Source organism: Hydrogenophaga taeniospiralis CCUG 15921 (assembly GCF_001592305.1).
GTDB classification, from domain to species: domain Bacteria; phylum Pseudomonadota; class Gammaproteobacteria; order Burkholderiales; family Burkholderiaceae_C; genus Hydrogenophaga; species Hydrogenophaga taeniospiralis.
Genome location: NZ_BCWR01000018.1, coordinates 110944 through 217284 on the forward strand (window position 1 = coordinate 110944; position 106341 = coordinate 217284).

The following is a 106341-nucleotide window of genomic DNA, read 5'->3' on the forward strand; positions in this document are numbered from 1 at the left end:
GAATGGGAATGCCCTGCGGCACGTCCTTGCCGGGGATCTGGTAGGCGTTCATGGTCGCCACGAAGCCCAGCACGATGGCCACGGGCACCAGCACGATGGCGGCGTCCAGCCACAGCGGGTTGTTGGGCACCTCGTAAGAGGCCCTGGCCCGGCGCCGCGCCCAGGTCAACGCCACCAGGGCCAGCACGATCACACCGGCCAGCAGCCAGCTCGGCCCCACGCCAATGGCGCCGTCATAACCGCCGCCCAGGCGCAGGAAAAACAGATCGTTCACCGGCTGGGTCTTGCCATCGGCCACCAGAAAGGCCGCGCCACGAAACGACATCAGGCCGCCCAGCGTCACCACGAACGAGGGCACGCCCAGCTTGGCCGTCAGGGCGCCCTGGTACAGCGACACCGCGATCGCCACCGCCAAGCCCGCCAGCGAGGCCGACACCCAGTGCCAGCCGGCGGTGTACATCAGGGTGGCGATCAGCACACCCACGAAACCCATGACCGAACCCACCGACAGGTCGATGTGCCGGGCCACGATGACCAGCACCACCACGGTGGCCACGATGCCCACCACCGCCGTCTGCTGGGCGATGTTGTAGAGATTCTCGGGCGACAGGAACAGCCCGCCCGACAGCACGTTGAACACCAGGGCAATGGCCACCAGCACCACGCCCATCATCACCAGGCGCCAGTCGATGGCTGCGTGCTTGAGCGAATTCAAAAACGGATTCACATGCGTTCTCCGCAGGACAAATAGAAAAACCGCGGACCGACCCCAGCCCGCGGTTCAAGGGCTCTTTTTCAGTTCTCTACCGCGCCACAGGAGGCACGCGGGGCGTCCACCCAGGGCACCCGCGGAACTGGCTCCGCCAGGCCGCTGGGCGCGCCCCCCTGGAGGGGGGAGCCGCGCAGCGGCACAAGGGGTGCTTTTTTACTTGCAAGCGGCCGGGCCCTTGGCGGCGTCCACACCCTTGCAGAGGTCTTCCTTCTTGATCCAGCCGGCTTTCACGACCACATCCAGGTTCTTGGCGGTGATCGCCACCGGCTTGAGGAACTGGGCCTGCAGGGCCACCTTCTTCTCACCACCGTTCCAGGTCTGGGCGCCCGCCACCTTCTGGCCCTTGGCCAGGGTCACGGCGGCGGCGGCCGCATCACGGCCCAGGTCGCGTGCGTCTTTCCAGACCGAGACAGTCTGCGAACCCTGGGCCACGCGGTTGAGCGCTGCATGGTCACCGTCCTGGCCCGACACGGGGATGCCCTTGATGCCCTTGGCGTTCAACGCGGCCACCACGCCACCGGCGGTGCCGTCGTTGGAGGCCACCACGGCATCCACCTTGCCACCGGTCTTGGTGAGGATCTGCTCCATGTTCTTCTGGGCGACTTCGGGCTTCCAGCCCTCGGTGTATTCCTCGCCCACGATCTTGATGTCGCCCTTCTTGACGGCGGCATCGATGATCTCCTGCTGGCCACCGCGCAGGAAGTCGGCGTTGGGGTCGGTCGGCGAACCCTTGATCATCACGTAGTTGCCCTTGGGCTGGGCTTCAAAAATGGCGCGTGCCTGCATGCGGCCCACTTCCACGTTGTCGAAGGTGATGTAGAACACGCCGGGCGCTTCGATCAGGCGGTCATAGGCCACCACGGGAATCTTGCGCTGATTGGCCTTGTTCACGGCGGGCAGGATGGCGTCCTTGTCCATGGCCAGGATGATCAGCGCCTTGGCGCCCTTGGAGATCAGGCTGTCGATGTCGGCCAGCTGCTTTTCCGGGGAACCACCGGCATCGGCGCTGATGTAGCTGGCACCGGCCTTGGCCAGCTGTGCCTTGATGGCGGCCTCGTCGGTTTTCCAGCGCTCTTCCTGGAAGTTGGACCAGCTCACGCCCACGACCTGGGCGAACGCGCCCGCAGCGGCCATGCTCAGGGCAAAAGCGGTCAGAGTTGTCTTCAGTTTCATCAATGTCTCCGGTGGTTCGGCCTGTGCCAGGCCTGTGTGGTTGTGAAAGGGCCCTTCGGGGCCATCGTGCTCCACCCAATGCAGCACGGTGCATTTTGTAAGGACGACGAACTAATTATTCTGGGCCGCCGATGGAAAGCGAATAGGGACAAACCCGACATAGTTTGTTGATCAAACTTAATTCGGGCAAGCGACAAGTATCCCGAAAGCAAAAGGCCCCCGCGAGTCGCCTCGCGGGGGCCTTTTTCGTTGCCCGGCGACGGCCGTTTACGACATCAAGCCTTCGAGCTTGATCGTGTCCGCCACGAACGCACGGATGCCCTCGGCCAGCTTCTCCGTGGCCATGGCGTCTTCGTTGAGCGCGAAGCGGAAACCCGCTTCGTCGTACTGGACGAACGGGATGTCCATGGCCCGCGCGGCGTCGGCGTCCAGCGCCTGGGGCAGCGCGGCCTCGCTGGCCGCCAGTTGCGCCAGCAGATCGGGGCTGATGGTCAGCAGATCGCAACCGGCCAGGGCCGTGATCTGGCCCACGTTGCGAAAGCTCGCGCCCATCACCTCGGTGGCGATGCCGTGCTTCTTGTAGAAGTTGTAGATCGCGCGCACCGACTTCACGCCGGGGTCGTTCGCGCCCGCGTTGGCGGCTTCGTCCCAGCCGGCGCCGGCGCTCTTCTTGTACCAGTCGTAGATGCGACCGACGAACGGGGAGATGAGCTGCACCTTGGCCTGGCCGCAGGCCACGGCCTGGGCAAACGAAAACAGCAGCGTGAGGTTGGTGTGGATGCCCTCACGCTCCAGCCGCGCGGCGGCCTGGATGCCCTCCCAGGTGGAGGCGATCTTGATCAGCACACGGTCGATGTGCACGCCCTCGCCCTGGTACAGCTCGATGATGCGGCGCGCCCGCGTCACGGTGGCCTCGGTGTCGAAGCTCAGACGGGCATCCACCTCGGTGGACACGCGGCCCGGGATGTGTTTCAGGATCTCGCAGCCGAAGCTCACGAGCAGGCGGTTCATGGTTTCGTCCAGCCCTTGCGAACGGTATTTCGACACCGCGTCCTGCAGCAGATGGGCGTAGTCGGGCTTCTGCACCGCCTTCAGGATGAGCGACGGGTTGGTGGTCGCGTCCCGGGGTGAAAAGGCCGCGATCTGGTTGAAATCACCGGTGTCGGCGACCACGGTGGTGAGCTGTTTGAGTGCGTCAAGCTGGTTCATTCCGCCATTATCGGGTGTAATAAGGTTTCATATCCGCCATGTAACTGGTTTCGTAACCCGCTTGTTCCCCATGCTCGACCGCATCAAAGCCTCCCTGCCCTCGCTGGCCCCCGCCGAACAACGGGTGGGCAAACTCGTGCTGCTCGACCCGCGCAGTTTCGCCAGCCTGCCGGTGTCCGAACTGGCCGACCGCGCCCACGTGAGCAAGCCCACGGTGGTGCGCTTCTGCCGCAGCATGGGCTACGACGGCCTGTCGGACTTCAAGCTCAAACTGGCCGGCACGGTGAGCGAAGGCGTGCCCTTCATCCACCGCAGCGTGGACGTGGACGACAAGGTCGGTGACGTGCTGGTCAAGGTGATCGACAACACCGTGGCGGCGTTCCTGAAGTACCGCAACGACGCCTCCACGCATTCGATCGAGAAGGCGGTGGACGCCCTGCTGGCCACCTACAAAAACCGGGGTCGCATCGAGTTCTACGGCGCCGGCAACTCGGGCATCGTGGCGCAGGACGCGCAACACAAGTTCTTCCGCCTGGGCATCAACGCCATCGCCTACAGCGACGGCCACATGCAGGTGATGAGCGCCTCTCTGCTGGGGCCGGGCGACTGCGTGGTGATCATTTCCAACTCGGGCCGCACGCGCGACCTGATGGACGCGGCCGACATCGCCCGCAAACACGGCGCCACCGTGATCGTGATCACCGCCAGCGGCTCGCCCCTGGCCGCGTCCGGCCATATCCACCTCTCGGCCGACCACCCCGAAGGCTACGACCGCTACAGCCCCATGACCTCACGGCTGATGCACCTGATGGTGATCGACGTGGTGGCCACCTGCGTGGCGCTGCGCATCGGTGGCAGCAAGCTGCAACCGCTGCTCAAGGAAATGAAGAACAACCTGCGGAGCAAGCGCTACACCTGAGCGCTGCGAGGCACTCGCCGCCTACGCGGTGGCGGGCACCCAGCGCTTGAGCAGCAGCGAGGCGTTCACCCCGCCGAACCCAAAGCCGTTGAGCATGGCGTGCTCCAGGGCCATGGCGCGGGGGCGGTGCGCCACCATGTCCAGGCCCTCGGCCAGTTCGTCGGGGTGATCCAGGTTCAGCGTGCCGGGCACCACCTGGTCGCGCAGGGCCAGCGTGGTGAAGATCGCTGCCACGGCGCCCGCCGCCCCCAGCAGATGCCCCGTGGCCGCCTTGGTTGACGCAATGGCCACCGACCTGTCCGTGCCGAACACCCGGCGGATGGCGGCGAGCTCGCCCCGGTCGCCCACGAAGGTGGAGGTGGCATGGGCGTTGAGGTGTTGCACCTGACGGGCCGCCAGGCCGGCCTGGGCCAGCGCCATCTCCATGCTGCGGCGCGCGCCGTCCCCGTCCTCGGGCCCCGAGGTGATGTGGTACGCATCGGCCGAGGTGCCGTAGCCCACCACCTCGGCCAGCGGCGTGGCCCCCCGGGCCAGCGCATGGTCAAGCGATTCGAGCACCAGCATGCCGGCACCCTCACCCATCACGAAGCCGTCGCGCGCCGCGTCGAAGGGCCGTGAGGCCTGAGCGGGGTGGTCCGCAAAACCGGTGGAGAGCGCCTTGGCCGCGGCGAAGCCGCCCAGGCTCACGCGGTCGATGGTGGCTTCGGTGCCACCGCAGACGGCCACGTCCGCCTCACCGCAGCGGATCAGGCGCGCGGCGTCGCCAATGGCCTGCACGCTGGCCGCACATGCGGTGACGGGCGCGCCCAGCGGGCCCTTGAGCCCGTGGCGGATGGACACCTGGCCGGCGGCCAGGTTGACCAGAAAGGACGGCACGGTGAACGGCGACAGGCGCTGCGGCCCGCGCGCATCCGTGGTGCGCACGGCCTCGGCAATGGCACCGAAACCGCCGATGCCCGATGCGATGACGGTGGCCGTGCGCTGCTGGTCGTGCGCCTCGGTGGGCGCCCAGCCCGCCTGCGCCAGCGCCTGCTGCGCCGCACCCAGGGCGAAGGGAATAAAGCGGTCCATCTTGCGTTGGTCCTTGGACGAGGCGACGGTGTCGGGGTCCCAACCACCCTCGGGGTCGTCGGCCAGCGTGGGCACCGCGCCGCCCACCTTGGCGGCGATGCCGTCCACCACCGCATCGGGCAGCCGCCGCAGGCCCGATGCGCCCTGCAAGAGGCGGCGCCACGCCAACTCCACCCCACAGCCCAGGGGCGACACCAGCCCCATGCCCGTGATCACCACGCGCCGAAGCGCTCTGTTGTTGCCATCCATCGTCTTTGACCCTTGGGTTGCTGCGCGACAAAAGCTCGCGCATTTATGATTACAACCATCATCATAAGTGCATCGACGCATTTTGCGTATGGTCATCATCAAAAGAGGCAGCCATGAAAGTCTCCAAAGCCCAGTCTGCGGAAAACCGCCAGGGCATCCTCGATGCGGCGTCGCGCCTGTACCGCGAGCGCGGGCTCTCGGGCGTGGGCGTGGCCGACATCACGCGCGACGCGGGCCTGACCCATGGCGGGCTGTACCGGCACTTCGAGAACAAGGATGCGCTGGTGCGCGAAGCCTGCGCGCGGGCATTCGACTGGTCGATGACCCCGCTCGACGGCTCGGGCGTGGACACGGGTTCCGGTCCCCAGGGTCTGGCGGCACGGGTGGCGGGCTACCTCTCACCCCAGCACCGCGACCATCCGGGTGAGGGCTGCCCCGTGGCCGCGCTGGCGGTGGACGCTGCGCGGGCGGGCGGTGATCTCTCCGAGGTCTTTGCGCAGGGCATCGAGCGCAACATCGAGCGCTTTGCGCGCGTGATCGAAGGCCTGGAACAGGGCAAGCCGAGCCCCGAAGGACGCGCGCGCGCCACGCAGATGCTGGCCACCATGGTGGGCGGCCTGGTGCTGGCGCGCGCCACGGCGGCGGGGCGGCCAGCACTTTCGGACGAGATTCTCGCCACCTTGCGCGAGCATCTGATCGGGCCGCCCGAACAACGGTAAAACCGATGCAGGCGCGGGCCAGCCCCGGCGTCCCATGCCAAGCCCTCCGGAGCCGCCTTGGCATGCGCAGGCCGCCACGGGGAAGACCTCTCTAGGAAATGCGGCCCTCTTCCACCGCGTGACAGGCCACGCGCACCCCACCCAGGGTCACCAGCACCGGCCGCTCGTTGCGGCAGCGGTCATTCGCATGGGGACACCGTGGGTTGAAAGCACAGCCCTCCGGCGGATTGAGCGGGTTGGGCACCTCGCCCGAGACCGGCGTGCGCGCACGCCCGGTGTCGTGCATCTTCGGAATGGCGTCGAGCAGCATGCGCGTGTAGGGGTGGCGCGGCGTGTCGAACAGCGTGTGCTTGGGCGCCAGCTCCACCAGACGGCCGAGGTACATCACGCCCACCTGGTCGCTCACATGGCGCACCACGGCCAGGTTGTGGCTGATGAAGAGGTAGGTCAGCCCGCGCTCGCGCTGCAGGTCTTTCATGATGTTGAGCACCTGGGCCTGCACGCTCACGTCCAGCGCGCTGGTGGGTTCGTCACACACCAGGAACTCCGGCTGCGTGGCCAGTGCGCGCGCGATCGAGATGCGCTGGCGCTGACCGCCCGAGAACTGGTGCGGGTACTTCACGCGGTCGTGCGGCGACAGCCCGACCGAATGCAGCAGCGCGTCGACCCGCGCCCGCAGGGCCACGGGCTCGGTCTCGATGCCGTGCTCGCGCAGCGGCTCGGCGATGATGTCCTCCACCACCCAGCGTGGGTTCAGGCTGGCGTACGGGTCCTGAAAGATCATCTGGATGCGGCGGCGCAGCTGGCGCCCTGCGGGCGTCTTGAACGCAGCATGCGCGTCCTGCCCGTCGAACTCGAAGCCGCCGCGGGTCGGTTCGTACAGCCCCACCAGCAGGCGCGCGACCGTGCTCTTGCCGCAGCCGGACTCGCCCACCAGCGCCAGCGTCTGGCCACGTGGAATGTCGAACGACACGCCATCGACCGCGCGCAGCAGCTGGCGCGGCTGGCGTTCGAGCACGCGGTTGAGCCAGGGGGCGGACACGTCAAAGGTCTTGGCGAGATCGGTGGCGCGCACCAGCGGCGCCTCGGCCTCTGGCAGGCCCTCGGGCGGCAACGCGGGTGTCTGGGTCGGGTTCACTTCGGGCATGTGGCGCCTCACCGCCGGATCGGTCAGGTCAGCGCTCATGGGACGACCCTCCGTGCTGCGCACTGCGGGGCTGAGCGCCTTCGGAACGGCCGGGCGGCGCTCATGCCACCTCCCCCTGCGCCAGGGTCGGCGCCGCGGACGACCCGGCGTGCAGCCAGCAGGCCGCCCGCGTGACGCCCGCGGGCATCAGGTCCGGGCGCTCGGCGTGGCAGCGCGCGAACACCCGCTCGCAGCGCGGGTTGTAGGCGCATCCCGGGGGAATGGCGTTCAGGCGCGGCATGGCACCGTCGATCTGATGCAGCCGCTCGCGGTCCACGCTCATGTCGGGAATGCAGGCCATGAGCCCGGCGGTGTAGGGGTGGGCCGGGTGGTTGATCACCTCGTGCACCGGGCCGATCTCGGCGATGCGCCCGGCGTACATCACGGCCACGCGGTCGCAGGTTTCGGCGATCACGCCCATGTCGTGCGTGATCAGCATCACGGCGGCGCCGCGCTCTTTGCAGATGGTCTTGAGCAGCGTGATGATCTGCGCCTGGATCGATACGTCCAGCGCGGTGGTCGGCTCATCGGCCACGATCAGCTGCGGCTCGGCCGCCAGCGCCAGCGCGATCACCACCCGCTGGCGCATGCCGCCCGAGAACTGGTGCGGGAAGTGGTCGATGCGCTGCTCGGCCGCCGGTATGCCGGTGTCGCGCAGCAGCTGAATGGCGCGTTTGCGCGCTTCCGCCGGGTTCACCGGCAGGTGGGTGATGATGGTTTCGGTGAGCTGGCGCCCCACCGAATACAGCGGGTTCAGCGAGGTCAGCGGGTCCTGGAAGATGGCGCCGATCTTGCGCCCGCGCACCTTGCGCATCTCTTCATGGGGCAGGTTGTCGATGCGTCGACCCTCCAGCCGTATCTCGCCGGACGCCACGCGCCCGGGCGGCTCCAGCAGACCGATGATCGAGGCCCCGGTGAGCGACTTTCCCGCGCCAGACTCGCCCACCACGCCCAGGATTTCACCGGGCGCGATGTCGAAGGAAATGTCGTCGAGGGCGCGCAGCGTGCCGCGCCGGTGCGGAAATTCGACGACCAGGTTGTTGACTTGCAGCAGGCTCATGGGTAGTTCACAGCGAGGCCGCACGAAGCGCGTGCCTTGTTCAGCACACACCGTGGAACCGGCTTGGCCGGGCCACTGGTGTGGTCCCCCTGGGGGGAAGACGCGAAGCGGCGCAGGGGGGTCGTCATCTCAGTCTCGGGTTGAGCGCATCGCGCAGCCAGTCGCCCAGCAGGTTCACGGAGAGCGCGATCAGCACCAGCATGGCGCCCGGGAAGATGGTGATCCACCACTCGCCGGAAAACAGGTAGTCGTTGCCCACCCGGATCAGGGTGCCCAGCGAGGGCGAGGTGGGTGGCGCGCCCACGCCGAGAAACGACAAGGTGGCCTCGGTGATGATGGCGGTGGCGACCTGGATGGTGGCCAGCACCAGCACCGGGCCCATCACGTTGGGCAGCACATGGCAGCGCATGATGCGCAGCGGCGCCACACCGGTCACGCGCGCGGCCTGCACGTACTCCTTGTTGCGCTCCACCATCGTGGAGCCTCGCACGGTGCGCGCGTACTGCACCCAGCCGGTCAAGGTGATGGCGATCACCAGCACGCCAAAGGCCAGGCTGTCGTGCGCGTCGGGAAACAGCGCCCGGCCCACACCGGCGATCAGCAGCGCCACCAGGATGGACGGGAACGACAGCATCACGTCGCACAGGCGCATGAGCACACCATCGACCCAGCCGCCCAGGAAACCCGCCAGCAACCCCAGGGCCACGCCGATTACCACCGAGAGCAGCACCGAGGCGAGGCCCACCGCCAGCGAGATGCGCGCACCGTACATCAGGGCCGAGAGGATGTCGCGCCCCTGGTCGTCGGTGCCGAGCAGGAAGTCGCGGCTGCCGCCCTCGCTCCAGGCCGGCGGCAGGCGCGCGTTGGACAGCTCCAAGGTGGCGAGGTCAAACGGGTTGTGCGGCGCCACCCAGGGCGCGAACACCGCGCAGAACACGCAGACCAGGGCGATCACCGCGGCCACGATGGCCGTGGGCGAGGTGCGAAAACTGTGGCCGACATCGCTGTCGAGCCAGCGGCGAGCAAAGGCGATCAAGTGAGGTGCTTTCGATGGGAGTGAACCAGCCAGTGGGCGGAACAGAAGGGAAGCCCATCCAGGGCCTGCGCGGAACCGGCTCCGCCGGGCCGCTGCAGGCGTCCCCCTGGGGGGAAGCCGCGCAGCGGCGCAGGGGGGGTCACTTCGTGGACATATAGCGGAACGGCATCTGGTTGTCGGCGCGCTGCGTCAGTTGCACATTGCTGCCCACGCCCCAGGCCAGGGCCTGCTGGTGCAGCGGCAGGTGGCCGATGTCATCGGCGTGCAGCTTGAAGGCTTCCTTGATCATGGCGTCGCGCTTGGGCTTGTCGGTCTCCGACTGGATCTTGAGCGTGAGCGCATCCACCTGGGGGTTGCAGTAGGCACCCAGGTTGAACTGGCCGGAGCCCTTGTCGTCCACGCAACGGATCAGCGCGTTGAGCACGTTGTGCGAGTCGTAGGTGCTGGGCGACCAGCCCAGCAGGTAGAAGCTGGTGTCGCGCTTGAGGACCTTGGGGAAATAGGTGCCCTTGGTTTCGACCTGCAGGTTGACCTTCACGCCAATGCGCGCGAGGTTGGCCGCCACCGCCTGGCAGATGTTGCCGTCGTTCACGTAGCGGTCGTTCGGGCAGTTCATGCCCACCTCAAAGCCGTTGGGGTAGCCGGCATCGGCCAGCAGCTTCTTGGCCGCGGCCGTGTCGTAGGGCAGGCGTTTGTCCATGGTGGGGTCGTAGCCGTTGACGCCGGGGCCCACCAGCAGGGCCGCGGGCGTGGCCGCGCCGCGCATCACGGTCTTCTGGATGCCTACGATGTCGATGGCCTGGTAGAAGGCCTGGCGCACGCGCTTGTCCTTGAACGGGTTCTTGCCCTTGACGCTCGAGTACAGCAGCTCGTCGCGCTTCTGGTCCATCCCCAGGAAGATCCAGCGCAGTTCGGGGCCCTGCAACACCTTGGACTTGCCGCTGGCGTTGATGCGCGCCACGTCCTGCACCGGCACGGGCTCGATCACGTCCACCTGGCCCGACAACAGGGCCGCCACGCGCGTGGAGTCGTTGCCGATGGGCGTGTATTCGACGTTCACCACGTTGCCTTCGATCTTGCCCCAGTAGCTTCCATTGCGCACGAAGCTCGTCTTCACGTTCGGCTGGCGCTCACGCAGGCGGAACGGGCCGGTGCCGTTGGCGCGGAACGAGGCCGCGTTCTCGATGCCCTTGCGGCGATCCACCGGGCGCGTGGCCTGATTCTCCTCGCACCACTGCTTGCTCATGATGTAGAAGAAGGAGAGCTGGTCGGGCAGGATGGGGAACGGCGCCTTGGTCTCGATCTCGACCGTGAAGTCACCGACCTTGCGCGCTTCCTTGATGTCGTTGGTGTAGGAGCGCATGTCCGAGCCATCACCGGCGCCGCGGGCCAGGCTGAAGAGCACGTCGTCGGCTGTGAACGGCTTGCCATCGTGGAATTTCACGCCTTTGCGCAGCTCGAAGCGCCAGACGGTGGGTGACACCTGCTTCCAGCTCGTGGCCAGCGCGGGCACCAGTTTCAGGTCCTTGTCGCGGGTCACCAGGGGTTCGTACACATTGCCGGTGACGCTGAGTTGCAGCGATTCGTTGAGCGAATGCGGGTCCATCGACAGCGCGTCGCCCTGGTTGCCGATGCGCACCGTCTGCGCGTGGGCCGCCCCCAGGGTGGCCAGTGCGGCCGCCATCAGACCGGCCGTCAGCGTTTGCTTGAACTTCATGAGTCGCTCCTGTGGTTGTTGAACGGAAAAGAAAACCCTATGCCGCTTCGTCCAGAGGCATGCTCTGCTCGATCAGGCTGGCGTGCAGCGCGGCGCCCAGCGGCAGCACATCGTCGTTGAAGTCGTAACGGCTGTTGTGCAGAAAGCAGCTACCCACCCCGTTGTCGGCGCCCTGCCCCAGCCGCAGGTAGGCGCCCGGCTTGACCTGCAGCATGAAGGAAAAATCCTCCGCGCCCATGCTGGGCTCCATGTTGCGGTCCACGTGGTCGTGGCCCACCAGCTTCTGCGCCACGTCGGCGGCGAACCGTGCTTCGCTGCGGCTGTTGATGGTGGCCGGGTAGATGCGCTCGTAGTTCACATGGGCGGTGGCGCCCAGGCCCAGCGCCACGCCGGAGCAGACCTCCTGCAGACGGCGCTCCACCAGGCTCTGCACCTCGGGGTTGAAGGTACGCACGGTGCCTACCAGCGTGGCCTTGCCCGGCACCACGCTGAACGCGCCCAGGTCGCCGGCCTGCATGGCGCACACGCTGATGACCGCGCTGTCGATCGGGCGCACGTTGCGCGAGACGATGCTCTGCAAGGCGGTGATGATGTGGGCCGACACCAGCACCGGGTCCACCGTCTGGTAGGGGTGCGCGCCGTGGCCGCCCTTGCCGATGATCTCGATGGTGATGCGGTCGGCCGACGCCATCATGGGCCCCGGGTTCACCCCCACCGTGCCGGGCTTCATCTGCGGCCAGTTGTGCATGCCGAAGACCGACTGCACCGGGAAACGCTCGAACAGGCCGTCTTCGATCATGGCCTTGGCGCCAGCAAAGCCTTCTTCGCCGGGTTGGAAGATCAGCACGGCCGAGCCGTCGAACTGCCGCGTCTCGGCCAGGTAGCGCGCTGCCCCCACCAGCATGGCGACGTGGCCGTCGTGGCCACAGCCGTGCATGAGGCCGGGGTGGGCGGACTTCCAGGCAAAGTCGTTGTGCTCGGTCATGGGCAGCGCGTCCATGTCGGCGCGCAACCCCACCATGCGGCCCGGCGCGGCGCCGCGCCGGTGCGTGCGACCGTGGATCACGCCGACCACGCCGGTCTTGCCGATGCCGGTGTGGATCTCGTCCACGCCACAGACCTTGAGCGACTCCACCACGCGCTGCGCGGTGTAGTGCTCCTCGAAGCCGATCTCGGGGTGGGCGTGCAAGTCGCGCCGCAGCGCGATCAGCTCGGGGTGCTGGGCCGCGATGTGCGCGAAAGCGCGGCCGTGGGCTTTGATGCGGGGTGACAGCATGTTTTTCGGTTTGTTGGGGCTGGTCATCAGTGACCCCCCGCTTTTTCGACGCGCAGGCGTGGGTCGACCGCGAAATACAGCAGATCGACGACGAGATTGATGACCACGAAGATGAGCGCGATCAGGCACAGGTAGGCCGCCATCACCGGGATGTCGGCAAACGTCACCGCCTGGATGAACAGCAGCCCCATGCCGGGCCACTGGAACACCGTCTCGGTGATGATGGCAAAGGCGATCAGCCCGCCCAGCTGCAGGCCGGTGATGGTCATCACCGGCACCAGGGTGTTTTTCAGGGCGTGGCCGAAATGCACCGCGCGGTTGGTCAGGCCACGGGCACGCGCGAACTTGATGTAGTCGGTGCGCAGCACCTCCAGCATCTCGGCCCGCACCAGACGCATGATGAGCGTGAGCTGGAAGATGGCCAGCGTGACCGCCGGCAGCACGATGTGGTGCCAGCCCGTGGCGTTGAGCAGGCCGGTGGTCCACCAGCCGATCTGCGTCACCTCACCCCGACCAAAGCTCGGGAACCAGCCCAGGTTGACCGCGAACACCAGGATCAGCAGGATGCCGATCAGGAAGGTGGGCAGCGACACACCCAGCAGCGACACCGTCATGAACAGTTGGCTGATCAGCGTCCCCCGCTTGAGCGCGGCGTACACCCCCATGGGAATGCCCACCACCAGCGCCATCACGGCGGCCACCAGAGACAGCTCCAGCGTGGCCGGGAAGCGCTCCGCGATCAGGCGCGAGACCTTCGCGCCCTGGCGCAGGCTCAGGCCGAACTCGCCCTGCGCGGCATTGACCAGGAAATGCCAGAACTGCACGAAAAACGGCTGGTCCAGCCCCAGGTCGGTGCGCAGCTCGCGAATCTGCTGTGGCGTGGCGTCCTGACCGAGCAGGAACACCACCGGGTCTCCCACGTACTGGAACAGCATGAACGCGATCAGCGCCACGCTGATCATCACCACCACGGCCTGCGCCAGTCGCCTGAGAATGAATGCAAACATCGTTGAAGAAATAAAGAGAGGGTCGCTCACCGGTCCGGGAGCGACCCTCTGCTGTCAGGCAAATCCAGTTTAGCTTGATCGCATGCCAGCCCGGCGCGGCGGTCGGCCCAGCGCATCCGCTCGGCTGCGTCACTATGCAACATCTGTTCCCGCCCTTGATCGGGCCTAACCCCTACGCTTGGCCACCACGCCGCCAAGGGTGTCGCCGGGGGGACGCCCCGGCGGACTTCTTCCCGGGTCTTGCCGACCTCCAGCGCCATCCGGTGTGGCCGATGCCCGTCACCCGGGGCGAGGCCGACGCAAAATGACAACAATTTTCTACATTTTTTGAATTTTTTATGCATTTTTTAACCACTACAGATTAGATTTCGCACTGGTGGTCACAAGCCACCCGTCAACGGGCCTGTCACACCGTTTGCCGATGGACCCGCTGGTGTTTCGTCCACATTCCATCAAATCAATTCAGGAGGATTCATGCTGAAAAAAGCACTGGCCATGATCATGGCCCTCATCTGCGCCACGGCCTTCGCCGCTGTTGACGTGAACAACGCCACCGTGGCCGATCTCGACAGCATCAAGGGCATCGGCCCCGGCACATCGGCCAAGATCCTGGACGCGCGCAAGAGCGCCAAGTTCAAGGACTGGAACGATCTGATCGACCGCGTGCCCGGCATCGGCCCCAAGCGCGCCGGTGCGCTCTCCAACGAGGGGCTGACCGTCAACGGCGAAACCTTCAAGGCCCCCGCCTCGCCCGCGGCCAACAAGAAGGCCAGCAAGCCGGCCGCCCCATCCGCCGAGTCCGGCAAGTCCTGACGGCAGGCCGCCAGAAACACAAAAACCCGCTTCGGCGGGTTTTTGTGTTTCTGGACGGGGGTTCAAACGCAGAGCAAGCGCCGCACCGCCCGGGGGTAGATCAGGTGCTCCTGGGTCAGCACGCGCGCGGCCAGCGACTCGGCGGTGTCGTGCGGCAGCACCGGCACCACAGCCTGCTCCAGGATGTCGCCGTCGTCGAGTTCGGACGTGACGCGGTGCACCGTGGCGCCGGCGAACCTGCAGCCGGCGTCGATCGCGCGCTGGTGGGTGTTCAGGCCGGTGAACGCCGGCAGCAGGCTGGGGTGGATGTTCACCAGCCGTCCGGCGTAGTGCTGCACAAAACCCGGCGTGAGGATGCGCATGAAACCCGCCAGCACGACCAGCGCCGGGTGGCCGTCGGGGTCGTGGCCGTCGATGCGCTGCATCAGCGCCGCGTCAAACGCCTCGCGGCTTGAAAAGCCCTTGTGGTCCACCACGTCGGTGGCGATGCGCCGCGAGCGCGCAAAATCCAGCCCCTTGGCATCGGGCTTGTTGCTGATCACGGCGGCCACCCGGGCCCCGCAGACCTCGTGCCAGCGCTGTTGGTGCGCGGCGTTGACGATGGCGGCCATGTTCGAGCCGCCGCCCGAGATCAGAATCACGATGTTTTTGCTCACTTGAGACATACGAGGAAGTGTAATGACCCAGTTTCCCAGCACCGCCCCCACCGGCCCGCGTGTGCTCGACTTTCAGCAGCGCCCGCTGACCACCGCACAGGCCCGCGTGCTGGGCACCTTGATGGAGAAAGCGCGTACCGTGCCCGACAGCTACCCGCTCACGCTCAACAGCCTGCAGTCGGGCTGCAACCAGAAGTCCAGCCGCGAGCCGGTGCTGCAGCTCACCGAGAGCGAGATCAGCGAAGCCATCGACGGCCTGCGCCAGTCCAGCCTGGTGTTCGAGACCAGCGGTGGACGGGTCACGCGCTACGAACACAACTTCATGCGGGGGGTGGGCGTGCCCGAACAGTCCGCCGTGCTGCTGGGTCTGCTGATGCTGCGCGGCCCGCAGACCGCCGGGGAGCTGCGCCTGAACACCGAGCGCTGGTACAAGTTCCTCGACATCGCGTCGGTCGACGCCTTCCTGGAAGAACTGCAGGACCGTTCGCCCGACAAAGGCGGCCCCCTGGTAGTGAAGCTGCCCCGGGCGCCCGGCGCGCGCGAGCAGCGCTGGGCCCATCTGCTCTGTGGCCCGGTGGACGCCACCGCCCTCGCTGCGAGTGGGGCCCCGGCGGCGTCGGGCGCCACCGAGGAAGACATGATCACCCTGGCCCGCCGCGTCTCGGCGCTGGAAGACAGCCTCGCCCTGCTCCAGGCGCAACTGCAGAACCTGCACGAACAGCTGGGTCTGTCGCAGCCCGGACAGGGATAAAACGAACGGTCGTGCCAAACTGCGGGGCTGCTTCGGGCTCCCCCATGCGATGCCCGGGCGAACCGCACCAGGAGACACACATGGATTTGGCATTCACGCCCGAAGAACAGGCGTTTCGCGAGTCGATTCGCGCCTGGGTCAAGGACAACCTGCCCGCCGACATCGCCCACAAGGTCCACAACGCCCTGCGCCTCTCGCGCGACGACATGCAGCGCTGGGCCAGGATCCTCGGCAAGAAGGGCTGGCTAGGCTACGGCTGGCCCAAAGAATTCGGCGGTCCGGGCTGGACAGCCGTGCAAAAGCACCTGTTCGAGGAAGAATGCGCGCTCGCTGGTGCACCACGCATCGTGCCCTTCGGCCCCGTGATGGTGGCGCCGGTGATCATGGCGTTCGGCAACCAGGCACAGCAGGAACGCTTCCTGCCCGGCATCGCCAGCGGCGACGTCTGGTGGAGCCAGGGCTACAGCGAGCCGGGTTCGGGCTCGGACCTGGCCTCGGTCAAGACCCGCGCCGAGCGCCAGGGTGACCACTACCTCGTCAATGGCCAGAAGACCTGGACCACGCTGGGCCAGTACGGCGAATGGATCTTCTGCCTGGTGCGCACGTCCACCGAAGGCAAGCCGCAGACCGGCATCAGCTTCCTGCTGATCGACATGGCATCGCCCGGCGTGAGCGTGCGCCCGATCAAGCTGCTCGACGGCGAATGCGAGGTCAACGAGGTCTTCTTCGACAACGTGAAAGTGCCCGCCGAGAACCTGATCGGCGAAGAGAACAAGGGCTGGACCTACGCCAAGCACCTGCTCAGCCACGAGCGCACCAACATCGCCGACGTGAACCGTGCCAAGCGCGAGCTGGAGCGCCTGAAACGCATCGCCAAGGCCGAAGGCGTCTGGGACGACAGCCGTTTCCGCGACCAGATCGCGCTGCTGGAGGTGGATGTGGTGGCGCTGGAGATGCTGGTGCTGCGCGTGCTCTCGGCCGAGAAATCGGGCAAGAACTCGCTGGACATCGCCGGCCTGCTCAAGATCAAGGGCAGCGAAATCCAGCAACGCTACGCCGAACTCATGATGCTGGCCGCCGGCCCGTTTGCGCTGCCCTTCATCGAAGAGGCCATGGAAGCCGGCTGGCAGGGCGACTTCCCCGGCGGCGAGGTGGGCAACGCGCCGCTCGCTTCCACCTACTTCAACCTGCGCAAGACCACCATCTACGGTGGCTCCAACGAAGTGCAGCGCAACATCGTCGCCCAGACGGTACTGGGATGATTTTCCGCCGGGCCGCCCCAAGGAAAGTCGCGCCCCCTTTGGGGGGCAGCGAGCCAGGGGTGAGCGTGGGGGCTCAATTTTCTGGAGACACAACATGGACTTCGATTTTTCAGACGACCAGGAACAGCTGCGCGATGCCGTGCGCAAGTGGGTGGACAAGGGCTACGACTTCGAACGCCGCCGGGGCATCGTGGCCACGGGGGGGTTCAACCGTGCGGCCTACGGTGAGCTGGCCGATCTGGGCCTGACCGGCCTCTACGTCCCGGAAGCCGACGACGGCATGGGCATGGGCCCCGTCGAAGGCATGGTGGCCATGGAAGAGCTCGGACGCGGCATCGTGCTCGAACCCCTGGTGCAGGCGCTGATCGCGGGCGCCGTGCTGTCGGGCTACGCGCCCGCAGCCTTGAAAGCCCAGTGGCTGCCCGGCGTGGCATCGGGCGAAAGCCTGGTGGCTCTGGCCCACCAGGAACGCCGGGCGCGCTACCGGCTGGACGTGTGCACGGCGACCGCCACCGAAGCGGGCGGCGCCTGGGCGCTGTCGGGCACCAAGAGCATTGTGGCCGTGGGCGATCAGGCCGACGCCTACATCGTCCCGGCCATGGCGGGCGGCCGGCAGGCCCTGTTCCTCGTGGCGCACACGGCCGGAGGCGTCAGCGCCAGCGGCTACGCCACGCAAGATGGCGGGCGTGCCGCCGACGTGGTGTTCCGGAACGCACCGGCCCACCTGATCACCACCGACGGTCTGGCGGCCCTGGAACACGCGGTGGACATCGGTATCGCCGCGGCCTGCGCCGAGGCCGTGGGCGTGATGGACAAGACCCTGGCGATCACGGTCGAGTACCTGAACACACGCAAACAATTCGGCGTGGCGATCGCCAGCTTCCAGGCCCTGCGCCACCGCGTGGCCGACATGAAGATGCAGCTGGAACTGGCCCGCTCCATGAGCTACTACGCCAGCCTGAAACTCAATGCCCCGGCGAACGAACGCCGCGCCGCCATGGCGCGCGCCAAGGTGCAGCTGGGTCAGAGCATGCGCTTCGTCGGCCAGCAGGCGGTGCAGCTGCACGGCGGCATCGGCGTGACCGACGAATACATCGTGAGCCACTACTTCAAGAAGCTGACCCAGCTGGAAATGAGCTGGGGCGACACCCTGCATCACCTGGGCGAGGTGTCGGCGCGGATGGAAGAGACGGCGGGGGTGTTTGCCTGAATCTTCTGCTGGCAACGATCCTGAAGCCCCGCTTTGCGGGGCTTTTTCTTTTCGCTCAATGGTGTCGCGGGATCGATGAGGCGCCAGGCCTTACTCCGCTCATGTCCCCCGGCGCCGCTTCGCGGCATCTCCTCCTTTACTTTGCTGCGCAAGACCCGACGCCTCACCGATCTGCCGATGTATTGGCACTCCACCGCTGGCACGCCCGGGCGGTCGCGGCCTGAGGGCGCTGGGTGAGTGACACAGCGAAGTCAAGGAGGAGACAAGGGCGCAGCCCCTGGCGGGGGACATGAGCATAGTTACTCATCCAGCGCCCTCAGGCCATTGAAGAAGCACAAGCAAGCACAACCGAGTCAGGCGTGAAGACGGGATGTCTTCGGCAGGTGCGCCATCAGGAACTCCATCTGGTCCGCCAGGATGCGGCGGTTGCGCAGGATGAAGTCCTCCCACAGGCTGGGCACGTAGGGTGCGTACAGCAGCGGCATGTGGGCCTGCTCGGGCGTGCGGTTGCCCTTGCGGTGGTTGCACGACTTGCAGGCCGTCACCACGTTCATCCACAGATCGCGCCCGTTCTGCCCCAACGGAATGATGTGCTCGCGCGTCAGTTCTTCTTCGTGGAAGTGCCCGCCGCAGTAGCCGCACAGGCAGCGGTCGCGGGCAAACAGTTTGCTGTTGGTGAGCGTGGGTCGCAGGTCAAAGGGGTTGATGCGCGGAACGCCCTGGGTGCCGATGATGGAGTTGACGGCGATGATCGACTGGCGACCCGAGATCGCGTTGTGGCCGCCGTGGAAAACGGCCACCTCGGCGCCCATCTCCCAGCGCACTTCATCCGCTGCGTAATGCAGCACGGCCTCTTCGAGGCTGATCCAGGACTGGGGCAGTCCCTGCGCCGACAGCTTCAAGACCTTCAAGACCCACCTCCATGTTGACAAACAACCGGACAATCTGTCTTCAGAACGGCGCGCCACCGCAGGGTCGTGCGCCGCACGTGTGTCAATATACAGTGCTTCTGTGACAAGCACCTGAACCGCGTTCAACTCCCGGGAGTGGACGGACATCGCTCATGAAAATCATCCGTGGCCTCTGGAACCTGCAACACGCCCTGCGCCACGAGGCCATCGCGGGCTGTGCCCTGACCATCGGCAACTTCGACGGGGTGCACCGCGGCCACCAGGCCATGCTGGCCCTGCTGAACAACGAGGCCCGGCACCGTGGCGTGCCCAGCTGCGTCATGACCTTCGAGCCGCATCCGCGCGACTATTTCGCCGCCGTGCACCACAAGCCCGATCTGGCCCCCGCGCGCATCGCCACCCTGCGCGACAAGCTCGAAGAGCTGGCCCGCTGCGGCGTCGACCGCTGCGTGGTGATGCCGTTCAACGCCCGGCTGGCTTCGCAGGCCCCACAGGCCTTCATCGAAGACACGCTGGTGCGCGCGCTGGGCGTCAAGTACGTGCTGGTGGGCGACGACTTCCGTTTCGGCGCCCAGCGCGCGGGCGACTACGCCATGCTGGATGCCGCCGGCGCATCGCTCGGTTTTGACGTGGCGCGCATGCAGAGTTACGAGGTGCACGGCACCCGCGTCTCCAGCTCGGCCGTGCGCGAGGCGCTGGCCGCGGGCGACATGGACCGGGTGGCCGCCCTGCTCGGGCGCCCGTTCAGCATCAGCGGCCACGTGGTGCATGGGCGCAAGCTTGGGCGCCAGCTGGCCGAAAGCAGCCCGGGGCGCGGTGATGGCTTTCGCACGCTCAATCTGCGCTTTGCGCACTGGAAACCGGCGGCCAGCGGTATTTTTGCGGTGCACGTACACGGCCTGGGCCCCGAGGCGGATTCACCGCCTTTGCCCGGTGTCGCCAACCTGGGGGTTCGCCCCTCGCTGGACCCGAACGACGCCAATGGCGGGCGGGTGCTGCTGGAAACGCACTGCCTGGAATGGCCTGAGGCGCTGGTCGCCAGCCTGCCCGGCGGGGAGGCCTACGGTAAAATCATCCGCGTGGAACTGCTGCACAAACTGCACGAAGAGCTGAAGTACGACAGTCTGGACGCCCTGACCCGGGGCATCGCCAAGGACTGCGACGACGCACGTGCCTTCTTTGCGTCGCTGCACACCCAGACGCACCGCCAGACCACCCGCGACCGAATTTAATGCCGCTGCCGGGGCGCCAAGCCCCGGGCCGCGCGCCCTCTGACAGGCTCGGGGCGACCCGCCCCACCCCCGTGCGCCACGCCGCATCACCGAGCCTGCCTTTGCCGATCCCGAATTCGAAAGTCGACCACCATGTCTGAAAAACCCGCTGCCCCGAAGAACGAGGCCAAGCCCGAAGCCAGCGCCTACCGCGCCACGCTGAACATGCCCGACACGCCGTTCCCCATGCGCGGCGACCTGCCCAAGCGCGAGCCGGCCTGGGTCGGGGAATGGAATCAAGGCGGCCTCTACAAGCGCCTGCGCGACGCCCGCCACGGCGCGCCGCTGTTCGTGCTGCACGACGGCCCGCCCTACGCCAACGGCAAGCTGCACATCGGCCACGCGCTGAACAAGGTGCTGAAAGACATGATCGTGAAATCGAAGCAGCTCGCCGGCTTCGACGCGCAGTACATCCCCGGCTGGGACTGCCATGGCCTGCCGATCGAGAACGCGATCGAAAAATTGCACGGCCGCAACCTGGGCCGCGACGACATGCAGGCCAAGAGCCGTGCCTACGCCACCGAGCAGATCGACCAGCAACGCGAAGACTTCAAGCGCCTGGGCGTGCTCGGCGACTGGGAACGCCCCTACCGCACCATGGACCCGGCCAACGAGGCCGGCGAGATCCGCGCCTTCAAGCGTGTGATCGAGCGCGGCTTCGTCTACCGGGGCCTGAAGCCGGTGTACTGGTGCTTCGACTGCGGCAGCTCGCTGGCCGAGTTCGAGATCGAATACGCCGACAAGCAGAGTGACACGCTGGACGTGGCGTTCGAGACCGACGACGCCACCCAGCTCGCCGCCGCCTTCGGCCTGGCCTCGCTGCCCGCGGGAAAGAGCGCCTTCGCCGTCATCTGGACCACCACCGCCTGGACCATCCCGGCCAACCAGGCGCTCAACGCCCACCCGGAACTGACCTACGCGCTGGTCGACACGCCCATGGGCTGTCTGGTGCTGGCCGAAACGCTGGTTGAAAAGTGCCTGGAGCGCTTCGGCCTGCAGGGCAACGTGCTCGCCACAACAAAGGGCGATCAACTGGGTGGCCTCCAATTCCGCCACCCGCTGTACGACGTGGACGCGGGCTACCGCCGCCTCTCGCCGGTCTATGTGGCCGACTACGTGAGCGACAGCGATGGCACCGGCATCGTGCACTCGGCGCCGGCCTATGGCGTGGACGACTTCAACTCCTGCGTGGCCAACGGCCTGGCCTACGACGACATCCTCAACCCCGTGCAGGGCAACGGCGCCTACGCGGCCGACTTCCCGCTGTTCGGTGGCCTGCACATCTGGAAGGCTGTGCCGGTCATCCTCGAAGCGCTGAAAAACGCCGGCCGCCTGCTCGCCACCCAGAAGATCACCCACAGCTACCCGCACTGCTGGCGCCACAAGACGCCGGTGATCTACCGCGCCGCCGCGCAATGGTTCGTGCGCATGGATGAAGGCGAGGGCGTGTTCACCAAAGACAAGGCGCCCAAGACCCTGCGTCAGCTGGCGCTGGACGCGATCGACCACACCAGCTTCTACCCCGAGAACGGCAAGGCCCGTTTGCGCGACATGATCGCCAACCGGCCCGACTGGTGCATCTCGCGCCAACGCTCGTGGGGCGTGCCGGTGCCCTTCTTCCTGCACAAGGATTCGGGCGAACTGCACCCCAACACCATGGCCATCCTGGACCGGGCGGCCGACATCGTGGAGCAGGGCGGCATCGAGGCCTGGAGCCGCGTGACGGCCGAAGAAATCCTGGGCGCCGAGGACGCCCCGCACTACACGAAAAGCACCGACATCCTCGAAGTGTGGTTCGACTCGGGCTCCACCTTCTGGCACGTGCTGCGCGGCAGCCATGCGCACGCCTACCCGAACGGTGCCTTCCACGCCAGCGGCCCCGAGGCCGACCTCTACCTCGAAGGCCACGACCAGCACCGCGGCTGGTTCCACAGCTCGCTGCTGCTCGGCTGCGCGCTGTACGACCGCGCGCCCTACAAAGGCCTGCTGACCCACGGTTTCGCCACCGACGGCCAGGGCCGCAAGATGAGCAAGTCGTTGGGCAACACGGTGGAGCCACAATCGGTGACGAGCAAGCTCGGCGCCGAGATCGTGCGCCTGTGGGTGGCCAGCACCGATTATTCGGGCGACCTCAACATCGACGACAAGATCCTCGCCCGCGTGGTTGACGCCTACCGCCGCATCCGCAACACACTGCGCTTCCTGATGGCCAACACGGTCGACTTCGACCCGGCCACCGACGCCGTGCCGCTGGAGCAGATGCTGGAGATCGACCGCTACGCACTGGCCCGTGCCAGCGAGCTGCAGGCGCAGATCCTCGCGCACTTCGACGTCTACGAATTCCACCCGGTGGTGAGCAAGCTGCAGGTGTACTGCTCGGAAGACCTGGGCGCGTTCTACCTCGATGTGCTCAAGGACCGGCTGTACACCACGGCACCCAAGAGCCTGGCGCGCCGCTCGGCCCAGACCGCGCTGCACCAGATCACCAACGCCATGCTGCGCTGGATGGCGCCGTTCCTCAGCTTCACCGCCGAAGAGGCCTGGGGCCATTTCGCGGGTGACAAGAACCAGGGTTCGATCTTCTTCGAGACCTTCTTGCCGCTGCCCTCGGCCAACGAAGCGCTGCTGGCGAAGTGGAACCGCCTGCGCGCGATCCGCGACGTGGCCAACAAGGAAATCGAAGCCGTGCGCACCGCGGGTGCCGTGGGTGCCTCGCTGCAGGCCACGCTGGTGATCACCGCGGGCGCCGACGACGCGGCCCTGCTGCGCTCGCTGGGCGACGACCTGAAGTTCGTCACCATCACGTCCGCCGCCACGGTGGCGGACGGCGCCGAACTCCAGGTGGTGGTGACGCCCAGCGCCGCACAGAAGTGCGAACGCTGCTGGCACTACCGCGACGACGTGGGTGCCGATGCGGCCCACCCCAGCCTCTGCGGCCGCTGCGTGAGCAACCTGGCCGAAGCGGCGGGCACGGGAACGGGCGAAACCCGCCAGGTGGCCTGATGGCAAAAAACCAAAGCTCGCTCTGGCCCTGGCTCGGCCTGGCCGCCGCCATCGTGCTGCTCGATCAGTTCACCAAGGTGCTGATCCTGGGCAACTACCGGTTGGGCGACGGCACCCCCGTCACCAGCTTCTTCAACATCATCCGGGCACACAACACCGGCGCTGCCTTCAACTTCCTCGCCTCGGCGGGTGGCTGGCAGCGCTGGCTCTTCACCGGCATCGGCGTGGCCGCGGCGGGCTTCATCGTCTGGATGCTGCGTTCGCACCCGGGCCAGAAGCTGTTCGCGTTTGCGCTGGCCTGCATCCTGGGTGGCGCCGTCGGCAACGTGATCGACCGCCTGTTGCACGGCTACGTGGTGGACTTCCTGGACTTCCACTGGTCGTTCCTGGCCGGCCTGTTCCCGGGCGGGCATTTCCCGGCCTTCAACGTCGCCGACGCGGGCATCTCCATCGGTGCCGCCTGCCTGATCCTCGACGAGATCCTGCGCGTGCGGCGCGGCCGCTGAGCCCGCCACAGCAGACACGCGGCACTTGGGGCCGCGTGGCCGGCCCCAAACGCGCCAGCGCCCGGCCACGCGGACGCGTATAGTTTTGATGTTCATGAGACATCTGCTGGATCTTCTGGCCGCCGTGGCCTTGCTGGTGTGGGGGACGCACCTGGTGCGCAGCGGGGTGCTGCGCGTCTTCGGCAGCAACCTGCGCCAGATACTCGCCACCAGCATGGGCAACCGCTTCTCGGCCGCGCTCTCCGGCCTGGCGGTCACGGCCCTGGTGCAGTCCAGCACCGCCACCGCGCTGATCACCGGCTCCTTCGTGGGCCGCGGCCTGATCGCGCTGCCCGCCGCCCTGGCCGTGATGCTGGGTGCGGACATCGGCACCAGCGTGATGGCGGTGGTGTTTTCCTTCGACCTGTCCTGGCTCTCGCCGCTGTGCATCTTCACCGGCGTGGCGCTGTTCATCTCGCGCCAGGGTACCGTGCCCGGCGACGTCGGGCGCATCCTCATCGGTCTGGGCCTGATGCTGCTGGCGCTGCAACTGGTGACCGGCTCCACCAACCAGTTGACGCAGAACCCGGCGGTGCAGCTGATGCTGGAGTCGCTCAGCAGCGACCGGCTGCTGGAAATCCTGGTGGGTGCCACGCTGGCGGTGCTGGCCTACTCCAGCCTGGCCGTGGTCCTGCTCGCCGCCACCCTGGCGCTGCAGGTGGTGGGGCTGGACGTGGCGCTCGGTCTGGTGCTGGGGGCCAACCTGGGCAGCGGGCTGATGGCCGTGGTCACCACGGCGCGCTCGGGCGTCAGTGCCCGGCGGGTTCCGGTGGGCAACCTGCTCTTCAAAGTGATGGGCGTGCTGATCGCGCCCTGGTTGATCCCGCTGTGGCTCCGGGGGGTGCAGCCACTGGTGCAGGACCCGGCCACGCTCACGGTGCTGTTCCACCTGAGCTTCAACCTCATGGTGGGCCTGATCTTCATCGGCCTGACCCAGCCGGTGGCCCGGCTGGTGGAAAAGCTGTTGCCGACGCCGGACGGCAACGGCCCGCTGAACCGGCCCAACCACCTCGACCCCTCGGCGCTGGCCACGCCGTCGCTGGCCATTTCGTGCGCTGCGCGCGAGGCGCTGCACCAGGCCGATGTCGTCGAGACCATGTTGCGCGGCGTGATCACCGTGATCCGGAGCAACGACCTCAAGTTGGCCCAGGACCTGCGCAAGCTGGACGACACCGTGGACAGCCTGTACTCGGCCATCAAGTACTACCTGACCAAGATCTCGCGCCAGCAGCTCAGCGAAGAAGAGAGCCGGCGCTGGACCGACATCATCAGCTTCACCATCAACATGGAGCAGATCGGCGACACGGTCGAACGGGTGCTGCTCGATATTGAGGAAAAGAAGATCCGCAAGGGGCGCGAGTTTTCCGAAGCCGGCATGGCCGAAATCGTCGAACTGCATGCGCGCCTGCTGGACAACCTGCGCCTGGGCATGAGCGTGTTCCTCAATGGCAACGTGCGCGATGCCCAGCGACTGCTGGAAGAGAAGGTGCGCTTTCGCGACATGGAGCGCGAGTACGCCGCCGCCCACCTGCAGCGCCTCTCGGGCATGAGCATGCTGAGCATGGACACCAGCGCGCTGCACCTGGACATGATCAGCGACCTCAAGCGCATCAACTCCCACATCTGCTCCATCGCCTACCCCATCCTCGACAGCGCCGGCGTGCTCGCGCCCAGCCGGCTGCGTGCGCCAACGGCCACCCCCGAGCGGCCCTGAGGGCCGTGGCGGAAAAGCCGCTGTGCTACGCTGGCAAGCCGTTTTGCGACCCGCCCCAGGAGACACCCATGCCCGGACTGCTGCCCCACGTCGACCCCGACGGCCTGCTCGAATTTTCGGTGGTCTACACCGACCGCGCGCTCAACCACATGTCCAAGCGCTTCCAAGGCGTGATGACCGACATCTCGGCCATGCTCAAGCGCGTCTATGGCGCGCATTCGGCCGTGCTGGTGCCGGGCAGCGGCACCTTTGGCATGGAGTCGGTGGCGCGCCAGTTCGCGCACGGCCAACACGTCATGGTGATCCGCAACGGCTGGTTCAGCTACCGCTGGACACAGATCTTCGACATGGGGTCCATCCCCGCCAGCCACACCGTGATGAAGGCGCGCCGCATCGCCGAGGGTTCGCAGGCCGCCTGGGCACCCGCGCCGATTGAAGAGGTGAAGGCCGCCATCGCGGCAGAAAAACCCACCCTGGTGTTTGCGCCACACGTGGAAACCGCCGCCGGCATGATGCTGCCCGACGACTACCTGAGCGCCGTGGCCGACGCGGTGCACGCTGTGGGGGGCCTGATGGTGCTGGACTGCATCGCCTCGGGCGCGATGTGGGTGGACATGGCCGCGACCGGTGTGGACATCCTGATCTCGGCGCCGCAAAAGGGCTGGAGCAGCTCGCCCTGCTGCGCCATGGTGATGCTGAGCGAACGTGCCCGTCAGGCCATCGACACCACCCAGAGCACCACCTTCGCGATGGACCTGAAGAAGTGGCTGCAGATCATGGAAGCCTACGAAGGCGGTGGGCACGCGTACCACACCACCCTGCCCACCGACGCCCTGCTGCGGTTGCGTGACACCATGCAGGAAACCGAGGCCTACGGCTTCGAGAAAGTGCGCGACGAGCAGGTCGCCCTGGGCCGCGCCGTGCGTGCCCTGCTGGAGAAACACGGCTTCCCCAGCGTCGCGGCCAAGGGCTTTCAGGCGCCGGGTGTGGTCGTGAGCTACACCACCGACCCCGAGATCCAGTCGAGCAAGAAATTCCTCGCTGCGGGTCTGCAGGCCGCCGCTGGCGTGCCGCTCCAGTGCGACGAGCCGGCCGAGTTCCGCAGCTTCCGCATCGGCCTGTTTGGCCTGGACAAGTGGCACGACGTGAACGGCACACTGAGCCACCTGGAGGCCGCGCTGCAGGCCGTGGCACCACCGCCGGTGGCCACACCCGCCTGACGCGGCCCCCCTGAGCGAACGCTGCCGGCCCGCAGCGGTTCGCCCGCTCTGACCGGAGCCATGTCCGATGAATTCGGGTATTTAATAGCTACAATTCAGCCCGGCGCAATTCGAAAAATTGCGCCTTTTTTATTACTCAAATAGAACAGCGGCCTATGCAGGGTGTGGGGTTCCGCGCCGGCGCAGGCGGTTGCTCTGTTGTGGGTATTGCATCTGTTTTGTTTCTGTTCCAGGGAGTTCTCATGAAAAAACTGATTCCGTTCATCGCGATCGCCACCATGGCATTCACGGGCCTCAGCGCCCAGGCCCAGGTGGTCCAACAAAAGGCCGCCAGCGGCGTGGCCAAGGCCGAGGGCGCGCTCGACAAGGGCCTGGCTTCGCAAGGCCTGAAAAACCAGGGCCTGTACGGCGAGCTGGGCCTGAGCCTGCTGAGCTACAAGATCTCGAACCACGGCATTTCCGCCAAACCCATCATGCTGCGCGGCATCGTGGGCTACGACTACCACCCCAACCTGGCCGCCGAAGCCATGCTCGGCCTGGGTCTGCGGGGCGGCAGCGCCACCGGCTACTTCGGCTCGGCCTACAACGTGAGCGCCGGCACCATGATCGGCGTCTACGCGAAGCCAAGGCTGCAGCTGGGCGACATGGAGCTGTTTGGCCGCCTCGGCCTGGTCAACACCAGCTCCAGCGTGCGCGGCTATACCGGGACCGACGGCGGCGCCGGGTTGTCCTATGGCGCAGGCTTCAGCTACCTGACCGACTGGGCCTCGTTCAGCCACCGGAAGATCTCGATCAACGCGGACTACATGTCCTACTACAGTGGCAGCGGTGTGAAATACACCGGCTTCACGCTGGGCGCCGGCATGAAGTTCTGACCCGCCCCAACCCTTGTCAAACAAGCCACCTTCGGGTGGCTTTTTTTTTGGGGCCGCTGCAAGCCGGGCGACGGCTCCGGGAGGCCGGTACGGCTTACCGAATGAGACAAACGTATCCGCTGCTTTCGCCGTGTAGGGGGAACGACGCCCGCCGCCAGCGAGTCCAGCCCAGTGTTGCCCTTGAAGGGTGGCATTTTTCACCAATCCGAACTGGAGGTTTCATGAAACATCTCGGCAAAATTGTCGCCATCGCCGCTGTCGCGCTCACCGCCACCGCTGCCCAAGCACAAGGAGCGTACGGAGAGCTGGGGTACAGCCGCCTCAATTTCGAGAACCGGGACGGCGGCTTCTCCGCCAAGGTCAACCCCTCCATGGTCCGCGGCATCGCGGGCTACGAGCTCAACCCGAATCTGGCCGTGGAAGGCTTGCTGGGTCTGGGCGCGGGCTCCGACGATGTGAGCGTTGGCGGGGTCACGGTCAAGGGCAAGGTCGAGCACGTGTATGGCGCCTTCGTCAAACCCAAGATCCGCCTGGGTGAGTCCGTGGAACTGTTCGCCCGGGCCGGTGTCGCCGGCACCAAGGTCAGCGCCCGTTCGGGCAACCTGAGCGTTTCGGACTCGGGCGGCAGCTTCGCCTACGGGGCGGGCATGAGCTTCGCGCTGGGTGGCAACACCTCGTTGAACGCCGACTACATGAACTACTACGACCGCAAGGGCGTCAAGGTGGACGGCATCAACGTCGGCGTGGGCATGAAGTTCTAAGTCTGTCCGGTCAGGGCAGCAGGATCGTGCAGCCCGTGGTCTGCCGCGCCTCCAGGCTGCGGTGCGCGGCCCGCACGTCGGTCAGCGCAAAGCGCTGATCGATGCGGATCTTCACCGCACCGCTGGCCACCACCGCGAACAGCTCGTCGGCCATGGCCTGCGTGCGTTCGCGGCTGGTGATGTGGGTGAACAGGGTCTGGCGCGTCACGTAGAGCGAACCCTTGGGCCCCAGAATGCCGGGCGCGAACGGCGCCACCGGCCCGCTGGCGTTGCCAAAGCTCACCATCAGGCCAAAGGACCTCAGGCAGTCGAGCGACTTGTCAAACGTGTCCTTGCCCACCGAGTCGTAGACCACTTTCACGCCCTTGCCGCCGGTGATCTCTTTGACCCGCGCGGCGAAATCCTCGCTGCGGTAATTGATGGTGAATTCCGCGCCGTGCTCCCGGGCCAGCGCGCATTTGTCGTCCGAACCCGCGGTGCCAATGAGACGCAGACCCAGGGCCTTGGCCCACTGGCAGGCGATCAGCCCCACACCACCGGCCGCGGCGTGGAACAGCACGAAGTCGCCCGGATGCAGCCCTTCCACCGGCGGGCAGCGCTTGAGCAGGTACATCGCGGTCAGGCCCTTGAGCATCATGGCCGCGCCGGTCTCGAAATCGATGGCATCGGGCAACTGGCACACGTTCATGGCCGGCATCACGCGCAGGTCGCAATAGCTGCCGGGCGGGTTGGCGGCGTAAGCCGCGCGGTCGCCCACCTTCAGGTGCGTCACGCCCTCACCCACGGCCTCGATCACGCCCGCGCCCTCCATGCCCAGCGACAGGGGCATGGTGTTGGGATACAGGCCGCTGCGCTGGTAGACGTCGATGAAGTTCAGGCCGATCGCGTGGTGGCGAATGCGCACCTCGCCCGGACCCGGTTCGCCCACGCTCAGGTTGTCGATCACGAGCTGTTCGGGGCCGCCGTTGGCGTGGATGCGCACGGCGCGGCTGGTCTGGGTCATGGGAATCTCCTGCGTTGTTCAAGACAGCGCACATGCTGCCACGAAACCGCCGTGTCGCCAGCGGAGCAGGCCGCCAGCCCCGCGTCAGCGCGGGACATGACCGTGTGGGTACAGTCGCCGCATGACCGCCCCCGCCCGCCTCACACCGTCCACCATCGCCCTGCTGCTGATCCCGCCGCTGCTGTGGGCCGGCAACGCCGTGGTCGGCCGCATGATGCAGGGCGCCATCCCACCCATCACCTTCAATTTCCTGCGCTGGGTGCTGGCGGGGTTGGTTCTGCTGCCGCTGGCCGGCTGGGTGCTGCGGCCCGGTAGCGGCCTGTGGGCCCACAAGAAGCGCTTCGCCCTGCTCGGCCTGCTGGGCGTGGGCATGTACAACGCGCTGCAGTACATGGCGCTCAAGACCTCGACCCCGCTGAACGTGACCCTGGTGGCCTCCAGCATCCCGGTCTGGATGCTGATCCTGGGCCGGCTGCTCTATGGCGTGCCCATTTCGCGCCGCGCCGCGCTGGGCTCCACGCTGTCGCTGGCCGGCGTGGCGGTGGTGCTCGCGCGTGGCGATCTGGCGCAGCTGCTGGCGGTGCAGTTCGTGCCGGGCGACGCCTGGATGGTGCTGGCCTCCATCACCTGGGCCTGGTACAGCTGGCTGCTGGTGCGGCCACCCGAAGGCGGCTACCCGGCCAGCATCAAGGCCGACTGGGCGGCCTTCCTGCTGGCACAGATCGCGTTCGGCCTGGGCTGGTCCAGCCTGATGACCGCTGGCGAATGGCTCAGCCTGCCGCCCGCCACCGCAGGCAGCACCCACATCGCCTGGGGCTGGCCACTGGCCGCCGCGCTGGCCTACGTGGCCATCGGGCCGTCGCTGCTGGCCTACCGCTGCTGGGGCGCCGGCGTGGCCCGCGTCGGGCCGGCCATCGCCGGCTTCTTCAACAACCTCACCCCGCTGTTTGCCGGGCTCATGTCGGCCACGCTGCTGGGCGAACTGCCCCACCTCTACCACCTCGCCGGCTTCGTGCTGATCGTGGGCGGGATCCTCGTTTCTTCGAGGCGCTGAGTCTCAATCGAACGAGAGGTCGGGTCGAAGACCCGCTTGGCGCACCACGCCCTGCCAGCGCTCACCCTCTGCCATCAGCAGGTCGTGCAACTGGCCTGGTGTGGAGGTTTGCACCCGGGCGCCATCGGCTTCCATGCGCGCCACGATCTCAGGGTCCTTCAACACGCCGTTGAGCGCGGTGTTCAGCTGCCGCACCACCGCAGGCGGTGTCTTGGCCGGCGCGAACAATGCGTACCACTGCGTCATCTCAACACCCGACACGCCCGCTTCCAGCAGCGTGGGCACATCGGGCAGCGCGGGCAGGCGTGTCGGGCCGGCAACCGCCAGCGCTTTCAGACGCCCGCTTCGCAGGTAGGGCTGGGCCGTGAACAGGCTGGGGAACATCACCTGTACCAAGCCATTGGCCACGTCGGCAATGGCGGGAGCGGCGCCGGAAAAATCCACGCGCTGCAACTGGGAACCGGTCTGCAGGCGAAACAGTTCGGCGGCGAAATGCGGCACCGTGCCCTCACCGGCCGAGGCATAGCTCATACGCCCGGGTGACTCGCGCAGCAGACGCACCAGGTCCTCGACGCTGTCCACTCCCAACGTGGCCGGCACCACCAGCAGCGTGGGCGAATAACCGATCAGGCCGATGGGCGCGAAATCGGCCACCGGGTCGTAGCGCAGCTTCTGCAGCGCCGGGTTGATGCCATGGGTGGCGATGTAGCCAAACATCAGCGTGTGGCCGTCGGGTTGGGCCGCGGCCACGTACTCGCAGGCGATGCTGCCATTGGCGCCGGCGCGGTTGTCCACCACCACCGACTGCCCGAGCAGAGGACCGAGCTTGCGCACAAGGGTTCGCGCCATGGTGTCGTTACCGCCGCCCGCGCTGGTGGGCACGATCACGTGCACCTCGCGTTGCGGGAACTGGCGCTGTGCCATCACGCCGGGCACGGCATCGTTCGCGGCGGGCGCGGGCGGAAACACATAGCCCGGCAGGTGCAACATGCCGTGCATGATCTTGCGCGCCGTGCGCACCAAGGCTGCGCTCTGCACGGTGGCGGCATCGCCCGTTCCGTCGAGCTCCACCTCCACATCGATCTGTCCGGCTGGATGAAGCACCACCAGCGGATGGCGTCCTGGCGGACGCGCCACACCGCTGGCCACGGTACCGGGCAAGGCAAAGGCGGTCGCCACGCCAATGGCGCCGGTGACGGCGTGTGAAGCGTGGCATTTGTGGGGTGTGAAATAGCGCGAGGTGATGCTGTTGGGCGCGTCACCTGCGCTGACCAACACCGGTTTGGGAACCACGCTTCCCGACACGTCGCCCAGACCCATGCGCAGCCCGGCCTGCAACCGCAGCGCCTCGATGCGCGCCAGCAGCGCGACATTGGCGTCCAGCTCGGCTGGCCGCTCACGACCAGTGAGCCCCAGGTCGGAGGCGCGCAGCATCATCAGGGGCATGGCCGCGTCGATGCAGGTCACGTCGAGGCCTTCGATGGTGTCGATGCGCTGTCCCGTGGGAAAAAGTTGCCCGGTCACCGCGCCCCAGGCATCCAGAAAGTTCAGCAGAACGGGCGCCGCGGTGCCCGCCACACCGTCGATGCGGGCATCGCCTTCGTACGTCACCTTGCCCCCAGGCGTGCACACGGTCACCTCGATCTGCGAGCCGGTGTTGACGTTGTGGATGCGCACGGTGGTGGTGCCGTCCTGCGCCGGGATCAGCCCCTGCTCGATCGCAAACGGGGCCACGCCCGAAAGCATGTTGCCGCAGTTGGGCCGGGTGTCCACCGACTGGTGCCCCACCCCCACCTGGGCGAACAGGTAGTCGAGATCGCAATCGGTCCGGGTGGAGCGCGACACAATGGCCACCTTGCTGTTGAGCGTGCTGCCACCACCCAGGCCGTCGAGCTGCAGCGGGTCCGACGCGCCGATGGCGCCGATCAGCGCCTGGTCGCGCGCCTCGTCACCTTCGGGCAGCCAGTCGCGCAGGAAGAAAGGGCCGCGGGAAGTGCCTGCACGCATGAGAACACAGGGAATCGACAGCTTCATGGCTCACTCTACTTTTGGAACGACGTCAGCGCAACGTGGCCAACCGAAAAAGGCCGCCCGAAAGCGGCCTGAAACCTGGGAACAGCTGATGGATCAGAAGTTGTGGCGCATGCCGATCAGTGTCGAGTTGACATCGGTCTCGGCCTTGCCCTTGCCGTTGCGTGCATGCGCGGCGTACAGGAAGGTGCGCTTGGAGAGCGGGTAGCGTGCCTCCAGCAGCAGATCGGTGTCCTTGTTCTCCGTGTCTCGCGCGACATCCACAATGAAGTTGACCGGGCCGGCCGGAATGGCGCCACCCAGAGTGAAACCTTTGCCACGCCCGGCACCCGTCGCGTCCTGGTAGCTCGCCGCGACACGGGCCACTCCAAAGTTGTAGGCGGCGCCCACCATGTGGTTGGCGTCCTTGTTGCTCAGTTTGTTGTACGCCAGGCTGGCCGACAGCGGACCGCCCCGGTAGATGACGTTGAACTCGGTCTTGGACACACCGTCCGCATTGTTGCCCTTGAGCACGTGCGCGACGGTCGCGGTCACGCCGCCGAAGCTGGGCGTGGTGTAGGTGATCTGGCTGTTGTTGCGGGAGTTGACGCCCACATAAGAGAACTGGCTGCTCACAGGGTTGTAGTTGGCGGCACCGGTCAACTCCCATGCGGTGACGGCCCGGAAACTCGGACTCAGGGTCCGCCCCAACAACACCGACCCAAAACCACCGCTGAGCGTCAGGTTGGCCGCACGACCGAAGAAGGGATCTGAGGCCGCGCCGGTTTCGGGATTGACCTGAGCTTCGAAATTGAACGAGGCCTTCAGACCACCGCCCAGATCTTCGGTCCCGCGAAAGCCGATGCGCGAGCTGCCGTTGGTCAGCGGGGATGCGCCCGCCAGTCGCCAAGACTGACCCGTGACCTTCGCCAGCGCCACGTCCGCCACGCCGTAGAGCGTCACGGACGACTGGGCATGAGCCACTCCTCCCAGGGTCAATGCGGACAGGGTGGCCGCGGCAAGCGCTTGTTTTTTCATCTTGGTTTGTCTCCAGTGAGATGCAGGTTGAGGAAAGTGAAATACGGAAGGAACGCCGTGGCGGACTTCAGACGAGGGCTGCATGCGCAGCCAGCACCCGGTCCACCATCACCCCGGCCTGGCCCAGGTGGTTCACCGGGTCGCACAAGGATTCGAGCTGTGAGCGGGACAGGTACTGGTTGATCTCCGGGTGCGCTTCCAGGATGTCGATCAACGGACGGTTCTCGGCCAGCGCCTGGCGGCACAGGTCGTACACGAGGTCGTGGGCGTACTCGCGGCCCAGGTACGGGCCCAAACCCATCATGACGGCCTCGGACATGACCAGCCCGTGGGTGATGTTCATGTTGGCGCGCATGCGGGTGGCATCCACTTCCAGGCCTTGCAGCACGAATTTGGTCTGCTTCAGCGCGCCCGACATGAGGCAGAAGATCTCGGGCAAACACACCCATTCGATTTCCCACGGGCCGGTGGACCGTTCATGGTCGGCGACCATGGCATCCATCAAGGCGGCAACGTGCTGGCGTGCCACCGAGATGTTGGCGTGGATGTAGAGGCAGGAGATCGGGTTGCGCTTTTGCGGCATGGTGCTCGACGAACCGCGGCCGGGGGCATAAGGCTCGAACACCTCCCCTACCTCGGTCTGCATCATCAGCTTCACGTCCATGGCGATCTTGCCCAGCGAACCGCCCACCAGACCGAGGAAAGCACCGACTTCGGCGATGGTGTCGCGCACCGTGTGCCAGGAGATCAGCGGCTGGGCCAGGCCCAGCTCTTTCATGAGCGCGGCCTGGGTTTCCATCGCTCCCTTTTCCAGCGACGAGAGCGTGCCCGAGGCGCCACCAAACTCCCCCATGAGCACACGGGGCTTGAGCTGTTGCAGGCGCTCGCGATGGCGATCCATGCCGGCCAGGATGCTGGCCATCTTGTAGCCGAAGGTGATCGGGGTGGCCTGCTGCAGGTTGGAGCGCCCGATGACCGGTGTGTCCCGGTACTTCTGCGCCAGCGCGGCCAGCGCATCGGAGATGTCCTTGAGGTCCTGCTCGACCAGCGCGAGGCCCTCGCGCATCTGCAGCACCGCCGCGGTGTCGGTGACGTCCTGTGTGGTCGCACCCCAGTGGCAGTACTCGCCCAGACGGTCACGGCAGTTGGCGTTGATCTGGTTGACCACGGCGATGATGGGGTAACCGATCTGCTCGGTCTTGGCCTTGAGCTGGTCCCAGTCGATCATGGACAGCTCGCAGTTCTTGACGATTTCGTCTGCGGCCTCCTGGGGAATGAGGCCCAGTTCTCCCTGCACCTTGGCGAGCGCACGTTCGATGTCCAGGTATTTGGCGGTGCGGTTCTCGTCCGACCAGACCTGGCGCATGCGCGCGTCGCTGAAGATGTCGCCGAAGATGCGGGAGTCGATGATGGTGGCTGCCATGGCAATCCTCTGGGAAGTGGGCGCAAGGTTCAGGTGATCGGGTCTGCCAGGGCCAGGATGCGTTGCGCGCGCAGCGCCACCGGCTTGTCGACCATGCGGCCGTCCACCTGGATCGCCCCCTGGCCACCCGCGGTCTGCCAGGCACTGTTCACGCGCGATGCCCAGGCCAGGGTCGGCGCATCGGGCCGAAGCGCCTCGCGCACCACGCCCACCTGCGTCGGGTGAATGCACAGCTTCGCGGCGAAGCCCAGGCTGCGCGCGTGCAGCAGGTCGCCGGTCACACGCGCAGCGTCAAGTTCGGGGGTGACACCCGCCACCGGCGACGGCAACTCGGCGGCACGCGAGGCCATGGCGATGGCGGTGGCGGCCGCATCGAGCGCGAAGCCGGGACCGGGCAGGTCGAGGTCCAGCAGGTAGTCGATGGAGCCGAAGGCCAGTCGCGACACATGAGGCGCGCGGGCGATGTCGGTCAGGGCCATCACACCGCGCACGGTTTCGATCAGCGGCAACACCTGGGCATCGGATGCCATGTGCGCATGAACCGCGGCGACCTGGGCCGCTGACTCGCATTTGGACAGCATCACCTCGCCCATGGGCTGGGTGGAAAGCCATTGCAGATCGTCGGCGTGCCACGGGCTCAGGGCATCGTTGAGGCGCACGAGGATGGTGGCGCGCGCGGCACCGTCCAGCGTGGCGAGCCAGGCACCGATGGTATGGCGGGCCTGAGGCTTGTCGGCGGGCGACACCGCGTCCTCCAGATCGAGGATGACACGGTCCGCACCACTGGCCAGCGCCCTCGCAAAACGCTCGGGCCGGTTGCCTGGAACGAACAGATAGGTGGTCGGGATCACACCGCCCCCTCGGCGCGCAAGGCCTGTACCTGCTCGGCGCCGTACCCCAGACCACGCAAAATGCGGTCGGTGTGCTGCCCGAGGGCGGGCACGGCGTCCATGCGCGGCGCGCCCTGGCTCCAGGAACCCGGCGGCAGCAGGGCCGGAACCGTCCCCGCCGGAGTGCCCACCGTTGTCCAGCGCTGGCGCGCCTGCAACTGCGGGTGCGCCCAGACCTCGGCCATGGTGTTCACCTGGGCGTTGGCGATCTGTGCCGTTTCCAGACGCTGCACCACCTCGGCGGCACTCAGCCCGGCAAAGGCGTTCACGATGATCTCGTCGAGCGATGCACGCGCGGCCACGCGCTGCGGGTTGCTCGCGAAGCGCTCGTCAGCGGCCAGCGCGGGCTGTTGCAGCACCTGCTCACAGAAGGCTTTCCACTCGCGCTCATTCTGCAAACCCAGCATCACGGTCTTGCCATCCCCGGCGGGGAACGGGCCGTACGGGTAGATGGTGGCGTGGCTGGCGCCGGTGCGCTTCGGGGGCGCCGCCCCGTCGATGCTGTAGTACAGCGGGTAGCCCATCCATTCGGTCAGGGCCTCCAGCATCGAGATGTCGATGTGCTGGCCCTCACCGGTCCGTTGGCGGTGCAGCAGCGCGGCCAGGATGTTGGTGTACGCATACATGCCGGCGGCGATGTCGGCAATGGACGGCCCGGCCTTGGACGGCGTGTCTTCGGTTCCGGTGACCGACACGAACCCGGCCTCGCTCTGGATCAGCAGGTCGTAGGCCTTCTTGTCGCGGTAGGGCCCGCTGCCGCCATAGCCGGAGATGTCGCAGACGATGATGCCGGGCTTGGTCTTGCTCAGCGCCTCGTAAGAAAGACCCAAACGAGCGGTAGCACCCGGCGCCAGGTTCTGCACCACCACGTCGGCCTCTTCTTCGATGATGCACTTGAGAATCGCCTGCGCCTCGGGGTGCTTGACGTCCAGCGTCAGGCTTTCCTTGCTGCGGTTGGTCCAGACGAAATGCGAGGCGATGCCCCGCACGCGGGTGTCGTAGCCGCGAGCGAAATCGCCCACGCCGGGGCGCTCGATCTTGATGACGCGCGCACCCAGGTCGGCGAGCTGGCGGGTGGCGAATGGCGCGGCGATGGCGTGTTCGAGCGTGACGACGGTGATGCCTTGAAGCGGTTGCATGGGGGTGTCCTTCAGCGCAACGTGGCCACGGCGTCCATGGTCAGCCAGCCCTCGTGGTCCTGCGCCCAGAGCTTCACCGTCTTGCCATCGGCCTGCGGAGCTCCATTGACACGGAACGGGTGCAAGTCGAACGTGGGCCGCACCGCCTTGAAGCTGAAGCTCGCCACGTCGGCACTCGGCAGGTGGCGGCGGATCTGGTCCATCAGCAGGGTGGCAATCAGCGGGCCATGAACGATCAGGCCGGGGTAGCCCTCGACCTCGGTCACGTATTTGCGGTCGTAATGGATGCGGTGGCCGTTGAACGTGAGCGCGCTGTAACGGAACAGCAGCACGTCGTCGGGCACGATCTCCAACTGCCAGGGGGCCCCAGTGGGCGCGGCCACGGGCAGAGGCTCCACATCGCTCGCCTGCTTAGCCTCCCGGTAGACGATGTCGTGAAACTCGACGATGGCAGGATCAGGCGCTCCGTTGCATCGCAACTCGTGACGCACCTTCACAAACACCAGCTGACCCGTCCGTCCTTCCTTCTGCGTCACATTGGTGATGGTGGAGGTGCGCTCCACGTCGTCGCCCACACGGACCGGGGAACGGAACTCGAACTGGTTGCCGGCCCACATGCGCCGCGGCAGCGGCACCGGGGGCAGGAATCCGCCTCGCCTGGCGTGACCGTCGGCACCGATCTCACTCTGCCGGTGCAGCGGCAGGAAATACAGCCAATGCCACAGCGGGGGCAGCGGTGTGCCAGGCACCACCGCCATGGCGGGGTGGTCGAGGGTGGCGTTCAGCGCCTTCACCGGTGTGGCACCGATGGTGTCGCGCACCGATTCCTGGCGACCGATCCAGTCCGAGAGGTTTTCCATGGTTAGGGGCTCTTCCACGCTGGCGCTGAATCATTCCGCAGTGAGCTTGGCTTTCGTCACCACGTCTTTCCACTTGACCAGTTCGGTCTTGACCATGGCACCCAGTTGCTCAGGCGTGCTGGTCTCGACATCGGCGCCGTGATCTTCCATTCGCTTGACGACTTCCTTGTCGCTCAGCACCTGGTTCAAAGCCTTGTTGATTTGGTCCACCACCGCCTTGGGCGTCTTGCCGGGCGCAAACAGGGCGTACCACTGCTGCACCTCCACCCCCTCCACACCGGCCTCCTTCAGGGTCGGCACATCGGGGAGCAGAGCCGAGCGCTTCGGTCCGGCCACGGCCAGCGCCTTGAGCTTGCCGCCCTTCACGTGCGGCAGCGCCGTGAACAGACTGGGAAACATGAACTGGGTCTGACCGCCGATGGTGTCGTTCACAGCCGGGGCTGCGCCCTTGTAGGGCACGCCCAGCATCACGACGCCCGCATTCAGCTTGAACAGCTCGCCGGCGAAGTGAGGCGCTGTGCCATTGCCTGCAGTGGCATAGGTGTACTTGTCGGGTTTCGCCTTGAGCTGGGCCACCAGGTCCTTGACGTCCTTCACGGGCGTGTTGGCATTTGCCACCATCAGCGTGGCCGAGTAGCCCACCAGGCCCACCGGCTCGAAATCGGTGACCGGGTCGTAACGCAGCTTCTGCAAGGCCGGGTTCATGGCGTGGGTCGCGATGTAGCCCAGCATGAGCGTGTGGCCATCGGGCGCAGCGCGCGCCACAAACTCGCTGGCAATGGAGCCGTTGGCGCCTGCCCGGTTCTCCACCACGATGCTCTGCCCGAGCATGGGCCCAAGTTTCTGGGCAATGGTGCGCGCCATCAGGTCGTTGCCGCCACCGGCTGCCGTCGGCACCACGATGGTGATGGTCTTGGTGGGGAATGCCATGGCCAGCGGCGTGAGGGTGATGGCCGTGCCCACGATCATGGTGGCGAGCAGCTTGTTCATGTCTTGTCTCCTGTACGGGTCGGTGTCGGTGAACCGGTGCGAAAGGCCTTGAGGGGCCCCATCCACAACCGCAAGCGAATGATGTTCCGAGTCGATGCTGCTGTGAATTGCATATTTGAGATGGATTGATCCACAATTCACATCAATCAGATTCGGGGATTTTCATGGCCATCAACTTCGATCTCAACGACCTGCTGGCCTTTCGGGCCGTGGCGGAGCTGGGCAGTTTTCGCAAGGCGGCGGAGTCGGTCCACATCTCGCAGCCGGCGTTCAGCCGGCGCATCGACAAGCTGGAAAGCGCGTTGGGTACGCGCTTGCTGGAACGCACCACACGACGCGTCAGCCTGACCGCGGTAGGCCGGGACTTCGATCGCCAGTTGCGGCATATCCTGGACGCGCTGGACACCACGCTGCTGGGCATTCGCGGCGTGGCGGCCACCCGAATGGGCGAGGTCACGATCGCGTCGGTGCCCTCGGCCGTCAACTACTTCCTGTCGCGCGTGATTGCGGTCTACCACGAACGCTATCCCAAGATACGGGTGAAGATCATCGATGGCAGCGCGAACGACGTGCTGCTGGCCGTGGCGCGTGGCGAGGTGGACTTCGGCCTGAACTTCATCGGCTCACAGGAAGCCGACGTGGAGTTCGAGCCTTTGCTGGAGGAGCAGTTCGTTGCGGCCTGCCGGCGCGATCACCCCCTGGCGAAAAAGAAGCAGGTGCGCTGGACCGAACTGGCGCAATACGACTACATCTCGGCTGGCAAGACCTCGGGCAACCGGCTGCTGATCGACCAGGCGCTGGCCGGCCTGCCGGGTCAACCCCAGAGCATGTACGAGACCCAGCATGGAACGACCATGATCGGCCTGGTCGAAGCGGGCCTGGGCGTGGCGGTGGTGCCCTCCATGGCGATGCCCGGGTCCGACCACCCGCTGCTGATGAGCGTGCCCTTGATTGACCCGGTGATCAAACGCAAGATGGGTCTGATCAGGCGTCGTTCGACGGTGCTCTCACCTGCGGCGCAACAGTTTTATGCGCTCTGCGCGGAGCTGCAAGTCGAGACAAAAGCTCCGCCCGCCACCACCCGCCGCAGACCGGCGGGCTGATCAACCGCCGCCGGTCAGTACGTCCCCGGATACGCCCCGCCATCGGCCAGCACGTTCTGGCCCGTCATGTAGGCCGCCTGCTGGCTGCAGAGGAAGGCGCAGATGGCGCCGAACTCCTGCGGGTGGCCGTAGCGGCCGGCGGGGATCTGCGCCTGCTGCTGGCGGCGCAGTTCTTCCACGGGCTGGCCGGTTTTTTCCGACGCGCCTTTGAGCGTGGCGGCGATGCGGTCGGTGTCGAACTTGCCGGGCAGCAGGTTGTTGATGGTCACGCCCTGCGCCGCGATGCCGCTGCGCGCCACGCCGGCCACGAAACCGGTGAGACCGCTGCGCGCACCGTTGCTCAGGCCCAGGATGTCGATCGGCGCTTTCACCGCGCTGCTGGTGATGTTGACGATGCGGCCGAAGCCGCGCTGCGCCATGCCGTCCACCGTGGCCTTGATGAGTTCGATGGGCGTGAGCATGTTGGCGTCCACCGCCTTCAGCCACTCGTCGCGCCCCCATTGGCGGAAGTCGCCGGGCGGCGGGCCGCCGGCGTTGGTGACCACGATGTCGAACGCCGTGCCGGGCCCGCTGGCCGCCGCGAAAGCGGCAGTGCGGCCTTCGGGCGTGGTGATGTCTGCCGCCACGGCGATCACCTGCACATCCGGCGCAGCGGCGCGGATGCCCGCGGCCGAGGCCTCGAGCGCTTCACGCCCGCGCGCCACCATCACCACATTCACGCCCTCGCCCGCCAGCGCCCGCGCGCAGCCCAGGCCCAGGCCCTTGCTCGCGCCGCAGACCAGTGCCCATCTGCCTTTGATGCCGAAATCCATGTCCGTGTCTCCTTGTCGAAAAAATCACTGGCCCACGGTGGGCTTGCCAAAGCGCGTCACCAGGAACACGCCCGAGAGCACCAGCACCGTGCCCGCCACGATCCAGCCGTTGAACGGTTCGTCCAGGATCAGCACGCCCATGGCGATGGTGGACATGGGGCCGATCATGCCGGTCTGCGCCGCCAGACCCGCGCCAATGCGTTCGATCGCCATCATCACCATCAGCACCGGCGCAAACGTGCACAGGGTGGCGTTGAGCAGCGAGAGCCAGATCACCTCGGGCGCCACGTCGGCCGCGCTCATAGGACGCAAGATCACGAACTGCAGCAGGCACAGGCCGCAGGCGACGCTGGTGGCCAGACCCACCAGGCGCAACGAACCCAGGCGCTTGACCAGCTCGCCGCTGTAGACGAGGTAGATCGCGTAGCTGATGGCACTGCCGAACACCAGCAGCGCGCCCAGCACCGCGTTCGGCCCCTGGAAGCCGGCCTCGTGACCGAACACCAGCAACACGCCCGCGTAGCTCACGGCCATGGCCAGCGCCTGCAGGCCGCTGATGCGCCGCTGGTAGACGAGCCAGCCGAGCACCAGCACCAGTGTGGGGTTGAGGTACAGGATCAGCCGCTCCAGGCTGGCGCTGACGTATTGCAGCCCCCAGAAATCGAGAAAGCTCGCGAGGTAGTAACCGGTGAACCCCAGGCCGACAATGCCGAGCCAGTCTTTGCCGGTGAGGGCGGCCTTGCCGCGGCTGGCCCACCAGGCCAGCGCCAGGAACAGCGGCAACGCGAACAGCATGCGGTACATGATCAGCGTGACCGCGTCCACGCCGTGGCGGTAGGCCAGTTTGACGATGATGGCTTTGCCACTGAAGGCAATGGAGCCGGCGCTGGCGAGCAGCAGGCCGGTGGCGAGGTGGGGGTGGGGTCGGGCTATGGCAACGGACATCCATCCGATTATCGGCAGACCGCCCGCGCCGGGTGGTGGCCCGCGGCCATGTCCCCAGGCACCCAGTGAACGCTCAGGCTTTTGGGTTGGCCAGCCGCTGCGCGTCCAGCACGCGGTAGACGCGGCCCTGTTTGTCCAGCGACTCCACCAGCCCCTCGCGCATGAACGCGTTGAGCGTGCGGCTCACGGTCTCCAGTTTCAGGTCGAGCATGGCCCCCATGTCTTCGCGCGAGAACAGGGTGGCCAGGGCGGCGTCGTGGTCGGAGCGCATCTTCAGGATCAGGCCGGCGACACGCTGGCGCGCATTGCCGAAGTTGAGCTCGGCCAGCCAGTCGTCGGCTTCCTTCAGGCTGCGGTGCCATTTCTCCAGCAGGCGCTGGTGCAGCCGCGGCGTTTCGCGGTTCAGGCGCTGGATCACCTGCAGCGGCAGGCGGCAGACCTTGATGCTGGTCAGAGCGATGGCGTCGGAGTCGTAGGTCGGCCCCATGAGCGCTTCCAGCCCCACCACGTCCCCCGCGCGCAATACGCGCACGATGCGCTGGCGGCCGTCCACCGTGTTGCGCACCAGCTTGATGAGGCCGGCGCGCAGGGTGTAGAGCGAGGTGGCCGTTTCGCCCATGCGCACCAGCGGCTGGCCCGCGTTGAACTCCAGATCGTCGATGGGCGCGTGGATGAGCTTGAAGTCGTCCTCATGCAGATCGGCGAACAGCACCATGTCGCGGATGCCACAGAGGCGGCAGTCGGCCGTGCCGCGCCAGGCCGATTCGGTTTTGATGGGGATCATGGGGACAGGGAGGGCCATATCTGTAACAGACCCGCAATATAAGCCTTTGCTGAAAAATCACGCAACCGGGGCGCGGCGGGCCCGCGCCGTGACTCCGGGTCAGTGCAAGGGTGGCGTGCAGGCCAGCACTTCGTCAAGCGTGGTCAGCCCTTCGGCCACGCGCACCGTGCCCGCCAGCCGCAGCGGGCGCATGCCATCGGCCACCGCCTGTTTCTGCAGCACCTCCATGCGCGGCTCGTGGCTGACCTTGTCCTTGAACGCCTCGGTCACCACCAGCAGCTCGTACAGGCCGGTGCGCCCGCGGTAGCCGGTCATGCGGCAATCCACGCAGCCCACCGGCTGGTAGGGCCGGTACTTGCCGCTGACCTGCCAGGGCTTGACGATCTCTTCCATGGCCTCGCGCGAGGCCTTGGCCGTGGCCTCGTCCTCGCGCGTGCGGCAGGCCGGGCACAGGGTGCGCACCAGGCGCTGCGCCAGCACGCCGAGCACGGTGGCGTTGATCAGGTAGGGCGGGATGCCCAGCTCCATCAGCCGCATGATGGCCGAGGGCGCGTCGTTGGTGTGCAGCGTGGTGAACACCAGGTGGCCGGTGAGCGCGGCCTGCACCGCCATCTCGGCCGTCGGCAGGTCGCGCACCTCGCCCACCATGATGATGTCCGGGTCCTGCCGCATCAGGGCGCGCAGGCCCTGGGCAAAGTCCAGGTCCAGGTGGGGCTGCACCTGCACCTGGTTGAAGGCGGGTTCGATCATTTCGATCGGGTCCTCCACCGTGCTCACGTTGACCTCTTCGGTCGCCAGGCGCTTGAGCGTGGCGTAGAGCGTGGTGGTCTTGCCCGAGCCGGTGGGGCCGGTCACGAGGATGATGCCGTGCGGCCGGTGCGTGAGCGACTCCCAGCGCTGCGCGTCGTGCGCGGCGAAGCCCAGCGCGCTCAGGTCTTTCACCGTGGCCTCGGGGTCGAAGATGCGCATCACCATTTTTTCGCCGAACGCGGTGGGCAAGGTGGACAGGCGCATCTCCACCTCGTCGCCGCGCACCGCGCCGACACCGGGGCGCAGCGTCTTGATGCGGCCGTCCTGCGGCCGGCGCTTTTCCACCACGTCCATGCGCCCGAGCAGCTTGATGCGCGCGGTCATGGCGTTCATCACGCCCATGGGCATCTGGTACACCGGGTGCAGCACGCCGTCGATGCGGAAGCGGATCACGCCCTGCTCGCGCCGTGGCTCCAGGTGGATGTCGCTGGCGCGCTGGTCGAACGCGTACTGCCAGAGCCAGTCCACCACCTGCACCACATGCTGGTCGTTGGCGTCGAGCTGCTTGTTGGCCTTGCCCAGCTCCACCAGTTGTTCAAAACTGCCAAAGCCGGCCTGGCCGCCGAGCTTGTTGGCCGCCCGCACCGACTTGGCCAGTGCGAAGAACTCGGCGGTGTAGCGCGCCACATCCATCGGGCTGGCCAGCACTAGGCGCACGCTCTTGCGCGTCTGGCGCTCCACCTCGGGCACCCAGTCGCGGATGAACGGCTCGGCCGTGGCCACCACCACCTCGGCCAGGCCCACCTGCACCGGCAACACCTTGTGGCGCTCGGCGTAGGCCGCGCTCATCACGTCGGCCACCTTGCCCACGTCCACCTTGAGCGGGTCGATGCGGAAGTAGCTCAGACCGCTGCGCGTGGCCAGCCACTGGGTCAGCATCTCCACATCCAGCACGTGGCCATCGGACTGGCGCACCATGCCTACCACCGCCAGGCGCTGCAGCGGGTGCTGCGCGCTGTGGGCCGAGGCGCAGCGCGCCACGGTGCGCGCGGCCTCGTCGGCGGAGATCACGCCGTCGTCGCGCAGCCAGCCCACCAGCATGCGCCAGTCGAGCGGGGCCTCCGGGATGGCCAGCGAAGACGTGGAATGCGGGGTATGGGTGGATGTTTTCATGCGAGGTTCGGGTCGGGTGGGCGCGGTTCGGGCATGGGCGAAAGACGCTCAGCCGCTCAGTCCACTGGTTTGAAAATGCGCAACCACTTCACGGCGGGCAGCCCCCAGCGCGACTGGATCTCTTCCGCGCGCGCCAGCAGCTGCATGCGGGTGGGCCGCTGTGCCGTGCGCTGCGCCAGCACGATGGTATTGCCCTCGCGCGTGGGCTTGAAGGCCCAGACCGCGTCCGCGCCGAACGCGGCACTGATGCTTTGCAGCGAGCGCTCGTAGCTGGCGTCGCGGCCAAACAGGTTGACCGTCATCACGCCCTCGTCGGTCAGCACCGAGCGGCAGTCGGCGTAGAAGTCGGGGCTGTCGAGCACCGGGGCGGCGGCCTCGTGGTCGTACAGGTCGACCTGCAGCGCGTCGATGTTCCCGGTGTAGGCGGGGTTGCGGATCTCCTGCCCCGCATCGGCCAGCACCACGCGCAGGCGCGGCCCGTCGTCCGGCAGCTTGAACCAGCCCCGGCAGGCGGCGAGCACCTGGGGATTGATCTCGATGGCGGTGGTGTGCATGCGCAGCGCCTTGAAATGAAACTTGGTGAGCGCCGCCGAGCCCAGACCGAGCTGCAGGGCGCGGCGCTTGCTCACCGTATCGGGCTCCACGAAGAGCAGCCAGGCCATCATGCGCTGAACGTAGTCGAGCTCGATGTCGAACGGCGCGTCGATGATCATGGAGCCCTGGATCCACTCGGTGCCGAGGTGCAGGAAGCGCACCTCGCCGTCTTCCGAGAGGGTGACCTCGGGCAGGGTCTGGGGGCCGATGCGGCGGCGGGCCGTGGCGTTGGCGCCGGCCCTCATGCGGGGGCTCCGTTACGGTCGCCATTCAACAGGCGGGGGAACCCTGCCCCAGGGTGGTGGGCGGGCGACTCCCCTGAATTCGTCATTGCGCGGGCCGGCAACCAATACTGCATCTTTGTCACTTCTGGAACTGCAAAGCGATCATTATGAACACGGAAGCCGGGGGTGGCCCCGGGTAGAGACACCTCAAGCCGTTTGGTGTTCGCGCCGGGAGGCTTTTCTTCCGGGCCCGTGTTCCTGGCTTGCATGGTGCGAGGACGAAGACGCCGCGCGGCCAACTCCGCGAATGTCCCCCGGGCCGTTCCGGCCCTCCTCCTTTACTTCGCTGCGTCAGCCACCCGGCGTCATCGTCCAAACCACACGGTACAGCCCGGCGCAGGATCGCCCACACCTTTCCAGCTTGCTGTGGCGGTGCGTTCTGCATAGCGAAGTAAAGGAGGAGGCCCGGCGAAGCCGGGCCGGGGGACATGAGCGGCGCAGAGCGCACCGGCGCAGCAAGCCCGCGAGGTCCACCCCCGGGACCTACGCTACCCCATGCCGCCGCAAAACCTCTCCCCACGAAGACAACTTGCGATCAAACGACCAGCTCGCGTTCGCCGGGCTGGTGGACGGCAACTTGTACACCGGCAGCCCAAACGCCGACGTGTGTTTAGCGTGCCGGTAACTCTCACCACCGTTGTGTGCCACCGCCTCCAGCAACGGGCACTGCCGCTGCACCGCAGCGAAGTCATTGAGTTCGGCGGCGCGGATATCGGCGTCCAGACTGCCCTCGCGCTCGCAGGCCTGGTACACGTCCCACAGGCCCAGGCCATGCGCGCGCAGCGCCGCCACGCGTTCCGGGTAGGGCATCTCGGTCAGCGGTTGCTGCCACAGGGCGCCCAGGATCTTCCAGAAGTGGTTTTGCGGGTGCCCGTAGTACTGCTGCGCGCGCAGCGAGGCCACGCCCGGGAAACTGCCCAGCACCAGCAAACGGGTGTCCGCATCGAGCACCGGCGCCAGCCCCAGCAGACGGCTCACGCGGCGGCTCCGCCCGGCAGGCCCACGAGCCGGGGCAGCGCGGCCAGGGCATTGGCCGTGCTCGCCCGGGCCAGCTCGTCCAGCGGCATACCGCGCAACCGCGCCAGCTCGGCAGCAATGCGCGGCAGCTCGGCGGGCGTGTTCACGCCTTGCGCCCGGCCCGCGGCGCGCTCGGCGGCGGTGGCGTACAGCCACTGCGGCGGGATGTCGGGCGCGTCGGTCTCCAGCACCAGGGCCGACAGCGGCAGTTCGGCCGCGAGCCGGCGCAGGCGCTGGGCCGGCTCAAAGGTCAAAGCCCCCCCGAAGCCGAGCTTGAACCCCAACTCGATGAAGGCCTGAGCCTGCTGGGGGCTGCCGTTGAAGGCATGCGCGATACCGCCGCCGGTGGGCCGCTCGCGCAGCTGCTTGAGCAGGGCGTCGGCGCTGCGGCGCACGTGCAGGATCACCGGCAGCCGGTGTTTGCGGGCCAGCAGGAGCTGCTCGCGGTAGAAGCCCAGCTGGCGCTCGCGCATGGCCGGCTCGCACAGCGCGGGCACGAAAAAGTCCAGCCCGATCTCGCCCACGGCCACCAGGCGCGGGTCGTCGCGGTGCTGCTCCAGCATGTCGTCGAGCGCCTGCAGATCCTCGTCGCGCGCCTGCGGCACGTACAGCGGGTGGATGCCCAGCGCGTAGGCGTCGCCCAGCCGGTGGGCGAGCTCGCGCACGGTGTTGAAGTTGGAGCGCTCCACCGCCGGGATCACGCACCGCCGCACACCCAGCCGGGCGGCGCGTTCGCGCATGGCCTGCACGAGGGCCGGGGTGTCGCCCAGCGAGGGGGCGTCAAGGTGGCAGTGTGTATCGATCCACATGGCGGTATAAAAGGGCCATTGTGACGGCAAGCCCGACGCACCACCCTCCATCCTGTGCAACACCCCGAAAGGACTTCTCCATGCCGCTCAACGCCCCTCGCCGCCCCGCAGGCCCGCGCTCTCCGCTCTGGCTGGCCCTGCCCGTGCTGGCGTCGCTCGTGGCCTGTGCCGTGCCTGCAGCACCGGCCGCCACGCCGGCCAGCGCGCCGCTGGTGGGCAGCGAATGGCTGCTGCAGGACCTGGGGGGGCGCCCCGTGCTCGACAAGGTGAAAGCCACGCTGGCCTTTCCCGAGGCCGGGCGCGTGACGGGCAGTGGCTCGTGCAACGGCTTCTTCGGCACCTACACACTGATCGAGGACCGCATCTCGCTCGGGCAGATCGGCTCGACCCGCATGGCCTGTGGCGAAGGCGTTTCGGAGCAGGAGAACCGCTACCTGGACGCGCTGCGCAAGGCCGAACGCGTCGAGGTGCAGGGCACGACGATGTGGCTGCACACCCAGGGGCTGGACAAACCGCTGCGCTTCGTTCGCACCAAGCCCTGACCGGGCGTGGGACGTGGCCCGGGCAGCCCGGGCCCGCCAGTCAGGTCAGCACGCCGGTGGTCAGGCGCAGCACGCGGGCACAGCGCGCGGCCAGGGTTTCGTCGTGCGTCACGACGATGAAGGCCGTGCCCTGATCGCGAGCCAGTTCCAGCATGAGCTGGAACACGCTTTCGGCGGTGCCACGGTCCAGGTTGCCGGTGGGCTCGTCGGCCAGCACGCAGGCCGGCTGCGTCACCAGCGCCCGCGCGATCGCCACGCGCTGGCGCTCGCCGCCCGAGAGCTCGGCCGGCCGGTGGTGCAGGCGCTCGCCCAGGCCCACGCGGGTGAGCATCTGCGAGGCGCGCTGCGCGGCCTCGGCACGCGGCATGCGGCGGATCCACAACGGCATGGCCACGTTGTCGCGCGCGCTGAACTCGGGCAGCAGGTGGTGGAACTGGTACACAAAGCCCAGGTGCCGGTTGCGGAGATCGCCCTGCTGCGCCGCGCTCAGGCCCGACATGGTTTGCCCCATCAGCTGCACGCTGCCGCTGGTGGGCGCGTCCAACCCGCCGAGCAGGTGCAGCAAGGTGCTCTTGCCCGAGCCGGAAGCGCCAACGATCGCCACTGTCTCGCCCGCGCGCACCGCCAGGTCCACGCCGGTGAGCACAGTCACATCGAGGCGGCCTTCGTGAAAGCGCTTGGTGAGGCCGGTGGCGCTCAGCACCACCTCCGTGCGGGCCAACGGGCTCAGGACGGGCGCCGTCGAAGCCTCCGCCAGGGTGCTGGCGGGCCCATCGACAGGCTCGGGGCGAACGGGGCTCTTGGTGTCATTCATAACGCAAGGCCTCGGCAGGGTTCACCCGGCTGGCGCGCCAGCTCGGGTAGATCGTGGCCACGAACGACAGCGCCAGCGAGATCAGCGCGATCGGCATGATGTCGCTTTGCTGCGGGTCGCTGGGCATGCGGCTGATGAGGTAGACGTCCTGCGGCAGGAAACTCGCGCCCAGTGCGCGCTCCAGCGCGGGCACGAGGGTGTCGATGTTGAACGCGATGCCCAGGCCCAGCAGCAAGCCCACGCCGGTGCCGATCACGCCCACCATGGCGCCCTGCACCATGAAGACCCCCATGATGCTGCCCGGACTCGCGCCCAACGTGCGCAGGATGGCGATGTCGGCGCGCTTGTCGGTCACCGTCATCACCAGCGTGGACACGAGGTTGAACGCAGCCACCGCCACGATCAGGGTGAGGATGATGAACATCATGCGTTTTTCCAGCTGCACGGCGGCGAACCAGCTGCGGTTCTGGCGCGTCCAGTCACGCACCAGCAGGCCGGGGTCGAGGCTGCCCGCGATGGCAATGGCCACCTCGCGCGCTTCGTGCAGGTTCTTGATCTTCACGCGCACGCCGGTGGGGCCTTCCACGCGGAAGATGCGCGCGGCGTCGTCCTGGTGCAGCAGGGCCAGCGCCGAGTCGTATTCGAAGTGGCCCGAATCGAAGGTTCCCACCACCGTCATCTGGCGGATGCGCGGCACCACGCCCGCGGGCGTGACCTGGCCGCTGGGCGCGATCAGCGTCACCGTGTCGCCGGTGCCCACGCCCAGGCTGCGCGCCAGTTCACCGCCGAGAATGACGCCGAATTCGCCCGGCACCAGCCGCGGCAGCACGGTGTCGGCCAGGTCGGCCACGAGGTCGGTGACCTTGGGCTCCAGCGCCGGGTCGATGCCGCGCACCAGCGCGCCCTTCATGTCTTCGCCGCGCGCGATCAGCGCCTGCGCGCCCACGAACGGCGCCGCGCCCAGCACCTCGGGGTGGCTTTCGATGGCTGCCAGCGTCTGCGCCAGGTTCGGAATCGCCTGCCCACCGGGCTCGAACACCTCGATGTGGGACAACACGCCGAGCATGCGGTCGCGCACCTCTTTCTGGAAACCGTTCATCACCGAGAGCACGATGATGAGCGCGGCCACGCCCAGCGAGATGCCCAGCATGGACACGCCCGAGATGAAGGAAATGAAACCGTTGCGCCGCGTGGCGCGGCCGGCGCGCGTGTAACGCCAGCCGAGGATGAGTTCGTAAGGGGTTTGCATCGTTGGAGTCCAGCCGGTGATTGTGGCATCCCCGACAATCGCACCCATGCCCCTTGCCCCCATGGCCCCAGAAGCCCCGTCCCCGCTGCCCGGCCACCTGCTGATCCCTTTTGCCAGCGCCAGCGCGCCGCCCTGCCAGGCCGCGCTGAAAGCGCTGCGCCTGCCCCACCTGGAAACCCTGCTGGGCGAGCTGGCGCTGGCCACCCACGACGCAGGCGACGACCACAGCCTGAGCCTGCCGCACGAGCGCGCGCTGGCGTTGGCCCTGGGCCTGACGCGGGCCGACGGCAGCCCCTGCGACGACGGCCAGATTCCCTGGGCCGCCGCCGCCAGCGCCGAGCCGACCGTGCCCCAGGCCTGGTTCAGCCCCTGCCACTTCCAGATCGGCACGGATCATGTGAGCCTGCTGCCGGGCGAGCAGATCGGCTTGACCGATGAAGATGCCCGCGGCCTGTTCGAGGCGTTCGCGCCCTATTGCGCGGAGGACGGCATCACCCTGCGCTTTGAGAGCGCCACGCGCTGGCACGCCAGCGGTGAACCGCTGCGCGGCATCGCCTGCGCCAGCCTGGACCGCGTGAGCGGCCGCCCGGTGGACGGCTGGATGCCACCCAGCCCCGCCAACCCGGGCGGCAGCCAGTTGCTCAAGCGCCTGCAGAGCGAGGCACAGATGCTGTTCTACACGCACCCGGTGCACGATGCGCGCACCGCCTGCGGCCTGCGGCCGGTCAACGGCTTCTGGATCAGCGGCGCGGGCGCGATGGAGGTGCCCGCACCGTTGCGGCCCGCACCCACCATGCCCGACACCCTGCGCCAGGCCGCGTTGCGCGCCGACTGGACCGCCTGGGCGCAGGCCTGGGGCCAGCTCGACGCCACCCACATCCCCGCCCTGCTGGAGCGCGCGCGGCGCGGCGAAGCGGTCACACTCACGCTGTGCGGCGAGCGCAGCGCGCAAACCTGGGTCAACGCACCGCGCGGCGGCTCAGCCCGCCTGGGCCGTCTGTTCAAAAAACTGCTGGGCACACCCCCGGCCTGGAAAGCCCTCGAACCCCTATGAAGATCATCACCCGCGATGTACCGCCCCGCGCCGCCTGGGCGCTGGAGCAAGCCGGCCTGCACCCGCTGCTGGCGCGCCTGTTTGCCGCCCGCGGCATCACCGCCAAGGAACAGCTCGACGACGCGCTCTCGCTGTTGCTGCCGCCCGCCTCCATGAAGGGCGCACAGGAAGCCGCCCGCGCGCTGGCCGACGCCATGGCCGCGAACAAAAGCATCTGCATCGTGGCCGACTACGACTGCGATGGCGCCACCGCCTGCGCCGTGGGTCTGCGCGGCCTGCGCCTGCTGGGCGCGCCCATGGGTTTTGACCGCGTGAGCTACCTGGTGCCCGACCGCGTGACCGACGGCTACGGCCTCACACCCGCGATCGCGAAGCGCGTGAAGGCACAGGGCGCCGACGTGCTGGTGACGGTGGACAACGGCATCGCCAGCATCGACGGTGTGCGCGCCGCGCGCGAGCTCGGCCTGCAGGTGATCGTGACCGACCACCACCTGCCCGCGCTCAAGGGCGGCGAGGTGGTCGTGCCCACCGACTGCGTGATCGTGAACCCCAACCAGCCGGGCTGCGACTTCGAAAGCAAGTCGATCGCCGGCGTGGGCGTGATGTTCTACGTGCTGCTGGCGCTGCGTGCCGAGCTGCGCGAGCGTGGGGTGTTTGATGCGAGGTCACAGCCCAAGATCGACACGCTGCTGCCGCTGGTGGCGCTGGGCACGGTGGCCGACGTGGTCAAGCTCGACGCCAACAACCGCCGCCTCGTGGCCCAGGGCCTGAAGCGCGTGCGCGCCGGCGCCATGCCGCCGGGCATGACGGCGCTGTTCAACGTGGCGGCGCGCAAGCCCGAGGCGGCCACCAGCTTCGACTTCGGCTTCGCCCTCGGCCCGCGCCTGAACGCCGCCGGCCGCCTGGCCGACATGACCCTGGGCATCGAATGCCTGACCACCGACGACGGCCTGCGCGCCGACGAACTGGCGCGCACGCTCGACGGCATCAACCGCGAGCGCAAGACCATCGAAGGCGAGATGCGCGACCAGGCGCTGGCGCTGGCCGAAGAGATGTTCGACGAATCCGAGGAGCCGCCGCCGGCGCTGATCGTGTTCGACCCCGATTTCCACGAGGGCGTGGTCGGCATCGTGGCCTCGCGCCTGAAGGACAAGCTGCACCGCCCCACCTTCGTGTTCGCCACCAGTGGCGCAGAGGGCAAGGAAAACGAGCTCAAGGGCTCGGGCCGCTCCATCCCCGGCTTCCACCTGCGCGACGCGCTGGACCTGGTGGCCAAGCGCCACCCGGGGGTATTGATGCGCTTCGGCGGCCACGCGATGGCAGCGGGCTGCACGATCGACGAAGAACACCTGGACACCTTCGAGGCCGCGCTGCAGCAGGTGGCCCACGAGTGGCTGGACGCCGCCACCCTGCAGCGCCGCATGGAGGCCGATGGTGTGCTGGACAAGCAGTACCGGCGCACGGATCTGGTGGACACGCTGCACAAGGAGGTGTGGGGCCAGGGTTTTGCGCCGCCGGTGTTCTGCGAAGAGGTGTTGATCGTGTCGCAGCGTCTTGTGGGCGAGAAGCATCTGGCGCTCAAGATGAAACACCAGGGCGAGCCGGTCGACGGCATCTGGTTCGGCCATACCGAGCCGCTGCCCGAGCGGGTGAAGCTGGCCTTTCGGTTGGATGCGGATGAGTGGCAGGGTCAGCGGCGGGTTCGGTTCTTGATCGAAGCTGCTGAACTCTGAGGTTCTGTTCCGTTTCGCTCTGGAACCTCGCACGCTGGCGAGACCATGGCGCTCTGCGCCGCTCATGTCCCCCGGCCCGGCTTCGCCGGCCCTCCTCCTTTACTTCGCTATGCAGAACACCATGTCCTCGCCAGCAACAAACGGGCGGGCACTCAAGCATTGAGCCGTCCGAGCGCCAGGAAGGTCATCGGCAAGTGGGGTGACTGATGCAGCGAAGTAAAGGAGGAGGGCCGGAACGGCCCGGGGGACATGAGCGGAATCGGTCGCCCCGCTTGCCGATGACCGGAGCCACCGGAGACCCAGGCCACAAAAAGCCGAGTCAACGCAAACAAAGAAAACTCAGGTCATCAGCGCTTCACGAACAGCCGCCAGCTGCCGACGGGAAACCGCCAAGCGCTCGTCCACCCCGTCGAGCCGCACGGTCCAGCCCTCGCCGTCCACCGGATCGTTGTGCTTCTCCACCGCCCGCACCCGGCGCCGCGCCACCAGCGCATTGCGGTGCACCCGCACGAACAGGTGCGCGTACTTCTGCTCCAGATCGCTCAAAGCGCCGTCGTAGATGTGTTCCTTCTCGGCCGTGCGCACGGTGATGTACTTCAGCTCCGCCTTCAGGTAGATCACGTCGGCCAGCGCCACGCGCTCGCTGCGCCCGCGCTCCTGGATGATGAGACACTCACCCGCGCCTGCATTCGCATCGTCGGCGGTGCCCGCCTCGTTGGAAGCGCGCAGACGCTGCACCTTCTGCAGCGCCTGCTGCAGGCGCTCCAGCCGCACGGGCTTGGTCAGGTAGTCGGCGGCTTCGAGTTCAAAAGCCTGCACCGCGTGCTCGGCGTGCGCCGTCACGAACACCACCATCGGCCGCACCGCCAGCTGCCGCAACGTGGCCGCCAGCGCCATGCCATCCACACCGGGCATGTGGATATCGAGCAGAACGAGGTCGCAGGGCAGGCGCCGGATCTGCTCCATGGCCTGCACCGCATTGCTCGCCTCGCCCACCACCTCGGCGCGTGGATCGGTGCAGTCGCCCAGCAGCGTGCGCAGCCGCGAGCGGGCCAGCAGTTCGTCGTCAACGATCAGTACCTTCAGTGCCATGTCACGCTCCGTTGCTTGTGGCTTCAGAAACAGACCTTATACCGGTATTTCGAGTCGCACCTGAAACACCCCATCAACCAGTGCGCTCTGGAAACGGCCCTGCACATCGTGCAGCAGATTCAGCCGCTGGCGCACATTGTCCAGCGCCAGACCATGGCCGGGCGCGCCACTGCCGGCCGGCACCGTGTTGGTCACCTTGATCACCACCACCGACCCGCGGCGCTTCGTGCTGATGCGCACCACCGCCCCCATGGGGCTGGGCTCCACACCGTGCTTCACGGCATTTTCTACCAGCGGCTGCAGGATCAGGGGTGGCAGCTTCGCCCGCGAAGCGGTTTCGTCGATGCTCCACTCCACCCGCAGGCGCTCGCCGAACCGCACCTGCTCAATGGCCAGGTAGTGCCGGGCCAGCTCCAGTTCCTGCCCCAGCGGCACCGCTTCCTTGGCGTCGGCCAGCGCGTGGCGGAACAGCTCGCTCAGGTCCTCCAGCAGGCGCTCGGCCTTGGCCGGTTCGGCGCGCACCAGTGCGATCGCGCTGTTGAGCGTGTTGAAGAGAAAGTGCGGCCGGATGCGCGCCTGCAGCTCGGCCAGCTGCGCGGTGGTGCCGGCAGGGGTGCGCGCCCTGGCGCGCCACACCAGCCCGGCCACCAGCACCGCGGCCACCAGGGCCCCCGATGCGGCACTGCCCAGCCAGGGGGCGGGCTCCAGCAGGCCCATCCAGTTCAACAGAGCACAGCCATAGAGCGCCGCCAGCGCGCCCAGCGCAACACCCAAGGTCCATTGGAGCGGCATGGGCAGATACCAGAGCGGCCGCTTGAACATGCACACCGCCAGCAGCCACGCCAGCACGGCCGGCAGCGCCGCGCCGGTGAGCATGGCCATCTGCGTCAGCCAGCCCCACCAGGACTGGGCGCCAAACAGCGAGGCCACCAGCACGATCGCCTGCACGAACAGCACCGCGCGCAGCACCACCCCGACCTGACAGGTATCGAACACCAGCTCATGGGCCCGCACATGCTCGGGCATCTTGCGCAAGGGGCGCGTGCCCTTCGCCGGGGCCAGCTCCTGGAAGGTCGATAAAATTCGGGAATCTTTCATGGGTCGCACTATAGGCCGGCACGGGAAACTCGGACAGGCGCGCAAGCCATCTTTCCGTCCCCCATTCCGGCCAGCAGCACCCGGCTCAAGCCCTTGAGCACCCGCCCGCGGCCCCTGCGCCGCCTTCTTCACCCACCCGACGCTGGCCCCACCATGTCCACCAACCAACTCGACAAGAAATCACAAGCCTGGTCCGCCCTGTTCTCGGAGCCCATGAGCGAGTTGGTCAAGCGCTACACCGCCAGCGTCTTCTTCGACAAACGCCTCTGGCTGGCCGACATCACCGGCAGCCTGGCCCACGCCGAAATGCTGGCCGCGCAAGGCATCATCGGTGCCGACGACCGCGCAGCCATCGAGCGCGGCATGGCGCAGATCCGCAGCGAGATCGAAGCCGGCACGTTCGAATGGAAGCTCGATCTGGAAGACGTGCACCTGAACATCGAAGCGCGCCTGACGCAGCTGGTGGGCGACGCAGGCAAGCGCCTGCACACCGGCCGCAGCCGCAACGACCAGGTGGCCACCGACGTGCGCCTGTGGCTGCGTGGCGAGATCGATCTGATCTCTGATCTGCTGAAAGAACTGCAGACCGCGCTGGTGGACGTGGCCGAAAACAACGTGGAAGTGATCCTGCCGGGCTTCACCCACCTGCAGGTGGCGCAGCCGGTGAGCTTTGCCCACCACCTGCTGGCCTACGTGGAAATGTTCGCCCGCGATGCCGAGCGCATGGCCGACGTGCGCCGCCGCACCAACCGCCTGCCGCTGGGCTCAGCGGCCCTTGCCGGCACTACCTACCCGCTGGACCGCGAGCGCGTGGCCGTGAGCCTGGGCATGGTGGACGACCAAGGCCTGGCCCAGGTCTGCCAGAACAGCCTGGACGGCGTGAGCGACCGCGACTTCGCCATCGAATTCACCGCCGCCGCCAGCCTGTGCATGGTGCACATCAGCCGCTTCAGCGAAGAGCTGATTCTGTGGATGAGCCAGAACTTCGGCTTCGTGAAGATCGCCGACCGTTTCACCACCGGCAGTTCCATCATGCCGCAGAAGAAAAACCCCGATGTGCCCGAACTCGCGCGCGGCAAGACCGGCCGCGTGGTCGGCCACCTCATGGGTTTGCTCACGCTCATGAAGGGCCAGCCGCTGGCCTACAACAAGGACAACCAGGAAGATAAGGAGCCGCTGTTCGACACCGTGGACACGCTCAAGGACACGCTGCGCATCTTCTGCGAGATGGTGGGCGGCCAGCTCAACCCGGCCAATGGCCAGAAAGAAGGGGGCATCACCGTCAACGCCCAGGCCATGGAAGACGCGGCCAAGAAGGGCTACGCCACCGCCACCGACCTGGCCGACTACCTGGTGAAAAAAGGCCTGCCCTTCCGCGATGCCCACGAGACCGTGGCCCACGCCGTGAAGGCCGCCACCAGCCACGCCTGCGACCTGTCCGAGTTGCCGCTGGCTGTGCTGCAGGGCTTCAACGCGTCCATCGAAAAAGACGTGTACGAGTGCCTGAGCCTGCGCGGCAGCCTCAACGCCCGCAACACCCTGGGCGGCACCGCGCCGGCCCAGGTGCTGAGCCAGATCGCGCGGCACCGCACCCGCCTGGCCTGAAGCCCGGGCCCGTCTGGTAGCTGTGGCAGACACCCACCGGGCATCGGGCTCAAGAACGCCGCCGGGGCGCCGATAGAGGGGGCAAACAAAGTCCGCTCGGTGCGGACCACAACCCCGAATCGGAGGAGCCCCCGTGTCTTCACTTGCTTTGTGGATCGCCGCCGCATTGGTCGTCGCGGTCGCCTCGTGGTGGTTCCTGCGCCCTGTAGGGCGCGGCCCCGCCGCCCAGACCACCCGACCGCCCAGGGTGACTCCCCCGCGCAGCGTTGCCCCCAGCGCAAGGACCGCCTCGCCCACCCCGGCACCCGCCGCCGCCCCACCCGAACCACCCCTGCCGCCCGAACTGGCGAGCTTCCGCTGGCGTGCCGAAACCGAGCTCGACGCCGAACACCGCGCCTCCATGGTCGCGGCCGTGCGCGGCATCCCGCGCCCGCCGCGCTCCATGCAGCAACTGCTGTCGCCCGAATTCGTCGCCACGGCCGGCTCGGCCGAACTCAGCGATCTCGTGATGGGCGAGCCGCTGATCGCCGCGCGGGTGATCTCCACCGTCAACGCCCCTTTCTATGGCCTGCACCGGCCGGTGACCAACATCGGCCAGGCCGTCACCTTTCTGGGCATGAACTCGGTGCGCGGCATCTGTCTGCAGTACATGCTGGCCGAGGCCTTCAAACCCACGCTGGCCAACACGCAAAAGGCGTTCGACATCATCTGGAAGGCCAGCGCCATCGCCAGCGAACTGGCCGTGCGCCTGGGCAAGGCCCTCAATCTGCCGGAACAGGGTTCGCTCTCCACCCAGGTGGTGCTGAGCTTCGTCGGCCAGCTGGCGACCGCCTCGCTCATCCCGCCTTCGGAGCTGGAACGCTGGCTGGCCAGCGGCCGCCTGGAGCGCGCCCGGCTGGAGCAGGACCGGCTCGGCCTGAACGCCAGCGAGATCGGCGCCCTGCTGATGAAGACCTGGGAACTGCCCGCCAGCCTCGTGGACGAGGTCAGCGCCCTGGGTCGGCAACTCGTCACCCCGTATCTGAAGACCGACCCCGTTCGTGCGCCCCGGCTGGCGCTGGGCTACCTCTGCGCCCGCCTGGGCGAGCGGCTGGCGCTGGGCCAGATGCGCAGCCTTGAAGGCTACGAGGTGGGGCAAGACCAGGGCGCCGACACCCACCATCTGCGCACCAGCCTGTCCCACCCGGCGCTCGCGCGGCTGGAGCAGGCCCTGGCATCGCCCGAAGTGCAGACCGCCGTGCTGCAGATGCTGGACGAGCGGCGGGGCTGAAAACCGGCCGTCCAACGCCCACCGCTCGGGCTCGGCGGGGCTTGACCTCCATCAAGCCCCGCGGCCGCCGCTGCGGCTACAGTTCCGGACCATGGACACCACTGCAACCTCCACCGCCCCCCACCCTCCCACGCCAGCCGCTGCCGGGCTGGACTGGTCGCCCCAGCTGCAGACCGGCGATGCCCGCATGGACGACACGCACGAAGAGTTCGTGACCATGCTCAACGAGCTGCTGACCACGCCGCACGACCAGCAGTTGCCGCTGTACCGCATTTTTGTGGAGCACACGGTGGAGCATTTCGCGCAGGAAGAGCGCTGGATGCTGGCCACCGGTTTCGCCGCCGACAACTGCCACGCCTCGCACCACGCCACCATCCTGGACACCCTGCGCGCCGTGGTCGAGCACTACGAGCAGGGCGACACGGAAATCATCTCGCGCCTGGCCGAGGCGCTGGTGGAGTGGTTTCCGCAGCACGCCGCCAGCATGGACGCCGGCCTGGCGCTGCACATGAAAGACGTGGGCTTCGACTCCCGCACCGAAACCCTGGCCGACCCGAGCAAGGTGCGGCCCGCCTCCATGAGTGGCTGCGGCAGCGTGAGCTGCAGCTGAGCGCCTGCCCGTCTGGCCCCGCGCCAGAGCCGGCCCGGGCAGGCACCGGATAAGGGCGCAACGCCCACCTCGGCACCAATCCGGACCGCATCACGCACCAGTCTGGAATCTCTGGCGCACTTCTTGCTTTTCTTTGGTGCGAATCGCCGGGCAGTCCCTGTTTTGGCGTTCAAAACGCACCAAAACAAGTTATTTCTGCACGGAGATTCACATGGACGCACTCAAACAGGGCGCAGACGCCCTGTTCATCCTGCTCGGCGGCATCATGGTCCTGGCCATGCACGCGGGTTTCGCTTTTCTGGAACTGGGCACGGTTCGCAAGAAGAACCAGGTCAACGCCCTGGTCAAGATTCTGGTGGACTTTTCGGTCTCCACCATCGCCTATTTCGTCGTGGGCTATGGCGTGGCCTACGGCGCCTCGTTCTTCGTCGGCGCCGAGACGCTGGCCCAGAAAAACGGCTACGAGTTGGTGAAGTTCTTCTTCCTGCTCACCTTCGCCGCGGCCATTCCGGCCATCATCTCCGGCGGCATCGCCGAACGCGCCAAGTTCTGGCCGCAACTGATCGCAACGGCCGTCATCGTCGGTTTCGTCTACCCCTTCTTTGAAGGCATCGCCTGGAACGGCCACTTCGGTGTGCAGGCCTGGATCGAAGCGACCACGGGCACGGTCTTCCACGACTTCGCCGGCTCCGTGGTGGTGCACGCCGTGGGCGGCTGGATCGCACTGCCCGCCGTCATCTTCCTGGGCGCGCGCGCCAACCGCTACCGCAAGGACGGCGGCATGTCGGCCCACCCGCCGTCCAGCATCCCCTTCCTCGCGCTGGGCGCCTGGATTCTCTGCGTGGGCTGGTTCGGCTTCAACGTGATGAGCGCGCAACGGCTGGAAAACATCTCGGGCCTGGTGGCGGTGAACTCGCTGATGGCCATGGTGGGCGGCACGCTGGCCGCGCTGCTGGCCGGCAAAAACGACCCCGGCTTCGTGCACAACGGCCCGCTGGCCGGCCTGGTGGCCGTGTGCGCCGGCTCCGACCTGATGCACCCGCTGGGCGCACTGGTGGTGGGCGCCGTGGCGGGCGCGCTCTTCGTGGGCATGTTCACGCTGACGCAAAACCGCTGGAAGATCGACGACGTGCTCGGCGTCTGGCCACTGCACGGCCTGTGTGGCACCTGGGGCGGCATCGCGGCCGGCATCTTCGGCCAACAGGCGCTGGGTGGGTTGGGTGGCGTCAGCTTCGGCGCGCAACTCATCGGCACCGCCTTGGGCGTGGTCTGGGCGCTGCTGGGCGGCGCGGTGGTGTACGGCGCGCTCAAGGCCATCATGGGCCTGCGGCTGAGCCAGGAAGAGGAATACGACGGCGCGGACCTGAGCATCCACCGCATCAGCGCCACGCCGGACCGGGAAGTGAGCTGGTAAGGCACGGCGGCTGGCAGACGAGCACTCTCAGTGGTAGTCGTCTTCCACCTGATAGCGCACCGCCAGAATGGTCACGGTCGAGGCGTCTTCGATTTCGAACAACGCGACATAGCCACTGTGTCCGAACGGGATCAGCAACTCGCGCAGGAACGGGCTCTGGCCCGCCTTGCGGTAGATGAAGGGTGATCGGCCAAGGCCGTCGACTGCGTTGCTGATGGCGTTCAGCGCCAGCTCCGCCAGATCGAGGTCTTCAATCGTGCCGGCCCGGTCAAGCAAGAACTGGTAGAGCCGGATCAGGTCTTCGCGGGCGCCCGCGCTGTACCGAACCGCAAAGCTCACTCCTGCACCCGCTTTTGCACCTTCGCCCGCGCCTGGGTCAGCATCCGGCCCAGCTCGGCATGCACTTCACCGGCAGCGAAGTGAACGCCCGAGGCCTGCGCCTGTTCGCGCGAAGCCAGCCCACGCGCCACAAACTCGGCGCGGGTGCGCCGGCGCTCAATGGATTCCCGTACCGAGGCTTCGATAAAACCGGACAAGGTCTCACCTTCCTGCAGCACACTCTGCGCAGCATCGCGCAGGTGGGGATCGACGCGCAGCGAGGGCAAGGTGGCAGTTTTCATGGAGCGGGCCTGATGCGTTGCAGATGCGATGCATTTTAGACCACGTCAAGCCAGGGTATTGACTTGCGTCCCCACCGCTCCGCCACTCGCCAGCGGCAGATCGCCCGCCACGGCATTCAGCAGTGCCGCAGAAGCCAACTCCTGCATGTCCATGGCTTTCTTCAGCACGTTGATCTGCACTTCCTGCACGGTCTGACCCTGGCGCGTCTGCAGCACGCGGTCCGCGAGCAAGGCGGGAGAAACGTCCATGTCCATGAGGGGTCCTTGAAAGATGTCCCGTTTGTATCGACCCATGGCATCCACAACTTGAACCGCCAGCCCGTCCGTCGCGCCGGTTGTCGAAAACCGGGCGCTACGTTCGTCGTGGATCTTGAAGACCCTCCTCAAACCCACCACACTGCACCCACCATGATCTCTGACTCGACCCCCACCCCGACCCACACCGGCAGTTGCCATTGCGGCCGCATCGCATTTGAAGTCCATGGCACGATTGACAGCGCGCTCGCCTGCAACTGCTCGATCTGCTCACGCAAGGGATCGCTGCTCTGGTTCGTGCCGCGCGCCAGCCTGGAGCTCAAGACGCCCGAGGACGCGGCCTCAACCTACCTGTTCAACAAACACGTGATCCGCCACCGCTTCTGCCCGGTCTGCGGCATCCACCCCTACGGTGAAGGTGTCGACCCCAAGGGCAACGCCATGGCGGCGATCAACCTGCGCTGCATCGACGGCATCGACCTCGCCGCGATCCCGACCCAGCACTTTGACGGCAAGAGCCTCTGAAAACCCTGACCACGAATGCCCCCAAAAAAAGATGACAGAACGCGGCTGAAGCTGCTTTTCGTGTGCAGCCGCAACCAATGGCGCAGCCCGACAGCCGAACAGATCTGGCGCAAACACCCCCTGTTGCAGGCGCGCTCAGGCGGCACCAGCCCCAACGCCCGCCACACCGTCTCGGAGGACGATGTGCACTGGGCCGACGTCATCTTCGTCATGGAGCAAAAGCACAAGTCACGGCTCGTGGCCGGGTTCACCCGGTTGCTGGCCGACAAGCCGATCCACGTGCTCGACATCCCGGACGAGTACAAGTACATGGACCCGGAACTGGTCGAGATGCTGGAGCAGTCGGTCGGCCACCTTCTTGGATTGAAGTGAACAACTTGAGCACACCTTGGTGGAAGCGCCTTTTCGGGAGCGCGGGAAGCGCCTCCCATCCAGCCTCATCTGAGGACAACGTCGACCTGGTGGTCCATCCTCCAGACCACATCGAGGCGTCGGGAGTCCCACCGCTGATGCTGAATCCGCTGCTGCAGATGTCCGAAGGCTTCCCCCGCCCGGACTGGGACGCGATCACCGCCTGGGTAGCCACGAGTCCCGACCACAGGGAGCAGGCGGCGGCGGTCTGCGCGCTGCTGGAACACGAATACGCTCAAGACCATGAACCGTCCGAACAACCCGCCACCGCCAGCCAAGGTGGCTAGAGCCACCCCCCGCGAATGGTGGGGACTGGCCGTGATCGCCCTGCCCTGTCTGGTCTACGCCATGGACCTGACGGTGCTCAACCTCGCGGTGCCGGCGCTGAGCCGGGCGCTGGCGCCCAGCGCCTCGCAGCTGCTGTGGATCATCGACATCTACGGCTTTCTGGTCGCCGGTTTTCTGATCACCATGGGCACGCTGGGCGACCGCATCGGGCGCCGCCGCCTGCTGCTGATCGGCGCGGCCTTCTTTGCGGCGGCCTCGGTGCTGGCCGCTTTCGCGCGCACCCCCGCCGAGCTGATCGTGCTGCGCGCGCTGCTGGGCATTGCGGGCGCCACGCTGGCGCCGTCCACGCTCTCGCTGATCCGCAACATGTTTCACGACGAGACGCAGCGCCAGTTCGCCATTGGCGTGTGGATCACCGCGTTTTCGGTCGGCAGCGCCATCGGCCCGCTGGTGGGCGGCTGGCTGCTGGAGCACTTCTGGTGGGGCTCGGTGTTCCTGCCCGCCGTGCCGGTGATGGCGCTGCTGCTGGTGCTCGGGCCGCGCCTGCTGCCCGAGTACCGCGACGAGAATGCCGGCCGCATCGACCCGGCCAGCGTGCTGCTCTCGTTGAGCGCCGTGCTCAGCCTGATCTACGCCATCAAAGCCATGGCCGAATATGGGCCGAGCCCCGGGCGGCTGGCGCTGCTGCTCGCCGGCCTGGCCCTCGGCGTGGCGTTCGTGCGGCGCCAGAAGCGCATTGACTACCCGCTGCTCGAACTGCGGCTGTTCGCCATCCCCAGCTTCCGCACGGCCATCATGGCCTACGGGCTGTCGTGCCTGGCCATGTTCGGCATCTACATCTTCATTGCCCAGCACCTGCAGATGGTGCTGGCGCTCTCGCCGCTGCAGGCGGGCTGGGCCACGGTGCCGTGGGCGGGCGGCTTCGTGTTCGGCTCCATGGTGCTGGCGCCCTGGCTGGCGCGGCGCTACGGGCCCGGGCCGGTGATGGTGTGGTGCCTCGCGGCGGCCGCGGCCGGCATGCTGCTCATGGTGTGGGCCGACGGCCCCTGGGCGCTCTGGGTGCTGGTGGCCGGCATGGTCGTGGTCAGCCTGGGCATGGCGCCGGTGTTCGCCATCGGCACCGAACAGATCATCACCTCCGCGCCGCCCGAACGCGCAGGCGCGGCCTCGGCCATCGCCGAGACCAGCTCGGAGTTCTGCGGCGCTTTGGGCATCGCGCTGTTCGGCAGCGCGGGCACGCTGATCTACCGCCAGCAGCTCACGCAGGCCGGCGGCGAAGGCTTGCCCCCGGAATCGCTCGCCACACTCGGCGGTGCACTCGCGGTGGCCGAGCGCCTGCCCGCCGAAGCGGCGCAAACACTGACCCTCATGGCACGCGCCGCCTTCACCGACGCACTGCAGTTCACCGCGCTCACGGGCAGCGCGCTGGTGCTGCTGGCCAGTGTGCTGGCGGCGCGGATGTTGCGGCGGGGGTAAGGGTTGTGATGGGCGGAAGGCATCGGTGAATTGACAATCGTATCCCATAGACTACACATGCACGCATGCGCGTACAGATGACCGAGGTCTATCGGGACTGGATCAACGCCCTCAGGGACCGAACAGCTCGCGCATTTACTACACAGAACGCAACGGGGAGCTGATCGTCCTGTTGGCCGGTGGCGACAAGTCCAGCCAGCAGAAAGACATTGAGGCGGCATTGGAACTCGCCCGCCACCTCTAGGAGCAACGCCATGGCCCAGACCGCTACACCCAAAACCAAGACCGTCGCCTACGACGTGGCCGAGCAACTGCGCACGCCCGAAGAGATGGCCGCCTACCTCGACGCCTGGCTCACCGACGCGCCCGACGACGCAGCAGGCATCGCCCGCGCGCTGGGCGACATTGCGCGCGCCAAGGGCATGACCCAGGTCGCACGAGACAGTGGTCTCAGCCGCGAGAGCCTCTACAAAGCGCTGAGCGAAAACGGCAACCCCAGCCTGGCCACCGTGCTCAAGGTGGCGAAGGCTCTTGGGGTACGGCTGCACGCACAGGTGGCGTAGCCGTCCGTCGCCCGCACTTCTGGAGTTGACCCGGTTCCGTGGACACATCATTCTTTGTGTTCAAGGAGTCGCAAATGTCCAAAGTACGACCGCCGTACCCGGCGGAATTCCGTCAGCAGATGGTCGAGCTCGTTCGAGCCGGTCGCTCACCAGCGCAGCTCTCGCGTGAGTTCGGTGTCACCGCCCAATCCATCACCAACTGGGTCGGCCAGGCCGCCATCGACGACGGCAAGCCTTTACCTGGCAAAGAAGGCCTGACCACTGCTGAGCGAGAAGAGCTCGTGCGCCTGCGTCGCCAGCTGCGCCAGGTCCAGATGGAGCGCGACATCCTGGCAAAGGCTACGGCCTGGTTTGCCGGTCGCAGCGATGCGACTTCAACGAAGTCTTCGGACTCGTGATGGCAAACCAGGCCGACCTCCCCGTGCGCACCATGTGCCGCGTGCTCGGTGTCTCCGCCAGCGGGTTCTATGCCTGGCGAGAACGTGCACCTTCCCAGTGCAGCATCGCCAACGCGGTGATGACCGAGCGTATCCGCCAGATTCACCGTGACTCCTACGAGTCGTACGGCATGCCCCGGGTGCGTGCCGAACTCATCGAGCAAGGTGTGTGCATCAGCCGCCAGCGCGTGGCGCGCCTCATGCGGCAAGCCGGTATCTATGGCATCAGCAAGCGCCGTGGCTTCACCGTGACCACTCGCCGCGATAGGCATCAGACCCCGGCCAATGACCTGGTCAACCGCCGTTTCCATGCCACTGGTCCGAACCAGTTGTGGGTGGCCGACATGACCTATGTGCCGACCTGGATGGGGTTCCTCTATCTGGCCGTGGTCATCGATGTCTGGAGCCGTCGCGTGGTGGGCTGGGCCATGGGAGAACGCATGACCGCCGACCTGGTGCTGGCAGCGTTGAACATGGCGCTGGAGCAGCGCAAACCCAAGGGCGTCATCCACCACTCGGACCAGGGCAGCCAGTACACCAGCCTGGCCTTTGGTGAGCGATGCCGGCAGATGCAGGTCAGACCCTCTATGGGGACGGTGGGTGATGCCTACGACAACGCGATGGCCGAGAGCTTCTTCGCCAGTCTGGAGGGCGAACTCATCGAGCGCAACAGCTTCCAGAGCAAGGCTCAGGCCCGTATGGCGGTCTTCACCTGGATTGAAGGCTGGTACAACCCCCGGCGCCGCCACAGCGGCCTGGGCTACCTCTCACCCCTGAACTTTGAAAGGAGCAAGCAAGCCCTGTTTGATGTCGTCGAAGATGCCGTCGTGCATGTCCAGACAACACCCGAAACGGTTTGAGAATCAAACCAGTACCCGTCCACCGAAGTGGGTCAACTCCACTTCTGCGGGTCTACACCTCCACAAACCCCTCCCCCCGAAACGCGCGCGCCGCGTTTCCGCGCTCCACGCCATGGTGCTGCCGCCAGCGTTGGTTGCGGGCCGCGCTGGCGGCGTCGTCTGCCTGGGCTGCCAGCTTGTGCGCCAGCAGGGCGCGCGCGAGGCGTTTGTTGGCGTGCTGGCTGCGCTCGGTCTGCACCTTCACGCTCAGGCCGCTGGGGACGTGCGTGGCGCGCACGGCCGAATCGGTCTTGTTGACGTGCTGGCCGCCCGGGCCGCTGGCACGCAGGGTTTCAAAGCGCAGGTCCTTGTCGTGCAGCGGCTCGCCGGTTGCACCCGGCGCATCGGTCTCAAAGACCTCCACGCCAATGAACCAGTTCTTGCGTTTGTGCCCCGGCCGGTACGGGCTGGCACACACCCACTGCACGCTGCCGCACCAGCGTTTGGCCAGTGCATCGGCGGCATCACCCTCCAGCGCCAGCAGCACCGAGCGGAAGTTGCCCGGCACCTCACTGGGCACATGCTCCAGCAACTCGGCCTTGATCTGCGCGCCGTCGCACTCGCGCAGCAGTTGCGCCAGTGCCTTGCGCACGGCCAGACAGCATTCCTCAGGCCCGGTGTTGGCCGTCAATTGCAGCAAGATCATTCGCAGCACTCCCCACGTGTCTTGTAGGTCAGCACCGGCCTGGTCCGTGCCAGCAGCTCGATCAGCCCGGCGCCCACCAGAACCTGCACCACGCTGTCGATGCCCTTGTAGGCCTGCGGCGCTTCCTCGTAAATCAGTTGGCGGTCGTTGCAGATCACGCGGCTGCCCAGCGCTGTGCGTCCCATCTGCGTGGGCGTCATCAGCTTGAACAGGCGGTCCTTGCAGGCCGAACGAATCCACTTGCGGCCCGCGCCATGCGCCAGCGACCACAAGCTGTCGTCGTGGCACCCGGGCGTGGGGCGCACCAGGTAGCTGTAGTCCCCGCGCGAGCCGGGGATCAGCACCGGCCCGGCGTCCGACGGCGTCGCGCCCTTGCGGTGCAGCCAGCCGGCCTGCCCGTCGATGACGGACGGCGCCACGAAGTTGTGGTGCACGTCCAGCACGCAGCGACTCTCGGCCCGCACATTCGCCAGCAGCCGATGCGCCACCAGCGTGCGGTTGCAGCGCGCGTAGCGCATGGCCGCGTCGTGCTGCGTCAGATAGCTGGCCGCCTCGGGCGTGTCGGCCTCCAGACCGCGGTGCCCGAAGGCATCGACATGCTGGCGCAGGATGCGCTCACCCAGGCCCCGCGAGCCGCTGTGCACCAAGAGCAGCAGACGCTGCTTGTCAATGCCCAGCGCAGCCAGCGCCTCGGGCACATACACCGTGTCCACCTGTTGAAACTCCGCGAAGTGGTTGCCGCCACCCAGGGTGCCCAACGAAGCCTCGTGGCCGCTGGGCCGCACATCGGCGTCTGACATGGCCAGCGCCCGCGCGTCCTCATCGTCCATCGGTCCGTCGATGTTGCCCACGCGCTTCTCCAGCTTGTCCAGCCGGACCGCGCTCGCCTGCAAGTCGGTCTGCCACAGCGCCATGCCGCAGCCGATGTCGTTGCCCACGAGCGCGGGGTAGAAACGCTCCGCCGAGAAAAACGCGGCCCCGACCGGGTAACCGCGACCGGGGTGCAGATCGGGCATGCCAGCCACGCGCTGCATGCCCTCGAGTTGTGACGTGGTGATGAGCTGCGCGATGGCCGCGTCCTCCATCCACGTCGTGTCGGACACGAGCACGCAGGCGCGCTCCGACAGCTTCTTGACAAAATTGCCCATGAAGAATCCAGATTCAAAAAACGTTGAAACCGGACCGGGACAGACGCGCGCGCACCACGACCACGCCGCCAACGCTTTCGCGTCAGGCAGCGCCGTGGGGCGCGGAACAAAAAGTGGGGGAGGTTTGACCGACGGTTAAACCGAAAGCCCCGCCACCGCTGACCCAGCCCACAGGGAGGTCGTGTTCTTTTGCATGTTGATCTCCGGTTGAGGGGGTTGATGGGTGGGGGTTGCTGCGCTCAGGTGATCGTTGAAGATCACGGCCAAACCGCAGGGCACGAACTGTAGCGGCTGGCGCAGGAAATGGAAACGCCAACGGCGAGTATTGACGTCTTTTGGCGACACAGCACCGGTGCCCCAACCCCCTACCGCCCCCGCCACTGCGCCGGCGTCTTCCCCGTCCAGCGTTTGAAGGCGCGCCAGAAGGTGCTGGGTTCGGCGAAGCCCAGGCTGTGGCCGATGTCGGCGAGCGCGCGCTGGGTGTGGGCCACGGCGTGCAGGGCGGCGTCGCGTCGGGCTTCGTCCAGCAGGGTGGAAAAGTCCAGGCCCTGGGCCTGCATGCGCCGCGCCAGGGTGCGCGGGCCCAGGCCCAGCATCTGGGCGGCGCGTTCGCGGCTGGGCGCCGGGCTGGCCTGGCCGCTGGGGTTTTGCAGCTGGGTGTCGAGCCAGCGGCGCAGGTCTTGCGCCAGGGTGTCGCGCTGGGGCGGCGTGAGCGCCGCCAGCCGGGCGGCGGCGTACTGGTGGTGCAGGTGGGCCAGTTGGGCGTCGGCCTGGGGCAGCGGGGTGTCCAGCACGGCGTTGTCCAGCAACACGCCGCTGAAGGCCTGGTCAAACTCCACCGGGCACTGAAACACCTCGCGGTAGCCGCCCAGCGGGCCCAGCGCCGCCTGACTGAACTGCACCTTCAGCGGCCGCACCGCGCGGCCGGTGACCCAGCGCGAAAACGCCACCACGGCGGCCAGCACCGCCTCGATCTGGTGCGGGCTGAAGGCCAGCTCGCCCTGGCGCGGGTGGTACACCACCCAGCTGGTCTGCGCGCCCGCGATCACCTGGAACCGCCCGCCGTCGCTGATGAGGCGCTGGTATTTCTGCACCACCGCGATCGACTCGCGCAGCGTGGGCGACGACTGCAGCAGGTAGCTGACCACGTTGAAGCTGGCCGGCCCCACCACCGCGCCGGCCTTGAGGCCGAAGCCGGGGTCTTGCGTGCACCGCACCGCCGCGCGCCACAGGCGGGTGATGTGGTCGATGGGCCAGCGCTCGGCCTGCAGCTCGGCCGGGGCGATGCCGGCGGCGGCCAGCACCGCCTCTCGCGACACGCCCTGGCGCTGCGCCGCATCCAGCACCGTGTTCACCCAGCTCATGGAGACCGTGGCCTGTGAAGTCAATCGTGTTGTCCTGCAAAGTCAATCGCTGGCGATGATAGACGGCTAACGTGTGCTCCAGCAAGCGGGCGCCCCAAAGGCCCCGGCACAACAGCGCAAGGAGACAAGACATGGCAGAGCGTTGGTTATCCGATGTGGTGGTGGCCGGAGGTGGGCTGGCCGGCATCGTCACGGCGCTGGAAGCGCTGCGCGCGGGCCAGAGCGTGACGCTGGTGGACCGCGACACGCCCGAGCGCTTCGGCGGCCTGGCGCTGTGGGCCTTTGGCGGCATGGCGCTGGTGGGCACGCCGCTGCAGGCGCGCATGAAGATCCCCGACACGCCCGAGCGGGCGCTGCGCGACTGGCTGCGCTTTGGCGAACTGCCCCCCGACGACGAGCACGCCCTGCAGTGGGCGCGCCACTACGTGGAGCATTCGCGCACCGGGGTGTACGACTGGCTGCTGGGCGAAGGCGTGACCTTCATGCCCGCGGTGAACTGGGTGGAGCGCGGGCTGAACGGCGACGGCAACAGCCTGCCGCGTTACCACATCGTCTGGGGCACCGCGCGCGAACTCACCCGCCGCCTGGTGGCCGCCCTGCGCGAGGCCGGCCAGGGCGGGCGCCTGACCGTGCTGCACGGCCACCGCATCACCGCGCTGGAGCAGCAGGCCGGCCAGCTGGCCGGGGCGGTGGCGGTGGACGAAGCCAGCGGGGCCGAGCTGCACCTGCAGGCGCCGGTGGTGGTGCTGGCCATGGGCGGTATCAACGGCAGCCACGCGCAGACCCGCGCCAACTGGCCGCCAGACCGCCCCCTGCCCGCCACCCTGCTCAACGGCGCCCACCCGTTCGCCGACGGCCGGCTGCACCACTGGGTGGCCGACCACCTGGGCGGGCACATCGCCCACGCGGGCGAGATGTGGAACTACGCCGCCGGCTTCCCCCACCCCTTCCCGCATTTCGAGGGCCATGGCCTGTCCAGCATTCCCTGCAAATCGGCCCTGTGGCTGAACCACCGGGGCGAGCGCATCGGCCCCGAGCCGCTGGTGACCGGCTTCGACACCCACTGGCTGTGCCAGCGCGTGGCCGCGCAGGAAAAGCCCTGGACCTGGCACCTGCTGAACTGGCGCATCGCGGCCAAGGAGTTCGCCATTTCGGGGGCCGAACACAACCAGCGCATCCGCGACCGGCAGATGCCGCAGTTCCTGAAAGAGACGCTGCTGGGCAACCACCGCCTGGTGCGCCAGATGCAGCGCGAGAGCCGCCACTTTCTGGTGGACGACACGCTCGCCGGGCTGGCCGCGAAGATGAACGCGCTGACCTGTTCGCACGACATCGACCCCGCCACGCTGCAGGCCACCGCCGACGCCTTCGACGCCAACTTCGCCCACGGCAACCGGCTGCACAACGACGACCAGATCCGCCGCATCCAGCACGCCCGCCAATGGGGCCCCGACCGGCTGCGCACCTGCAAACCCGCCCCGCTGCAGATGCGCGGGGCCGGGCCGTACATCGCCGTGCAGATGCAGCTCATCACCCGCAAGAGCCTGGGCGGCCTGCGCACCGACCTGCAAAGCCGCGTGCTCGATGCGGCGGGCCAGCCCATCGCCGGCCTCTACTGCGTGGGCGAAGCGGCCGGCTTTGGCGGCGGCGGGGCCAACGGCAAACGCTCGCTGGAAGGCACGTTTCTGCCCGGCTGCATCCTCACCGCGCGGGCCGCGGCGCGCTCCATCGCCGCCGGACGTGCGGCCGGCTGAGCCATTCTTTCGCTCCCCAAAAAAATAGCCAGGAGACTCCATGCAAGGTGACGTGATTTCGGGCGTGATGCTGCCGCTGATACTGGCTTTCATCATGTTTTCGCTCGGCCTGGGGCTCACCCCCGCCGACTTCCGCCGCATCCTGGCGCAGCCGCGCGCGCTGCTGGTGGGCGTGTTGTGCCACTTCGTGCTGCTGCCGCTGGTGTGTTACCTGATGCTCACCACCCTGGGCATCACGGGCGTGTTCGCCGTGGGCTTCATGATCCTGGCGGCCTGCCCCACCGGCAGCACCTCCAACCTGCTGACCTACCTGGCGCGTGGCGACGTGGCGCTGGCGCTGAGCTTCACCGCCGTGGCCAGCGTTATGACGATCTTCACCCTGCCCTTCGTCGTCACCTGGGCGCTGGGCCACTTTCTGGGCGCGGCGCGCGCAGTGAACGTGCCCGTGGGCCTGATGATGGGCCAGGTGGCCCTGGTACTCGGCGTGCCGGTGAGCCTGGGCATGTGGGCGCGCCACCGCTGGCCCGCCCGGGCTCAGCGCTTCGAGCCCACAGCCACGCGCGTGGCCACCGTGCTGTTTGTGCTGATCGTGCTGCTGGCCGTGGTGAAAAACTGGGCCCTGCTGCGCGACAACTTCGCCTCGCTCGCGCCGTTTGCGCTCGCGCTCAACATCACCATGCTCTGCCTGGGCCTCGGGGTGGCGCGGGCGGTCCGCCTCTCGCGCCGCCAGTCGGTCACGCTGGGCATCGAGACGGCGGTGCAGAACGCCGCCCTGGCGCTGGTGATCGCCAGCAGCGTGCTGAAAGACGACGCCATGGCCATACCCGGCGCGCTGTACGGCGTGCTCATGTACGCCGGCGGGCTGGTGTTTGCGCTCGCCATGCGGCGCTTTGCCAACACGCAGCCCCACGCCGCCTGAGCAAACCGCCCCCTTTTCGCATCCACCCCGCCCAGGAGACCCCCATGCCCAACGGCGCACAAGCCCTCATGAAAACGCTGGTGGACGCCGGCGTCGACGTCTGCTTCACCAACCCCGGCACCAGCGAAATGCACTTCGTGGCAGCGCTCGACCACGAGCCGCGCATGCGCGCCGTGCTGGCCCTGTTTGAAGGCGTGGCCACCGGCGCGGCCGACGGCTACGCCCGCATGGCCGGCAAGCCCGCCGCCACCCTGCTGCACCTGGGCTGCGGCCTGGGCAACGGCCTGGCCAACCTGCACAACGCCCGCAAAGGCCGGGTGCCGGTGGTCAACATCGTGGGCGACCACGCCACCTTCCACACCGTTTACGACGCCCAGTTGCAGTCCGACATAGAAACCGTGGCCCGCAACGTGTCGCCCGGCTTCGTGCGCACCTCGCAAACCACCGCCGAACTCTGCCGCGACGCGGCCGACGCCATCACCGCCGCGCGCGGCCTGCCCGGGCAGGTGGCCACGCTCATCTTGCCGGCCGACGTGTCGTGGGGCGAAGGCGGCGAGCCCTGCCCACCGCCGCCGCTGCCCCAGCCCGAAGCCGCCAGCGACGCCACGGTGAGCGCCATCGCGCAAGCCATTTCGCAAGCCGCGCGCTCGGGTGGCAAAACGGCCTTTCTGCTCGGCGGCCAGGCGCTGCGCGAGCCCGGCCTGCTGGCCGCCGCGCGGGTGGCCGCGCACAGCGGCGTGAAGCTGCTGGCCGAGGTGTTCCCCACCCGGCTGGAGCGCGGCGCCGGCCTGCCACCGGTGGAGCGCATCGCCTACCTGGCCGAAATGGCCGGCGTGCAGCTGGCCGAGGTTCAACACCTCGTGCTGGTGGACGCCAAGGCCCCCGTTTCCTTCTTTGCCTACCCCGGCAAAAAAAGCGACCTCGTGCCCGACACCTGCACCGTGCACACCCTGGCCAGCCCCGAGCAAGACGCCGTGGGCAGCCTGCACAAGCTCGCCGCCGCCCTGGGCGCGGCCCAGGCCCAGCCCGCGCTGCAAGCCGCGCAGCGCCCCGGCCGCCCGCGCGGCAAGCTCAACGCCGCCAAGGTCTGCAAAGCCGTGGGCCACCTGCTGCCCGAACACGCCATCGTCATCGACGAAGCCATCACCTCGGGCCTCATGCTCTCGGCCATGACCGCCGGCGCGCCGCGCCACGACCTCATCACCCTCACCGGCGGCGCCATCGGCCAGGGCCTGCCCAACGCCGTGGGCGCCGCCATTGCCTGCCCCACCCGGCCCGTGCTCGCGCTCATTGGCGACGGCACCGCCATGTACACCCTGCAAGCGCTCTGGACCATGGCGCGCGAGCAGCTCAACGTCACCTCCATCATCTTCAACAACGCCTCGTACTCCGTGCTCAACGTGGAGCTGGAGCGCGTGGGCGCCACCGAGGCCGGCCCCAAGGCCAAGTCGCAACTGGACCTGCACGGCCCGGTGCTCCACTTCGCCCAGCTCGCCCAGGGCATGGGCGTGCACGGCGTGCGCGCCACCACCACCGAAGACTTCTTGAAAGCGCTCGAATACGCGCTGGCCCACCCCGGGCCGCACCTGATTGAAGCGGTGGTGCCCGAATCGCTCAGCGGCGCCAAGCGCAAGCTACTGCCCTGGCTGCTGCGCTCCCTGCCCAATCTGCCCCAGCCCGTGGCCCAGGCGCTGAAACGCAAGATCGCGCCGTAAAGGCCCAAGCCGACGCGAAGAAGAAAGAAGGCACCAACAAGGCACAAACGCCAGCGCGGCGTGTGCCAAATCACGCACACCCGGGCCCATACCCCTTGCTGTACGGGTAACAAGACGTACAGAATGGCTCCCAGAAAAAACCACATCAGGGAGCCCTGTGGACATCCGCATCGACCGCGAACTCACGCACCCGCAGGTGATCGCCCTGCTGGAAGAGCACATGGCCGGCATGCACGCCGAGTCACCCCCCGAGAGCGTGCACGCGCTCGACCTGAGCAGCCTGCGCCGCCCCGAGATCACCTTCCTGACCGCGTGGCGCCGCGGCGGCAATGGCAACGGCGATGACTCCCAAGATCAGCTGTTGGCCTGCGGCGCCATCAAAGAGCTGACGCCCAGCACCCCCACCCAGGGCGGGCACGGAGAGATCAAGTCCATGCGCACCGCCGCCCGCCACCTGCGCCAAGGCGCCGCCCAAGCCGTCCTCACCGAACTGCTCGCCATCGCCCGGCAACGCGGCTACGCCCGCGTGAGCCTGGAAACCGGCACCACGCCAGGATTTGAAGCGGCGGTTGCGATGTACCGGAAATTCGGGTTCGTGGATTGCGGGCCGTTTGCGGATTACCGGGAGGATCCGTTTAGTCGGTTTATGACGAAGGCACCGGATGGGTTATGAAAGAGATCCACGAATATCAAGGCGTGCAAGACAAGACTTTAATCCGACCAAAGGCCTCTGCATTTTTGAAAATATTGGCCTCATAAAGAGCAAATATGACTACCGATCTATCTTAAATTTTCGCCACACCACGCCCTCTAAAACCTTAAATCAAGACTTGATAACAAACACATAAGAAAGAAACGCAATGCGAATCACAAAATTAAAAGTTGAAAATTTTCGCGGAATCAAAAATGGCGGGCTATTAATACCATCCCATGCTGTCATGGTGGGCGACAACAACATTGGAAAATCCTCAATATTGGAAGCAATTGATTTAGTTCTTGGCCCTGAGAGATTGTCACGTCGACCAGTTATTGATGAACACGACTTTTATGCCGGCCAATACATCAACAATGAAGGAACGCCCATTTCTATTAACATCGAAGTGGTCGTTTCAGATCTAAGCGAAGATCAGACCAGACACTTTCGCGACCATATTGAATGGTGGGATGAAGAGATTCAAGCACTTCTTGATGGCCCCCCACCAGAGGGCACAGATAAGCCCTCTGTAAAACCTGCATTACGCGTTGGTTTTACAGGTAGTTATGACGCAGAAGAAGACGATTTTATCGGATCAACGCGCTTCATGTCTCCTCCTAAAGACGACGGAAGCTATGATTCATTTAAGACTTCAGACAAAAGACTATGCGGTTTTCTATATCTCAGAACATTACGAACAGGGAGCCGGGCTCTAAGTCTTGAGCGTGGTTCCTTACTGGACATTATTCTAAGATTGCAAAAGGATAAGAGTTTCAAAATCTGGGAAGAAATATTGGAGCAACTCCGCATCCTACCTGTCGCAGATAAGCCTGAATTTGGAATAAGTGAGATCTTGTCAAGCGTGCAATCTGCGATTCGGGGATTTATGCCTGCCGACTCCTTCAGCAGTCCTCATATGCGAGTATCTGACCTCACCAGGGACACGTTGCGTAAAACACTGACTGTATTCATGGAGACCGGGGCAAAACGTGAGGATGGCACCGAATATGCCGCGCCTTTTCAACATCAAGGTACAGGCACTATAAACACGTTGGTGCTGGCATTGCTTTCACTAATCGCAGATCTTAGGCAGAATGTTATTTTCGCCATGGAGGAGCCGGAAATTGCAATTCCCCCTCACACACAAAAACGGATCATTGATGGAGTCCGAAAGAAGTCTGCTCAAGCCATTTTTACCTCCCACTCGCCATATGTGCTTGAGGAATTCAAGCCAGAACAGGTGTTAGTTTTAACTCGAAACAATGGCATTCTATCTGCTGTCCCCGCCACATATCCCCCATCAGTTAAACCCAAGGGGTATAAGACAGAAGTTCGAAAGCGATTCTGTGAAGCATTGCTTTCCCGCAGAGTTCTGATCGCCGAAGGCAGAACTGAATACGACGCCTATCCGGCTGCCGCCCGTCGATTGCACGAGCTACATCCTGAAAAATTCCGCTCTCTCGAAGCATTAGGGGTCGCTATTATTGATGCAGAGACAGATTCCCAAGTTGCGCTATTGGGAGAGCACTACAAAAAGCTGGGGAAAATTGTTTTTGCCGTCTTCGATCAACAGTCTCCAGAGCAGCGAGCCGCAATTCAAGCCACCATCAAATATCCTTATGAGGCAGCTGAAAAGGGGTTTGAAAACGTCTTATTGAATGGAACAACTGAGGTTGCCATCCGACGATATGCCGCAAGCCTGATAGATGATGGAGAGTGGCCAACCCACCTCATATCGAAAACACCTACAGCTGCAATGCCTTATCCAGATCTTCTCGCAAGCATGCGTGATTTCTTCAAATGGGCAAAAGGACATGGTGCAGCAGCGGATTTCCTGCTGTCTTGCTCACAAGAAGAAATGCCAAAGTTCATAGTCGATACACTTATCGCAATTCAAACTGTGATCGAACCAAAAAATATTGAAATTGGAATTGAGGCAATGGCGAATATTGACCCATTCTCCGGGTCGGCTACCTAATGAACGCCATCATTGAGCTATCTGAATCAAGAAAGGCCTTATTGGCCACAACGGGAAATGCCATCGTCCTAGGCGGACCTGGCTCGGGAAAAACGACGATAGCACTCCTCAAAGCCGATCAGGAGATCCGGTCAGGGGCACTGAAGCCGGGTCAACGGATACTTTTCTTAAGTTTTGCGCGAGCTACTGTTGCCCGCGTGGCCCAACATGCCGAAAAGCTACTCTCCTCAAAGGACTTCGCGTCACTGGAGATAAATACCTATCACGGATTCACTTGGAACCTTCTACGTAGTCATGGCTACTTGATACGAGATGGAAGATCGATCAATCTGTTGCCCCCTCCAGAAGCAGCAGCGCGACTATCAACATTCAAGTCGCAAGAAGATCGACTAAATGAAAAGCGACGACTATTCATTGAAGATGGCCTTCTTCATTTCGACCTATTCGCAGAGACTGCAGCGATTCTTCTGACTCGCAGCAGATCATTACATCAAATCATTTGCGATGCATACCCCATCATTATTTTGGATGAATTCCAGGATACAAACCGAGATGAATGGTCATTAATACGTTCAATCGGACAACAAAGTCGTATTCTTGCTTTAGCAGATGCAGAACAGCGTATTTATGAGTTCCGAGGTGCAGATCCGAAGCGGATAAGCGAATTTATTGCAGATTTTTCGCCTTGTACATTTGACTTTGGATCGGAAAATCATCGCAGCAATGGCACAGATATTGGCACCTTCGGCAACGATCTCCTCACCAAATCGAATATTGGAAGGAAATATTCAAATGTTACGATTGAATCATACGGATTTTATCGAGGACGCAATCATCTTTTCCCATTGAAGGCTGCGGTACTTAAGAGCCTTCGAAGACTCGTCAAAGATAGCAAAAATCAGTGGTCACTTGCGATTTTAGTCCCAACAAAACAGCTAATGCTACAGACCTCTGATTATTTGAGCGCGGACACTGATGGCTTTCCCTCGCTCAATCATGATGTTGCTCTTGATACCGAGGCACCATCCTTGGCTGCAGTTCTTATCGCGTCATTATTGGAAGGTGGTCTAAGTTCTGCAGAAATTGCGCGGCGACTTGTCAGCAACCTATGCGTTCATATTCGTGGACGTAAAGGGGCGAAGCTACCAAATCAAACCGAGCTAGATTTAGTCAATGCCATGGACGGTTATTTAGCTTCCGGCACAATCAAAGGACCGAAGAGAAAAAAAATCATTGAAGCTGCTAAAGAGGTAGCGCAAGCACGGTTTGATCTATACCTTTCCGGCGATCCTGGCATTGATTGGCTTACAATCCGAAACCTACTTCATTCAAGTGGTGTCGACGTAATCCAGCAAGTAGCCGCAGACGCGAAATATCTTAGACTTCTGCACAAAGGTGCTGCCTTGCGTTCCCGGCTTAATGAACTTTGGCGGTCAACAGGCACGTACTCTGGTGCAGAGATTGCGGTTCGAGACGCACTCCTTCAAGAGCACTTTTCCGCATCCCTGAGGGATTGGAAAGGAATCCATGTGATGACTATTCATAAATCCAAAGGTAAGGAGTTCAGTGAAGTAATAGTTTATGAAGGCACTCATCAAGGAAAAATTCTTCGAGGTAATGCCACCGAGACTGAGAGCGCACAAGCATTGCTCGCATTACGAGTTGCTGTGACTAGGGCCATGAAGCAAGCAACGATTCTGACCCCATCAACTGATCGGTGCCCGTTTCTCTAATCTTGGCAGCTACCGAGCAATCCCTGCTACTGGCGCGGCGGCGGCACGAGGTCAACTCTTGCCTTTGCCCCTTAACCGAGCCGCAAGGTCGGCGTGCAGGCCCTGTTGGGGCATCGGTGGCGCATCGCGCGACGGCGCCATATACCCGCGACATATCCCACCAGGAGGCAGTCATGAGCATCACCACCGTCTTCACCAACAACCGTTCGCAGGCCGTGCGCCTGCCGGATGACGTGCGACTGCCCGAAGGCGTCAAAAGAGTGCAGGTGCGGGCGCGCGGCATGGACCGCATCATTTCCCCGGTCGGCCACACCTGGGACGCGTTCTTTTTGAACGGGCCACAGGCGTCCGACGACTTCATGGCAGAACACGCCACGCAAGAACAAGCCGAGCGCAAATCGTTCTGAAGCACGGCGCGAACTGCCCGCCTCACTTGGCCAGCGCCTGCGCCAGCCCGGCCAGGCGCAGGAACTCGCCGCGGTAGCCGAACCGGTCATGGCCCAGACTCCCCGCCGCCAGTGCCCGTGCGTCCGCATAGGTCCAGTCGCCCGTGTAGCGGCCGCCGCGCAGCACCTGCCCGAAGCCGGCCACCGCCGTCGCGAAGCGGAACTCCGCATCCGCCTGGTCCAGCGGCCGCATCGCCTCGTGGCGGATGGGCGTCTCCATCAGCTCGCTGGCGCTGCGCCCGGGCAGCTTGTAGCGCAGGCGCAGGTGGGCCAGCTCGGTCGTGTGCGCATCGCCCGCCGGGCCGGCGGAGCCGTAGCGCAGCGGGTCGATGGCGCCGCGCGCGCCCGTGAGCGTGAGCTCGTACAACGCCGTCACCGTGTGCCCGGCACCGATGTCGCCTGCATCCACCTTGTCGTTGTGGAAGTCCTCGCGCCGCAACTGCCGGTTCTCGTAGCCGATCTGGCGGTATTCCTGCACCAGCGCCGGGTTGAACTCGATCTGCACCTTCACGTCCTTGGCGATGGTCGCCAGCGTCGAGCTCATTTCGCTGACCAGCACCTTGTGGCCTTCCATCAGGTTGTCCACGTACGAGTAGGCGCCGTCGCCCACGTCGGCGATCTGCTCCATCAGGGCCTCGTTGGTGTTGCCGGTGCCAAAGCCCAGGGTCGAGAGCGAAATGCCGGAACGGCGCTGCTGCTCGACCATCTTCTTGAGCTGCTCGGTGTCGGTCATGCCGATGTTGAAGTCGCCGTCGGTAGCCAGCAGGATGCGGTTGATCCCGTCAGGGATGAAGCTCTGCTGCGCGGCGCTGTAGGCCAGTGCGATGCCCGACGCGCCGGCCGTGCCGCCGCCCGCGCGCAGCGCGTCAATGGCGGCCTTGATGGCCACCTTGTCGGCGCCCGAGGTCGGCGGAAGCACCACCCGCGTGCCCCCGGCGTAGGTCACCAACGAAATGCGGTCCACCGGCCGCATCTGATCCACCAGCAGCTTCAACGACGATCTGAGCAACGGCAACTTGTCCGCGCTCTCCATCGAGCCCGACACATCCACCAGGAACACCAGATTGGCCGGCGGCAGGCTCTGCTTCGCCACGTCCTGCCCCTTGATCGCCACCCGCAGCAGCACCCGCTGCGCATTCCACGGCGCGGGCGCCAGCGCGGTGTGCACCGCAAACGGCCGGCCGTCGCGCGGCAGCGCGTAGTCGTAAGGGAAGTAGTTGATCAGCTCCTCCACCCGCACCGCATCGGCCGGTGGCAGTGCGCCGCCGTTGAGCAAGCGCCGCACGTTGCTGTAGCTGCCCGTATCCACGTCCACGCTGAATGTGGACACCGGCGCCTCGGCCACGCGGTGGATCGGGTTGTCGCTGATCTGGCCGTAGCGCTCGTTCGACGGCTGGTCGGGCATGGGCATGGGGGCGGGCATGTGCATCGGCATCACACGCATGCGCGCCACTTTGCCCACCGCCTGCGGGGCAGCGGCAGCGGCCTGCGCCGGGGTGGCGGGCGCGACGTCGGTCCGTTCCGCCAGCGGCTCGGCCGGTGTGGTGGCAGCAACGGGAGCGCTGCTGGAACAGGCGGCCAGCTGGGCCGCGATCAGAACAACCAGCAGCAAACGGGGACCGGTAGGGGACATGGTGGGGGCTCCTGTGAATGAAAGGGATACCCCGACTGAAACGATGCAGCAGCCCGAACGGGGTTAAAGCGCGCTTGCCTCGTTCGTAACAGAACGCACATGTTCCCGCGCCGGTGGCGGGCGGGGCCTTCAAAGACCCTGGTGACGAAGTCGCCCGAGGGCGTGTTCATCACTTCTTCCGGTACCGCCAACTAAACGCAGTTCACCGGTAGGTGGGCGGGAAGAATGTCGGTCTTGTCGGTGCCCAGCGCCTTCATCTTGTCGGGCGCCTTCGCGTGGCCGCAGACCCAGGCCACCGGCACGATGGGCGTGTCTTCCACCACGGCGGGGCGCAGGGTCAGCGTCTTGCCCTGCAGGGCGCCATTGGCGCGGTTGCCGAACACGATGTGGATCGCACCACCCTCCACCGTGACCGACTTCACCACGTTGTTGACGATCTTCTCGGGCGCTGGCAGCCCCGCGCTGGCGTTGTCGTCGGGCATGGTCTTGGTGGCGGCCCAGGCGGCAGCCACCGGCTCTTTGGCGATCTTCGCCAGCGGCATGGCCTCGACGATGTTTTCGCGGATGTACTTGCTGGCCAGGTTGGGCACGGCCATCAGCGCGAGGATGGCGATGATGGCCACCACGACCATCAATTCGATCAGCGTGAAGCCGCGGCGGCGGGTGTTTGAAGTGTTCACAGGCGAGCGGGCGATCAAGCGCCGGGTGGGGATGGTGGCATTCTGCGGCATTCGCTTGGGCTACCCACCGGCCACCCGCTCCCGCAACACCGTCTTCAACACCTTCCCGTAGTTGTTCTTCGGCAGCGCGTCCACGATCTCGTACCGCTTGGGCCGCTTGAAGCGGGCGATGTGGTCGAGGCAGAAGGCGTCGAGCGTTTTTGAACTCAGCGCCGCGCCCGGCTGCGGCACCACGAAGGCCACCACGATCTCGCCCCACTCGGGGTCGGGGGCGCCGACCACGGCCACTTCGGCCACGCCGGCGGCGGTGAGCAGCACCTCTTCCACCTCGCGCGGGTAGATGTTGCTGCCGCCGCTGATGATGAGGTCTTTGCTGCGGTCCTTGAGGGTGAGGAAGCCATCGGCGTCCAGCGCGCCCATGTCGCCCGTCCAGAGCCAGCCGCTGCGGATGGCGGCGGCGGTGGCATCGGAGTTGCGCCAGTAGCCGGCCATGACGCTGTCGCCCTGGATCAGCACTTCGCCCACCTCGCCGGGCGGAAGGGGTTCGCCGCCCGGCCCGGCCACGCGGATGCACACGGGCGTCTGCGCCACGCCCACGGAGGCGATGCGCTCGGCGTGGCGCGGGTGGGCGGCGTCGGCCAGGTGCGCGCGGCTGAGCGCGGTGCCGACCATGGGGCTTTCGCCCTGGCCGTAGATCTGCACGAAGCGCGGGCCCATGGTGCGCAGGGCGCGCTGGATGTCGGCGGCGTACATGGGCGCACCGCCGTAGACGATGGTCTTGAAGCTCTGGCCGCACTGCTCTGGCGTGAGGCCCGCCGCCTCAGCCTCATCGACGATGCGTTTGACTATTGTTGGCGCGGCAAAGAGTGACAACGGCCCGAGCGCGCGGCCCAGTGCAAACAGCTCGGCCGCATCGAAGCCGCCCGAGGCGGGCACCACGTGGCGCGCGCCGGCCATGAGGTGCGGGATGGCGTAGAGCCCGGCCCCGTGCGACATGGGCGCGGCGTAGGCGATGGCGTCACCCGAATCGACAGCGTCCACGTCGTTGAAGTAGGTCAGCCCCATGGTCAGCAGGTTGCGGTGCGTGATCATCACGCCCTTGGGGCGGCCGGTGGTGCCGCTGGTGTAGAACAGCCAGGCGGTGTCGGTGGGGGCCCGCTCTTCAATGGCGGGCAGGGCTTCGCCTTCCTCAATCCAAGCGTCGCATTCGGCGCTGTCGGCGTCCATCACACCGTCCAGCCCGGTGAGCGCGGCGGGGTCGGGCGCGATGTCGCTGGTCACGAACGCCCAGCGGGCGGCTGAGTTCTCCGCGATCCACTGCACTTCTTTCAGGTGCAGCTTGGCGTTCACCGGCACCACCACCAGCCCGGCCCACCAGGCGCCGAACAGCAGTTCCAGGTAGCGCGGGTGGTTGCGCATGAAGATCAGCACGCGCTCGCCGGGCAACAGGCCGGCAGCCCGCAGGCGAGCGCCCACTCTCGCGGAGCGCTGCGCCCACTGTTCGTGTGTGGCCACGGGCTGGGTGCCGCTGAAGATGGCGGGGCGCTGCGGGTGCTCCAGGGCCTTGCGCTGCAGCAGGTTGGCGAGGTTCATGGGTTTGTCTCCAGAGGCGGGCTTGTGATCGCCACGATAACGCCGCGCAGGCGACACGGCTGATGCACATCAGACACGCGCCGCGGCGCCTTCGCATACAGTGGCTCGCATGCCCGCCCTGCCCCCGCTCATTCAAGCCCTGCTGGACCCCGCCCTCTACCCGCACCCGGTTGAGCGCGTGGAGCGCGTGGAGCTGATGGAGACGCACGGTGCCTGGGTGCTGTTGGCGGGCGAATTCGCCTACAAGATCAAGAAGCCGGTGCGTTTTCCCTTCATGGACTTCAGCACCCTGGCCCTGCGCCGCGCGGCCTGCGAGACCGAGATTCGCGTGAACCGGCGCTTCCAGAACCTGGCCCAGCCCGCCACGCAGCTGTACCTGGGCGTGTTGCCCATCGTGGGCACGCCCGGGCAGCCGCGCTGGGGCGAACCCGGCACGGGCAACGGGGCGCAGGCCATCGAGTTCGCGGTGCAGATGCGCCGCTTCGACGAAGCGGCCCGGCTCGACCACCTGTGCGAGCGCGGTGCGTTGACGCCCGAGCACATGGCCGGGCTGGCGCGGCGCATGGCGACGTTTCAGGCCCGGGCCGCCGTGGCCGAAAAAACCCAGCCCTGGGGCCATCCCACTGCGGCCATGCGCTGGCCGCGCGACAACTTCGACACCCTGCGCAAGGCCTTGGCCGACCCCGCCGACGCCGCCCTGGTGCGCGAGCTGAGCGACTGGACCGAGCAGCGCTACAACGCCATTGAGCCACTGCTCTCGCGGCGTCGCCAGAAGGGCCGCGTGCGCGAGGGGCATGGCGACCTGCACCTGGCCAACCTCGTGCTGATCGAAGACGAGGTGTTGCCCTTCGACGCGATCGAGTTCAACGACGCGCTGCGCTGGATCGACGTGGCCAACGACATGGCCTTTGCCTGGATGGACCTGCTGGCCCACGCCCGCCCCGGCCTGGCCAATGTGCTGCTGAGCGCCTGGCTCGACGCCAGCGGCGACGTGTCTGCGCACACCGTGTGGACGTTTTTTGCCAGCTACCGCGCCGGGGTGCGCGCCAAGGTGGCGGCGATCCGGCTGGGGCAGCTGGGCGGCGAAGGCAGCTCACCAGAAGCCGACGCGTGCCTGGCCGAAGCCCGGCGTTACCTGGCGCTGGCACGTGACATCGCCCACCCGCCCGCGCCGCGGCTGCTCATCACCCACGGCCTCTCGGGCAGCGGCAAGACCTGGGCCTCCAGCCGCTGGCTCGCCGCGGAGGCCAGCGGGCGCGCGATCCGCCTGCGCTCCGACGTGGAACGCAAGCGGCTGCACGGCATGAGCGCGCTGGCGGCCAGCGGCTCAAGCCTGAACAGCGGGCTGTACACCGCCAAGTCGCATGGCGACACGTATGGCTCGCTGCTGTCGCGCGCGCGCATGCTGCTGGCCGACGGCTGGACGGTGCTGGTGGACGCGGCCTTCCTGCGCGCGGCCGAGCGCGCCGAGTTCGCGGCGCTGGCGCAGGGCGCGGGCGTGCCCTTCCACATCCTGGCCTGCGAGGCGCCGGTGGAGGTGCTGCGCCAGCGCATCACCGAGCGGCAGGCACGCGGGGCCGATGCCTCTGAGGCCACGGTGGAGGTGCTGGAGAAACAGCTGGGCTGGCTGGAGCCGCTGGACGCGAACGAGCGGGCGCGGGTGATCTGAGACCTGAGACCGCCGTCCTGTCATGTCTGACAGGTATCAGCGTCGGCGTTTTCAGGTACGATTTTTCCGCACAAGGAGGGGCGAACGGGAAATGGCAACCATTTCCCCCAATCATTTCATCCATCTCATCATCGCCCCCCCAATTCCGTGACACGGCATTTCAGCCGAAGGGAGGGGCGGCCCGCTGACCAACCGAGCAACTCCCATATGCACCCTTCCCCAGACGGAACATTCCATGAATCGAACAACGATTCAGAAACCTCTGTAATGCCTGGCAATCCAAGCCTTTGCTGTGTTTGAAACGAACACCATGAACGGTTTGGAAAATGACTCAAATGGTGTTACACCCATTCAGGGGAATGATGTTCGATCCGCCTGTGATTTGATTCTGGCCAGTGATTTGTTTCGCCAATCACCGCGCATGAGTCGCTTGTTGCGTTTTCTGGTTGAAAAAGCGATTTCCGGTGCAACGCAGGACACGACAGAACATGCCATTGGCATCGCCGTGTTCAATCGCGATCCGTCCAAGTACTACACCAACGAAGACCCGATTGTCCGGGTCCAGGTCGGTCGCCTGCGCGCCAAGCTCAAGGCCTACTACGCCAGGCCGGAGACTGGTGGCGACTGCAGGATAGGCATTCCGGTCGGCAGCTACATGCCCACCATTCAGCGCACCAGCGCCGCGAGCGGCTCTTTCAAGCCCCCCTCACAATTCGCGGTGGTTCCATTCAAATGCATTTCGCACCAAGGCAACGGGAAATCCTTCACGCACGGATTTCACGACGAGCTGGTGCACCAGCTGTACCAGACGTTTGGGGACATCGTGGTAGCAAGCACCGACTTCACGGCCAGAAGTGGGGTTCATGAACCCCATGCAGCCTATGGCACGTCCCACCGGCAGATCAACCACCGGCTGGAGGGAAGCATCCAGATTGACGCGGGGGTCATCAAGGCATCCATCCGCCTGATCGATGCGTCCACCGGCCATATCACGCTGTCGGAGCAATTCAATCGCCAAGGTGCTCTGACCATCGCGCTGCAGGAAGACCTGGCCTCTTCCATTTGCGCCTCATTGAAGCGTTTCTTCCCTCCGATCCAACCCACGAAGTTACCGTAACAAGGACTGGCCTTTACCGTAACGTTACTTATCTGTAACCAGCCGTGCCGTTACCGTTTGCAACTGGAATGGGAGGGGTTCTCTGCAACGAAATCTGTGGTTCCCTTTCGTTCCAAAAAAGGCGAGGCAAGTCCGAAAGGCCTTGTTGATATGAAAACATTCGTTTGAAGGGTAATTGCAATGGAACTCACCGCATCGGGTCAAACCGCCAACATCCTTGTCGTCATTGATACGGAGTACGTCAAGTCCACCTATCCCAAGCCCAGCACGGACCCGACCAAGCCCACCGGCATCAATCACAACAGCCAGTTCATGATCGCCACCGGAACGCGCGGGATCATCAGCGGGCAGGGCACGGCCGATCTTTCATTCAAGCTCAACGTCGGGGACTATGCCTCGTTCACCGGCACCTCCGTCTACGCCAATTCGGACGATTCCGTGATCGTTTACGGCATCAAGTACTGGAGCGGCACCCAGGTGTTCAACAGCTTCACGCCCAACGTGATCACCCGGAACCGTGCCGTGCAACCCAATCCGGAGCAGGTCGCGAACGGCGGCATTCCGCCCCTCCAGACGGTGCAGAACTTCAGCAGCCTGGACTCGAAGGTGGGCAAATCGGGCACGGAAAACTTCTACGTCTACTTCGGCCTCTACACACTGGGGTCGGACGGGCAAACCCAGAATCTGTTCGGCTACTTCTACTGGGACCCCACCATCACCGTGCAAGGCTGAGCGGTACCGGCATCGCGGTAACAACAGGCACAGTGCCGCCACAGCGGCGCTGTGCCTTTTTTCATCAGGGGGATTCTCATGGAACCAGCCACTGGCGCTGCATGTATCAATTTGCTCGCCGTCATCGACACCAGCCATGTGAAATCAGCCTACCCCAACCCGAGCCAGGACGACAAACACCCCACAGGCATCGCTCCCGGCGCGGTGTTCATGATCTGTCCTGGGTGGCGCGACGATGCCCCCGAGCAGGAGACGGACGAACCTAGCGTCGAGATCGGCCATGGAAGTCGGGTGGCGCTGAGGGGTGTTTCCATCACCAACAACTCAGACGACGCCGTGATTGTTTACGCGGTCGACACCCGGAACGGAGAAGAAGCCCAGGCCTCCAAACGCTTCAAACCGGTCGTGATCACGCTGGAAGAGGCGGTGCAACCCGATCCCGATTCGACCAACGGGGGAATACCGCCCGTTCACGTCGAAACGAATTTCAGCAGCCTGAACTCAAGATTCATCGCCCGGGCATCAAGGGTTCTGAACGCCGACTTCGCCCTGTACACGCTGGCCGAAGACGGCCAATCCCAACAACTGTTCGGGTACTACTGCTGGAAGTTTCGCGTGCGGTGCGAACAGCTATGAAGCTGTACCACCCAGGGCACCGCCGGGCCGGCTTCGCCGGACGGCCTGTGCCGCCCCCTGGAGGGGGTAGCGCGAAGCGCTGCGGGGGTGCTCACGTCATGCTCCCGCACGTTCCAGCATGGCGTGCAGCAGCACGTTGCAGCCAGCCGTGATGTGCTCGGGCTGGGCGTCTTCGATCTCGTTGTGGCTGATGCCGTCCTTGCAGGGGATGAACACCATGCCCGCGGGCGCCAGGCGCGCCATGTACACGGCATCGTGCCCAGCGCCCGAGACGGCGGGCATGTGGCTGTAGCCCAGCTTGGCGGCGGCGCGGCCCACGGCGTCCACGCAGTCGGGGTGGAACACCTGGGCCGGGTAGTTGGACACCAGCTCGATCTGGATCGGTAGCCCACTGTTGGCGCTCAGTTTCGCGGCCACGGCGCGGATGTCCTGGTCCATGCTGTCGCAGTCGGCGTCAGTCGCGTTGCGCAGGTCGATGCTGAACTTCACCTGGCCCGGAATCACGTTGCGGCTGTTGGGGTGAACATGCACCATGCCCACCGTGCCGCGCCCGTGCGGCGGGTGGCGGTGGGCACAGGCCACCACTTCCTGCATCAGCTGCGCGGCCACCTGCAGCGCGTCTTTGCGCAACGCCATGGGCGTGGGGCCGGCGTGGGCTTCCATGCCGGTCACGGTGCAGTCGTACCAGCGGATGCCGAGCACGCCGCTGACCACGCCGATGGTCTTGGCGTTGTCTTCGAGTACCGGGCCTTGTTCGATATGCGTTTCGAAGTAGGCGCCGATGGGGTGATCGCCCGGCTCCTGATCGCCGATGTAGCCGATGCGCTCCAGCTCGCCCTTCACGCTCTTGCCCTCGGTGTCGGTGGCGGCGTAGGCGTGTTCCAGCGTGAAGGCCTTGGCGAACACGCCCGAGCCCATCATCACGGGCACGAAGCGGCTGCCTTCTTCGTTGGTCCAGAACGCGACTTCGATGGGTGCCTCGGTCTCGATGCCGTGGTCGTTGAGCGTGCGCACCACCTCGATGCCGGCGAGCACGCCGTAGTTGCCATCGAACTTGCCGCCCGTGGGCTGGGTGTCGATGTGGCTGCCGGTCATGATCGGCGGCAGGCTGTTGTTGCGCCCTGCACGGCGCATGAAGCCGTTGCCGATCTTGTCGATGGTGACGCTCATGCCGGCCTCGCGCGCCCAGCGCGTGACGAGGTCGCGGCCCTGCTTGTCCAGGTCGGTCAGGGTGAGGCGGCACACACCACCCTTGGGCGTGGCGCCAATCTGAGCCAGCTCCATGAGCGAGGCCCAGAGGCGCTCGCCGTTGATGCGCAGTTGGTCGATGTCGATGGCCGGTTTGACTTTTGTGTCCATGGTGTTCTCCAGATGCTTCGTTCGTCGGTCAGCGCGCCACGGCCGTTGGCGCCAGATCCTGCGCGCGCTTTTGCACTGCCTGGAAGTTGACACCAAACGCGGGGCGTTTGACGTAACGGCCTGTGCCGGGCTCGGCGCGCAGCTCGCCCTGGGCGTACACCACGCGACCCTGGCTGATGGTGTGGCTGGGGATGCCGCGCACGGTGCGGCCTTCGAAGATGTTGAAGTCGCCCTTGCTGTGCTGCGTCCTGGCGGAAAACGTTTTGCTGCCCTGCGGGTCCCACAGCACGAGGTCGGCGTCGGCACCTTCACCCACAAAGCCCTTGCGCGGGTAGATGTTGAACAGCTTGGCCGCGTTGGCCGAGGTGATGGCCACGAACTCGCTGGGGGTCAGGCGCCCGGTGTTGACACCACCGTCCCAGATGGCGGCCATGCGCTCTTCCACGCCACCTGTGCCGTTGGGGATCTTCGCAAAGTTGTCTTTGCCCATGGCTTTCTGCGCGGCGCAGAAGGTGCAGTGGTCGGTGGCGGTGGTGTGCAGCTGGCCGGACTGCAGGCCGCGCCACAGCGCCTCCTGGTGGGCCTTGGGCCGGAAGGGCGGGCTCATCACATGGGCGGCGGCGGTGGCAAAGTCCGGGTCGCGGTAGACGCTGTCGTCCACCAGCAGGTGGCCGGCCAGCACTTCGCCGTACACACGCTGCCCGCGTGCACGGGCGCGGGCAATGGCGTCGGCCGACTCCATGCAGCTCACGTGCACCACGTAGATGGGCACGCCCAATACGTCGGCAATGGCGATGGCGCGGTTGGCGGCCTCGGCCTCGACCATGGGCGGGCGGGAGAGCGGGTGGCCCTCGGGGCCGGTGATGCCCATCTTGGCCACTTCCTGCTGCAGCAAGTAGACGAGCTCGCCGTTTTCGGCATGCACGGTGGGCATGGCGCCCAGCTCCAGCGCGCGCTTGAAGCTGTTCACCAGGGTTTCGTCGTCGCACATGATGGCGTTCTTGTAGGCCATGAAGTGCTTGAAGCTGTTCACGCCTTCCTCTTGCACCAGGGTGCCCATGTCGGCACGCACCTGCTCGCTCCACCAGGTGATGGCGACGTGAAAGGAATAGTCGGCCGCCGATTTTTCGGCCCAGCCGCGCCACTTGCGGTAGGCGTCCAGGATGGGCTCCTGCGGATCGGGGATCACGAAGTCGATGATGCTCGTGGTGCCACCGACCAGGCCCGCGGCCGTGCCGGTGAAGAAGTCGTCCATGGTGACGGTGCCCATGAACGGCAGCTGCATGTGGGTGTGCGGGTCGATGCCGCCTGGCAGCACGTACTGGCCGCTGGCGTCCAGGGTCTGCGCCCCGGCCGGTGCCAGCTCGGCCGCGCGTTCGCCCACGGCCACGATGCGGCCGTCCACGCACAACACATCGGCCAATTGTTCGCGGTCGGCGTTGACCACGGTGCCACCGCGGATCACAAGGGCTTGGGTCATGGGAGTCTCCTTCAAGGGTGCATGGATGCGGGTCGAAAAGACCCCGCCGGTGGCCACGGGCCTCGGCAGGGTCATGGGATCACGCCTTCTTGGCGGTCAGGTAGTAGTAGCCGCCAGCCACGGCCAGGCTGAAGAACCAGCCGAAGTCGAACAGGCCCAGCAGCAGGCCCGGCACGGCGGCTTTGTCGATCACGCCCGACACCGCCAGGTAACCCGGCAGGCAGGGCAACACGCCCAGCGCGAAGGCGATGAGGGCCTGCACATTCCAGCCGTTGCTGTACTCGTAGTCGCCGCCCCGGCGGTACAGGTCGTCCACCTTGAGCACGCTCTTGCGAACCAGGTAGTAGTCCACCAGCAGGATGCCGGCGATGGCGCCCAACAGCGTGCCGTAGCCGCCCAGCCAGGTGAAGAGGTAGCCGCCCGAGGTGGCCAGCAGCTTCCAGGGCATGAACAGCAGGCCGATGACGGCCGCGATCATCCCGCCCATGCGAAAGCTGATCTTCGAAGGCGCGACCTGGCTGAAGTCGTACGACGGTGACACCAGGTTGGCGGCGACGTTGGTGGTCAGGTTGGCCAGCAGGATCACCAGCAGGCCCACGCCCGCGGCCACGCTGCCCATCTGGGTGAGCAGGCCGTCGGGGAACAGCTGCGCCTTGCCGTACAGGATGGACGAGGCCGAGAAGCCGATCACGCCCACCATGGAGAACAGCGCCATGGGGATCGGCAGGCCGATGGCCTGGCCCACGAGCTGGTCCTTCTGCGATTTGGCGAAGCGCGTGAAGTCCGGGATGTTGAGCGCCAGCGTGGCCCAGAAGCCCACCAGCCCGGTGAGCGCGGCCCAGGTCTTGGGACCACCCTCCACCACCTTGGCGGGCAGATTGAAGAGTTCACCCGCGGGCACCTTCATCATCAGCACCACCACCAGCAGGATGGACGCGCCGATCATCAGCGGCGCGGCGATCACCTCCAGCACCCGGATCGACTCGGGGCCCTTCCAGATGAACCAAAGGTGCACCGCCCAGAAGGCGAGGAAACACACGAACTGCGAGGTGCTGATGGTCTGCCCCTCGGCCGGCCCGGCCAGGCCCATGCCCAGGATGTTCAGAAAACCGTGCAGCGCGAGCGCGCCGAAGTAGCAGTTGATGGAGAACCAGCCGCAGGCCACCAGACCGCGCAGGATGGCCGGCAGGTTGGCGCCCTTGACGCCGAAAGAGGCCCGCGCCAGCACCGGGAACGGCACACCGTATTTGGGCCCCACGCGGCCGATCAACAGCATGGGCACCAACACGATGCAGTTGGCCAGGAACACCAGCCACACCGCCATCTGCCAGGTGAAGCCCTGGTCGAGCATGGAGCTGGCCATGGTGTAGGTGGGCACACACACCACCATGCCGACCCACAGGGCCGCGTAGTCCTTCCAGGCCCAGTGGCGCTGCGCCGCGGTGGTGGGCAGCAAGTCCTCGTTGGCCAGCGGGTTGGATGCCGTGGTGGGAATGGGTCCCGCCACGTGGGCGGTGCTGCCGATGCTGTTCGTCATGCCTGTACTCCTGTCAAAGACCTCATGGGGTAACACACAGTCCGCGGTCTGCGCCGGCGCTCCGGGCTGGCTGATGCGGGGAAAAGGGAAACGGAAAACACAACGGGCGCGGCTCACGCAAGAACCGCACCGGCGCCGTCAGGTGGTTGCGCTCACGCGCTGCGGGTTGTTGGGGTGGGTGGTCCAGTTGGCGTATTCACCCGTCACCGTTTTGCCCGTTCGCACGTCCACCTCGCCGGGCGCGAGGCTGCGCAGGGTGATGCACTCAGGCACCGGGCAGATCGACACACACAGGTTGCAGCCCACGCACTCGGCATCATTCACCTCGAACCGGCGCGCGCCATCCTCTTTGGTGAAGGTGATGGCCTGGTGCGAGGTGTCTTCGCACACCACGTGGCAGCGGCCGCACTGGATGCAGGCGTCCTGGTTGATGACGGCCTTGTCGATGTGGTTGAGGTTGAGGTTCTTCCAGTCCTTCACCGTGGGCACGGCCTGGCCCTTGAAGTCGTTCAGCGTGGCGTAGCCATGCTCGTCCATGAAGTTGGACAGGCCATCGCACATGTCCTGCACGATCTTGAAGCCATAGACCATGGCAGCCGTGCACACCTGCACCGTGCCGCAGCCCAGGGCAATGTATTCGGCCGCGTCGCGCCAGGTGGTGATGCCGCCGATGCCGCTGATGGGCAAGCCGGCGGTCTGCGGATCGCGCGCGATCTCGGCCACCATGTTGAGCGCGATGGGTTTCACCGCGGGGCCGCAGTAGCCGCCGTGTGAGCCCCAGCCATCGGTGCTCGGGCTCATCACCATGCGGTCCAGGTCCACGCCCATGATGGAGTTGATGGTGTTGATGAGCGACACCGCGTCGGCCCCGCCCGCCTTGGCCGCGCGCGCAGGCTGGCGCACGTCGGTGATGTTGGGCGTGAGCTTCACGATCACCGGCAGGCGGCTGTAGTGCTTGCACCAGGCCGTGACCATCTGGATGTATTCGGGCACCTGGCCCACGGCCGCGCCCATGCCGCGCTCGCTCATGCCGTGCGGGCAACCGAAGTTGAGCTCGATGCCGTCGGCACCTGTGTCCTCCACCATGGGCAGGATGGCCTTCCAGCTCTGCTCTTCACAGGGAACCATGAGCGAGACGATCATGGCGCGGTCGGGCCAGTTGCGTTTGACGCGCTTGATTTCTTCGAGGTTGGTCTGCAGAGGCCGGTCGGTGATGAGTTCGATGTTGTTCAGGCCGATCACGCGGCGGTCCTGCGACATCAGCGTGGCGTAGCGCGGGCCGTTCACGTTGACGACCGCCGGGTCTTCGCCCAGCGTCTTCCACACCACACCGCCCCAGCCCGCTTCGAAAGCGCGGGTGACGTTGATCTCTTTGTCGGTGGGCGGCGCGGAAGCGAGCCAGAAGGGGTTGGGGCTGTGGATGCCCAGGAAATTGCTGCGGATGTCGGCCATGGGGTGCTCCGGTGAACTGCGGTGTGTAGGGGGACGTTCCTGAGTGGCGATGGCAGTCAGGCCACCAGCGCCACCGGCACGCTCAGCGCTTCATGGATGGAGAGCGCGGCCAGCTTGCCGTGCTCCACGGCTTCCACCGTGAGGTCGCGCCCGCCGGCGCGGCAGTCGCCGCCGGCCCACACGCGCGCCAGGCTGGTGCGGCCTGCTTCATCGGTGGCGATGCGCCCGCCCTGCAGCGCGATCGCCTTGCCGGCGGGCTCGGCCACATAGGTCTGGCCGATGGCCTTGAGCACCATGTCGGCTTCCAGCGTGAAGGTCTCGCCGGTTTCCACCAGTTGGCCGCCGCGAAGCGCGGTGGCGGCGAAGCGCATGCCCTTGACGGCGCCACCCTCGCACAGCAGTTCCTGCGGCGCGGCCCAGTGGCGGATCGTCACGCCGTTCGTCTGCGCCCATTGCTGCTCCACGCGCGAGGCCGACATGGCGTCAGCGCCGCGGCGGTAGACGATGGTGACGTCTTCTGCCCCCAGCTTGCGCGACTGCACCGCCGCGTCCACTGCCGTCATGCCGCCGCCGATCACCACCACGCGCCGGCCCACCGGCAGGGTGGTCAGGTCTGTGCTCTGGCGCAGTTCGGCAATGAAGTCGACCGCATTGCGCAGGCCCGTGGCCGTGGGCTCGGCGATGCCCAAAGCGTTTACACCTTGCAGGCCGAGGCCCAGGAACACGGCGTCAAAACCGCCCAGCAGGCCGTCGAGCGTGATGTCACGGCCCAGTTGCTGACCGGTGCGCACCTCGATGCCACCCACCGACAACAGCCACGCCACTTCCTTCTGCGCGAAGTTGTCGGTGGTCTTGTAACTGGCCAGACCGTATTCGTTGAGACCGCCAAGCTTGGGCCGCGACTCGAACAGCACCACGTCGTGACCGCGCAGCGCCAAGCCGTGTGCACAGGCCAGCCCCGCTGGGCCCGCGCCCACCACCGCCACGCGCTTGCCCGTGGGCGCCGCACGCTGGAACAGCGGCGCGCCCGGCTGGGCAAAGAAGGCATCGGTGGCGTAGCGCTGCAGCAATCCGATCTCCACCGGCTTGTCTTCGTTGGTGTTGCGCACGCAGGCCTGCTCGCACAACACCTCGGTGGGGCAGACGCGCGCGCACATGCCGCCCAGTGGGTTGGCTTCCAGAATGGCGCGCGCCGCACCCCGGTTGTTGCCCTGCGCGATGCGGTGCACGAACGAGGGGATGTCGATGCCCGTGGGGCAGGCCGTGGCGCAGGGTGCGTCGTGGCAGTAGTAGCAGCGCTCGGCTTCGATCAATGCCTGGGGGCGGGTCAGTGGCGGGTGGGCGTCGCTGAAGTGAACGGCGTAGTCCGCCAGGTTGAGGCGGGCGGCGTGGACGCCGCAGGCGCGGCTCGTGGGGGTGTCCATCGGTTTTCCTTGTGGGGCAGGTTCGGGCAACAACAAACGGCCTGCACTGGTCGGTGTGCTCTGCGGCACCCGGACCCTGCGCACGACCACGGCGGTCTGTCGCAATTTACCGACTGGTAAAACTTTACCAATTGGTGAAATCCCTATAGCAAACGCCATGCCAGAAACTGGCGCGGGGCTTGCGCCACAATGGTGCGATGGCAAAAACACCCACCCCACCCGGGCCCGATACACCGCCTGCGAAGGCCCCCACGGCCTCGCGTCTGCGCAAGGAAGCGGCCATCCTGCAGGAGGCCGAAAACCAGTTCGCCCAGTTCGGTTTCGAGGGCGCTTCCCTCGAAAACATCGGCGCCGCCGCCGGCATCAGCCGGCACAACCTGCTGTATTACTTCGCCAGCAAAGAGGCGCTGTACCGGCGCGTGCTCGACGACGTGCTGGACCAGTGGCTGGCCGGCATGGACGAGCTGTCACACGGGGACGACCCCATGCTCGCGCTGCGTGCCTACGTCGGCCTGAAGCTGCGCTTTTCGCGCGAACGCCCCAATGGCGTCAAGGTATTCACCAAAGAGGTGATCGCCGGTGCACCAAGGTACGGCGAAGCCATCACCGCGCGTGTGGGGCCGCTGCTGCGCAAGGAGGTGCGCACCTTCGAGCGCTGGGCGCGCGAAGGCCGCATCGCACGCGTGAACTTCACGCACCTGATGTTCATCATCTGGACGGTCACACAGGCCTACGCTGAACAACAGGCCCAGTTCGCCCTGCTGCTGGGCAAACCGGCACTCACCGCGCGTGATTTCGACAACGCGGAAGAGCTGATCGTGCGCCTGGTGGCCAGTGGGCTGGCGCCGGGGCAGCCGGTGCCGCCCGGCGCCTGAAGCAGTTCAACCCAGGGCACCGCTGGGCCGGCTCTGCCGGACGGCCAGTGCCGCCCCCCGGGGGGGTAGCGCGAAGCGCTGCGGGGGGTTAAAGCGTCTTGTTCAGCGTGTCGCCCAGCGCACTGACCATGCGGTCGATCTCCGCCGGCGTGCTGATGAAGGGCGGCGCGAGCTGGATGGTGTCGCCGCCGTAGCGCACGTAAAAGCCCTTCTGGTACATGGCCATGGCGATCTCGTAGGGCCGGCGGGCCGGCTCACCCGGCAGAGGCGCGATGGTGATGCCCGCGGCCAGACCGAAGTTGCGCACGTCGGCCACGTGTTTCGCACCCTGCAGCCCGTGCACGGCGTTTTCGAAATGTGGCGCAAGCTCGCGCACGCGCTGCAGGGCGTTGTCGCTCTCCAGCAGGTCGAGCGAAGCGATGCCGGCGGCGCAGGCCACCGGGTGGGCCGAGTAGGTGTAGCCGTGCGGGAACTCCAGCATGTACTCGGGGCCACCCGCGGCCATGAAGGTGTCGCAGATGTCCTGCCGCACGATCACCGCGCCCAGCGGCTGCGCGCCGTTGGTGACCTGCTTGGCGATGTTGAGGATGTCGGGCGTGACGCCGAAGGCTTCCGAGCCGGTCCAGCTGCCGGTGCGGCCAAAGCCGGTGATGACCTCGTCGAAGATCAGCAAGATGTTGTTCGCCGTGCAGATCTCGCGCAGGCGCTGCAGGTAGCCCACGGGCGGAATCACCACACCGGCCGAGCCCGAGAAGGGTTCGACGATGACGGCGGCTATGTTGGAGGCGTCGTGCAGCGCGATCAGCGCCAGCAGCTCGTCGGCCAGCGCGGCGCCGTGGGGCCCGGCCTCGGGCGGCATGCCACGGTAGAAGCTGCCGTTGGGCGGCTGGGTGTGGGGCAGGTGGTCGGCTTCCACGCCCTGGCCGAAGAGCTTGCGGTTGGCCGCGATGCCGCCCACCGAGATGCCGCCGAAGTTCACGCCGTGGTAACCCTTGACGCGGCCGATCAGCCGCGTCTTTTGGCCCAAGCCCTTGGTGCGCCAGTAGGCGCGCGCCATCTTGAGCGCCGTGTCGGCCGACTCCGAGCCCGAGCCGGTGAAGAACACTCGGTTGAGGCCGGCGGGCATGCGCTCGACGATTTTGTTGGCCAGCTCGAACGCCAGCGGGTGGCCAAACTGGAAGGCGGGTGAATAGTCGAGCGTGGCCACCTGGCGGCTCACGGCGTCGACGATTTCCTTGCGCGCATGGCCCAGGCCGGTGCACCACAGGCCGGAGAGGCCATCGAAGATCTGGCGGCCGTCGTGGCTGGTGTAGTAGGCCCCCTGGCCGCTGGTGATGAGGCGGGGGTTGGCCTGGAATTCGCGGTTGCCGGTGTAAGGCATCCAGTGCGCCGCCAGCCAGGCGGCGTCGGTGCGGGGGGTGTTCTGCAGGCGCTGGCCGTCGGTCAGGTCCATGGGGTTCTCCTCGGGGTTGGGTGAGCGCATTCTGGGGCGCGCGGTTTACTCGTATAAATGACAACCTATCCACATTGACTTTACAAAACATGAAAGTAAAACACCGGGCCGTTCTCGGCCAGCTGGGCGACGTGGACATCCGCCTGCTGCGGGTGTTCAAGGCGGTGGTGGACTGCGGCGGCATGGCCTCGGCCGAGCTGGAGCTCAACATCGCCATGTCCACCATCAGCCGCCACATCAAAGACCTGGAAACCCGCGTGGGCCTGGTGCTGTGCCGGCGCGGGCGCGCCGGTTTCGCGCTCACGCCCGAGGGGCAGCAGCTCTATGAGGCCACCCAGCGCCTGCTGGCCGCCACCGAAGGCTTTCGCGGCAGCCTGCACGACATCCACCAGCGCCTGGGCGGCGACCTGCACGTGGCGGTGTTCGAAAAGACCGCCAGCAACCCGGCCGCCCACATTCCGCAGGCGCTGGCGCTGCTGCGCGAACGCGCGCCGCAGGTCCAGCTGCACCTGCACGTGAACGGCATCGCGGTGATCGAACGCGGCGTGATGGACGGGCAATTCCAGCTCGGCATCGTGCCCGAGCACCGGCGCTCGGACAGCCTGGACTACACGCCGCTGTTCGACGAGAACATGCTGCTCTATGCGGGCGCCGGCCACCCGTGGTTCACTGCGCCCCCGGCCCGGGCCGACTGGCGCGCGCTGCGCCAGCAGCCCCTGGCCGCGCTGGGCTACCACTCGCAGAACATGGAGCTGACCCACCAGCGGCGGCTGCAGCGCGCGGCCACCGCGTCCGACCAGGAGGGGGTGGCGCTGCTCATCCTCTCGGGCCACTACCTGGGTTTTCTGCCCGAGCACTACGCGCAGGGCTTCGTCGCCGACGGGCGCCTGCGCGCCATCAACCCGGCGCTGCTGCGCTACACCTGCGGCTACAGCGCCATCGTGCGGCGCTCGCCCGAGGCGCTGCGCGTGACCCACGCTTTCCTGGACTGCCTGCGCGAGCTGCACCCGATGGCGCCGTGAAATGGTGCGGCACCGCGTCGCGTCAGCGCCCGAACAGACCTCGCAGGATGTTGATGGCCCCGGGCGCCTGGGGCTCGGGGCGCTGGCTCGCAGCCTCATCACCCTCGCTGTCATTACCGCCCGGCGCCTGCTGGCCGGCGGCCATGCCCGCCATGTCCACGCCGAGCATGGCCATGGTCTGGCTCTTGGTGCGCACACGCACCGTCCACTCGGGTTTCCAGCCGGCGGGCGGCTTGGCCGGGCGCGCGGGGTGGCTGAAGTGGCTCTCGGGGCCGTAGGCGATCATGCGCAGCATGGCCGCGCCGGCCTCGCCCGGGCGGCCCGCCCCGTCGCCCGCGAAGATGCCCTTGGGCACCGCGCATTCGGCGGCGCTGGCGGGCAGCAGCAGTTTGTCGCGCACCCACTTGGCCGTGGTCGATTCACCGAGGTAGTCGAACAGGCCCAGGCCGGCGTCGGCGATCTCCGAGCTGGACCAGAGCACCATGTCGTCCCCGACCATGCCCATGGCGTGCAGGTGGTAGGCGTGGGCGCGCTCCACCGGCTGCCAGCTGAGCTGGATGCTGTCGGTCACGGCGCCCTGGCTCTGCAGCTGGATCGAGGGCATCAGGTCCTGGTTGGGACCGAGCGTGAAACCCATGGACTCGGGCACGCCCTCGCCTTGCACGCGGTGTTCGCCCTGCAGCGAGCTGTCGGCGCTGGGGTTGACCTGGTTTTTTTCATTCGGGTACAGCGCGTGTTGCGCCCCCACGCGGGCCGAGCGCTCCGGCGCATGGCGCCCGGCCAGCACCTGACCCCATTTGGCCGGGTCGCCACCGAGGTTGGCGATGCGCGGCTGGCCGGGGCGCACCGTGGGGCTGCAGCCCCAGTAGACCAGGATGCGGCCCTTGATCTCGGGTGGCTTGCCGACCTCGGCCTCACCGGCTTCGCGCTCGCCCGGGTTGGGCGGCACCAGCGGCAGGGCTTCGCCCATGCGCATGCCCGGCGGAATGGCCAGCGCGGCCTCGACACCAGGCCGCCGCGGGTTGAGCAGGGCCACGTCGACCACGCGCGTGGGCGGCATGCCGCCGCCCATGCGGCTCTGGTCCGTCCCCTGCTGGATGAACCGGCCACTCGCATGGCCGTACTGGCGCAGCGCGGCGCTGCTGCCCGTGACCTTGCCCATGAGTCCGCCGAGAAAACCGCCGCCGGACTGCATGAACTCGGGCATGCCGGCGAAGGTGGAGGTCGACACATCGACCCAGAGCTGGGTGGGTGCGGTCTGCGCCAGGGCGAACGGCGCGGCAAGCGCCGTGGCCAGACCCGCGGAGCAGGCGGCGAGGCGGCGGGCGGGGTTGGAAGGGCGGTTCATGCGGGTCCTCCGTGTTCGGTGTCGCTGCCAGCACTTGGGCGCTCCCCCACAGCGCAGAGGGCGCAGGCGGCAGGCGACACCGGCAGCGGACGGCATGGGCCTGCGGAGCCCTGCTCCCGGCCCCGGTTTTTGATCTTACGCCGCCGCCTGCAAAAAGCGAACTGACCAGCCCCCTGCGCGACACCCCGGAAGAATTTTCAATACCCGAGGGCCGGGTTTCACAAGCCTTTTGCAAAGCGCCCCGCTAACATCCGCAGCAGCCGCCCCTGGCCGCCCCCTGCACCTGCCCATTCACCCGGAGACAAGCCCCATGACCGTGATCACCAACATCGAAGACCTGCGCGTGCTGGCAGAAAAACGCGTGCCGCGCATGTTCTACGACTACGCCGATTCCGGCTCCTGGACCGAGAGCACCTACCGCGCCAACGCCAGCGATTTCCAGAAGATCAAGCTGCGCCAGCGCGTGGCGGTGAACATGGAAAACCGCAGCACCGCCAGCACCATGGTCGGGCAAGAGGTGTTCATGCCGGTGGCGATCGCGCCCACGGGCCTGACCGGCATGCAGCACGCCGACGGCGAGATCCTGGCCGCGCGCGCCGCGCGCCGCTTCGGCATTCCGTTCACGCTCTCCACCATGAGCATCTGCTCGATCGAAGACGTGGCGCAGCACGCCGGCCAGGGCTTCTGGTTCCAGCTCTACGTGATGAAGGACCGCGCCTACATCGAGCGCCTGATCGACCGCGCCAAGGCCGCCAACTGCTCGGCGCTGGTGCTCACGCTGGACCTGCAGATCCTCGGCCAGCGCCACAAGGACCTGAAGAACGGCCTCTCGGCGCCGCCCAAGCTCACCGTCGCCAACATCCTCAACATGATGACCAAACCCCGCTGGGGCCTGGGCATGCTGGGCACCAAGCGCCACGGCTTCGGCAACATCATCGGCCACGTGAGCGGCGTGGACAACATGGGTTCCCTGAGCGAATGGACGGCCAAACAGTTCGACCCCGCGCTCAACTGGGGCGACGTGGAGTGGATCAAGCAGCGCTGGGGCGGCAAGCTCATCCTCAAGGGCATCCAGGACGTGGAAGACGCCAAGCTGGCCGTGGCCTCGGGCGCCGACGCGCTCATCGTCAGCAACCACGGCGGGCGCCAGCTCGACGGCGCGCAGTCCAGCATCGAAGCCCTGCCGGCCGTGGTGGACGCGGTGGGCAGCCAGATCGAGGTGCACATGGACGGCGGCATCCGCAGCGGACAGGACGTGCTCAAGGCCCGGGCGCTGGGCGCGCGCGGCGTCTACATCGGCCGCCCCTTCCTCTACGGCCTGGGCGCCATGGGTGAAGCCGGCGTCACCAAGTGCCTGGAGATCATCCACCGCGAGCTGGACCTGACCATGGCCTTCTGCGGCCACACGAAGATCGAGACGGTGGACAAGGGCATACTCCTCCCCGGTACCTTTCCCACCTGAACCCACCATGACCGACGCCCAGACCCCAGCCAGCACCGAACCCGAAACCACCCCCGCCTCGCGCCGCGTCAGCCCCTGGTGGCGCGCGCTGGCCATCTTTCTGCTGTTGGTGTTGCTGATCGGCTGGGCGGCGAGCAGCAGCATGATGACGCAGCTGCAGGCGCAGATCCGGCACGCCCAGACCCGGCTGGCCGAGGTGCCGCAGATCCGCCAGGTGGCCGTGCTGCTGGACGACCAGCAAAAGCCCGCCATGCTCGCGACCTACAACCCGAAAGACGGCGGGCTGCTGCTGCAGCGGCTCAACGACGTGAAAGAGGGCCGCGAAGACAGCATGCAGGTCTGGGCCATCGCCGGCGACGCCGCGCCGCGCTCGCTGGGCGTGATCGAGAGCAAATACAAGACGCTGCAGATGCCTGTGAGCGAAGACGCGCTGCAGGGCGTGACCGAGCTGGCCGTCAGCGCCGAGAACAAAGGCGGCGTGCCCGCCGGCGCCAGCCCCAGCCTGCCCTGGCTGTTCAAGGGCTGGCTGGTGCAGAAGTCGATCTGACTCACGGCTTGGCCAAACGCTTCCCCATCAACCCACCCCACCCCGAGCGCAACTGCTGGGGCTGCGACCGCTTTTGCGCCGCCGATGCCCTGCTGTGCGGCAACGGCTCGGAGCGCACACAACACCCGATCGAAACCTTCGGCCCGGGCTGGGAAAGCTGGTCAGGCATTCCCGGGGAGAAGGATGGCGACGCGGCAGCAACAGAGGCGCCTGCCACCGATGCAGGCTCCACCGGCTGAGCCTATTCAGCCCGCAGGCATGGCCAGCCTGCGACCGATCACTTCAGTTTTCCAGGCTCCGGAGCACCAATCCGACGCATGAAGAGGTCCAGCCCAGGGCACCGCCGGGCCGGCTTTGCCGGACGGCCAGTGCCGCCCCCTGGGGGGGTAGCGCGAAGCGCTGCGGGGGGGCCTACTCCAACTCGTATTCAAACGTGCTCACCACCCGCAGCCGCTTGGTGCGCGAGCTGCCGTCGTCGTAGTCGTTGCCGTCATCGCCGGTGATGCGGATCGCGCCCTGGTTGGCGTTTTTCAGGGGCCCCAGGCGGGCGCCGGCTTCGGCCGCGAACTTGTCGGCCTGCTCGCGCGCGTTGCGCGTGGCTTCGGCCAGCAGCGGCGCCTTGATGTCGTTGAAGCCACGCAACTGGTAGCGTGGACCGGTGGCACCCTCGCCGTCGCCGCCGAGCTGCATGCCGCTCTGGATCAGCGGGTCCACCGCCAGCGCCGCTTTTTCGACCTCGCCCACCCGCGCCGATTTCACCAGCACCTGGCCCGTGCCGTTGAAACGCAGCGGCTGGTTGCCCTGCGCGTATTCGCGCGCAAACAGGTCCTGCACCTGCAGCGGCCGGGCCTCCACCTCGGCCTCGGTGAATCCGCGCTGCTGCAGGAAGGCCAGCACCTTGTCGCGGTCGGCCGCGAGCGCCTGCTGCACGCTGCCGAAATCGCTGCCGGCGCGGCGAAAGCTCAGCGTCCAGATAGCGAAGTCGCTCTCCACGTCCTTCTCGGCCAAGCCTTTGACGGTGACCGAGCGGTCCGACATGCGAAAGCGCTCCAGGCCCTGGCTCACCGCGAAACCGGCGGCGGCGATGCCCGCGCCCACGAGCAGGGCGGCGATCAGGCGGGACAGTGTGTTCATGTTTTGGCTCCCGGAAAAAGGCGGCGCGACGGCACCGCTCTGGCCGGCCATCTTAGCCCGCAGCGCTGCGCATCCACAGCGCTATGCTTGGCGCCGTGACCGCTCCCGCCCACCCGACCGACCCCCTGCCCCGGCGCATCGCGCATCTGGACATGGACGCTTTTTTCGCGTCGGTGGAGCTGCTGCGCTACCCGCAGCTCAAGGGCCTGCCGGTGGTGATCGGCGGCGGGCGACGGCGCGACGACGATGTGCTCGCCCGCCTGCGCGAGACCTACCCGGAGCGCGACTGGTCCGACGGTGACCTGTCACGCATCCCGCTCGACTTCTTTCCCCGGCTGGCGAGCTACACCGGGCGCGGCGTCATCACCACCGCCACCTACGCCGCGCGCCAGTTCGGCGTGGGCTCGGCCATGGGGCTCATGAAGGCGGCCAAGCTCTGCCCGCAGGCGATCCTGCTGCCGGTGGACTTTGACGAGGTGCGCCGCATCTCGCGCCTGTTCAAGAGCACCATCCTGGAGATCGCGCCGGTGATGGAAGACCGCGGTGTGGACGAGGTCTACATCGACTTCACCGACGTGCCCGGCGGCCAGCGCGAGGGCGGGCGCGTGCTGGCGCGGCTGATTCAAAAGAGCATCTTCCAGGCCACCGGCATCACCTGCTCCATCGGCGTGGCGCCGAACAAGCTGATCGCCAAGATGGCGAGCGAATTCAACAAGCCCAACGGCATCAGCATCGTCTGGCCCGAAGACCTGCAGGAAAAGATCTGGCCGCTGCCCTGCCGCAAGGTCAACGGCGTGGGCCCCAAGGCCGATCAGAAGCTGCAGGGGTATGGCATCCACACCATCGGCGAACTGGCCGCGCGCGAGCCCGGCTGGCTGATCGAGCACTTCGGCAAGAGCTACGGCCGCTGGCTGCACGCCGTGAGCTGGGGCCGCGACGACCGCCCGGTGGTGACCGAAAGCGAACCGGTGAGCATGAGCCGCGAGACCACCTTCGAGCGCGACCTGCACGCGGTGCGCGACCGCACCGAGCTGGGCGCGGTGTTCACGCGACTCTGCGAACAGGTGGCCGACGACCTGCGGCGCAAGGGCTACGCGGGCAAGACCATCGGCATCAAACTGCGATATGACAACTTCCAGAGCGTGACGCGCGACGTGACGATCGATCACTTCACCGACGACGCCGCCACCATCCGCCGCCAGGCGGGCCTGTGCCTCAAGCGCGTGGACCTCTCGCGCCGCATCCGTCTGCTGGGCGTGCGCGTGGGCAAGCTGGTCAAACCCGGGACAGAAGACGGGCCGGCCGCGGGCTACAGTGAAAACACCGCCGCCAAACCCCGAACCGCCAAAGACAAGTCCACCGATGAACACACCGACCTGCTTTTCCCTGAGCTTGACTGAAGACCACGTGGCCCACCTGGTGCTCAACCGGCCCGAGGCAATGAACACCATGCACCCCACCTTCTGGCGCGAGCTGGACGAGGTGCTGACCCGCATTCACACCGAAGGCACGGCCCGCGCGCTGGTGATCAGCAGCACCGGCAAACACTTCAGCGCCGGCATGGCGCTGGAAACCTTCAGCGGCGCCATCGCCATGGACGACCAGAGCCCCGAGGGCCGCGCCGCCATCTTCGACCTGCTGACCGACATGCAGGCCACGTTCACGAAGATCGAGGCCCTGCGCATCCCGGTGATCTGCGCCATCCAGGGCGGCTGCATCGGCGGCGCGGTGGACATGGTCACGGCCGCCTGCATCCGCTACGCCACGGCCGACGCGTTTTTCTGCATCCAGGAGATCAACATCGGCATGGTGGCCGACGTGGGCACACTGCAACGCCTGCCCAAGCTGATCCCGTTCGCCGTGGTGAAGGAAATGGCCTACACCGGCCGCCGCCTGCCGGCCCAGCGCGCACTGGCCTACGGGCTGGTGACCGAGGTGTTCGACACGGCGGAGGCGATGCTCGCCGCCGCGCTCCAATGCGCGAAAGAAATCGCCAGCAAGCCGCCGATCGCGATCTGGGGCACCAAGCAGGCGGTGAGCTACGCGCGCGACCACTCGGTGGAAGACAGTCTGCGCCAGATGGGCTGGCTGCAGGGCGCGATCTGGAGCAACGCGCATGTGCGCGAGTCCATCATGGCCATGAAGGAAAAGCGCGCCGGCGACTTCACGCCGCTCTCGCCGCTGCAGTCGTTCAAAGCGCTGGGCTGATGCGCCGCGCGCTCAGGGGCTGCAGTGGCCGTCCCGGGACACCGAGCCGTCCCTGCATTCGGTCAGGATGTGATCATCGGGCGTGCTCGCGGGCGGCCTGACCGCCATCGCAAGCGCATCCAGAGAAGACACCTGCAGCTTCACGCGCTGGGGGTCCCGGGCGTACCGCTGGTGGTCCCGGACGTGCTGCTCGCCCCGGGCGTACACCACCTTCTTCGCCCCGAAGGCGCAGGAGCCGACCACCTTGCCCGGCACCTCCTGCGCCACGTCCACCGCGATCACTGAAAAATCCTGCACGCCCCGGCTGGCGATCTGCCGTTCGATCCGCGCGCGCAGTGGCTCGCAGGGGTCGGCATGGACGGCGCTGGCGGCCATCAGGCAGGCGGTGGACAGAACGGTTTTCAACATGGGCGGATTGAAGGCGTCGGCAAGGTGGCCCCGAGTCTACGATGCCGCCAGCATGGCCTCCAGCCGCCGCAGACCGGCCACCACCTGAAGACAGGCCTCGGCCGCCTCCGTGCCCTTGACGGCGAAGTGGCGCAGGAAGTACTTGCGGTGCTCGGCGTGTTCGTGAAAGTGGTGCGGCGTGAGCACGGCCGAGATCATGGGCACGCCGGTGTCGAGCTGCACGTCCATCAACGCCTGCACCACGGTCTGCGAGACGAAGTCGTGGCGGTAGATGCCACCGTCCACCACCAGCGCGCTGCCCACCACGGCGGCGTAGCGGCCCGAGCGCGCCAGGCGCTGGGCGTGCAGCGGGATTTCAAACGCGCCGGGCACGTCGAACACGTCGATGCTGGCCGGCCCGAAACCGGCGCTGGCCATGGTCTCGAAGAAGGCGTCTCGCGCCTGGTGCACGATGTCGGCGTGCCACGAGGCCTCGACAAAAGCGAAACGCAGGCCCGGCGGCAAGGCAGGCAAGGACGCGGCAGCGGGGGAAGAAGAAACGGCAGAAGCGGCGGAAACTGACTGATTCATGGTGGCCTCATGGCAAAGAGGGTGGCACAGAATCAGGGCGCACAAGCACACGCGCCCACGGCGGCGCAACAGCACCGCCCGGGCAGCCGGCTCGCGCTCTCTTGCATCCGGACTGTGACCGTCGGTCCCGGAGTCTCACCGGGTCTGCTGACCCTGCGCACCGAAATGCGCAGGCGCTCGCGGCACTCGTGCGGTCGTGGTGGAACACCACGCCGCCATCACCGCCGGTGGGGACTTTCACCCCGCCCTGAGAACGCTTGTCGCCCGGCACGGCGGCCAGGCTCCGGCATTGTAGGCAGACGCGCCGCGCCCGCCTGTCGCACCCGCATTAGCCCCGCTTGAGCACCTTGGCCACAGGGTTGTGCCGCAGGCGGAAAGCGTCGGGCATGCCCGAACCGAGCAGGGGCCGCAGGTAGAGGCGGAAGGCATCGGTCACGTCGGTGCCGCTGGCGGTGATGAACTCGTCTTCCATGGTGCGTGTCTTGCCGGCCACGGCCTCCAGCGGCAGCAGCTCGTAGTCGGCCGAATAAAAGCCGGTGCGCTTGATCGCCACCGAGCCGTCCACCTTTCCCCACATGGCGAACTGCACCGCCTTTTCGCCCACCTCGCGCGCCTCGCGCTGGTCCACGTCGGACACGCAGCCGATGAAGCTGCGCTGCAGGTAGCCAAAGGTGTCGCCACGCACGCGCTTGATGCCGAGCTTGGCCTTGATCTCTTCGCACAGCAGATCGGCCAGCGCGCCGGTGCCCGAGAGCTGCACGTTGCCGTGCGCGTCCTTCTCCACGTCCTTGGCCAGCTGGGTGATGATGGGCTGACCCGAGGCGTCGTGGATGCCCTCGCTCACCGCGATCACGCAGCGGCCGTGGCGCTCGACCATGGTCTTCACGTCGGCCAGGAACTTCGGGATCTCGAACACCCGCTCGGGCACGTAGATCAGGTGCGGGCCGTCGTCCGGAAACTTCTTGCCCAGGGCGGACGCGGCCGTGAGAAAGCCCGCGTGCCGCCCCATCACCACGCCCACGTACACGCCGGGCAGCGAGGCGTTGTCGAGGTTGGCACCGGCAAAGGCCTGGGCCACGAAGCGCGCCGCCGAGGGAAAGCCGGGCGTGTGGTCGTTGCCCACCAGGTCGTTGTCGATGGTCTTCGGGATGTGGATCGAACGCAGCGGGTAGTTGGCCTTGCGCGCCTCTTCGCTCACGATGCGCACCGTGTCCGACGAATCGTTGCCGCCGATGTAGAAGAAGTGCTCGATCTCGTGGGCCCTGAGCACCTTGAAGATTTCCTGGCAGTACTTCAGGTCGGGCTTGTCGCGCGTGGAGCCCAGCGCCGAGGCCGGGGTACAGGCCACGGCTTCGAGGTTGTGGCTGGTCTCCTGGGTGAGGTCCACGAACTCCTCGTCCACGATGCCGCGCACGCCGTGGCGCGCGCCGTAGACCAGTTTCACGTTCTGGAAGCGCCGCGCCTCCAGCGCCACGCCCACCAGCGACTGGTTGATCACGGCGGTGGGGCCGCCGCCCTGGGCGACGAGAATTTTTCCGGATGGCATGGGTCTGCTCCTTCGATGGCTTCGTCGAGAGAAAAATGGCACCGCGCGCCAATGCCGGGGCACCGCAGACCAATATAGCCCACCGCGCCGCCGCCCACGAGTCATGCCGGATGCGCCGCGCCGGACAGTGCGCGGCCGGATCGGCCGGAACGCGGCGTACCATGTGCGCTCCAAAGTCCCGCCGAAAGCCCATGCCCACCACTCCCGATGCGTTTTCCTACTCCGGCAGCGAGCTGGAGAATTTTTCCGCAGCCGTGAACTGGAAGGCTTACTGGGGCCAACAGATCGCGCCCTTCCTGGGCAACGAGGTGCTGGAACTGGGCGCCGGCCTCGGCGCCACCGCCAGGGCCCTGAACCACCGGCCGTACCGCAAATGGGTGGGGCTGGAGCCCGACCCTGGCATGTGCCACCAGGTCCGGCAGCGGCTGGGCCAGGGCGAGCTGCCCGCCGGGTACGACATCCGCCACGGCACGTCCTGCGATCTCGGGGCCGACGAGCGTTTTGACACCATCCTGTACATCGACGTGCTCGAACACATCGAAGACGACCGCGAAGAACTGCAGCGCGTGGCCCACCATCTGGTGGACGGGGGCCACATCGTCATCGTGGCGCCGGCGCACAACTTCCTCTACACCGAGTTCGACCGCAAGATCGGCCACCACCGGCGCTATGACAAAGCGCTGCTGCGCGCGGCCGTGCCGGCGTCGCTGCGCATCACGAAGATGCACTACCTCGACAGCGTGGGCATGCTCGCGAGCCTGGCCAACCTGTTGATCCTGAAGTCGGACTCCCCCAGCGCCGGCCAGATCCGGCTCTGGGACTCGGTGATGGTGAGGGCATCGCGCTGGGTGGGGGACGTGCTGACCCTGCATCAGTTGGGCAAGAGCATCGTCTGCATTCTGGAAAAGGAACCCGCGAGCGGCTCTACCTTGGCGTGAAGCGGCCAAAAGAAAAGCCGCGACCCTCGCGGGGCGCGGCTTTCAAACCAGGGCGTTGAACCGGATCAGACCATGCCGGCACGCACCATGGTGGCCCGCAGT

98 protein-coding genes and 1 riboswitch (1 of these 99 only partly in view) are annotated in these 106341 nt (G+C 66.6%); of the genes, 47 read left to right on the top strand and 51 right to left on the bottom strand.

Annotated features, from left to right (window positions below; all coding sequences use genetic code 11):
• From HTA01S_RS19715 to tal, 3 genes are all read right to left on the bottom strand, one after another.
• A protein-coding gene (locus HTA01S_RS19715) for a sugar ABC transporter permease (RefSeq protein ID WP_068174602.1) crosses the window boundary here: on the bottom strand, positions 1-673 show its 5' portion. Its footprint begins 464 nt before the window's first position; 673 of the gene's 1137 nt are visible here — the first part of the coding sequence; its start codon is at positions 671-673; the stop codon falls past the left edge of the window.
• A 252-nt stretch (positions 674-925) separates the two neighbouring features.
• Positions 926-1945, bottom strand: coding sequence for a D-xylose ABC transporter substrate-binding protein (gene xylF / locus HTA01S_RS19720; RefSeq protein WP_068174453.1), 1020 nt, complete (start codon positions 1943-1945; stop codon positions 926-928).
• 267 nt (positions 1946-2212) lie between these two features.
• Complete coding sequence (tal, locus tag HTA01S_RS19725; protein ID WP_068174454.1) at positions 2213-3154, bottom strand: transaldolase; 942 nt, start codon at positions 3152-3154, stop codon at positions 2213-2215.
• Positions 3155-3224: 70 nt separating this feature from the next.
• On the opposite strand from tal, the gene HTA01S_RS19730 reads away from it, so the two are divergent.
• Positions 3225-4073, top strand: coding sequence for a MurR/RpiR family transcriptional regulator (locus HTA01S_RS19730; protein ID WP_068174455.1), 849 nt, complete (start codon positions 3225-3227; stop codon positions 4071-4073).
• A 21-nt stretch (positions 4074-4094) separates the two neighbouring features.
• Here the strand turns inward: HTA01S_RS19730 and fabF are convergent, their stop codons facing one another.
• Entirely contained in the window at positions 4095-5393 is a 1299-nt protein-coding gene (fabF, locus tag HTA01S_RS19735; protein WP_068174456.1) for a beta-ketoacyl-ACP synthase II, read from the bottom strand.
• 113 nt (positions 5394-5506) lie between these two features.
• Between fabF and HTA01S_RS19740 the strand changes: the two genes are divergently transcribed.
• A complete protein-coding gene (locus HTA01S_RS19740) occupies positions 5507-6112 on the top strand; it encodes a TetR/AcrR family transcriptional regulator (RefSeq protein WP_068174457.1) in 606 nt (201 codons plus the stop codon).
• Positions 6113-6203: 91 nt separating this feature from the next.
• Here the strand turns inward: HTA01S_RS19740 and HTA01S_RS19745 are convergent, their stop codons facing one another.
• The 6 genes from HTA01S_RS19745 to HTA01S_RS19770 form a co-directional block, all read right to left on the bottom strand.
• The gene (locus HTA01S_RS19745; RefSeq protein ID WP_068174458.1) at positions 6204-7259 is read right to left on the bottom strand and encodes an ABC transporter ATP-binding protein; all 1056 of its coding nucleotides are present in this window, start codon (positions 7257-7259) and stop codon (positions 6204-6206) included.
• Between the two features lie 100 nt (positions 7260-7359).
• On the bottom strand, positions 7360-8358 hold the full coding sequence (locus HTA01S_RS19750) for an ABC transporter ATP-binding protein (protein WP_068174459.1): 999 nt from the start codon (positions 8356-8358) through the stop codon (positions 7360-7362).
• Between the two features lie 124 nt (positions 8359-8482).
• Positions 8483-9394, bottom strand: a complete 912-nt coding sequence (locus HTA01S_RS19755; protein ID WP_068174460.1) for an ABC transporter permease — start codon at positions 9392-9394, stop codon at positions 8483-8485.
• A gap of 139 nt (positions 9395-9533) precedes the next feature.
• Positions 9534-11111, bottom strand: a complete 1578-nt coding sequence (locus HTA01S_RS19760) for an ABC transporter substrate-binding protein (protein ID WP_068174461.1) — start codon at positions 11109-11111, stop codon at positions 9534-9536.
• A 37-nt stretch (positions 11112-11148) separates the two neighbouring features.
• Positions 11149-12387, bottom strand: coding sequence for a M20 aminoacylase family protein (locus HTA01S_RS19765; RefSeq protein WP_084236358.1), 1239 nt, complete (start codon positions 12385-12387; stop codon positions 11149-11151).
• A 26-nt stretch (positions 12388-12413) separates the two neighbouring features.
• Positions 12414-13394 (bottom strand): ABC transporter permease, encoded by a 981-nt coding sequence (locus tag HTA01S_RS19770; RefSeq protein ID WP_068174463.1) that lies wholly within the window; start codon positions 13392-13394, stop codon positions 12414-12416.
• 474 nt (positions 13395-13868) lie between these two features.
• On the opposite strand from HTA01S_RS19770, the gene HTA01S_RS19775 reads away from it, so the two are divergent.
• A complete protein-coding gene (locus HTA01S_RS19775; RefSeq protein ID WP_068174464.1) occupies positions 13869-14207 on the top strand; it encodes a ComEA family DNA-binding protein in 339 nt (112 codons plus the stop codon).
• Between the two features lie 62 nt (positions 14208-14269).
• On the opposite strand, the gene purN is transcribed toward HTA01S_RS19775, so the two are convergent.
• Positions 14270-14872, bottom strand: coding sequence for a phosphoribosylglycinamide formyltransferase (purN, locus tag HTA01S_RS19780; RefSeq protein WP_068174465.1), 603 nt, complete (start codon positions 14870-14872; stop codon positions 14270-14272).
• A gap of 13 nt (positions 14873-14885) precedes the next feature.
• On the opposite strand from purN, the gene HTA01S_RS19785 reads away from it, so the two are divergent.
• From HTA01S_RS19785 to HTA01S_RS19795, 3 genes are all read left to right on the top strand, one after another.
• Positions 14886-15614 (top strand): YceH family protein, encoded by a 729-nt coding sequence (locus HTA01S_RS19785; protein WP_068174466.1) that lies wholly within the window; start codon positions 14886-14888, stop codon positions 15612-15614.
• Between the two features lie 80 nt (positions 15615-15694).
• Positions 15695-16876: an acyl-CoA dehydrogenase family protein gene (locus tag HTA01S_RS19790; protein WP_068174467.1), complete on the top strand. Its 1182-nt coding sequence runs from the start codon at positions 15695-15697 to the stop codon at positions 16874-16876.
• A 94-nt stretch (positions 16877-16970) separates the two neighbouring features.
• Positions 16971-18086 carry an acyl-CoA dehydrogenase family protein gene (locus tag HTA01S_RS19795; protein ID WP_068174468.1) on the top strand — a complete coding sequence of 372 codons (1116 nt, stop codon included), beginning with the start codon at positions 16971-16973 and terminating at the stop codon, positions 18084-18086.
• 353 nt (positions 18087-18439) lie between these two features.
• Here HTA01S_RS19795 and HTA01S_RS19800 read toward each other — a convergent pair whose 3' ends face one another.
• On the bottom strand, positions 18440-18997 hold the full coding sequence (locus HTA01S_RS19800; RefSeq protein ID WP_068174469.1) for an HNH endonuclease: 558 nt from the start codon (positions 18995-18997) through the stop codon (positions 18440-18442).
• A gap of 152 nt (positions 18998-19149) precedes the next feature.
• On the opposite strand from HTA01S_RS19800, the gene HTA01S_RS19805 reads away from it, so the two are divergent.
• The 7 genes from HTA01S_RS19805 (at position 19150) to HTA01S_RS19835 (ending at position 28386) form a co-directional block, all read left to right on the top strand.
• The gene (locus tag HTA01S_RS19805; protein ID WP_068174470.1) at positions 19150-20229 is read left to right on the top strand and encodes a bifunctional riboflavin kinase/FAD synthetase; all 1080 of its coding nucleotides are present in this window, start codon (positions 19150-19152) and stop codon (positions 20227-20229) included.
• A gap of 132 nt (positions 20230-20361) precedes the next feature.
• A complete protein-coding gene (gene ileS / locus HTA01S_RS19810) occupies positions 20362-23271 on the top strand; it encodes an isoleucine--tRNA ligase (RefSeq protein WP_068174471.1) in 2910 nt (969 codons plus the stop codon).
• Positions 23271-23777 carry a signal peptidase II gene (gene lspA / locus HTA01S_RS19815; RefSeq protein ID WP_068174472.1) on the top strand — a complete coding sequence of 169 codons (507 nt, stop codon included), beginning with the start codon at positions 23271-23273 and terminating at the stop codon, positions 23775-23777. The genes ileS and lspA overlap by 1 nt, the downstream gene beginning before the upstream one ends.
• Positions 23778-23871: 94 nt before the next feature.
• A complete protein-coding gene (locus tag HTA01S_RS19820; RefSeq protein WP_068174604.1) occupies positions 23872-25530 on the top strand; it encodes a Na/Pi cotransporter family protein in 1659 nt (552 codons plus the stop codon).
• Between the two features lie 68 nt (positions 25531-25598).
• Entirely contained in the window at positions 25599-26750 is a 1152-nt protein-coding gene (locus HTA01S_RS19825) for an aminotransferase class V-fold PLP-dependent enzyme (protein ID WP_068174473.1), read from the top strand.
• A gap of 242 nt (positions 26751-26992) precedes the next feature.
• Positions 26993-27625 carry a porin family protein gene (locus HTA01S_RS19830; protein WP_068174474.1) on the top strand — a complete coding sequence of 211 codons (633 nt, stop codon included), beginning with the start codon at positions 26993-26995 and terminating at the stop codon, positions 27623-27625.
• Positions 27626-27846: 221 nt separating this feature from the next.
• A complete protein-coding gene (locus tag HTA01S_RS19835; protein WP_068174475.1) occupies positions 27847-28386 on the top strand; it encodes a porin family protein in 540 nt (179 codons plus the stop codon).
• Between the two features lie 10 nt (positions 28387-28396).
• Here the strand turns inward: HTA01S_RS19835 and HTA01S_RS19840 are convergent, their stop codons facing one another.
• Complete coding sequence (locus HTA01S_RS19840) at positions 28397-29389, bottom strand: quinone oxidoreductase family protein (RefSeq protein ID WP_068174476.1); 993 nt, start codon at positions 29387-29389, stop codon at positions 28397-28399.
• 121 nt (positions 29390-29510) lie between these two features.
• Here HTA01S_RS19840 and HTA01S_RS19845 point away from each other — a divergent pair, with 121 nt between their 5' ends.
• Positions 29511-30443 carry a DMT family transporter gene (locus tag HTA01S_RS19845; protein ID WP_068174477.1) on the top strand — a complete coding sequence of 311 codons (933 nt, stop codon included), beginning with the start codon at positions 29511-29513 and terminating at the stop codon, positions 30441-30443.
• A gap of 3 nt (positions 30444-30446) precedes the next feature.
• On the opposite strand, the gene HTA01S_RS19850 is transcribed toward HTA01S_RS19845, so the two are convergent.
• The 7 genes from HTA01S_RS19850 to HTA01S_RS19880 form a co-directional block, all read right to left on the bottom strand.
• Complete coding sequence (locus HTA01S_RS19850) at positions 30447-32477, bottom strand: 4-oxalomesaconate tautomerase (protein WP_068174478.1); 2031 nt, start codon at positions 32475-32477, stop codon at positions 30447-30449.
• A 93-nt stretch (positions 32478-32570) separates the two neighbouring features.
• Positions 32571-33491, bottom strand: a complete 921-nt coding sequence (locus tag HTA01S_RS19855) for a porin (protein ID WP_068174479.1) — start codon at positions 33489-33491, stop codon at positions 32571-32573.
• A gap of 67 nt (positions 33492-33558) precedes the next feature.
• A complete protein-coding gene (pcaB, locus tag HTA01S_RS19860) occupies positions 33559-34914 on the bottom strand; it encodes a 3-carboxy-cis,cis-muconate cycloisomerase (protein ID WP_068174480.1) in 1356 nt (451 codons plus the stop codon).
• Positions 34915-34943: 29 nt separating this feature from the next.
• The gene (locus tag HTA01S_RS19865; protein WP_068174481.1) at positions 34944-35765 is read right to left on the bottom strand and encodes an HpcH/HpaI aldolase/citrate lyase family protein; all 822 of its coding nucleotides are present in this window, start codon (positions 35763-35765) and stop codon (positions 34944-34946) included.
• Positions 35762-36943 carry a CaiB/BaiF CoA transferase family protein gene (locus HTA01S_RS19870; protein WP_068174482.1) on the bottom strand — a complete coding sequence of 394 codons (1182 nt, stop codon included), beginning with the start codon at positions 36941-36943 and terminating at the stop codon, positions 35762-35764. Before HTA01S_RS19870 ends, HTA01S_RS19865 begins: the two co-directional genes overlap by 4 nt.
• Positions 36944-36954: 11 nt before the next feature.
• Positions 36955-37803: an FAS1-like dehydratase domain-containing protein gene (locus HTA01S_RS19875; protein WP_068174483.1), complete on the bottom strand. Its 849-nt coding sequence runs from the start codon at positions 37801-37803 to the stop codon at positions 36955-36957.
• A gap of 30 nt (positions 37804-37833) precedes the next feature.
• Complete coding sequence (locus HTA01S_RS19880; RefSeq protein WP_068174484.1) at positions 37834-38793, bottom strand: Bug family tripartite tricarboxylate transporter substrate binding protein; 960 nt, start codon at positions 38791-38793, stop codon at positions 37834-37836.
• Positions 38794-38957: 164 nt separating this feature from the next.
• Between HTA01S_RS19880 and HTA01S_RS19885 the strand changes: the two genes are divergently transcribed.
• Positions 38958-39896 carry a LysR family transcriptional regulator gene (locus HTA01S_RS19885; RefSeq protein WP_068174485.1) on the top strand — a complete coding sequence of 313 codons (939 nt, stop codon included), beginning with the start codon at positions 38958-38960 and terminating at the stop codon, positions 39894-39896.
• Positions 39897-39910: 14 nt separating this feature from the next.
• On the opposite strand, the gene HTA01S_RS19890 is transcribed toward HTA01S_RS19885, so the two are convergent.
• The 7 genes from HTA01S_RS19890 to HTA01S_RS19920 form a co-directional block, all read right to left on the bottom strand.
• Positions 39911-40708, bottom strand: coding sequence for an SDR family oxidoreductase (locus HTA01S_RS19890; protein WP_068174486.1), 798 nt, complete (start codon positions 40706-40708; stop codon positions 39911-39913).
• A 24-nt stretch (positions 40709-40732) separates the two neighbouring features.
• Positions 40733-41653: a DMT family transporter gene (locus tag HTA01S_RS19895; protein ID WP_068174487.1), complete on the bottom strand. Its 921-nt coding sequence runs from the start codon at positions 41651-41653 to the stop codon at positions 40733-40735.
• Between the two features lie 73 nt (positions 41654-41726).
• On the bottom strand, positions 41727-42437 hold the full coding sequence (locus HTA01S_RS19900; RefSeq protein WP_068174488.1) for a Crp/Fnr family transcriptional regulator: 711 nt from the start codon (positions 42435-42437) through the stop codon (positions 41727-41729).
• A 99-nt stretch (positions 42438-42536) separates the two neighbouring features.
• Entirely contained in the window at positions 42537-44360 is a 1824-nt protein-coding gene (locus HTA01S_RS19905) for a GspE/PulE family protein (RefSeq protein ID WP_068174489.1), read from the bottom strand.
• 56 nt (positions 44361-44416) lie between these two features.
• Positions 44417-45199: a class I SAM-dependent methyltransferase gene (locus HTA01S_RS19910; RefSeq protein WP_068174490.1), complete on the bottom strand. Its 783-nt coding sequence runs from the start codon at positions 45197-45199 to the stop codon at positions 44417-44419.
• Between the two features lie 522 nt (positions 45200-45721).
• A complete protein-coding gene (locus tag HTA01S_RS19915) occupies positions 45722-46216 on the bottom strand; it encodes a DNA-deoxyinosine glycosylase (protein WP_068174491.1) in 495 nt (164 codons plus the stop codon).
• Positions 46213-47064 (bottom strand): TatD family hydrolase, encoded by an 852-nt coding sequence (locus HTA01S_RS19920; RefSeq protein WP_068174606.1) that lies wholly within the window; start codon positions 47062-47064, stop codon positions 46213-46215. Before HTA01S_RS19920 ends, HTA01S_RS19915 begins: the two co-directional genes overlap by 4 nt.
• Before the next feature lie 80 nt (positions 47065-47144).
• Here HTA01S_RS19920 and HTA01S_RS19925 point away from each other — a divergent pair, with 80 nt between their 5' ends.
• Positions 47145-47606, top strand: a complete 462-nt coding sequence (locus HTA01S_RS19925; RefSeq protein ID WP_068174492.1) for an META domain-containing protein — start codon at positions 47145-47147, stop codon at positions 47604-47606.
• Between the two features lie 40 nt (positions 47607-47646).
• Here the strand turns inward: HTA01S_RS19925 and lolD are convergent, their stop codons facing one another.
• Together lolD and HTA01S_RS19935 are read right to left on the bottom strand one after the other, a co-directional pair.
• Complete coding sequence (gene lolD, locus HTA01S_RS19930; RefSeq protein WP_281199646.1) at positions 47647-48312, bottom strand: lipoprotein-releasing ABC transporter ATP-binding protein LolD; 666 nt, start codon at positions 48310-48312, stop codon at positions 47647-47649.
• A gap of 100 nt (positions 48313-48412) precedes the next feature.
• Positions 48413-49669, bottom strand: a complete 1257-nt coding sequence (locus HTA01S_RS19935; RefSeq protein ID WP_068174494.1) for a lipoprotein-releasing ABC transporter permease subunit — start codon at positions 49667-49669, stop codon at positions 48413-48415.
• A gap of 46 nt (positions 49670-49715) precedes the next feature.
• On the opposite strand from HTA01S_RS19935, the gene HTA01S_RS19940 reads away from it, so the two are divergent.
• Positions 49716-50723 (top strand): phosphoglycerate mutase, encoded by a 1008-nt coding sequence (locus HTA01S_RS19940; RefSeq protein ID WP_157572192.1) that lies wholly within the window; start codon positions 49716-49718, stop codon positions 50721-50723.
• Positions 50720-52456 (top strand): single-stranded-DNA-specific exonuclease RecJ, encoded by a 1737-nt coding sequence (recJ, locus tag HTA01S_RS19945; RefSeq protein WP_068174496.1) that lies wholly within the window; start codon positions 50720-50722, stop codon positions 52454-52456. The genes HTA01S_RS19940 and recJ overlap by 4 nt, the downstream gene beginning before the upstream one ends.
• Positions 52457-52795: 339 nt before the next feature.
• Here the strand turns inward: recJ and HTA01S_RS19950 are convergent, their stop codons facing one another.
• Positions 52796-53548 (bottom strand): LytR/AlgR family response regulator transcription factor, encoded by a 753-nt coding sequence (locus HTA01S_RS19950; RefSeq protein ID WP_068174497.1) that lies wholly within the window; start codon positions 53546-53548, stop codon positions 52796-52798.
• 36 nt (positions 53549-53584) lie between these two features.
• On the bottom strand, positions 53585-54646 hold the full coding sequence (locus tag HTA01S_RS19955) for a sensor histidine kinase (protein ID WP_068174498.1): 1062 nt from the start codon (positions 54644-54646) through the stop codon (positions 53585-53587).
• 153 nt (positions 54647-54799) lie between these two features.
• On the opposite strand from HTA01S_RS19955, the gene argH reads away from it, so the two are divergent.
• The 4 genes from argH (at position 54800) to HTA01S_RS19975 (ending at position 59545) form a co-directional block, all read left to right on the top strand.
• Entirely contained in the window at positions 54800-56251 is a 1452-nt protein-coding gene (gene argH, locus HTA01S_RS19960; protein ID WP_068174499.1) for an argininosuccinate lyase, read from the top strand.
• A 133-nt stretch (positions 56252-56384) separates the two neighbouring features.
• A complete protein-coding gene (locus tag HTA01S_RS19965) occupies positions 56385-57521 on the top strand; it encodes an HDOD domain-containing protein (RefSeq protein WP_157572193.1) in 1137 nt (378 codons plus the stop codon).
• 91 nt (positions 57522-57612) lie between these two features.
• On the top strand, positions 57613-58131 hold the full coding sequence (locus HTA01S_RS19970; RefSeq protein WP_068174501.1) for a bacteriohemerythrin: 519 nt from the start codon (positions 57613-57615) through the stop codon (positions 58129-58131).
• 211 nt (positions 58132-58342) lie between these two features.
• Positions 58343-59545, top strand: coding sequence for an ammonium transporter (locus HTA01S_RS19975; protein ID WP_068174502.1), 1203 nt, complete (start codon positions 58343-58345; stop codon positions 59543-59545).
• A gap of 27 nt (positions 59546-59572) precedes the next feature.
• On the opposite strand, the gene HTA01S_RS19980 is transcribed toward HTA01S_RS19975, so the two are convergent.
• Genes HTA01S_RS19980 through HTA01S_RS24870 form a run of 3 tightly spaced genes read right to left on the bottom strand, consistent with a single transcriptional unit; the run spans position 59573 to position 60414 of the window.
• Positions 59573-59884, bottom strand: coding sequence for a type II toxin-antitoxin system RelE/ParE family toxin (locus HTA01S_RS19980; RefSeq protein WP_068174503.1), 312 nt, complete (start codon positions 59882-59884; stop codon positions 59573-59575).
• A complete protein-coding gene (locus tag HTA01S_RS19985; RefSeq protein ID WP_068174504.1) occupies positions 59881-60165 on the bottom strand; it encodes a YlcI/YnfO family protein in 285 nt (94 codons plus the stop codon). Before HTA01S_RS19985 ends, HTA01S_RS19980 begins: the two co-directional genes overlap by 4 nt.
• Before the next feature lie 45 nt (positions 60166-60210).
• On the bottom strand, positions 60211-60414 hold the full coding sequence (locus HTA01S_RS24870; protein ID WP_084236360.1) for a YjfB family protein: 204 nt from the start codon (positions 60412-60414) through the stop codon (positions 60211-60213).
• A 159-nt stretch (positions 60415-60573) separates the two neighbouring features.
• On the opposite strand from HTA01S_RS24870, the gene HTA01S_RS19995 reads away from it, so the two are divergent.
• The 6 genes from HTA01S_RS19995 to HTA01S_RS20025 all read left to right on the top strand — a co-directional run bounded on the left by HTA01S_RS19995 (position 60574) and on the right by HTA01S_RS20025 (position 64980).
• Positions 60574-60945, top strand: a complete 372-nt coding sequence (locus tag HTA01S_RS19995; RefSeq protein ID WP_068174506.1) for a GFA family protein — start codon at positions 60574-60576, stop codon at positions 60943-60945.
• A 60-nt stretch (positions 60946-61005) separates the two neighbouring features.
• Complete coding sequence (locus HTA01S_RS20000; protein ID WP_245638152.1) at positions 61006-61317, top strand: low molecular weight protein tyrosine phosphatase family protein; 312 nt, start codon at positions 61006-61008, stop codon at positions 61315-61317.
• Between the two features lie 137 nt (positions 61318-61454).
• Positions 61455-61643: a hypothetical protein gene (locus tag HTA01S_RS20005; protein ID WP_068174508.1), complete on the top strand. Its 189-nt coding sequence runs from the start codon at positions 61455-61457 to the stop codon at positions 61641-61643.
• Complete coding sequence (locus HTA01S_RS20010) at positions 61600-63120, top strand: MFS transporter (RefSeq protein ID WP_157572194.1); 1521 nt, start codon at positions 61600-61602, stop codon at positions 63118-63120. Before HTA01S_RS20005 ends, HTA01S_RS20010 begins: the two co-directional genes overlap by 44 nt.
• A gap of 254 nt (positions 63121-63374) precedes the next feature.
• Positions 63375-63683, top strand: a complete 309-nt coding sequence (locus HTA01S_RS20015; protein ID WP_068174510.1) for an addiction module antidote protein — start codon at positions 63375-63377, stop codon at positions 63681-63683.
• A 74-nt stretch (positions 63684-63757) separates the two neighbouring features.
• Positions 63758-64980, top strand: a protein-coding gene (locus HTA01S_RS20025) for an IS3 family transposase (protein ID WP_157572195.1) whose coding sequence is annotated in 2 segments (ribosomal slippage) — positions 63758-64025 and positions 64025-64980 — 1224 coding nt in all. Because the reading frame shifts where the segments join, the coding sequence is not laid out codon by codon here.
• A gap of 52 nt (positions 64981-65032) precedes the next feature.
• Here HTA01S_RS20025 and prfH read toward each other — a convergent pair.
• From prfH to HTA01S_RS20040, 3 genes are all read right to left on the bottom strand, one after another.
• Positions 65033-65665, bottom strand: coding sequence for a peptide chain release factor H (gene prfH / locus HTA01S_RS20030; protein ID WP_068174514.1), 633 nt, complete (start codon positions 65663-65665; stop codon positions 65033-65035).
• Positions 65662-66813, bottom strand: coding sequence for an RNA ligase RtcB family protein (locus HTA01S_RS20035; RefSeq protein WP_068174515.1), 1152 nt, complete (start codon positions 66811-66813; stop codon positions 65662-65664). Before HTA01S_RS20035 ends, prfH begins: the two co-directional genes overlap by 4 nt.
• A 365-nt stretch (positions 66814-67178) precedes the next feature.
• Positions 67179-68201 (bottom strand): AraC family transcriptional regulator, encoded by a 1023-nt coding sequence (locus HTA01S_RS20040; RefSeq protein ID WP_068174517.1) that lies wholly within the window; start codon positions 68199-68201, stop codon positions 67179-67181.
• A 107-nt stretch (positions 68202-68308) separates the two neighbouring features.
• Here HTA01S_RS20040 and HTA01S_RS20045 point away from each other — a divergent pair, with 107 nt between their 5' ends.
• From HTA01S_RS20045 to vapB, 7 genes are all read left to right on the top strand, one after another.
• Positions 68309-69931 carry an FAD-binding protein gene (locus tag HTA01S_RS20045; protein ID WP_068174519.1) on the top strand — a complete coding sequence of 541 codons (1623 nt, stop codon included), beginning with the start codon at positions 68309-68311 and terminating at the stop codon, positions 69929-69931.
• A 40-nt stretch (positions 69932-69971) separates the two neighbouring features.
• The gene (locus HTA01S_RS20050; RefSeq protein ID WP_068174521.1) at positions 69972-70850 is read left to right on the top strand and encodes a bile acid:sodium symporter family protein; all 879 of its coding nucleotides are present in this window, start codon (positions 69972-69974) and stop codon (positions 70848-70850) included.
• A 44-nt stretch (positions 70851-70894) separates the two neighbouring features.
• Positions 70895-72565: an acetolactate synthase large subunit gene (locus tag HTA01S_RS20055; RefSeq protein WP_068174522.1), complete on the top strand. Its 1671-nt coding sequence runs from the start codon at positions 70895-70897 to the stop codon at positions 72563-72565.
• Between the two features lie 220 nt (positions 72566-72785).
• Positions 72786-73238, top strand: coding sequence for a GNAT family N-acetyltransferase (locus HTA01S_RS20060; protein ID WP_084236362.1), 453 nt, complete (start codon positions 72786-72788; stop codon positions 73236-73238).
• A 187-nt stretch (positions 73239-73425) separates the two neighbouring features.
• Positions 73426-75237 (top strand): ATP-dependent nuclease, encoded by a 1812-nt coding sequence (locus tag HTA01S_RS24875; RefSeq protein WP_084236341.1) that lies wholly within the window; start codon positions 73426-73428, stop codon positions 75235-75237.
• Positions 75237-76970 (top strand): UvrD-helicase domain-containing protein, encoded by a 1734-nt coding sequence (locus HTA01S_RS24880; protein WP_084236343.1) that lies wholly within the window; start codon positions 75237-75239, stop codon positions 76968-76970. Before HTA01S_RS24875 ends, HTA01S_RS24880 begins: the two co-directional genes overlap by 1 nt.
• 173 nt (positions 76971-77143) lie before the next feature.
• Positions 77144-77377, top strand: a complete 234-nt coding sequence (vapB, locus tag HTA01S_RS20065) for a type II toxin-antitoxin system VapB family antitoxin (protein WP_068174525.1) — start codon at positions 77144-77146, stop codon at positions 77375-77377.
• A 22-nt stretch (positions 77378-77399) separates the two neighbouring features.
• Here vapB and HTA01S_RS20070 read toward each other — a convergent pair whose 3' ends face one another.
• From HTA01S_RS20070 to HTA01S_RS20080, 3 genes are all read right to left on the bottom strand, one after another.
• The gene (locus HTA01S_RS20070) at positions 77400-79049 is read right to left on the bottom strand and encodes a vWA domain-containing protein (RefSeq protein WP_084236345.1); all 1650 of its coding nucleotides are present in this window, start codon (positions 79047-79049) and stop codon (positions 77400-77402) included.
• A gap of 191 nt (positions 79050-79240) precedes the next feature.
• Positions 79241-79729: a pilin gene (locus tag HTA01S_RS20075; RefSeq protein ID WP_245638153.1), complete on the bottom strand. Its 489-nt coding sequence runs from the start codon at positions 79727-79729 to the stop codon at positions 79241-79243.
• Between the two features lie 60 nt (positions 79730-79789).
• Positions 79790-81322, bottom strand: coding sequence for an AMP-binding protein (locus HTA01S_RS20080; protein WP_068174527.1), 1533 nt, complete (start codon positions 81320-81322; stop codon positions 79790-79792).
• Between the two features lie 109 nt (positions 81323-81431).
• On the opposite strand from HTA01S_RS20080, the gene HTA01S_RS20085 reads away from it, so the two are divergent.
• The 4 genes from HTA01S_RS20085 (at position 81432) to HTA01S_RS20100 (ending at position 85476) form a co-directional block, all read left to right on the top strand.
• Positions 81432-82991 (top strand): bifunctional aminoglycoside phosphotransferase/ATP-binding protein, encoded by a 1560-nt coding sequence (locus HTA01S_RS20085; protein ID WP_068174529.1) that lies wholly within the window; start codon positions 81432-81434, stop codon positions 82989-82991.
• Between the two features lie 310 nt (positions 82992-83301).
• A complete protein-coding gene (locus tag HTA01S_RS20090) occupies positions 83302-84108 on the top strand; it encodes a hypothetical protein (RefSeq protein ID WP_157572196.1) in 807 nt (268 codons plus the stop codon).
• A gap of 180 nt (positions 84109-84288) precedes the next feature.
• Positions 84289-84840 carry an inclusion body family protein gene (locus HTA01S_RS20095; RefSeq protein WP_084236349.1) on the top strand — a complete coding sequence of 184 codons (552 nt, stop codon included), beginning with the start codon at positions 84289-84291 and terminating at the stop codon, positions 84838-84840.
• Positions 84841-84918: 78 nt separating this feature from the next.
• On the top strand, positions 84919-85476 hold the full coding sequence (locus HTA01S_RS20100) for an AidA/PixA family protein (RefSeq protein ID WP_084236364.1): 558 nt from the start codon (positions 84919-84921) through the stop codon (positions 85474-85476).
• A 96-nt stretch (positions 85477-85572) separates the two neighbouring features.
• Here the strand turns inward: HTA01S_RS20100 and HTA01S_RS20105 are convergent, their stop codons facing one another.
• From HTA01S_RS20105 to HTA01S_RS20125, 5 genes are all read right to left on the bottom strand, one after another.
• A complete protein-coding gene (locus tag HTA01S_RS20105) occupies positions 85573-86835 on the bottom strand; it encodes a Zn-dependent hydrolase (protein WP_068174537.1) in 1263 nt (420 codons plus the stop codon).
• 28 nt (positions 86836-86863) lie between these two features.
• Positions 86864-88315, bottom strand: a complete 1452-nt coding sequence (gene hydA / locus HTA01S_RS20110; RefSeq protein WP_068174539.1) for a dihydropyrimidinase — start codon at positions 88313-88315, stop codon at positions 86864-86866.
• A 79-nt stretch (positions 88316-88394) separates the two neighbouring features.
• Positions 88395-89852, bottom strand: a complete 1458-nt coding sequence (locus tag HTA01S_RS20115; protein ID WP_068174540.1) for an NCS1 family nucleobase:cation symporter-1 — start codon at positions 89850-89852, stop codon at positions 88395-88397.
• A gap of 138 nt (positions 89853-89990) precedes the next feature.
• A complete protein-coding gene (gene preA, locus HTA01S_RS20120) occupies positions 89991-91304 on the bottom strand; it encodes an NAD-dependent dihydropyrimidine dehydrogenase subunit PreA (protein WP_068174542.1) in 1314 nt (437 codons plus the stop codon).
• A 56-nt stretch (positions 91305-91360) separates the two neighbouring features.
• Positions 91361-92728, bottom strand: a complete 1368-nt coding sequence (locus HTA01S_RS20125) for an NAD(P)-dependent oxidoreductase (protein ID WP_068174544.1) — start codon at positions 92726-92728, stop codon at positions 91361-91363.
• A gap of 197 nt (positions 92729-92925) precedes the next feature.
• Between HTA01S_RS20125 and HTA01S_RS20130 the strand changes: the two genes are divergently transcribed.
• On the top strand, positions 92926-93603 hold the full coding sequence (locus HTA01S_RS20130; protein ID WP_068174546.1) for a TetR/AcrR family transcriptional regulator: 678 nt from the start codon (positions 92926-92928) through the stop codon (positions 93601-93603).
• Positions 93604-93691: 88 nt separating this feature from the next.
• Here the strand turns inward: HTA01S_RS20130 and HTA01S_RS20135 are convergent, their stop codons facing one another.
• On the bottom strand, positions 93692-95056 hold the full coding sequence (locus HTA01S_RS20135) for an aspartate aminotransferase family protein (protein WP_068174548.1): 1365 nt from the start codon (positions 95054-95056) through the stop codon (positions 93692-93694).
• 89 nt (positions 95057-95145) lie between these two features.
• On the opposite strand from HTA01S_RS20135, the gene HTA01S_RS20140 reads away from it, so the two are divergent.
• Positions 95146-96078, top strand: coding sequence for a LysR family transcriptional regulator (locus HTA01S_RS20140; protein WP_068174550.1), 933 nt, complete (start codon positions 95146-95148; stop codon positions 96076-96078).
• 22 nt (positions 96079-96100) lie between these two features.
• Here HTA01S_RS20140 and HTA01S_RS20145 read toward each other — a convergent pair whose 3' ends face one another.
• Positions 96101-97426, bottom strand: coding sequence for a hypothetical protein (locus HTA01S_RS20145; protein WP_068174552.1), 1326 nt, complete (start codon positions 97424-97426; stop codon positions 96101-96103).
• 310 nt (positions 97427-97736) lie between these two features.
• Between HTA01S_RS20145 and HTA01S_RS20150 the strand changes: the two genes are divergently transcribed.
• From HTA01S_RS20150 to HTA01S_RS20160, 3 genes are read left to right on the top strand one after another with little or no spacing between them, the layout of a single operon-like run.
• Complete coding sequence (locus HTA01S_RS20150) at positions 97737-98888, top strand: alpha-hydroxy acid oxidase (protein WP_068174554.1); 1152 nt, start codon at positions 97737-97739, stop codon at positions 98886-98888.
• A gap of 7 nt (positions 98889-98895) precedes the next feature.
• On the top strand, positions 98896-99435 hold the full coding sequence (locus HTA01S_RS20155; protein WP_068174556.1) for an anti-sigma factor domain-containing protein: 540 nt from the start codon (positions 98896-98898) through the stop codon (positions 99433-99435).
• A gap of 8 nt (positions 99436-99443) precedes the next feature.
• On the top strand, positions 99444-99674 hold the full coding sequence (locus HTA01S_RS20160) for a DUF3079 domain-containing protein (RefSeq protein ID WP_068174557.1): 231 nt from the start codon (positions 99444-99446) through the stop codon (positions 99672-99674).
• 172 nt (positions 99675-99846) lie between these two features.
• On the opposite strand, the gene HTA01S_RS20165 is transcribed toward HTA01S_RS20160, so the two are convergent.
• Positions 99847-100569 carry an SIMPL domain-containing protein gene (locus HTA01S_RS20165; RefSeq protein WP_068174611.1) on the bottom strand — a complete coding sequence of 241 codons (723 nt, stop codon included), beginning with the start codon at positions 100567-100569 and terminating at the stop codon, positions 99847-99849.
• A gap of 83 nt (positions 100570-100652) precedes the next feature.
• On the opposite strand from HTA01S_RS20165, the gene HTA01S_RS20170 reads away from it, so the two are divergent.
• Both HTA01S_RS20170 and HTA01S_RS20175 read left to right on the top strand, forming a co-directional pair.
• Positions 100653-101969 carry a Y-family DNA polymerase gene (locus tag HTA01S_RS20170; protein WP_068174559.1) on the top strand — a complete coding sequence of 439 codons (1317 nt, stop codon included), beginning with the start codon at positions 100653-100655 and terminating at the stop codon, positions 101967-101969.
• The gene (locus HTA01S_RS20175; protein WP_068174562.1) at positions 101932-102777 is read left to right on the top strand and encodes an enoyl-CoA hydratase-related protein; all 846 of its coding nucleotides are present in this window, start codon (positions 101932-101934) and stop codon (positions 102775-102777) included. Before HTA01S_RS20170 ends, HTA01S_RS20175 begins: the two co-directional genes overlap by 38 nt.
• A 12-nt stretch (positions 102778-102789) precedes the next feature.
• Here the strand turns inward: HTA01S_RS20175 and HTA01S_RS20180 are convergent, their stop codons facing one another.
• The 3 genes from HTA01S_RS20180 to HTA01S_RS20190 form a co-directional block, all read right to left on the bottom strand.
• Positions 102790-103185 carry a DUF1161 domain-containing protein gene (locus HTA01S_RS20180; protein ID WP_068174564.1) on the bottom strand — a complete coding sequence of 132 codons (396 nt, stop codon included), beginning with the start codon at positions 103183-103185 and terminating at the stop codon, positions 102790-102792.
• 36 nt (positions 103186-103221) lie between these two features.
• Positions 103222-103755, bottom strand: coding sequence for a 6,7-dimethyl-8-ribityllumazine synthase (locus tag HTA01S_RS20185; RefSeq protein ID WP_068174567.1), 534 nt, complete (start codon positions 103753-103755; stop codon positions 103222-103224).
• Positions 103756-103846: 91 nt separating this feature from the next.
• Positions 103847-104014: riboswitch (FMN riboswitch) on the bottom strand.
• 69 nt (positions 104015-104083) lie between these two features.
• A complete protein-coding gene (locus tag HTA01S_RS20190; RefSeq protein ID WP_068174570.1) occupies positions 104084-105301 on the bottom strand; it encodes a 6-phosphofructokinase in 1218 nt (405 codons plus the stop codon).
• Positions 105302-105492: 191 nt separating this feature from the next.
• Between HTA01S_RS20190 and HTA01S_RS20195 the strand changes: the two genes are divergently transcribed.
• Positions 105493-106239, top strand: a complete 747-nt coding sequence (locus tag HTA01S_RS20195; RefSeq protein WP_068174572.1) for a class I SAM-dependent methyltransferase — start codon at positions 105493-105495, stop codon at positions 106237-106239.
• Positions 106240-106341 lie beyond the last annotated feature (102 nt).

Excerpts from the sequence above, each read along its gene's own strand:
- xylF (WP_068174453.1), bottom strand. The coding sequence starts at position 1,945 with ATGAAACTGAAGACAACTCTGACCGCTTTTGCCCTGAGCATGGCCGCT.
- tal (WP_068174454.1), bottom strand. The coding sequence starts at position 3,154 with ATGAACCAGCTTGACGCACTCAAACAGCTCACCACCGTGGTCGCCGAC.
- HTA01S_RS19730 (WP_068174455.1), top strand. The coding sequence starts at position 3,225 with ATGCTCGACCGCATCAAAGCCTCCCTGCCCTCGCTGGCCCCCGCCGAA.
- fabF (WP_068174456.1), bottom strand. The coding sequence starts at position 5,393 with ATGGATGGCAACAACAGAGCGCTTCGGCGCGTGGTGATCACGGGCATG.
- HTA01S_RS19740 (WP_068174457.1), top strand. The coding sequence starts at position 5,507 with ATGAAAGTCTCCAAAGCCCAGTCTGCGGAAAACCGCCAGGGCATCCTC.
- HTA01S_RS19745 (WP_068174458.1), bottom strand. The coding sequence starts at position 7,259 with ATGCCCGAAGTGAACCCGACCCAGACACCCGCGTTGCCGCCCGAGGGC.
- HTA01S_RS19750 (WP_068174459.1), bottom strand. The coding sequence starts at position 8,358 with ATGAGCCTGCTGCAAGTCAACAACCTGGTCGTCGAATTTCCGCACCGG.
- HTA01S_RS19760 (WP_068174461.1), bottom strand. The coding sequence starts at position 11,111 with ATGAAGTTCAAGCAAACGCTGACGGCCGGTCTGATGGCGGCCGCACTG.
- HTA01S_RS19765 (WP_084236358.1), bottom strand. The coding sequence starts at position 12,387 with ATGCTGTCACCCCGCATCAAAGCCCACGGCCGCGCTTTCGCGCACATC.
- HTA01S_RS19770 (WP_068174463.1), bottom strand. The coding sequence starts at position 13,394 with ATGTTTGCATTCATTCTCAGGCGACTGGCGCAGGCCGTGGTGGTGATG.
- HTA01S_RS19775 (WP_068174464.1), top strand. The coding sequence starts at position 13,869 with ATGCTGAAAAAAGCACTGGCCATGATCATGGCCCTCATCTGCGCCACG.
- purN (WP_068174465.1), bottom strand. The coding sequence starts at position 14,872 with ATGTCTCAAGTGAGCAAAAACATCGTGATTCTGATCTCGGGCGGCGGC.
- HTA01S_RS19785 (WP_068174466.1), top strand. The coding sequence starts at position 14,886 with ATGACCCAGTTTCCCAGCACCGCCCCCACCGGCCCGCGTGTGCTCGAC.
- HTA01S_RS19790 (WP_068174467.1), top strand. The coding sequence starts at position 15,695 with ATGGATTTGGCATTCACGCCCGAAGAACAGGCGTTTCGCGAGTCGATT.
- HTA01S_RS19795 (WP_068174468.1), top strand. The coding sequence starts at position 16,971 with ATGGACTTCGATTTTTCAGACGACCAGGAACAGCTGCGCGATGCCGTG.
- HTA01S_RS19805 (WP_068174470.1), top strand. The coding sequence starts at position 19,150 with ATGAAAATCATCCGTGGCCTCTGGAACCTGCAACACGCCCTGCGCCAC.
- ileS (WP_068174471.1), top strand. The coding sequence starts at position 20,362 with ATGTCTGAAAAACCCGCTGCCCCGAAGAACGAGGCCAAGCCCGAAGCC.
- lspA (WP_068174472.1), top strand. The coding sequence starts at position 23,271 with ATGGCAAAAAACCAAAGCTCGCTCTGGCCCTGGCTCGGCCTGGCCGCC.
- HTA01S_RS19820 (WP_068174604.1), top strand. The coding sequence starts at position 23,872 with ATGAGACATCTGCTGGATCTTCTGGCCGCCGTGGCCTTGCTGGTGTGG.
- HTA01S_RS19825 (WP_068174473.1), top strand. The coding sequence starts at position 25,599 with ATGCCCGGACTGCTGCCCCACGTCGACCCCGACGGCCTGCTCGAATTT.
- HTA01S_RS19830 (WP_068174474.1), top strand. The coding sequence starts at position 26,993 with ATGAAAAAACTGATTCCGTTCATCGCGATCGCCACCATGGCATTCACG.
- HTA01S_RS19835 (WP_068174475.1), top strand. The coding sequence starts at position 27,847 with ATGAAACATCTCGGCAAAATTGTCGCCATCGCCGCTGTCGCGCTCACC.
- HTA01S_RS19840 (WP_068174476.1), bottom strand. The coding sequence starts at position 29,389 with ATGACCCAGACCAGCCGCGCCGTGCGCATCCACGCCAACGGCGGCCCC.
- HTA01S_RS19845 (WP_068174477.1), top strand. The coding sequence starts at position 29,511 with ATGACCGCCCCCGCCCGCCTCACACCGTCCACCATCGCCCTGCTGCTG.
- HTA01S_RS19850 (WP_068174478.1), bottom strand. The coding sequence starts at position 32,477 with ATGAAGCTGTCGATTCCCTGTGTTCTCATGCGTGCAGGCACTTCCCGC.
- HTA01S_RS19855 (WP_068174479.1), bottom strand. The coding sequence starts at position 33,491 with ATGAAAAAACAAGCGCTTGCCGCGGCCACCCTGTCCGCATTGACCCTG.
- pcaB (WP_068174480.1), bottom strand. The coding sequence starts at position 34,914 with ATGGCAGCCACCATCATCGACTCCCGCATCTTCGGCGACATCTTCAGC.
- HTA01S_RS19870 (WP_068174482.1), bottom strand. The coding sequence starts at position 36,943 with ATGCAACCGCTTCAAGGCATCACCGTCGTCACGCTCGAACACGCCATC.
- HTA01S_RS19875 (WP_068174483.1), bottom strand. The coding sequence starts at position 37,803 with ATGGAAAACCTCTCGGACTGGATCGGTCGCCAGGAATCGGTGCGCGAC.
- HTA01S_RS19880 (WP_068174484.1), bottom strand. The coding sequence starts at position 38,793 with ATGAACAAGCTGCTCGCCACCATGATCGTGGGCACGGCCATCACCCTC.
- HTA01S_RS19885 (WP_068174485.1), top strand. The coding sequence starts at position 38,958 with ATGGCCATCAACTTCGATCTCAACGACCTGCTGGCCTTTCGGGCCGTG.
- HTA01S_RS19890 (WP_068174486.1), bottom strand. The coding sequence starts at position 40,708 with ATGGATTTCGGCATCAAAGGCAGATGGGCACTGGTCTGCGGCGCGAGC.
- HTA01S_RS19895 (WP_068174487.1), bottom strand. The coding sequence starts at position 41,653 with ATGTCCGTTGCCATAGCCCGACCCCACCCCCACCTCGCCACCGGCCTG.
- HTA01S_RS19900 (WP_068174488.1), bottom strand. The coding sequence starts at position 42,437 with ATGATCCCCATCAAAACCGAATCGGCCTGGCGCGGCACGGCCGACTGC.
- HTA01S_RS19905 (WP_068174489.1), bottom strand. The coding sequence starts at position 44,360 with ATGAAAACATCCACCCATACCCCGCATTCCACGTCTTCGCTGGCCATC.
- HTA01S_RS19910 (WP_068174490.1), bottom strand. The coding sequence starts at position 45,199 with ATGAGGGCCGGCGCCAACGCCACGGCCCGCCGCCGCATCGGCCCCCAG.
- HTA01S_RS19920 (WP_068174606.1), bottom strand. The coding sequence starts at position 47,064 with ATGTGGATCGATACACACTGCCACCTTGACGCCCCCTCGCTGGGCGAC.
- HTA01S_RS19925 (WP_068174492.1), top strand. The coding sequence starts at position 47,145 with ATGCCGCTCAACGCCCCTCGCCGCCCCGCAGGCCCGCGCTCTCCGCTC.
- HTA01S_RS19935 (WP_068174494.1), bottom strand. The coding sequence starts at position 49,669 with ATGCAAACCCCTTACGAACTCATCCTCGGCTGGCGTTACACGCGCGCC.
- HTA01S_RS19940 (WP_157572192.1), top strand. The coding sequence starts at position 49,716 with ATGCCCCTTGCCCCCATGGCCCCAGAAGCCCCGTCCCCGCTGCCCGGC.
- recJ (WP_068174496.1), top strand. The coding sequence starts at position 50,720 with ATGAAGATCATCACCCGCGATGTACCGCCCCGCGCCGCCTGGGCGCTG.
- HTA01S_RS19950 (WP_068174497.1), bottom strand. The coding sequence starts at position 53,548 with ATGGCACTGAAGGTACTGATCGTTGACGACGAACTGCTGGCCCGCTCG.
- HTA01S_RS19955 (WP_068174498.1), bottom strand. The coding sequence starts at position 54,646 with ATGAAAGATTCCCGAATTTTATCGACCTTCCAGGAGCTGGCCCCGGCG.
- argH (WP_068174499.1), top strand. The coding sequence starts at position 54,800 with ATGTCCACCAACCAACTCGACAAGAAATCACAAGCCTGGTCCGCCCTG.
- HTA01S_RS19970 (WP_068174501.1), top strand. The coding sequence starts at position 57,613 with ATGGACACCACTGCAACCTCCACCGCCCCCCACCCTCCCACGCCAGCC.
- HTA01S_RS19975 (WP_068174502.1), top strand. The coding sequence starts at position 58,343 with ATGGACGCACTCAAACAGGGCGCAGACGCCCTGTTCATCCTGCTCGGC.
- HTA01S_RS19985 (WP_068174504.1), bottom strand. The coding sequence starts at position 60,165 with ATGAAAACTGCCACCTTGCCCTCGCTGCGCGTCGATCCCCACCTGCGC.
- HTA01S_RS24870 (WP_084236360.1), bottom strand. The coding sequence starts at position 60,414 with ATGGACGTTTCTCCCGCCTTGCTCGCGGACCGCGTGCTGCAGACGCGC.
- HTA01S_RS19995 (WP_068174506.1), top strand. The coding sequence starts at position 60,574 with ATGATCTCTGACTCGACCCCCACCCCGACCCACACCGGCAGTTGCCAT.
- HTA01S_RS20005 (WP_068174508.1), top strand. The coding sequence starts at position 61,455 with ATGCTGAATCCGCTGCTGCAGATGTCCGAAGGCTTCCCCCGCCCGGAC.
- HTA01S_RS20010 (WP_157572194.1), top strand. The coding sequence starts at position 61,600 with ATGAACCGTCCGAACAACCCGCCACCGCCAGCCAAGGTGGCTAGAGCC.
- HTA01S_RS20015 (WP_068174510.1), top strand. The coding sequence starts at position 63,375 with ATGGCCCAGACCGCTACACCCAAAACCAAGACCGTCGCCTACGACGTG.
- prfH (WP_068174514.1), bottom strand. The coding sequence starts at position 65,665 with ATGATCTTGCTGCAATTGACGGCCAACACCGGGCCTGAGGAATGCTGT.
- HTA01S_RS20035 (WP_068174515.1), bottom strand. The coding sequence starts at position 66,813 with ATGGGCAATTTTGTCAAGAAGCTGTCGGAGCGCGCCTGCGTGCTCGTG.
- HTA01S_RS20045 (WP_068174519.1), top strand. The coding sequence starts at position 68,309 with ATGGCAGAGCGTTGGTTATCCGATGTGGTGGTGGCCGGAGGTGGGCTG.
- HTA01S_RS20050 (WP_068174521.1), top strand. The coding sequence starts at position 69,972 with ATGCAAGGTGACGTGATTTCGGGCGTGATGCTGCCGCTGATACTGGCT.
- HTA01S_RS20055 (WP_068174522.1), top strand. The coding sequence starts at position 70,895 with ATGCCCAACGGCGCACAAGCCCTCATGAAAACGCTGGTGGACGCCGGC.
- HTA01S_RS20060 (WP_084236362.1), top strand. The coding sequence starts at position 72,786 with ATGGCCGGCATGCACGCCGAGTCACCCCCCGAGAGCGTGCACGCGCTC.
- HTA01S_RS24875 (WP_084236341.1), top strand. The coding sequence starts at position 73,426 with ATGCGAATCACAAAATTAAAAGTTGAAAATTTTCGCGGAATCAAAAAT.
- HTA01S_RS24880 (WP_084236343.1), top strand. The coding sequence starts at position 75,237 with ATGAACGCCATCATTGAGCTATCTGAATCAAGAAAGGCCTTATTGGCC.
- vapB (WP_068174525.1), top strand. The coding sequence starts at position 77,144 with ATGAGCATCACCACCGTCTTCACCAACAACCGTTCGCAGGCCGTGCGC.
- HTA01S_RS20070 (WP_084236345.1), bottom strand. The coding sequence starts at position 79,049 with ATGTCCCCTACCGGTCCCCGTTTGCTGCTGGTTGTTCTGATCGCGGCC.
- HTA01S_RS20080 (WP_068174527.1), bottom strand. The coding sequence starts at position 81,322 with ATGAACCTCGCCAACCTGCTGCAGCGCAAGGCCCTGGAGCACCCGCAG.
- HTA01S_RS20085 (WP_068174529.1), top strand. The coding sequence starts at position 81,432 with ATGCCCGCCCTGCCCCCGCTCATTCAAGCCCTGCTGGACCCCGCCCTC.
- HTA01S_RS20090 (WP_157572196.1), top strand. The coding sequence starts at position 83,302 with ATGAACGGTTTGGAAAATGACTCAAATGGTGTTACACCCATTCAGGGG.
- HTA01S_RS20095 (WP_084236349.1), top strand. The coding sequence starts at position 84,289 with ATGGAACTCACCGCATCGGGTCAAACCGCCAACATCCTTGTCGTCATT.
- HTA01S_RS20100 (WP_084236364.1), top strand. The coding sequence starts at position 84,919 with ATGGAACCAGCCACTGGCGCTGCATGTATCAATTTGCTCGCCGTCATC.
- HTA01S_RS20105 (WP_068174537.1), bottom strand. The coding sequence starts at position 86,835 with ATGGACACAAAAGTCAAACCGGCCATCGACATCGACCAACTGCGCATC.
- hydA (WP_068174539.1), bottom strand. The coding sequence starts at position 88,315 with ATGACCCAAGCCCTTGTGATCCGCGGTGGCACCGTGGTCAACGCCGAC.
- HTA01S_RS20115 (WP_068174540.1), bottom strand. The coding sequence starts at position 89,852 with ATGACGAACAGCATCGGCAGCACCGCCCACGTGGCGGGACCCATTCCC.
- preA (WP_068174542.1), bottom strand. The coding sequence starts at position 91,304 with ATGGCCGACATCCGCAGCAATTTCCTGGGCATCCACAGCCCCAACCCC.
- HTA01S_RS20125 (WP_068174544.1), bottom strand. The coding sequence starts at position 92,728 with ATGGACACCCCCACGAGCCGCGCCTGCGGCGTCCACGCCGCCCGCCTC.
- HTA01S_RS20130 (WP_068174546.1), top strand. The coding sequence starts at position 92,926 with ATGGCAAAAACACCCACCCCACCCGGGCCCGATACACCGCCTGCGAAG.
- HTA01S_RS20135 (WP_068174548.1), bottom strand. The coding sequence starts at position 95,056 with ATGGACCTGACCGACGGCCAGCGCCTGCAGAACACCCCCCGCACCGAC.
- HTA01S_RS20140 (WP_068174550.1), top strand. The coding sequence starts at position 95,146 with ATGAAAGTAAAACACCGGGCCGTTCTCGGCCAGCTGGGCGACGTGGAC.
- HTA01S_RS20145 (WP_068174552.1), bottom strand. The coding sequence starts at position 97,426 with ATGAACCGCCCTTCCAACCCCGCCCGCCGCCTCGCCGCCTGCTCCGCG.
- HTA01S_RS20150 (WP_068174554.1), top strand. The coding sequence starts at position 97,737 with ATGACCGTGATCACCAACATCGAAGACCTGCGCGTGCTGGCAGAAAAA.
- HTA01S_RS20155 (WP_068174556.1), top strand. The coding sequence starts at position 98,896 with ATGACCGACGCCCAGACCCCAGCCAGCACCGAACCCGAAACCACCCCC.
- HTA01S_RS20165 (WP_068174611.1), bottom strand. The coding sequence starts at position 100,569 with ATGAACACACTGTCCCGCCTGATCGCCGCCCTGCTCGTGGGCGCGGGC.
- HTA01S_RS20170 (WP_068174559.1), top strand. The coding sequence starts at position 100,653 with ATGCTTGGCGCCGTGACCGCTCCCGCCCACCCGACCGACCCCCTGCCC.
- HTA01S_RS20175 (WP_068174562.1), top strand. The coding sequence starts at position 101,932 with ATGAACACACCGACCTGCTTTTCCCTGAGCTTGACTGAAGACCACGTG.
- HTA01S_RS20180 (WP_068174564.1), bottom strand. The coding sequence starts at position 103,185 with ATGTTGAAAACCGTTCTGTCCACCGCCTGCCTGATGGCCGCCAGCGCC.
- HTA01S_RS20185 (WP_068174567.1), bottom strand. The coding sequence starts at position 103,755 with ATGAATCAGTCAGTTTCCGCCGCTTCTGCCGTTTCTTCTTCCCCCGCT.
- HTA01S_RS20190 (WP_068174570.1), bottom strand. The coding sequence starts at position 105,301 with ATGCCATCCGGAAAAATTCTCGTCGCCCAGGGCGGCGGCCCCACCGCC.
- HTA01S_RS20195 (WP_068174572.1), top strand. The coding sequence starts at position 105,493 with ATGCCCACCACTCCCGATGCGTTTTCCTACTCCGGCAGCGAGCTGGAG.